The organism is Niallia sp. M35 (assembly GCF_050971705.1).
In the GTDB taxonomy this organism is placed as follows: Bacteria; Bacillota; Bacilli; order Bacillales; family Cytobacillaceae; genus Niallia; species Niallia circulans_A.
The window spans coordinates 1-115,343 of sequence record NZ_JBPCEP010000002.1; the positions used below are offsets into that span (position 1 = coordinate 1).

The window sequence follows — 115,343 nt, forward strand, 5'->3', positions numbered from 1 at the left end:
GACTCAATAGAGTATATAGCAGCTTTTTTTTATGAAACTCAATATACATCAGGTTCTATTCCACTCAAGTTTTAATTATTTCTTATTTCCTACAGATAATAGTAATATCCATTGAAACCTTTTACCGTTCTATTCGTATTAAAGAGTGAGGAGGGGATTTTGTGTCATTAGAGCTAAGAAACGTGACAAAAAAATTTGGTTCGTTCACAGCAGTAGATGATTTATCTATTTCGATTCCTGAAAATGAAATGTTCGGCTTTCTTGGAGGCAATGGAGCAGGAAAGACGACAACTTTTCGCATGATTTTAGGAATATTAGAAAGTACAGCAGGACAAATAACCTGGGATGGTAAGCCGATTAATTACTCAACAAGTCCATATATTGGATATCTGCCGGAAGAGCGAGGTCTATATCCTAAACTAAAAGTACGGGATCAGCTTATCTATCTAGCGAGACTTAGAGGCATGGAAAAAAAAGCAGCATTAAATGAGCTAGAATATTGGCTAAACCGCTTTAAGGTTCCTGAATACATGGATAAAAAAGTAGAGGAGCTCTCCAAAGGAAACCAACAAAAAATTCAATTTATTAGTGCTGTTTTACATAAGCCTAAATTATTAATTTTAGATGAGCCATTCAGTGGGTTAGATCCAGTAAATGTGGAGCAGTTAAAAAGTGCAGTAGTAGATTTGAAAAATAATGGAACAAGTATTGTATTCTCTAGTCACCGGATGGAGCATGTCGAGGAATTATGCCAGCATCTCTGTATTATGCATAAAGGAAAGCCTGTTGTTCATGGCTCTCTTAAGGATATTAAGAGAAGCTTTGGGAAGAAGAATGTAACCATACACGCTGATTTTGATTTGACACATTTAATTCGCTATCCAGGCGTATTAAAATTAAAAGAAACAGCAGAAGGTGTTTCTTTGCAAATTGAAGGAGAAGAAGTTGCGGAGCGAATTCTAAATGATATAGTTGGAAAGGGCTTTATTCGCAAATTTGCATTAGAAGAGCCTTCTTTAAATGATATTTTTATCGAAAAGGTAGGTGCTTCTCTTGAATAGTTTTTGGGTTATCTTATTTCATACCTTTTTAAGTAAGTTCAAAACGAAATCATTTCTAATTACAACGGCTATTACCTTAATATTTGTGGTTGCACTAACAAATATTACTACGATTATCGATACTTTTTCTAGTGATGAAGGAAAGACGGAAGTAGCCGTAATTGATCAAAGCAACTCTTTATTACCAGCAATTCAAGAGGCAACAGAGACGTTAAATGAAGATTTAAAATTAGTTGCTTATAAGGACAGTGAAGAAGCAGCAAAACAAGAAGTGGAAGAAGGAAATTATAGTGGTTTACTAATAGTGAATATGGATGAAAGTAAATTACCTATAGCGACTTATTATACCATGGATATTGCAGAAACAACTGTTTCCGATAATATTACCAATAGTATTCAAATGGTTAAAAGTCAATTAGCAGCGAATCAACTCAATTTAACGAATGAGCAGCTTACGAAATTGAATGAACCCGTTGCATTTGAAAAAATTGCTCTTGAGAAAGATGCAAAGACAGAAGAAGAATTAAACCAGGCTAGAGGGTTAGTTTATGTTCTCTTATTCTTAATATACTTTGCCGTTATCCTATATGCCAATATGATAGCGACAGAAGTGGCGACTGAAAAATCCTCACGAGTAATGGAAATTTTAATTTCAAGTGTATCTCCAATTAAGCATATGTTTGCCAAAATTCTGGGAATCGGCTTATTAAGCTTAACTCAGCTGGCGATTTTGATGCTTGTAGGTTATTTTTCATTAACTAACAATGATAGCCTAGGTTCGATGGAAGGATTCTTCGGATTTAGCGAAGTGCCTGTAAGTACCATTATCTATGCGGCGATCTTCTTTATTTTAGGTTATTTCCTATATGCTACTCTGGCTGCATTGCTAGGTTCGCTTGTAAGTAGAATTGAAGATGTGCAGCAAATGATTACGCCAATGACATTATTAATTGTGGCCGGATTTATGATTGCGATGTTCGGATTAAGCGCACCTGATACCACTTTTGTAACAATTACATCTTATATCCCATTCTTTACACCTATGCTTATGTTTATGAGAGTAGGAATGCTGAATTTGCCAGTTTGGGAACCTATTTTAGGAATTGTTGTTTTAGTGGCAACCATTATGATTCTCGCTATTTTTGGTGCAAGAGTATATAAAGGCGGCGTCCTTATGTACGGAAAATCTAACTCTTATAAAGATATTAAAAAAGCCCTGCAGCTAACGAAAAAAGAATAATTCGGAAAATGCCTCATAATAAGTGAGGCATTTTTTATGTTCCAAAACAAGCTGCAAAAGGATAAGAACGTGCATTCGTATTTTTTGCATGGTAGAATAGAAGCAAATAGTTTTAGGACGTGAGAGTATGGAAATATCCTTTATACATTGTGCAGATTTACATTTAGACAGTCCGATGGTTGGGTTGAAGAATTTGCCCGTAACAATACATAACAAACTAAAAGAAAGCACGTTTACTGCATTTAAAAAGGTTATTGATGCAGCCATCAGCAAAAAGGTAGACTTTATAATTATTGCTGGAGATATATACGATGGGGAAGATAGAAGTATAAAAGCGCAAATTCGCTTCCGAAATGAAATGCTGCGCTTAGAGGAAAATCAAATTGAAGTGTATCTGATACATGGAAATCATGATCATTTAAATGGAAGCTGGGTACAAATAGAACTTCCTCCTAATGTTCATGTTTTTCCATCGATGGTAACAGTAAAAAAATATGTGAAAAATAATTTATCGGTGAATCTTTATGGATTTAGTTATGAAACAAGACATATTAAAGAGCGAAGAATTGTTGAATACGAACGAAGCGGTGAGGCAAATTTTCATGTTGGAATTCTGCATGGCAATTTAGAGGGCTCGACTGAACATAGCGCCTATGCTCCTTTTCAAGTAAAGGATTTACTTGCTAAGAAAATGGATTATTGGGCCCTAGGACATATCCATAAACGGGAAATTTTAGAGTCTGTGCCTCCGATTGTCTATCCAGGAAACATTCAAGGACGACATAAAAAGGAAACAGAAGTAAAGGGATGCTATTATGTGGAACTAAGGGATGAGGATGCCAGTTTAGAATTTATTCCAACCTCTGAAGTAATTTGGGAAACAGTGAAAATAGATGCCAGTTTTGTCCATACATTTGATGATTTATACAAGCTCTGTCGAAAAGAAATGGATGCAGTTGGAGATAGGAAATATTCTTACCTTATATCACTAGAGATAGAGAAATTGCGTTTACAAGACTCTTTTCTAGCTTCTGATTTATTGGAGATCCTTCAGCAAGATGAGGTAGATGAGGACTCCTTTGTCTGGGTTAATTCGATAAAAGTACAGGAAAATACAGAATGGTTAAAAGAGAATTTGTTAAGGGAATCGGCATTTTATGAAGAACTATTTGCTGTAACAAAGGATTTCGAACTAGTGAATGAAGCAGTTGCACCTTTATTTCAGCATCCAAAGGCCCATCGCTTTTTAGAAGAGCTTACAGCTGAAGAAAAACAAGAATTAGCGGAAGAGGCAGAAGATTTACTGCTGACAATGCTGGTGAAGAGGGGAGGCAACTAATATGGAATTAAAGAAAATAACGATTTACGGATATGGAAAGCTAGAAAATATAACGTTTTCCATTCACTCCCCTGTTCATGTGTTTTATGGCGAAAATGAGGCAGGAAAATCGACAATTATGAGTTTTATTCATAGCATCTTATTCGGATTCCCCACAAAACAGCAGACGGAATTACGCTATGAGCCAAAGCTGCAGCATAAATATGGCGGGAAATTAGACATCTATTTTCCAAAATTCGGATTAACAACAATCGAACGCGTAAAAGGAAAAGCTACAGGGGATGTGACAGTTACTTTAGCGGATGGAAGAAGAGGACAAGAGGAGCTTCTAGATGAACTATTAGCAGGAATCGATAAAGCTCTCTATCAATCAATCTTTTCTTTTAATTTACATGGATTGCAAAATGTCCAGCAATTAAGAGGAGAAGAGCTGGGGCGCTTTTTATTTTCCACTGGCGCTGTCGGATCTGACCGCTTATTGAAAGTAGAAAATGAGCTGCAGAAGGAACTAGATGTACGCTACAAGCCTAGCGGGAAGAAGCCTGTCCTTAATGAAAAACTGCAAGTTTTACGAGATAAGCATAGCCAATTAAAAAGTGCAGAGAAGGATAATAATCAATATGAACAATTACTTGCAAAGAAAAGAAAGATTGAACAAGAGAGACAGCTGACAGAAGCAGAGTTAAAAAAAGAAGAGCATGAAAAATGGTTATTGGAAGAATGGATTAAAATTAGAGGGATGGTACGTGAGCAGGAATTGTTAGAGCAAAAATTAGCTACCTGCAAAGACTTCAATTTTCCTCAAAATGGATTAATGAGATGGGAAGCCTTGAAGGAGAAATTGCTTTCTGTAGAAGCTGAAATTCGGCATATAGAAGCACGGATGGAAGAAATGGAACAAGAAATAGCAAGCATTCCTATACAGGAAGAACTTCTTATCGCTGAAAATAATATCTTACTTGCTGTTGAAAAGTTCCCCGTATATGAACAATTACAAAATCGGCAGACGCAAGTTGAAAATCAAGTTAAAAAGATAGAAGAAGATATTGATAGTTTAAAGAGTAAATTGCATTTACCGATTGAAGAGAAAATGTTATTGAAGGAAAGTAATACAAGCATCTTTTTAAAAGAGCAATGTGCACAAGCTGCTTCTAAGCAACGGAGATTAAAAGAGCAGAAAGAAGAGCTTGACGAGCGGCTAAAGGCTGAGCAAACAGCTTTAGAATCCTTAGAAGAGGCAGTGAAGGAGAATAAGCAGAGGCTCTTGCCAAAAGAAGAAAGAGCTAGATTAGAAGAACGTATAAATGCAGATCATCAATATAGCTGGAACAAGGAAAAAGCAGATTTACTTTCTAGAGAAATAAATCAACTGGAAGATCAGAGGAAGTTAGAAGAGAAACGCATGAAGCATAATACAATGATAACTAGTGTTTTAACGGTGTTTCTTCTACTGGCTGGAGCGGGAGCTTTGTTTTTTGAGCAATGGTTCATAACCCTTATTTGCTTTGTTGTATGTGTTGTTTATGTGTTGTTTTTCCTGTCTGGAAGAAAACTAGCTAAAAATGAAATCAGCAAAAAAGAGAAGAGATTAGTACTTATTAAGGAAGAACGTACTCAGTTAGTCGAAAGCTTTGAAAAGGGACAAGGCATTTCTCGTTATGAAGCTCAGAAGTTTGAAGAGGATACGACGAGAAGAGAGAAATTCACACAACTCCAATTTAAATTGGAGCAGCAAAATGAAAGCTATGAGAGGGTATTAGAGGCATTTGAAAAGTGGGAAGGGGATTTTCTTTCCCATCAGAAGTTGTTAAGACAATTGGCTAATGAACTGAACATTCCATATGAACTAGCGACACAACAAATATATGATGCCTTTTTATTAATTGAAGAATGGAAAGGAAAAGATAGAGAAAGAAATTCCTATCATCAAGAATTGGAGGAGATTCATCGAGAGAGTGAGGAAATTATTAGCAAAATCAGCTATTTCTTCAGAACTTTTATAGGAGATGAGAAAGATACAATTGCTAATATGTGCTACCGTTTAAAAACGACACTAAAGGAAGAAAAAAAGAAAACGGATCGAAAAGAAGCATTACGGACAAAGCAAACAGAACTATCAGAGGATCTGGATAAATACCAAACAGAATATAATCGCTATGCAGAAGAAAAGGCTGCGCTATTTTCCTTTGCAGATGTTACGGATGAAGAGGCATTTCGTGAAAAGGCCACCTTGGAAATGGAGAGAGCTAAATATAAAGAAAGACTTGCTGCGATTAACGTTCAATTAGAAATGACTAATATAGCAAAAGAGCATATTTCATTGTATCAACAAATTCTAAATCCTGAGCTGCAATTAGAGGAAAAGAAAAAGCGGATGGATAAATTAGCTTCTCGCTTACAGGAACTCGTAGAAGAGGCAGCGGCAACTAACTTTACCATTTCTAGAATTGAAGGCGGAGGGACATATACAGATTTATTACATTCCTTTAAACAAGCTCAGTCGGAATTTAAGGAAGATGTGAAAGAATGGGCAAAGTTTGCTATAGCAAAACAGCTGTTAGCGAAAACCGTTGAACAATATAAACAAAAACAGCTGCCCGCTATGCTGCAAAAGGCAGAGGAAAATCTCGCTTTTCTAACGGAAGGGAAATATATTCGGATTGTTCCCAAGGAGGAAGGAGCTGGGTTTTTAGTAGAGAGTCAGCATCATCTTTTTTATGAAGCGAAGGAATTAAGCCAGGGAACGACTGAACAGCTTTACTTATCCATTCGCATTGCTTTGGCACAAACATTTTATAAAAGCTTTTGTTTTCCGTTTATTATTGATGACAGCTTCGTTAATTTTGATGAAAAACGTACAGAAAAAGTGATCCAATTACTAAAGAATTGTAAGCAAAATCAGCTGATTTTCTTTACTTGTCACCGTCATCTACTAAAATATTTTCCCGATGAAAGCTTGCATGTATTACCAGCAGAGGAAAGAGAAACAAGCTTATAAAGTTGGAATGACTTCGTGCTATACTAAATAAAGAGAAAGATAAAGGAGAGAGTGAGTTGGAGAAAAAAGGAGTACTTCAATATGAAGTTGGGGAGCAATTTGAATCTTATTTATTAATAAAGAATGCAACAAAGGCTATTGCAAGTAACGGAAAACCGTTTATGACGCTTATTTTTCAAGATAAAAGTGGAGAAATTGAAGCAAAGCTTTGGGATGCTACAGAAATGGATGAGCAGAGCTATCGTCCGGAAACGATTGTAAAAGTGAATGGAGATATTCAAAGTTATCGTGGAAAACTGCAATTAAGAATTCGCCAAATAAAGGTGGCAACAGGAGAAGAGGGCATTCGATTGGCTGATTTCCTTGAAACAGCGCCCCTAACTACAGATGAAATGTTAAGTAAAATCACACATTACATTTTTGAAATGCAGAATCCTAATATACAAAGAATTACAAGACATTTAGTAAAGAAACATCAAGAGGCATTTTTACAATATCCAGCAGCAACGAAAAATCATCATGAATTTGTTTCTGGATTAGCGTATCATGTTGTTAGTATGCTTGATTTGGCAAAGGCGATTGCCTCTCTTTATCCGAGCTTGGATAAAGATTTGCTATATGGAGGAATCATTCTTCACGATCTTGGCAAAGTAATTGAATTATCTGGACCGATTTCTACTTCTTATACTTTGGAAGGGAATTTGCTTGGACATATTTCTATTATGATTAATGAAATAGGAAAAGCTGCAGATGAGTTAGGGATAAGAGGAGAAGAAGTAGTAATACTTCAACACTTAGTATTATCCCATCATGGGAAACCTGAATGGGGAAGCCCGAAAGCGCCGTTAATTAAAGAAGCGGAAATTTTACACTATATTGATAATTTAGATGCCAAAATGAATATGCTAGATCGTGTGTTAGATAGAGTGAAACCAGGTGAATTTACGGAAAGAGTATTTCCGTTGGAAAATCGTTCTTTCTATAAGCCGACATTCCATAAATAAAACTAAGGAGGAGTTCCCATGGGGTTCTCTTCCTTTTTGTGTTTTGAGGGGCTAATATACTTAACTTCCAGCTAGATAATTACGTTCAAGGGAATAATCTAGTTTTTCTAGCATAGGATGAAATAAAAGATAGAAATTACTAGAAAGGGGAAGTTTTCAATGTTAGGAATTCCACTTTGGGTTATTTTTGTATTAGGAGGAATTGCGATTAGTGCCTTTATGGCTGTTAAAACCGGGAAAGAGGATAGAGCGGCAGAAAATGAAATAATTGAACGAGAAGGAGAGGTTTATATGAAAAGGCTGGAAGAAGAGAAAAAACGTAGAGATGGGGAAGAAAGAGTGTATGAGAATTAAATAGGTGCTTAGATATTTCAGAAGTGTAGAAATAGAGAAGATTAGTGCAGGCTTTTAGAGAAAGCGGCTTGAATGCTCCAAAAAACTTCAAATAGCGTTTAGAAAACTCGGCCACTATTATGTGACTTGTTTTATCTAATTTTCAATGTCAGGAAACAGGACATCAGCCTTATGGAAATTGAAAGAAGATAGGCGAGCATATAACAGTCTGAAAAGGCCAGAAGAGGTATTTTTTAATATCACAAAGGATGAAATGTATAAGATTCCTTCCTAACTAGTGTTTCGTGTAGGGGAGTGAATTTTATAGATAAGATCCTTTGTTTTTTTTGCTAATCTAGCCCCTATCTTTTTGCTCTTACTATCCCTATAAAAAAATGGGTATATGTCCTGTTCCGAAATTAGGGCAAATACATATGATAAATTGAGCTTGAAAAAGAGCTCTAAAGAATTCGCTCTTAGCAAATTCAGAGGGTTGTTACGGTTTATAGAGAAAAAAAGACAATAAGAATGATGGACTATTCATAATAATGCTCCTAACAGCAATGTCTTTTATTTAGATCTAGCTTCTTAATATGTGACCAATAGGGCTTAGTGTGATTTTATATGTGCAAACATTATTGGGCATGAAAGGATATTAGCTATCAAATAAAAGAAAGAAAAAGAACCGAAACACCATGAAATGAATGAACAAATGGTAGCAACCTTAAAGGAGGTGTTACTATGGGTAACGTTTACGGCGGAGGTTTTGCTTTAATCGTTGTATTGTTTATCTTATTAGTTATCGTTGGCGCTGCATGGCTGTAAGCTATAAGCGTATTAACGGCAATCTTACTAGGGAGGTTGCCTAATATGCGCCAAAACACAACTGGAACGATAAAGAGAGGAGGAATCTTCATGTCTGGTGGAGGAGTTTACGGTGGAGGCTTTGCTTTATTAGTAGTACTATTCATCTTATTAGTAATCATCGGAGCAGCTTGGCTATAAGTTGATCTGAAGAAATATAAAAAAGAAGCAGTGCGATAGTGGTTGCTTACCAACTATCACACTGCTTCTTTTCTACATAGCTTGTTAAAAAAGAATATCTACATAGGAAGAAATCAACAAAATTGTAATAAGAACATTTATTGTTCGAAAAACTTTTGGCTGCTTTTCTTCAGGAATTTCTTTTTGTAAGCATAAAGCATTTGTAAGTCTATTAATATTATATAAAATAAAAATAGCTAAAATAATAAAAATGGAGATCATCATTGATTCCCTCCTTATAAGCGGAATTTATTGTATGTTATTTACATTATCAAATAAAAGGATAAAAAGATAGTATTATAAACTTTTTTAGATGTAAACTTGGAGATTTTGTTCTGGAAAGAACTTAGATGACTCCTTATAATCTATCAATAAGAAAGAATGATTAACATTCAATCTAGTTTTATATCATTATATGTGTGACGAAACAATAATAGAATCCTTTTACGATAATTCACTTACATTATTTATTAATATCTCAAATCCATCCTCATTTTCTTCTACATAACAAGAGCGCGGAGAATGCCATAGATTTTTTATGCGAATAAAATCAGGAACACAAATCCCTGTATGATAAGCGAAAAGCATTAAAAAATAATGAACATAACTTGTAAAAAGGAAACAAGATAGAAATAATACTCCACTAATGATCACAAATGGAATAATTAAAGCAAAGAGAAACTGCATTTTACCAATCGGCTCTTTAACTTGAATATGAAGAATCGGTAAAAATTGTAAATGCTTAGTCCATGTTTTTTTAATTTTATCGCCTAAATGAAGCATTGGTAATAAATGTAGTAGCTTGTGTAATGGATACATAAGTAAAAACATTGCCATAAATAGTAAAAAGTAATCGTCAGAAAGTTTGTTATGTGCAAAATAGCTTATAATTGGTACATATAGAAACAGAAAACAACCAATCATTGTCATAGTGGACAAAATAAATAGGCGCTGAGCTCCATATTTTTTATGGAAGTTGACAGTCTTCCAACAGTTCATGGTAATACCCTCCATAGGGAGAAATTTTTAGTTACTTGTGATGATACGTTCTTGCTTGAATAACTAATAATTGGAAGAATATCTTTTCCTTGTCTTATCTTGCGTTTTAGTCAAGCGAACTCACCTTGCTACTTTACGATGAATAGAGTAAAAAATCAATAGTCTCTTTATACAAATTTATGACATTTTTTATATTTAGTAATTATAAGAAGAAGAAAACCTATTCTCTATGTATTTTTTGTTTGAATTTTCCGAAAAAAAGATAAGAAAGCAATCTGCCTTCTTATCTTTTTTACCACCGGTCTAGATTGTCCCAAACCTGGAGTCCTATTCCCCAATTTAATATTATCTCTATTTAGTAAATACTGGTTCTTTTTGCTTTAAATGCCCTTCATCTTCTTCCAAAATATCGTCAAGATTAGTAAAGGATTTCTCAAAAATTTCAATGAAATTGTCCCCATAAATATGTTTAACAATAGTCATTATGTCTAAAAGCTCCGGAAACTTTCCATATAAATTCTTGATTGGTAAGGAGGCGGATAGAGCTGAACTGTTGCTTGGATTGTATTCTTCCATAATTTGAACAAACACTTTTTTACCTTTGTCAGTAAGGCAAATATACGTGTTTCTCTTATCATTTTCTTTTTTCGAGAATTCTAGTAGTCCTCTTTCTTCTAATTTCTTCGAAAAATTAAATGCAGTTGAGACATGCATTACACCGAAATTTGCTACATCTGAAATAGAAGCGCCATTTAGCTGATAAGCAATCCAGAGTATATGGTGTTCATTAATATTTAAATCATATGGTTTAATCCAATTTTGCCAGTCCTTCTCAATCGCCTTCCATAATGCTTTACTAAGTTGTCCAATTCTTTGTGTGAAGAGTAAAGCGTCCTTCATTGAAATCTGACTTTCATCCATCCAAAATTCACCTACTTTTCTGTTATCTATAAACATTATGCCAATAAAACAAAAATTAATAAAGATAAAAATTAACAAAATTTTTAGAAATAAGAATTTTTCTTTTAAGTAAGCGCTTTATTGTATAAAAATGTAATGTAAGAAATAAAAATTCAGTAGTTGTCTATACATTTACTCAGAAGAATGAAGGATAAAATAAGAATTAGTGATAAATAGTAAAAAAATGGAGAAGCAAAAGGGCCAAAAAGAATGAATAAAAAATTAAATTAGAATGAAAGAGATGTAAAGGTGGGAAAAGAAAAAACAAAATAAATAGGAGATAAAAAATTATACGGGAATAAGATTTAACATGTTATGTTAAAAAAAATAACATAGAAAGATAGTCTTTAAGAGGGTAGAAAAAAGGAGGAAGTCCATGTTAGAACTCCTCCTTTTTTCTTAGCTTTTATGTATAAGTAAAAGCGATTAAATTATTTTAAATCATTTTCTAACTCATTAATCGTGGATTGTAACCCATCTAGCTCTTTTTGAAGTATTTCTTGATGTGGTTTTACTTCTTCCCGCCATGCTTCCAATGAAAGCTTAAGATCTTCTATAAAAGTACTAAATACCGTTTTACCTTCTACTGTAGCTGTTTTAATAGAGTCTTTTATCTCATTTAAATCTAACTTTAATTCTTGGATATGTTGAAGAAAAGCTTTTCCATTATCACTGCAGGCTTTTCTTACTTCTTTCCCTGAGTAAGGAGTAGTTAATAAGGTAGTGATTCCGGCTGCAATTCCTCCAATTAAAAATCCTGATAAGAATGATTTTGCGCTCATTTTTCTTACACCTCGCTCTTTTTCACCATTATAACGTATTCAAGCCATCATTACTATTGTTAAGGGTATTCTATAGATAAAGTCTTCTTATTGATGATACTTGAGCTGAAAATCCCTCATAAATGTACTTAATGCTACTACATGTTCGAGGGGAACGGCATTATAAATTGAAGCTCGGCAGCCGCCTACAGAGCGATGGCCGTTTAGACCAACAAATCCTGCTTCCTTAGCTTCTCTTAAGAAATCTTTTGTAAGATCTTCTGTCTGCAAAGTAAAAGTAACATTCATTTTAGAACGACTTGTTTTTTCTGCATGACCGCGATAAAAACCATTGCTTTGATCGATTACTTCATATAAATGCTTAGCTTTTTCATTATTGATGTTAGCAATACCTTCCACTCCACCTTGTTTTTCTACCCATTTTAGAACAAGGGATAAAAGGTAAATCCCTAAAGTTGGCGGAGTATTGAATAAAGAATTATTTTTAGCGTGTGTATGATAACTTAACATTGTTGGCAAAGTAGAATCTTCTTTGATTAAATCTTTTCGAATGATGACTACAGTTACTCCAGAGGGGCCAAGGTTTTTCTGGGCGCCGGCATAAATAATTCCAAATTGTGAAACATCAATTGGTGTGCTTAAAATATCACTAGACATGTCCGCAATTAAAGGGACAGATAAATTGCTTGGATAGCTGCTCCATTGGGTGCCAAAAATTGTATTGTTGCTAGTGATATGGAGATATGCCGCGTCATCTGGTATGTTCATCTGTTCATGGGCAGGGATATAGGTATAGTTATCGTTTTTACTTGAAGTTGAAATGGCTGTATTACCAAGCTTGGAGGCTTCCTTCATGGCCTTTTCTGACCATACTCCAGTGAGAGCGTAATAAGCTGTTTGACTTTTAGGAAGCAAGTTCATTGGGATCATTGTAAATTGAAGACTTGCTCCACCTTGTAAAAAAAGAATTTCGTAATTATCTGGTATAGAAAGCAGAGATTTAAGGAGTTCCTTTGCTTCATTATGTACAGCTTCATAATCTTTGCTACGGTGACTTAATTCCATTAAAGACATGCCTGTATCATTAAAATTTAACCAATGCTCCTTTGCCTCGTGTAAAACCCATTCTGGTAAAGCTGCAGGACCTGCATTAAAGTTATATGCTCTTTTCAACGTTCTTTCCTCCTAAATTAACTTTTCAAAATAATAAAGCGTTAAAGACAAAAAGATTACCCTTATACTAACAAATTCAGCTGATTTGTACAGATGAAAAAAACACCTTTTTGAAAAAGTGAGAATTTTTCAAAAAGATGCTTTGTTTTTTCATACTATTAGAAAAATATTTCCTTCCAGATACTAGAATCTCCTTAGTCGTTGTTTAAGGAAGAGAGCGGTAATCTAATAAAAATGAAACTATTATTAAATAGCTTTTGAAAATATGAATTTTTTTAGAAAATTTTTTGAAGAGAATAAGCTAATGGACTTATCTTACTTTAGAATTAATTTTTTCTGCAATCTCTGTCAGCTCTTCATTTGAATATCCATCAAAATTTGTTTTCCAAACAGCTCCAAAACCATCTCCTTTTCCATAACGTGGAATAAGGTGCATATGATAATGGAAAACAGATTGTCCGGCTTTTTCACCATTGTTGTTAAGGAGATTTAAACCAATTGGTTCATAAACTTCTTTAATGGCAGAAGCAATACTTGGCACAACTTCAAATAGATTGCTTGCAATTTCAGGAGTTAATTCATAGACATCCTTTACATGTCTTTTTGGTATCACCAATGTATGTCCTTTAGTAACTTGGCTAATATCTAAGAACGCCATTACATGTTCATTTTCAAAAACCTTTTTTGACGGAATTTCTCCAGCAATTATTTTGCAAAAAATACAATCACTCATAAAAATACCTTCCTTCATTATGTATTATCAATATTTTAACACAGGAACTATTTTATTGAACAACAAAAGGAAGAGGGTGCCTTGTAAAGGATCCTCTTATATGGATTGTCCAAGCGAGAAGTTTGAATAAACCTCTTTACTATGGATATACATAATAAGAAAACCTTTTAAGGACACCCTCTATTGAAGGAGAGAACTTCTATTTAACGTTATTTAGGGTTCTTCTCTTTGATAAACACCTCATTTAAAAAATGAATTGTGTTAAGCTTTAGAGAAATCGATCATTGTTCAAACGAACCATCCCCTTAAAATGTCTTTATATGTCAAAAACGTATAAAGAATGGATGACTGTCTGCGACAAACACCTCATTTCAAAGTGGAAATGAATTAGGCTGTTTTCTTAATGAAGCAGCTTGGTGTTACTGATCTTCTGTTCCTATCTTGCTTATGCAAGGCAAACATCCCCTTTTATAAACGAATGGAAGCTTTTTTTTAAAGAATCTGTATAGAATCTTTTGCAAACACCTCATTTAATATTGGAGTTATACTGCAATATTTCTTTGGTGCTCCCCTTCAATAAATAGAATGTCCCGAACAAAATTTTATATACGAAAGAAATAAAAATTTTTCTGTGCAATCATTTTTATTTAAGCAAGAATGTTGTTAAACTATAGATAATACATATTGGAGGTACAATAGATGGCGTTGTTAGAAATAAAGAATGTTACCGGAGGATATACGCGCAATCCTGTCTTAAAGGATATTTCCTTTTCCATTCATGCGAATGAAATGGTTGGCTTAATCGGATTAAACGGTGCTGGAAAAAGTACAACTATTCGTCATATCATTGGATTGATGGAGCCGCATAAAGGAGAAATCCTTATAAATGGCAAGACGTTTGAAGGCGATAAAGAGGCATATCGAAAGGAATTTACCTTTGTACCTGAAACGCCTATTTTATATGATGAATTGACATTAGAAGAACATTTAAGAATAACTGCTATGGCTTATGGATTGTCAGAGTCTGACTATCAAAAGAGAATGGAAATATTATTAAAAGAATTTCGGATGGAAAAAAGACTAAAATGGTTTCCTGCTCATTTTTCGAAAGGAATGAAGCAGAAGGTAATGATTATGTGTGCTTTTCTAGTGGAACCTTCTCTCTATATAGTGGATGAACCGTTTGTCGGATTAGATCCTCTTGGAATTCAATCGTTATTAGATCAACTAAAAATAATGAAGGATAGGGGAGCAGGGATTCTAATGTCTACACACATTCTTGCTACAGCCGAAAGATATTGTGATCGGATTATTATTATTCATGAAGGCCAAATAAAGAGTCAAGGAACCATGGAGGAATTAAGGACAGCCTTTAACATGCCAAATGCAACATTGGATGATATTTATATCTATCTTACAAAGGAAGAAGAACATGTTTGAATTTAATGAGAAGCAGTTATGGAGAGAGAGAGCTGGGCAGACAGCAAAAGAATATAGTCAATATTTAAAGTACATTTTTAATGGCCATGTTGTCATCGTTTTAGTTTTTTTACTAGGGACTGGAGCCTTCTATTATCAAGCATGGTTAAAAACGATTTCGAATGACTTCCCTGTTGCGCTTATTATGAGCATTATCCTTACTCTTTTTATGACAAATAGTCCAACCTATACTTTTTTAAAGGATGCTGACCGGATATTTTTAATTGCGGTTGAAACCAAAATGAAAAGATATTTTCTCCAATCTCTGTTGGTTAGCTTTGTCCTTCAAGGTTACTTGCTTGTCATCATTCTTGCTGCCTTGATGCCACTATATGCGCAAGTACACGGTGGTGATTTTAGTCGTTTTTGGTATTTACTTATTGTGTTATTGATAAGTAAAGGAGCTAATTTACTGATTCGCTGGCATATACAATACTATGTAAATGTGCGTTATCATCATATAGATAGTGTTGTGAGATTCTTGATTAATTTAGCTATTTTGTATTTATTGTTTGCTGACTCTTCTCCGTTATTTATTCTTGCCCTTCTTCTAATTATGGCTTTCTTGCTTATTTATTTTCAGAAGGCGACAAGCAATAAAGGCGTAAAATGGGAATATTTAATTGAGCAAGATGAAAAAAGACTAGCCTCTTTCTATCGCTTTGCCAATATGTTTACAGAGGTACCGAAGTTAAGAAATCGTATAAAACGAAGACGTTTTCTAGATGTATTATTTAGTCGTGTTTCATTTGCAAGAGAAAACGTATTTACGCATTTATACTGGAGAACCTATGTCCGTGCAGGGGATTATTTGGGCTTAACGGTTCGGTTAACATTGATAAGTGGAATTTTTATTTTTTTCTTATCTTTTGGACCTGGACAAGTGTTCATAAGTGTATTATTTGTTTTCTTAACAGGCCTGCAGCTGTTACCGCTTTGGAATGCCTATGATAATAAATTGTGGATTACTATTTATCCGGTGGCATCCTCTCTTAGAGAAAAATCATTTAAACAAATCTTAGCAGCAATTTTAAGTTGTCAAGGTATCATTTTGTCTCTAATTATTGCCTTAAAAGGAGATTGGATGTATGCATTGATTTCTTTAGTAGTTAATATTGTTTTTATTATCTTTTTTACTCTGTTTTATATTAATAAAAAATTGAAAAAGGGATAATAGAAGAGGAGGAGCTTAAACCTTAGTGTGTATAGAAGGGAAGCTCCTTTTTTAATAATTAACTTCAAAAATAAGGAACCATTTTTTAGATGGAACGTAAGCATAAGCAAGGAGGAAGATAAATGAATGAATATGAACAAAGAGCATTAAAAGAAGTAGAAGAGTGGAAATGGAAAATCCAAAAACGGTCTTCTATTTTAAATAGAGTATCCAAAAAGGCGCAAAATAAAATAAATTCTTATATACCGGCTAAAGTTCATCAAACCCTTACGGAAGCAATTAAACAGATGATTCAAGCAACACTTGCTGGCAGCAATATTATCAAGAAAAAAAATCCATCTATCTTCCGTTCTTTGCAAGGAAAAGATGAAGAGTTAACGAAAAAAATAAGTCAATTTCAAAAGATTGCTGTTGTAGAAGGTGCCGGAACGGGGGCTGGTGGGATATTGCTTGGATTGGCTGATTTTCCATTATTGCTTTCGATCAAAATGAACTTTTTAATGGAAGCCGCAGCCACATATGGTTACGATACGGATCAAGTGGAAGAAAGAATCTATTTGCTCTATATCTTTCAGTTAGCTTTTTCAAGTGAAGAAAAACGAAGAGAAGTTTTAGAGATAATAGAGAATTGGGAAGAAGAAAAGCACAGAGTTGCTACCCTTAATTGGCAGGATTTACAGCAGGAATATCGAGATTTTATTGATTTTGTAAAAATGCTGCAATTGGTGCCAGGAATTGGGGCAGCTGTGGGTGCCTACGCTAATTATAATTTAATGGATCAATTGGGAGAAGCAGCTAAAAATGTTTATCGCTGGCGTTACTTTCAGGAACAAAACAAATGAAAAAGGAAGGATTCGGTGTTTAGAATCTCTTCCTTTTTTTATAAATTTTATGAATTTAAGTTAGTCCTAGCCTTTGCTGGGCTTAAGGAAATATTATAAGTAATAGCAGTAGAACCTAATGTTTTTGCGGCAATAAGCATAGCTTCTTCATTAATATCAAATTTAGGATGGTGGTGCGGATAAGTCGGACCATTTGTATCGGGCATTGCTCCTGTAAAGAAAAAGGTACCTTTTACATGCTGCAGATAATAAGAGAAGTCCTCGCCAGTTAATTCCGGTTCTCCTTCTAGGACGATCACTCCCGGAACTTTTTCCGCACAATGAGCTAAAAGGGAGGTTTCCTCAGGATGATTAACGACTGCTGGATAGCCGTCATCGTAATCATATTCATACGTACTATTTGCTGTATAGCACGTGCCTTTTATTACTCTCTCCAGCTCTTCCTTGATAAGTAATTGCGTTTCTTCATCAAACGTCCGGACTGTTCCCCCTAGGATCGCTGTGTCAGCAATTACATTAAAAGCATTACCAGATTCAAGGTAGCCTACTGTTAAAACGGCATGGTGGATAGGATTTACTTTTCTGCTGACAATTTGTTGAAGGTTAAGGACCAGTTGAGATGCGGTAACAAGAGAATCCTTCGTTTTGTGCGGCTGTGCTCCATGTCCCCCTTGACCTTGGATTTTAATTTTAAATTCATCTGCTGCTGCCATCATGGGTCCTGCTTTATAGGAAATAGTCCCTGTGGGAAGTGTAGCCCATAAATGAGTGCCAAATATAGCCTCCACATTTTCCAGGCAGCCTGCTTCAATCATCGCTTTTGCTCCACCTGGATTTGATTCTTCAGCATGCTGGTGAATAAAAACAAAATTCCCTGCTAATTCTTCTTTAAACTCATTTATTACTTTAGCAAGTATTAATAAGGTTGCAGTATGCCCATCATGACCACAGGCGTGCATGACACCTGAAACCTTTGACTTATAAGCAACATTCTTTTCATCATGGATTGGAAGAGCGTCAAAATCAGCACGGAGCGCAACTGTTTTGCCAGGTTTCCCCCCTGATATTTTTGCGACTACTCCATTACCTCCGACGTTTCCTGTAACTTGAATTCCTAATTTTTCATAGAAAGAGATGATATATTGAGCTGTTTTAACCTCTTTGAATGATAATTCAGGGTATTGATGAAGGTATCTCCGTATTTTAACCATTTCATTATAATAGTTATCTAGTTGTTCCCATATAATTTGTAACATCTCTTCCACCTCGTTTGACTATTTAGAATATTTTTATTATAGCATGTAGTAATAAAGAAGAGAGGTGGAAAGCGAATAAACTATTACGTTTCGTAAAGATTATGCCTATCCTTATAAGAGGGATGTTGTTAAAATAAGGTTAAAATGAAATTCATTTAGGAGGAATTATGGATATTAGAAAATCAAAAATGGCCTGGGTATTAATTATCGTGTCATTCTTATTGTTTATCCTGCTAATCCTAGCTGTAAATGGACAAGCAATATTAGCATTTGATACAGAACTAGCCCATTTTATACATACATTATTTCCAGCTAGTTTTCTTCTTTTTTGGGAAGGCATGTCATCCATTGCAGATAAAATAGGCATTGGAATTATCGCTTTCCTATTTATTCTTTTTCTTTGGTGGAAAAAGAAAGATTTTGTAGGAATTGCAGCATTTGTCTTTTGTGTTGGACTAGGAAATGAACTGAATAAGTGGGTGAAAGATTTAGTGGCAAGACCTAGACCTATAGCTGCTGCAGCATTAGAGACAGACAGCTATAGTTTTCCTAGTGGGCATGCAATGGTAGGTTTACTCCTGTATCTATTTATTGCACATATTCTAGCGAAAGAAATAAAAGGGAATGCAGGAAAGCTGATTTTGGCAGCTATTGCTTTTATGGTCATTTTGCTAATTGGTATAAGCAGAATTGTTTTAGAGGCCCACTATCCAACAGATGTTATTGGCGGTTATTTATTAGGAGGGATCTGGCTGTTTGTATGGGTAGGTCTTTATGAAACATTTTATGATCGATTTCATAAACAAAAAGGAGCAGGAACAAAACTAAGTAGCTAATGGATAAAGAAGTGATAGAAAATTACATGGAACTTCTTTTAAAAAAGTTTAAAAACCCAAATAATTATACGAACTAATCTTAACATCTTCGTATAATCATTTGGGTTTGCCAGTAAAAATAATTTTTAACTGATTATCGTTTTGTTAGATGAGGAACATGGCAAAAATAGTAGTCACTACTAAGCCGATACAGACTGGAAGAAGATTTCTCCTTGCTAATTCGAATGGATCGACATTACAGATTGCAGCAGCAGGGATTAATGCCCAAGGGACTAAAGTTCCGCCTCCAACCCATATGGCAGCAATTTGCCCTAAAGCAGTTAATGTGCTTATTCCACTACCAATTGCATGGGCAAACAGACCGGCAATAGAACCCGCTAATGAAATGCCGGAGAAGCCAGAACCATCTAAGCCGGTAATAACTCCTACAGCTGTAAGCGTAACGGCGCCAATTTCTTTCGTTAATGGAACAGTGGAAGCAAGAGCAACACCGAGATCATTGACGATTCCGTGGGATTCTTTTGGTAGAAAGTCTCCGATAATTGTGCTAAAACCAGAGTCACCTAAATAGAAGAAGGCAGCGATTGGAATAACCGGTCCAAATACTTTAAAACCAAATTGGAATCCTTCGATCAAATAAGTCGTTGTTTTTTCCAAGCCTTTATTTTTATAGCTTACTAATGTTATTAAAAGAAGAATAAAAATGGACGTTCCACCAACCAGCGCGGTAGCATCTCCCCCTTGTAAATCTAATAAAAACATGGCTGCAACGTCAAGAATATAGAGAATGGGAATTAGGATGGCGAACAGTTTCTTTTGTGTATTACTCAGTAGTAATTTATTTACTTGGGGAAGAATATCTGATTTATTAATAGAGGTGACTCCAGTTGCAAAAGTCAGTGTTCCTCTTTTCATATCGCGTTTAATAAAATAGAACGCAGTAATAGTTGTCACAACCCCCATAACAATCACAAGGGGAATACTTGCATGCATGACGTCTTCGACAGGTATGCCGGCAGCATCTGCTGTAAGTTTCGGTGCAGCTTGGATGATAAAATCTCCTGATAAGGCAATTCCATGGCCGAACAAATTCATCGCCATTGCAACGGCAATTCCTGGCAGACCAACCCGTAAAGCTACTGGTAAGAGAACAGCACCAATCAATGCTACTGCGGGGGATGGCCAGAAAAAGAAAGAAATGAGCATCATTACTATTCCGATCGTCCAATAAGCGAGTCCAGGTGAACGAATAAGTTTGGAAAAGGGAGAAATCATTACATCGTTAATACCAGTTTTCGTCAAAATTCTACTCATTGCCACAATAATAGAGATGACAGCAATAGTAGGTAACAATTCTGTAATGGCAAAGATGAAACTATTGAAAATACTGCTAATCGAGGTACTTAAGGATCCGGTCGCTGTTATCGCTAATAGAAAGATTCCAACGATACAAATAAAGGTAGTATCTCTTCTGATTACCATAAAGCCGATGATAAAGACAATAAAAAGTACATATATCCAATGAAGTGCCGTTAATTCGATCCCCAAATAAATCCAGCTCCTTTCCCGATTTGAAATCAATGATGCTATAGGCATCTATCACTATTCGGTTAATACAGATTATGTGGTTATAGGTAAAAGGTGATTGGTTCCTTTTTAAAATATAGTGTGTTTCACTTCATAGCCTTGGAATGGGAGGAAGGAGCTGATCTAAAACTCATGGAAGAAAAATTGGCCAAAGACTCCTTCTTAAGATGGAGAAAAAAACATCGAAAGAAGGAACAAAAAATTACATAATGGTAGTACAATAGATTTGTAGTTGAAAGAGCACTATTTTTTAGAATTACACAAAAATTCTATATTTAGATGTCTAGGAAAGAAGGGGAGTTTTTGAGAAAATCAATCTCCAAAATAATGTTTTCAATTAGTTTACTTATTGTAGGAGTAATTTTATTACTTGTTAATATTGGTGTCATTTCCTTGGAAATAAAAAAATTATTTGTCATAATATATCCGTTTTTGCTGCTTGTTTATGGGCTGCTTTCTCTCTATCAAATAACATTAAAGCAAAAAAGTAATTTATTTTTCACTTTATTTATTCTTACTTTCGCTACTCTTCTCCTTTTGGATCGTTTTCAAGTATTAGAATTTAGATTTATTGACTTTTGGAAGTTATGGCCATTAATTCTTATTTTAATGGCACTTGGACTCATCAAACCTAAGTTCACTTTTGAGGATGACAGTGGTGGAAAAAGTTATACAAAGAAATCCAACCTCATGGGAGATGTTAAATATAATACAGATAATTGGGCTGTCGAACCGATGGAGATTTCTCATGGGTTAGGGGATGTCTATATTGATTTTAGCAAAGCTTTTATTCCTGAAGGAGAAACCGAGCTGTTTATCCATGCGAGGATTGGTGATGTGAAAATTATTGTTCCAGATGATCTAGCCATTTATGTTCATGCCGAAGTGAAAATTGGAGAAGTACGAATTCTTCAGTCGGTTAAGGAAGGAATTGGAAATACTTTAGAGCATAAATCTGCCTATTATGAAGAGGCAATAAAAAAAATAAAGCTAAATATTTTGCTTGATATAGGCGATATTACAGTGCAAAAGGTATAAGGGGGAAACATGAGACAGACAATTAGTCGTTATGGATATTATCGAAATATCGTTTTAACAAGTTTGAGTATTTCTTTGCTGCTATTTATTAGTATCTATTTATTTCCGAATTTTGTAACGTCTAGGATAGGGAATATTATTTTTGCTGTCAACTGTTTTTTTCTGATAACATTGGTGGGTTTTTATTTTGCCTTTAAATGGAGCGGCAAAATAAAGAAACAATTAGATGAAATATTTTGGTTTATATCGTCTTTAAGGAGAGGAAAAATACCGCAAAAAATGCTGCTTGCATCAAGTGAGTATGTTTATGATGTAAAAGAAGAACTTAATCAACTTGCTGATTATCAACAAGAGCAAATTCATTCTTTGCAGAGATTAGCAAATGAAAAAACAACGCTTGGACAAACAGCCCACAATGCTGCAGTAATAGAAGAAAGACAACGACTGGCAAGAGATTTACATGATGTTGTTAGTCAGCAATTATTTGCATTAAATATGATGTCTTCTGCTGCATATAAAATTTTTGACCAGGATCCTGCTTTAGCAAAGCAACAGTTACAGGAGATTGTTTCGATTGCAGGCAAGGCGCAAGGGGAAATGCGTGCATTATTGCTTCATCTAAGACCAATTGAATTAAGCAATGATACGTTGTGTGATGGCATAATCAAACTTATTCAAGAGCTGAAAGGAAAAACAATGCTTCATTTTTCTGCAAGCATCGATGAAATAGATGGTCTATCTACGGCTGGGCAGGAACATCTTTTTCGCATTGTTCAAGAGGCTTTATCCAATGTGCTTCGTCATTCCCATGCAGATAAAGTAAGAATCATTTTGGAAGAGCGAGGTGAATATGCTTCTCTACATATAAGTGATAATGGCAAAGGCTTTGATCCGACGATAGAGAGGATTGCATCATATGGGTTAAAGACAATGAGAGAGCGCTGTGAGGAAATTGGTGGTGTGATGGAACTTCGATCAAAAATTGGGGAAGGTACCTATATTGATATTAGAGTGCCAACAAAGGGGTGGGAAAATGATTAGAGTGGTAGTGGTAGATGATCATGAAATGGTGAGAAAAGGAATTATTTCTTATTTAATGACAGAACCAAATATTCATATTGTAGGAGAGGCAAATAGTGGTCAGACGGCAGTTCAGCTTGTACTCAAGGAGAAGCCGGATATTGTGTTAATGGATTTATTAATGGACAATGGGAATGGTATCGAAGCGACAAAGGATATTTTAAAGGGGTATCCTAGCTGCAAAGTTATCATTATCACAAGCTTCTATGATGAAGCACAAGTTATTCCGGCAATAGAAGCAGGCGCATTTAGTTATTTATTAAAAACAGCAAGTGCTACAGAGGTTGTACGGGCAATTAATAAAGCTTATAGTGGCGAAGCAGTGATTGAGCCAAAGGTTGCTAACGTGATGGTGAAAAAATTGCGAGCAACAGAAAGAAAACCACATGATGATTTAACAGAAAGAGAATTAGAAGTATTAATGTGCATTGGAGAAGGAATGACTAATCAGGCCATTAGTGAAGAACTATATATTGGAATCAAAACAGTAAAAACACATGTAAGCAATATTTTATCGAAATTAGCAGTAGCCGACCGAACCCAAGCTGCTGTATATGCCAATAGAAATGGCATTATTAAAACAAGATAGTCATAAGTTCAGGTGGCTACTGGATTAATTACGCTTTTTCTTCATCTGGAATTGTTAATTGTACGAAATACGGTTTTCCATTAAAGATAGAATGCTGGGAACTATTCCAGCTTTTTTCATTACTTTTACCAATAGGAGCTTCTGCATTTGCTTCTTGCTGTTTCCATTTTATATAATTCGCTTTTTCTTCCCATAGACAAAAGAGGATATATGTGTCTCCTTTGGCAGGGCGAAGGAAGCGAATAGCTGTCATTGCTTTGTTTGCGATAGATGTGAAGTATTTCATCATCTTATGTTCGAAAACAGGTTTATTTTCTTCACTTACTGGAATATGATTCATGGTAATAAATCCTTTATTTTCTAACATTCCATAACTGAATAAAATGTCATAGCTTCTTGGTTCTTGGAAGAAAGAAGGAGCTTGACTTTCGTGTAGTAGTATCGCCCGATCGCTGGCTTCTTCCTGCATTAATAACATGGTTTCAGTCGAAAATTTATTTTCGTATTTCTTCCCTAAATAATCATAGGTTCCGCTAGTAAGATAAATATTCACTAATCTCCCTCCAAGTTATAAGGATATATAAAGCATACAATAGAAAGGGGAAAGTTACGATAGATCCTCTTAAATTACCCATAACTAATGAAAAACTCTTATTTGTTTATATTAACATTAACAAACCATGTTATTCGAGATAGCTGGTTTCATTCAAAGCTTTTCCCTTATGTTCTTATGATTTAACTTTTTGTGTGCGCTACCACATAATTCATAAGAGGTGTAATCTCCTTTATTTTTGGGTAAAAAATGTCTAAATTGTGACAAAGTGATAAGTTATCTATGCAAAGATAGTAAAAAAGATATATTATTGAAATATATGCATGATTGAGAATGAATATTTTTACATATAGTAAGGAAAAAAGAATGGAATGTCTAGGACAGGCATTCCTTTTTATTGGGATGGTAATAACTTGGAAAGAAACATAAAAAATTAGTTTAAAAACTTTTTACTTGCATATTATTTATAAATATTATAACTTAATAATTATTATAAATAACATTGATCACTATATAGAATGAAATACATACCTTTGAAAGGTGGACATCAAAAGGATGAATAAACAGATGAAAGATACATTTATTAAAGCGGCAACAGGACAGCCCACTGAATATGTTCCGGTATGGTATATGCGACAGGCAGGTCGTTCGCAGCCTGAATACCGAGCAATTAAAGAGAAATATTCTTTATTTGAAATAACGCATCAGCCAGAGCTATGTGCTTATGTTACGAAATTACCGGTTGATCAGTATGATGTCGATGCTGCAGTATTATATAAAGATATTATGACACCACTGCCTGCCATTGGGGTAGATGTGGAAATAAAATCAGGAATCGGACCTGTGATAGAGAATCCTATTCGGTCAATGGAGGATATTACAAGACTTGGTATGTTACATCCTGAGCAAGATATTAAATATGTCCTTGACACGATAAGCCTGCTTACAACCGAGCAATTAAATGTTCCGTTGATAGGCTTTTCCGGTGCTCCTTTTACTCTTGCTAGTTACATGATTGAAGGTGGACCATCCAAAAACTATCATAAGACAAAAGCGTTTATGTATGCTAAACCAGACGCTTGGCATGCTTTAATGGAAAAGCTTGGTGATATGGTGGTTACTTATGTGAAGGCGCAAATTAATGCAGGTGCTAGTGCGATTCAAATTTTCGATTCATGGGTAGGCGCATTAAATGTGGAGGACTACCGCTTATTTATAAAGCCTGTTATGCATAGAATTTTTTCTGAGCTGGAGAGTGAAAATGTTCCCTTCATTATGCACGGAGTCGGGGCGAGTCATTTGGCACTTGAATGGAATGAGCTTTCCTTGGATGTAGTTGGCTTAGATTGGCGCTTACCTATATCAGATGCAAGGAAAATGGGAATAACTAAAGCTGTCCAAGGAAATCTAGATCCCGCAGTCCTTCTTGCACCATGGAGTGTTATTGAGGAAAGAGCGAAACAAATCATTGAACAGGGAATAGAACAGCCAGGCTTTATCTTTAATTTAGGACATGGTGTGTTCCCAGATGTAGATCCAGCTGTGTTAAAAAAATTGACTGGTTTTATTCATGAATATTCCGGTGACTTACTAAGTAAGCGTGCGCGCAAATAAAAGATATATTAAGGATAGCTAAAGTTAAAAAAATACAAAATAATACAATGAAATGAGGTAATGAAAAATGAGTCGAAAAAAAATGGGCCTTCTTGTTATGGCATATGGAACACCATATAAGGAAGAAGATATTGAAAGATATTATACAGATATTAGACATGGAAGAAAGCCGACAGATGAAATGCTTCATGATTTAAAGAGTCGCTATGAAGCAATTGGAGGAATCTCTCCATTAGCAAAAATTACGATGGAACAAGCAAAGGGACTAGAAGCGCATCTTAATGAAATACAAGACGATATTGAATTTAAAATGTATATAGGATTAAAGCATATTGAACCATTTGTAGAAGATGCAGTAAAGATGATGCATGAAGATGGAATCAAAGAGGCAGTGAGTATTGTGTTAGCCCCTCATTACTCTACCTTCAGTATTAAGGCATATAATAATCGTGCAAAAGAAGAAGCAAAAAAATTAGGCGGCTTAACCATTCATAGTATTGAAAGCTGGTATAAGGAGCCTAAATTTATTAGCTATTGGGTTAATCAATTAAAAGAGACCTACGCTAAAATGTCGCAAGAAGAACGAGAGAATGCAGCGTTAATTGTCTCTGCACATAGTTTACCAGAAAAAATCCTTCAATATGGAGATCCATATCCAGACCAATTAAAGGATACAGCAGAGTTAATTGCAAAGGGAGCAGGTATTTCTACTTATTATCTAGGCTGGCAAAGTGCGGGGAATACACCAGATCCTTGGCTTGGTCCAGATGTTCAGGATTTAACAAGAGATTTACATGCGAAATATGGATATAAAGCATTTGTATATGTGCCAGTAGGATTTGTAGCGGAACATTTAGAAGTCTTATATGACAATGATTATGAGTGCCTTGTTGTGACAGAAGAAGTTGGAGCAAGCTATTATCGACCAAAAATGCCAAATGCTCAGCCGGAATTTATTGATGCATTAGCGACAGTGGTTTTAAAAGAAATTGCAGTGCCAATTAAAGGATAAAATGCCGCAAAATTATTTTTTGTTGATGCTATTATGTTGTAAACGGAACCAAGTGATTTTTTCGAAAATCACTTGGTTTCTTTTGTTGCAACGAGTTTAACTCTGTGATATATTCTTTTTTGTACTAACTGACTGAAATGTTATTTTAGTCAGTTTTTTGATAAATCAATAATTAAGCTGTAATGGCGAATAAATGGATGGAGATAAAATTTATTCTACATAACTGGAGAGACTATCTTTATTCGCATGGAAAGAAAGAGGTGGAATATTTGGCTGTTGACCGTAGGAAGCTTATTTTAGAAGCGGCGACTAAATCATTTTCTATGTTTGGTTATAAAGCAACAACTATGGATCATGTTGCTAAAATTGCAAATGTAGGTAAAGGAACGATTTATACTTTTTTTAAGAATAAGGAGGAGCTCTTTTTTGAAATAGTTAATGATTTAATTACAGAAATGAAGGAAAGAGCTGATGAGTCATTTGATTCTTCTTCTACGTTTATGGAAAATGCCCATCGTGCAGTGATGAATATGCTTGAATACCGCAAAGAGCATCATCTGACGGTTAAGCTTTTTCAAGAACAGCGTGAAATTGGTACGCTGGAAGTAAAAGAAGTAATTAGCCATTTAGAAAATGCGATCTTAAATTATATGAAAACACGTGTACAAGAAGCAGTAGATAAAGGAGAAATTCACACACAGAATCCAGAGCTGACATCCTTTATTATTATTAAAGTATACTTAGCGCTCATTTTTGAGTGGGAGAAACATCATCCACCGCTTACTACAGAGGAAATCGCATCGAGTTTTGAATTACATCTATTTCATGGAATAGCAAATCCGCTTAATAAATGAGAAAATAGTCCGTTAGTTATTAACGTTAATAACGAGGATTTTTTTCTTTTAACAAGCTACTAGAATTGTTTTTTAAAGGATAAATGATTGATTAAAAATGGAGGGAATTATATGAAACAAAGTTTACTAAAGGCAGAGCTGTCCTCTATTTTTAAAAATAAAATGGTGCTGATCTCTGTTATCGCTATTGTGTTTGTTCCAATACTATATGCAGGTATTTATTTATGGGCCTTCTGGGATCCTTATGGAAACTTAGACAAATTGCCTGTTGCTGTTGTAAATGAAGATACAGGGACAGAGATGAATGGAAAATCATTAGATATCGGAAAAGATTTAGTAGAAAATTTAAAGGATAGCGAAGACTTTAATTTTAAATTTGTCGATAAAGAAACTGGTTATAAAAATTTAGAAAATCAGAAGTATTATATGCTGATAGAAATTCCAAAAGATTTTTCAAATAATGCGACAACATTGCTTGAAGATAATCCACAAAAATTGGACCTGAAATATGTTTCTAATCCAGGATATAATTTTATTTCTTCTCAAATAGGCAATTCCGCAATTGAAAAAATAAAGCAAGGTGTTAGTAAAGAAGTGACAGAAACTTATGCGGAATCTATTTTTGAAAATATTACGAAAATGTCAGACGGCTTAAAAACAGCAAGTAATGGTGCAAAAGATTTAAAAGATGGAACAGATAAAGTAAAGTCGGGTACCGAAGAAGTGTATAAAAATCTAGAAACACTTGCTGAAAAGTCTATACAATTTTCTGATGGTGTTAATAGTGCTAATAATGGAGTGAAAGAGCTCGCCAATGGAGCAGATGATTTAAATCAAGGATTAACGCAATTGCAATCAGCCCAAGGGAAATTAAATGATGCTGCACAGAAATTGCAAGGGGGAGACCAGGCAATTCTTGATGGTGTTTCGCAAGCGAAAGATGGAATCAACACAGTTAAAGCCAATATTCCTTCGTTAATTGAAGGGACAAATAAGCTGCAAACAGGCTCCAATACTTTAACGCAAGGCTTAACAGACTGGAGCGATAAATCAGCACAATTAGCTGCTGGAGCTAATCAGTTGCATGAAGGTGCAACAACCTTACAGGAAACAGTTAATGCGATAATGCCTATGCTGCAAGGGTTACCAGAAGAAAATAAGCAACAGCTTGTAGCAGCACTTAAAGGGTTGGTGGATGGCAGTTCTTCCATTGCCACCAATACAAAAGCGTTAAGTCAAGCAGCAGACCAGCTGGCAGCCGGCGGAACAAGCTTGTCTAATGGCATAACAGACTTAAATAAAGGGCAAAAACAATTGCAAACAGGCATTAATCAGCTGAGTGATGGAAGCAGCCAGCTAGAAAATGGGGTAAAACAGCAGGTAGCTGGTCAGGAACAATTTGTAGCTGGTATGAATAAGTATGCTTCTGAATTCGCAAAAGCTGTTAATGGTTCTACTAAATTATCCACTGGTGCAAACACCTTAGTATCAGGAATGAATACACTTGCAACAGGATCGAATGCTTTATCAGATGGAACCGATTTGCTAAAAGACGGATCAAAAAAATTGGTAAATGGAACATCTTCTTTATTAGATGGAAGCAAGGAGCTTTCGTCTAAATTATCAGACGGAGCTGAGGAAGCAAGTTCCATCCATTCTGATGAAAAAACATATGACATGATAGCAGAACCAATCTTAGTTGACCAAGATAAAGTATCGGATGTGCCAAACTATGGAACAGGCTTAGCGCCATATTTCATTTCGCTAGGACTATTTGTTGGTGCATTAATGCTCTCTATTGTGTTCTCTTTTGCAGAACCAGAAGAACAGCCGAAAAGTGGAATTCGTTGGTTCTTAAGCAAAACGATTATTTTGATTGGGGTAGGAATCTTACAGGCTTTAGTTGCCTGCTTTGTGTTGCTAGTCATCTTAGGAATGGAAGTGGAAAGTGTACCATTATTTATCCTATTTACTATTCTAACTAGTTTAGTATTTTTCTCGATTATTCAATTTTTGGTTACTTTATTTGGAAATCCAGGACGATTTATTATTGTCATCATCATGATTTTCCAATTAACAACTAGTGCGGGTACTTTCCCGTTAGAGTTAATACCAAATGTTTTACAACATATTCACAATCTCTTGCCAATGTCTTATTCAGTAGCTGGATTAAAAGCTGTTATCTCTACTGGGGATATGGACTTTATGTGGCATAATGCAGAGATTCTTGGTATTTATCCACTTATATTCTTTGCGGGTACAGCTGCTTACTTTATTTTTAAATACAAACGGTATTATACAAATAAGGAAGTAGAAGTAACGGTAGAATAATTTGAAAAAGCTGCTAACTTTACTCTTCTTAAGTCACATCTATTGTGCGAAGCCTTGATAGAGTGTGGGGAAGATACATAGTTGCAGCTTTTTTGTGCTTAAAATATCACTCCATTTCTTAAACTTTGCCAATTCTATGAAAAAAGTACAAATGAAGTGATTATTTCCCGTTTTTTCGTTATAGTATAAAAGGGTAATTAAATTCGGGAAAATTGGATATAATTCTACAAAATTATAAGGGGTGTCTTTTTATGCTGTTTATAGATAATAAAGGGATAACAGATCCACGCATTAATCTAGCAATTGAAGAGTATGCTTTGAAAAACTTAGACATAAATGAAACGTATCTTTTATTTTATATAAATGAACCTTCTATCATTATTGGGAAAAACCAGAATACGATAGAAGAAATTAATACTGATTATGTAGAATCAAATGACATACATGTTGTTAGAAGATTATCTGGTGGCGGTGCCGTCTATCATGACTTAGGTAATTTAAGTTATAGCTTTATTACAAAAGATGACGGGAATAGCTTCCATAACTTTAGAAAGTTCACTGAGCCTGTTGTTCAAGCACTTAAAAGCATGGGAGTAAATGCTGAATTAAGTGGTCGTAATGATCTTCTTGCTGAAGGTAGAAAAATTTCTGGCAATGCACAATTTTCTACAAGAGGAAGAATGTTTACGCATGGAACATTATTATTTGATTCTGAAATGGATCATATTGTGTCAGCATTAAAAGTGAAAAAAGACAAAATTGAATCTAAAGGGATCAAATCAGTAAGAAGCAGAGTAGCGAATATTACTGAATTTCTTCCAGAAAAAATATCTATTCAAGAATTTCGCAGCCTATTATTAAGCTATCTCTTCGATGGGGAAGAGAATATTCAAGAATATGTCTTAACAGCAGAGGATTGGGAAAAAATTCATCAATTATCTAAAGAAAGATATCAAAACTGGGATTGGAATTATGGTAAATCTCCTAAATTCAATTTACAGCATTCTCATCGTTTCCCAGTCGGTCAAATCGATGTAAGATTTGATGTAGTAAAAGGAATTGTGAAAAACTGCAAAATTTATGGTGATTTCTTTGGAGTTGGCGATGTAGAAGATATTGAAAAACGACTGATTGGGGTCCGCTATGATCGCTCCGAATTAGAAAAGGCATTAGACGACATTTCCATTAAGCATTATTTTGGAAATGTGACAAAAGAAGATTTTCTGCAATTGATTTATTGATGAGATAGAAGAATAAAAAAAAGCATCTTAAATGATAGGAGGTATCTTATTATTTTAGATGCTTTTTTTGTTCTTTTTAGAAAGTGGAAGTGAAATGGAGTCGCTGGACACGCTTTTGCCAAAGGTAAAATAAATAGCAAAAATATCTCCTTTTAGTTCTAAAACAATCCTTTTTGGACTACTTATTAATAATAGGTTGTACTAGGCAGGCAGGAGGGAGATTATGACTAGAAAAATTGGCTTTTATGCAGTAGTTGCCTATGTGTTATATGGTTTGTTTTTTTATTGGTATTTATTTCAATATACTAGTCCAGCTTTGCCCTTTGAATATCAAGGTTCTCAAGCAGATCCAAGTACTTTTTTAAATAGCAGAGAATTGGTATTAAGTGAAGAATATTCACGGGTAAGGAACTTCTTGTTTTTTATTTCTACACCATTTGAATGGCTTTTTTACTTATTTGTTTTGTTATTTGGCTTTTCCAAAGTATTTAAAAAATGGGGAGAGGCTTCTGCGAAATATAAGTCGATGCAAACGGCTATTTACTTATTCTGGCTGAATATTACTGCCTTTATCATCACCTTTCCACTTAGTTATATTAGTTACTCTGTATCAAAAACCTATCATATTTCTACTCAAAGCTTTCCTTCTTGGATGAAGGATCAATTTATTGATTTTTGGGTGAATTATGTCATTCTGTTTCTTATTGTTTCCGTTTTATACTGGCTAATGAACAAGAGTCAAAAGAGATGGTGGCTTTATGCCTGGGTTCTATCCATTCCTTTTACCTTATTTCTCACGTTTATTCAGCCTGTCGTCATTGATCCGCTATACAATGATTTCACTCCTTTAAAGGATAAAGAATTAGAGGCAGAGATATTGAAGCTTGCGAGTGCTTCTGACATTCCAGCCGATCATGTTTTTGAAGTAAATATGTCAGATAAAACGAGTGCATTAAATGCTTATGTTACTGGAATAGGGAGCAATGCAAGAATTGTGCTGTGGGATACTAGTTTAAAGGAATTAGAGAATGACGAAATTTTATTTGTAATGGCACATGAAATGGCTCATTATGTAGAAAAACATATTTATATAGGAATAGGTATCTCCTTATTTACATCTTTATTTGGTTTATATTTTATTTATAAATTGCTGCACTGGATTGTAAATAGATGGGGGGCAGCACTTAAAATTGCAAAAGTAGAGGATATACAATCCTTTCCTTTAATTCTTTTATTAACATCCATGCTGCTATTTACTGTAAACCCATTAACTAATGTCATTTCAAGATATGAGGAAAAAAGAGCTGATCACTATGCGGTCGAATTAACAGAAAATCCAGAGGCTGGTATTGTGACATTTCAAAAGCTAGCAAAAACGGGACTGAGTGAAGTAAATCCACCTTTATTGGTGAAAATATTCCGCTATAGCCACCCGACGATGCTGGAGAGAATTAGTAAATTGGAAGAAGAAAGCATTCGATTACAAAATCAGAAAAAATAATAATACAAAAATAAAGGATGACTCAAAGAGTTTAATCATCGTAGTGATTAGGCTCTTTGGGACATCCTTTGGCTTTATTTATTGGTATTATCAAGTTCCGAAGCGCTTACATAATAAGTTAAATTCGTTGCTCAGTTCGTTAAATGTTTTTCTGTCATGTTCATCAATGGCTTTATCAATCAAGGACATCAAATTTGCTTTTTCATTTTTTAATTGAATTTCAGAAAGCAACATTTCAATATAGAGGTCTTTTACATAAGTATTTGTGTTTTTTTTCTGGCCACTTAACTTTGTAAACTCAGTATAGGACTTATCATTCATTGTCTTTCCCTCCTGATGCCTTTTTAATATTATATGGGAAAAATTGATAATTATCAATTTGTTTTTTTAAAATTATGAAATTTGATTATAAAGTATGTCTATATTCTGAAAAATTATTTTGTCTTAAGATTCATTAGGTAAAAAGTGCTATTATAGGGGAAGATTACTAAAAAAGGAGGATTTATAGTTGGAAGAAAATTATTTAATAGTCGAAAAGTATTATATTAATTATCATACGCTTGCAGTCTTGCCATACATTGTAGCTAATGGCGATATCTATTCAAAGGTATATGAACATAATAATGTTTTTTTATGCAAACGTAGTCCATTAATGATTGTGAAAGCAACATGTGGTTATCTGGGAAGTTCTTACGAAGGAAGAAGGGAGGGAACTCGCCAACTAATGACCTATTATCATAAGCTGCCAATTGTAATTGATGATTTTAATTCCGTTTATTTTTTTCCCACTCATTCTCCTAGAAATAACAATTGTGCATGGATTTCTCTTCATCATATTCTTGATACAAAAAAAATAGAAGCCTCTAAAGTGAGAATAACATTTCAAAATTTGCAAAGTGTAGAAATAGGGGTTTCGCTCTATACCCTAAGAAATCAAATAATGCGGACGAACTCTCTTAAAACATTACAGCGTTATAATCATGAAGCAAGTATTAATCCTAAGTTAACATATAAAAGTTTACTGGTGGATAAACAAAAAAAATTAGCAGAAGCTCAAGGGATGTATAAAAAAAAGTAGGATAGCAATTTAATCTTTTTTTATTTGTTTTTGTTAGCTAATAGTAAACCTTTTGTATAAATAATGCTCTAATAATTCTTGAACTTTATTGCGAAGGCGGGGGTTAAAGTAGTTATGATATTCTTCATAGCCGTTATAAATAAATAAAAACATGGTAAATGCTTCATCACGATTTACTTCTTGAATCTTCATTGTATGCTTATACATATAACTCTTCGTTTTTTTTAACTCCGATTGTACTACTTTCATTGCATTTTCGAGTAGATCTATATAAGGTTGTTTTAATTTTAAATTACTTATTTTGATGACCTGCAGATCTCGATTAAGTATTGTTAAAAGCATAGGAAGATAAATAGCTTTTTCCATAACATCTCTTTCTATTTCAGGAATTCTTGTCATACTCGTTACCCCTTTCCTTTAACATAAACAGAACGTTTGTTCTCTGTTTATGATAATACCTTTTTTATTTCCTATTTTCAAGTGAATAATGATAATTTTAGAGTGGCTTACAGAATTGCTTCAATAATTGTACAAAGCTCCCTTGCTATCTTTGATAAAATATAAAAGAAAAAAGACAGCTTAAGAAGGGAAAAGTATTTCAGTTGTCGAAATATATAACTACTTTAATTAAGAAAGGAAGATGGAAGTGAAAGAAAGTAAAAGAATAAATGCAGAAGATTTGTATGAATTAAATTCTGTGGTGGATCCTCAAGTAAAAGGGGAAGAGTGTTTGTATGTAGTCACTTCCATTTGCCAAGAGACTGATAAGTATTATTCCAATATTTATTATAAAGATCTAAACACACTTGAAACAATGCAATGGACGTTTGGAAAACATCAAAATCATTCTCCAAGATGGTCACCGACTGGAGAAGAAATTGTCTTTATTTCTAATCGTTCTGGAAAAAATCAATTATTTTTATTAAGTAAAAAAGGTGGCGAAGCAGAGCAGCTTACTTATTTAGTGAATGGAGTGAGTAATCCTGTATGGTCACCTGATGGCACAGAAATAGCTTTTCAATGCCATTTTAAAAAAGGAGAGACAGTAGAAGATAAAGAGATGAAAACAGATGAGAAGGAAGAAAAGCTCTCTGCTCTAGAGGTGACAAATATGAAATATAAATCAGATGGAAAGGGTTTTTGGGATGGCAGCTATGATCATATCGCTGTCTTAAATATTAAGAATAAAACAATCAAACAACTTACTTCTGGAGAAAATAATTATTATTTGCAAAGCTGGTCACCTAATGGTCAATACATAGCAATTAGTGCAGATGAAAGCAAAGAAAAGGACTTCAGCTTTATCTCTGATATTTATCTCTACAATAGAAAAGAAGAAAGTTGGAAGAAGATAACGGAAGGCAACGGAAATTATGGAAAAGCTACATGGACTCCTGATAGTAGAAGATTAGGATTAATAGGGAGTGACAGAGAGTATGAAAATGCCACTCTATCACAGCTATGGGTGTATGAGGTAGAAGCTGACTTTCTCCAATGTTTAACACCAGAATGGGATGTGAATGTTGGGGATTATGCAATCGGTGATTTTCAACAGGGAACTGTAACACCTGGTATGCTGTGGGGAGAGGACAATGAAAGCTTTACCTTTTTAGCAACAGATCATGGAAATACAGTTGTTTATTTTGGAAATACTTCTGGAGCGATCTATCCATCTCTTATTGATAACCAGCATGTATATGGCTTATCTACAGGAGGCAGTCTAAAAAAAGCGGTGGTGGCCATTAGTACACCTACACATCCCGGAGATTTATATACATTAAATTTAGAGACTGGAGAAACTAAGCAAATAACCAATGTAAATAAAGTGTTTGTGGAAACACGAGCATTTTCTGAAGCAGAACCGCTACAATTTACGTCTCGGGATGGTTGGGATCTTCATGGGTGGTTAATGAAGCCACAAGGTTTTAAAGAGGGTGAAAAATATCCGATGGTAGTAGAGATTCATGGAGGACCGCATGCAATGTATGCTAATTCTTATTTTCATGAATTTCAAACATTAACATCCAATGGTTTTGCTGTACTATTTATTAATCCGAGAGGAAGCCATGGATATGGACAGCAATTTGTAGATGCTGTCCGTGGAGACTATGGTGGAAAGGATTATGAAGACATTATGGATGCCATTGATTATGCAATAGAAACATTTGATTTTATTGATGCTTCTCGTCTAGCTGTTACAGGAGGAAGCTATGGCGGCTTTATGACAAACTGGATTGTTGGACATACAGACCGTTTCAAGGCAGCTGTTACACAGCGCTCCATCTCTAATTGGATTAGTTTTTATGGAGTAAGTGATATAGGGTATTACTTCACTGATTGGCAAATAAAAGCAGATTTAAATGATATAGAAACACTGTGGAAGCATTCTCCATTAGCCTATGTAAATAACATACAAACACCTTTACTAATATTACATAGTGAAAAAGATTATCGTTGTCCAATTGAACAGGCAGAACAGTTGTTTATTGCCTTGAAGGTACAAAAGAAAAAAACAAAATTTGTCCGTTTTCCAGAATCAAATCATGAACTTTCCAGAAGTGGCAAACCTGCACTTCGAATAGAGCGATTAAACTATATTAACAATTGGTTTTTAGAGTACGTATAATTAATCAATAAAAGAGGGTGCCGTTGGGTGCCCTCTTTTATTGATATGGGATTTTGGAATAAATACTTTGATATTAAGAGGAGCGTATATGGAGACAGAGAGAAAAAAGGACAATGTTACCTTGTAATGTAATTTTAAGCAGAAAAAAATGTAGAATGGAACATTTTTTGATATGATAGTAAAAAGAAAGATAATGACGAAGAAATTAAGGGGCTAGATAAAGCATAGGAATTTACATGGAAAAGAAGGTCTATAAATTTTTTACAAAGGCTACAATTAATAATGAAATAATTAAAAAATGAGATTGATATAGAAAGGATTAAAAGAAATGGGGAGAGAAGAATATAGAAAAGGAAAGAAAAGAAGGAGATTACGAAAAGGAAGAGTTTTCTTTCTAGTCCTTATTCTATTTATATTAGCTGTAACTATATATAGTATTTTTCAATATAAGCAAGGTGAGAAGCAATCGTTAGGGAAGATAGGAATAGACGAGGTTAAATATGAATTTAATGGGGAAAAAGATAGTAACGGAGGTACAAATATTCTTTTACTGGGAAGTGACCAGCGTAAAGGGGAAAAGCAATCTAGAACCGATACGATTATGATTGCCCAATACCATCCGGATAAAGGTACATATAAAATCATATCGTTAATGAGAGACATGTATGTAGATATACCAGGATATGGACAAGGTAGAATAAATACAGCTTATACGGTAGATGGTCCTGAATTACTAAGACAAACCATTAAACAAAATTTCGATATAGATTTACAATATTATGCAATTGTCAATTTTGAAGGATTTGAAGCAGTAATTGATGAAGCATTCCCAAATGGTGTAGAAATCGATGTAGAGAAGCAAATGTCTAAAAATATTGGTGTGACATTAGAGCCGGGACTACAGCATTTAAATGGAAAGCAGTTACTGGGATATGTACGTTTCCGACATGATGCAGAATCGGACTTTGGAAGAGTAGCAAGACAACAAAAGACATTACAAGCGATCGCTGATCAGGTTTCCGCTGTTCAAACATTTGCTAAATTGCCTAAATTGGCAGGGGTTATTATGCCATATATTAATACGAGCATGGATACTGGCGATATGCTATTTATCGGCAAAGATTTACTGACTTCCAAAAGTCATGAGGTAGAATCGTTAAGAGTTCCAGTAGACGGAACTTTCCAAGATATGAAAGTGAATGGGGCTGCTGTATTATCTGTCGATTTAGAAGCAAATAAAGCAGCGATAAAAGAATTTTTAGCGCAATAAATGGAGTTTTTTTAACATATTCTTTATATTTAATTAGCGATGTACGAATTAAAATGGTATAGGCAGAGGGATTTTGGGGCTGCCAATGTTAAAGCGAAAATGTCTATATAAGGAGCGGAAAGATCCTTGTATTTTATTAGATTAATTAAAAAATCAACACTATTAAAAGAATACACATACGAAAAGATGCGTAAGTTATACAAGGGGTTTTGTGCTCATGGATATGAACTTAATTAAAGAATGGTTTACGCTTGAAAGAATAATGGATTTAATTGATAGTTATCGTTCATTTGGACCGTTGCCAGGGGTCTTACTTCCGCTGATAGAAGCGTTCTTTCCTTTCTTGCCGCTGTTTGTTTTTATTATGGCTAATGTGAACGCATTTGGGTTTTGGCTGGGATTTCTCTATTCATGGGTTGGAACAATTTTAGGAGCATTGCTTGTATTCTCTATCATTAGGAAATATGGAAAGAAAAGAATGCTGAGATTTTTAAGTAATCATAAAAAAGTGCAGAAGCCAATGATCTGGATTGAAAGACATGGATTTGGCCCATTGTTCTTGCTTTTATGTTTTCCATTTACACCATCTGCACTTGTAAATATAGTAGCTGGTTTATCGAGAATTAGTACGAGCCAATATATTCTGGCAGTAATTGCGGGTAAGCTCGTTATGATTAGCACGATTAGCTTTATCGGTTATGATTTACGCTCCATGATTGCCCAGCCATTACGTACGATACCTGTCGCGATTGCTATCTTTATTCTTTGGTTTATTGGAAAAAGGATCGAAATTAAAATGAATAATGTTGGGATTGATGAGAAAGAGAGAAGCCATTAATAAAATGGTTTGTAAATATTGTTTGGAGGAGATAGAGGTTGAAAGAAGCAATAAAGAAAGAAAGCATAGAATGGTTAAAGGCATTTGCTATCGGAATTATCATCTTTATTATAATTCGTGCTTTTTTCTTCTCCAATTATGTAGTGGAAGGTGAATCGATGATGCCTACCCTGCAGGACGGAAATAAATTAGTTGTTAATAAAGTTGGTTATAAAATGACTGACTTTAATCACTTTGATATTATTGTTTTTCATGCAAATAAAAATGATGATTATGTGAAACGAGTAATTGGCATCCCTGGAGATAAAGTAGAGTATAGAGATGACCACCTATTTATAAATGGGAAAAAGTATGAGGAGCCTTTCTTAGATGATTACCGAAAACAAGTATCTTCTGGAAGGCTGACAGGGAATTTTACATTAAAAGAGATTACTGGTGAAGCTACAGTTCCAAAGGGGAAATTATTTGTATTAGGGGATAATCGATTAGGAAGCTGGGATAGCCGACATTTCGGATTTATTTCTATTGACCAAGTAGTTGGGAAAGTAAGCTTGCGCTATTGGCCATTTAATGAAATACAATTTTCTTTTTAGGGAAGGGTGGACGTAAGCATCTTTTTTTAAATAAATAAATTGCCAAAAATTATATGAATCTTTTTTTATAATTGTTTGGGTCTATCTTAAGCTGGGATAATTATGTCCCAGCATCTTTTTTTTGTTAAAACTAGCTCTTCGAAAAAGAGAAAAATTATCCAGCAGCACTTTTCTATAGAAACATGTGTTTCTATGTTATGATGATAATTACATAAAAGGAATAATGGAGATAGAAAAAAAGGGGGTTATTGGATGACTGTTCGCTTATTAACAGGTCGGTCTGGAACCGGGAAAACAACGTTCTGTATAGAAGAAATTCAAGCGAAACTTGCTGAAAATCCAGAAGGGAATCCGATTATTTATATCGTTCCAGATCAGATGACCTTTATGTCAGATCAACGTTTATTGTCTGGCTCGAATGTTCAGGGAATGTTTCGTTCGCAAGTATATAGTTTTACCCGCCTTGCATGGAGAGTACTGCAAGAAACAGGCGGAATCAGCCGCTACCACATTAATAGTATGGGTGTAAGCATGCTGATTCGAAAAATAATAGAAGAGAATAAAAATGAACTAACTCTATTTAAAAAAGTTGCCGATAAGAACGGATTTATTGATCAGGTAGAACAATTAGTCACGGAATTTAGACGATATACTGTTACTCCAGAGGAACTGTTAGCAACGAAAGCGCAATTAGCAGGAACAAAAGAATCAACCAAGGCTTTACAGGATAAAATCAGTGACCTTGAATTAATCTATGAAAAGTTCGAAGAAAGAATTATTGGGAATTACATTGATGGGGAGGATTATTTCCGTTTGCTTGCGGAAAAGATTAGCGAGTCCTCTTATTTGCAAAAAGCTGAAATTTATATTGATGGTTTTTATAGCTTTACACCTCAAGAGTATTTAATCATTCAGCAGTTAATGCATACATGTGAAAAGGTGACGATTACGAATACACTCGATCCTTTTTCTTCCCAAAATGATGACTTAAGTTTATTCCGAATGACTACAGAATCCTTCCAAACTATTCAAGCGATGGCTAAGCAATTAGGAGTAGAAGTCGAGGTTGTCAAACTCGCAAAATTCAAAAAAAGTAGCCATCCATCGTTAGTTCATATAGAAAGTCATTTTGATAGCAGACCAGCTAGAGCTTTTACTGAAGATGCAACTATTAAATTTGCTGAAAGCGTAAATCCGCGTGCAGAAATAGAAGGGATTGCACGGGAAATCGTAAAACTCGTTAGACATAAGAATTACCGCTATCGAGAGATTAGTTTACTGTCTCGAAATTTGTCAGCCTATCAAAATATTATAGAAACTGTATTTAGAGATTATCATATCCCTTTTTTTATTGATCAGAAAAGTAGAATGCATGATCATCCTTTGGTGGAGCTGATCCGTTCCTCTTTAGAAATTTTCGATACAAATTGGCGCTATGAGCCGGTGTTTCGTTCGATAAAAACGGAGTTACTATTTCCACTTCATGAACGTAAAAATAAGATTAGAGAAAAAGTAGACAGGCTTGAAAACTATTGTCTTGCATATGGAATAAAGGGAAATAAGTGGACTTCAAAAGAACGCTGGAAGTATCGAAGAATTAAGGGGCTGGAATTTGAACAAGGTGTACAGACGGATGCAGAAAAGGAATTCGAACAAGAATTAAATGAACTGCGTCTCTCTTTAACTGCTCCTCTAATCCGTCTTCAAAACCGTTTGAAAAGAGGAAAAACTGGTAGAGCGAAATGTGAAGCACTATATTTATTTTTAGAAGAGCTTGAAGTGCCGGTGAAGATGGAGTATTGGAAGAATGAGTTAGAGAGCAAAGGGGAGCTAGTAAAAGCTGGAGAGCATGATCAAGCATGGAACAGTATAGTAGATCTATTAGATCAATTTGTGGAGATACTCGGGGAAGAGGAATTTTCAACAAAGCAATTTGCAACGGTGATTAGTGCAGGGCTAGATACATTAAAGTTTTCTCTTGTTCCTCCAGCACTGGATCAAGTATTGATTGCTGACTTAGAACAGTCTCGTTTAAATGATATAAAGGTTGCGTTTGTTATCGGTCTAAATGAGGGTGTTTTTCCATCGAGATTTCAGGATGAGGGAATACTTGCAGACACAGATAGAGAATCATTACAACAAAAAGGGATGAAGCTTGCTCCTACAAGCAAAACAAGGTTATTAGACGAGGAGTTTCTTGCATACAAAGCATTTACAACGCCAACGGATTATCTTTATTTAACCTATCCACTAGCAAATGATGAAGGAAAGTCTATCTTGCCATCTACTTATATCAAAAGAATGCAGGATCTATTTCCAAAAGCTGAAACTGTCTATTATATGTCTGATCCGAAAGAATTGTCAGAAGAAGGCCAGCTTGATTATGTGGTTCATTTACAAACAACTTTGTCTTACCTTACTGGCCAGCTTTATTTGAAGAAAAGAGAGTATCCTATCTATGATTTCTGGTGGGATGTTTACAATGAGTATATCGAACACCCAAATTGGAGAGAACCAGCCAAAAAGGTTTTTTCTAGTTTAACTTATCAAAATAAAACCGAGAAATTATCGGAACAAACAAGCAGTGAATTGTATGGAGATACTATTTCAGCAAGTGTTTCGAGAATGGAGTTATTTCATGCTTGTCCATTTTCGCATTTTGCTACCCATGGATTAAAGCTCCGCGAACGGCAAGTATATCGTTTAGAAGCACCTGCTATTGGTGATTTATTTCATGCAGCCTTAAAATATATTGCGGAAACAGTTATGCATCAAGAGTTAATGTGGTCTAGTTTAACAAGAGAGCAATGTGAAAGTTTAGCAAGAGATGCGGTAGAAATGCTCGCACCTAAATTGCAGAATGAGATATTGCTTAGTACTAATAGACATCATTATATAAAAAGAAAGCTAGAACAAATCATTAGCAGAGCTTCTCTTATTTTAAGCGAACATGCCAAACATAGCGGTTTCTCGCCAATTGATTTAGAACTTGAATTTGGACCAAAAGGTAAGCTGCCATCGATTTCTTTTCCGCTGAAAAATGGCACAAATATGAATCTGATTGGTAGAATTGACCGTGTTGATAAGGCTGAAGTTGGGGATGAAGTATATTTACGTGTAATTGACTATAAATCAAGTGGTCAAGAATTAAATATGAATGAAGTTTACTATGGCTTGTCCTTACAGATGCTTACTTATTTGGACTTAATTATTACAAACAGCACAATTTTGGTGGATAAGAAAGCGAGCCCGGCTGGAGTATTATATTTTCATGTTCATAATCCGATGATTTCCAGTAAAAAAATCCTTACATTAGATGAAATTGAAGAAGAGCTATTAAAGAAGTTTAAAATGAATGGGTTAATGCTGGGAGAAGAACGAGTCATTCAGTTAATGGATGAAACATTGGAAAAAGGGAATTCGCCAATTGTCCCGGCAGGTTTTAAAACTGATGGCACCCTTACGAAGGCATCGAAGGTAGCTACAAGAGACGACTTTAGCAAAATGCAAAAATTTGTACGTCACAAATATAAAGATTCAGGAAATAAGATTATTAGTGGAGAAGTAGGTATAGAACCTTATCGATTAAATGACAAGAAGCCTTGTACTTTCTGCTCGTTTAAGTCTGTCTGTCAATTTGATGAAGCATTAGAAACAAATCAATATAGACAATTGCCAGCCTACTCAAAAGACGAGGTACTGCAATTAATTAGAGAGGAGGCTAATACAAGTGAAAGAGATTAATATACCGGACAAGCCAGCAGATGTTACCTGGACAGATGATCAGTGGAAAGCGATTATGTCTAGTGGACAGGATATCTTAGTCGCAGCGGCAGCTGGCTCAGGTAAAACAGCCGTATTAGTTGAAAGAATGATTCGAAAAATCGTTTCCGATCAGCCAATCAATGTGGATGAATTGCTCGTTGTTACGTTTACGAACGCATCAGCAGCAGAAATGAAGCACCGGATCGGCGAAGTGCTGGAAAAAGAAATCAATGCAAATCCAGCCTCCCAGCATTTAAAAAGACAGCTGGTACTTTTAAATAAAGCCCATATCTCCACCATACATTCTTTCTGTTTAGAAGTTATTCGAAAATATTATTATCTAATTGATTTAGATCCAGGCTTTAGAATTGCTGATGAAACAGAAGGACAATTATTAAGAGATGAATGCTTAGAAGATCTTTTTGAAGAGGAATACGGGAAGGAAAATAATCTCGCCTTTTTTGATCTAGTAGATGCTTTTACAAATGACCGCAGTGATGATGCTTTGCAGCGAATGATTCAAGAAATATATGATTTTTCCCGCTCTAATCCATTTCCGTCTGCTTATTTACAGTCTTTAATCGAGATGTATGATAGGAAAGAAGATGCAGATATTACTGAATTGCCATTTATGAAGCATTTAATTGATGATGTGGAGCTGCAGCTAGAAGGTGTGAGGAAGCTGCTTGAGTATGGCTACGAATTGACAAAGCTTCCAGGAGGTCCCGCCCCGAGAGCGAGCAACTTCTTGGACGATTTAGAATTAGTCTCTATTTTAGAAAAGGCAAAGGCACATTCCTGGGAAACTTTATATGAGGCCATGCAGTCATTGAAATTTTCACGGGCAAAACCTTGCAAAGGAGACGAATATGATCCAGCGCTAGTGGAAGAGGGACAAAGAATCAGAGATCGCGCAAAAAAAATATTGCAAGAAATGCAAAGCGATCTTTTTACAAGAAAACCACAGAATTTCTTAAAGGATATGGCGGCGATGAAGCCACATGTAGAGACACTTGTTTATTTAGTGGAGGCCTTTGGGCAAAGATTCCAACAAATAAAAATGGATAAAGGGTTAGTGGACTTTGCTGATTTAGAGCACTTTTGTCTAGCTATCTTAAGTCAGCCAGAAGAAAACAACACGGAGCTTATTCCATCAGAAGCAGCATGGTTTTATCGAAATCAGTTTAAAGAAGTGCTTATCGATGAGTATCAGGATGTAAACTTAGTGCAGGAATCTATTTTAAAGCTAGTAACAAAGGATAGTGAGTCGGAAGGAAATCTATTTATGGTTGGCGATGTAAAACAAAGTATTTATCGCTTCCGATTAGCAGAGCCTAATCTATTCTTAGCGAAATATCTTCGGTTTCAAGAACGGGAAGATGCTGGTTATAAAATCGATTTAGCGAAAAATTTTCGCAGTAGAAAAGAAGTATTAGAAGGAACTAACTTTCTCTTCAAACAAATTATGGGTGTAAAAGTAGGCGAAATCGAATACGATGAAAGTGCAGAATTAAAGCTAGGTGCAAGTTATCCAGAAGAAACTCCTTATCCGATTGAAGTTGCATTAGTAAATCAGCGTGATTCAAGCGAAGACATGGAGATGGACGGAGAATCAACGGGACTTGATGCAGCAGAACTGGAACAATCCCAATTAGAAGCAAGAGTAATTGCTGAAAAGGTAAAAGAATTATTTGAAACAAACCAAGAGGTATATGACGCAAAACAAAAAGCATATCGACCAATTCGTTATAAGGATATGGTCATCTTATTGCGATCCATGACATGGGCTCCGCAAATAATGGAAGAATTAAAGCAGTATAATATCCCGACCTATGCGAATTTAACAACTGGCTATTTTGAATCCACAGAAGTGGATATCATGATGTCTTTACTAAAGATTATCGATAATCCATATCAAGATATTCCGCTTGCTTCGGTTCTTCGCTCTCCCATCGTGGGATTAACCGAAGAGGAATTAAGTAAGCTGAGGATTGCCAAGAAACAAGGAGCTTTTTATGAAGCTATCCAAGCTTTTATTCAATCCAATAATCAGAAAGAAGAAGCTTTGTATGCAAAAATAAGACCATTCTTTGATAAATTTGCAGATTGGCGCTCTGAGGCAAGAAGAGGGGCGTTATCTGAACTAATTTGGAGGCTTTATCGAGAAACATATTTTTATGATTTTGTGGGGGGATTACCAGCAGGAAATCAGCGTCAGGCGAATTTGCGTGCACTTTATGACAGGGCTCGGCAATATGAAGAAACATCGTTTCGCGGGTTATTTCGCTTCCTGCGATTTGTAGAGAGAATGAGGGATCGCGGCAATGATTTAGGTGCTGCAAGAGCTTTAACCGAACAAGAAGATGTTATTCGAATTATGACAATTCACAGCAGTAAAGGTTTAGAGTTCCCATTTGTATTTATGGCAGGGTTGGGCCGGAATTTCAATACAATGGATTTAAGAAAGAACTTTTTATTGGATAAGGATTTAGGTTTTGCTACGAAATATATTGATGCCAAAAAGCGAATATCTTATCCGTCTCTCCCGCAAATTGCATTTGCTAAAAAGAAAAAAATGGAGTTGCTGGCAGAGGAGATGCGCGTCTTATATGTTGCATTAACTAGAGCAAAGGAAAAGCTGATTTTAATAGGTGCGGTGAAGGATATCGAAAAGGCAAAGCAGAAATGGTCCCAAATCGCAGGGCATTCAAACTGGCTTTTAAATGAATTTGATCGTGCCCAAGCGAAGTCATACTTAGATTGGATCGGTCCTGCATTAGTAAGACATCGTGACAACAAATGGATTCATTTAGAAAGTTGGAGTGAGAAAGAGGAAATTTCTTTCCATCCATCTAATTGGGAAGTGAAAATTCTTCAAAAAGAGGAGCTTCTAAACCGATCGGTGGAGGAAGAAAATAAAGAAAACGAATGGCTAGAAAAAGTATCGGAAGGAAAGCGAATGGATCGTTCCTCTGTATATAAAGATGACATTAAGGAAACTTTCGGATGGTCCTATTTTTCCAAGGAAAGCACCTCTCATCGCTCTAAGCAGTCTGTATCCGAATTGAAGCGTCAAGGAGAACTGCGGGATGCTCAAAGTGGGACAGATCTTGCTAAGAAATGGAAGCAAACGGTCTGGAATCGACCGAAGTTTATGCAGGAAAAAAAATTAAGCCCCGCAGAAATCGGAACTGCTATGCATATGGTTATGCAGCATGTAGATGTAAAAGCGATAGTTACAGAAGCTAGTCTGACGCAATTATTAGAAGATATGGTCAAAAAAGAACTATTATCGTCTGAGCAGGCAGAAGTTATTGATATTGCTTCTATTTTATCCTTTTTCCAATCACCTTTAGGAAAAAGAATGCAGCAGGCACCAAAGCTTGTAAGAGAAATTCCTTTTAATATTGCTTATCCAGCAAGCCGAGTATATGCAGACTGGCAGGGAGAAGAAGAGCCAGTTCTCGTTCAAGGAATTATTGATGTATTCTTTGAAGATGACTTAGGTACTGTATTGCTTGATTATAAAACAGACACAATATCTGGTCGTTATAAGAGTGGATATGAAGAAGCAAAACCAATATTAGAATCACGCTATAAAGTGCAAATAGAGCTTTATACAGAAGCATTGGAAAAAATCTTAAAGCGAAAAATAGAAGAGAAATACTTATTCTTTTTTGATGGTGCACATGTGTTGAAGTTGTAAAAATTCTCGTGTCCTATTCGTATAAAATGGCCTCCTGCAAAGCTTGTAGGAGGCCGAATTAATGTAGAAAGCGGAGTGGGATATTTATTAATTATTACCGGAAATAGGCTGATCAACCCCGCTGCTATCTGTATAATTGCTGGAATTGACTGCATTATTAGTGATTACAAATGCACCATTATTTCCAGTACCTGAACCTACTGTTGATTTTGCGTTATCCTTAGGAGAAATAAATAGAGAATCTCCAAATTGCACAATTCCCTCTCCCGTGTTAACAATTTGAATCGGACCTATTATAGTAGGCATAATTATTTCCTCCTTGAAAAATATAATGGAACCTTAAGGGGCTTAGCAGCTAGTTATTTGCAACAACTGGTTGATCAAGTAAACTTGTATCTATATAGTTACTAGCGTTTAATCCATTATTTGTTATAATAAATGCTCCCGTATTGGAGGTACCAGAGCCTAAGGTTGCCTTTGAATTTCCTTTTGGAGAAATAAATAATGAATCCCCAAATTGTACAATTCCTTCCCCTACGTTAACAATTTGTACTGGTCCTACAATTGCAGGCATTTTTTTACCTCCTTGTTTCTATAACATGTTATTAGTTTATCTTTAGCCAGTATGGCCTATTAACATGGAAGATTTGGCTTTATAAAAGAAAGTGTAATTCCGAATGCATACACAATGGCATCTTTTTGATTATTCCGGTGCTGATGTTTCCACGTCTGAAATAGGCGAACCAGAGAGAGCCGTGCCAGTAACAGAGACAGAACTTTCACTTGCTGACATATCTAATTGGCCAGGTTCATTTAATGGAATTAAGTTATTTCCAGCTTCTGTCGCCATATCTTGCTCGAATTGACGAATGTGTTTAATTCTTGCTTCGGTATATATATGACGGCAATTCCCTATTTGAAGCAAGGAAGCAGAAGATATTCCTGTAATATTTATATGATGAACTTTAATAATCGGTTTAAGATTTTCAAAATGACATTCTACATTTTCCATAATCGGAATTAACGGGATAGGCTCCTTAAAAACATCATAGTCTTTATAATCACTTTCCGATCCATAAAAGAGTTCCTTTTGTCTTTGAACAGCTATAGCACGTGAAAGGGCTTGATGGTAAGTGGCGTCACCAAGCTCCACAATGGAAGAAAAGGACACAGTACTAATATTAATCGAATCGACAACAGAAGTACGTTGAAACATCATTAAATTTTGGGATGCAGTGGAACAAAGGGACCGATGATGAGAGATTCAGCAGGTGTATCAAAGGTGGAAGCTAATTGAATAGTTTGGGCATCACCCACTAAGCAGATAGAGGAGCTTGCAACCCCAATAATATTTATATTTCCTACTTGAAGCTCTCGATTGTATACTTGAAAATTCATTCTTTTCCACTTCCCTTCATATTATCCGGTATATTGCTTAAAAATAAATGCACGCCATTTTCCATTTCTTCCTTTAACGCTTTGATAATCGCTTCATTTGTTAAAATACTTCCATTTTGTTTACGGTTAGCACCTTGTTGTAAGTAATATTGAATTCTAGTGGGCAATTGTTTAGAAATATCATCTTGAATAAAGGTGACATATGATTCTTCTTCAGACATATTCAACTCTAATTGTTTCTTTCGAATGATATCTGGTAGTTCTAATTGAATAAATTGATTCATTTCCTCTTCTATATCCATAGATCGATTCATCATTTGCTTTGGATCAATAGGCGGATAGAAAGGGGCATGTGGTTGACTAATTGGTGAACTTGGATTAATAGCCAGCTCTTCGATGTTGCTTAAATCCTCCGGGTTTAGCCCAATATTTAATGTTCCTTCTAATGTCTCTACTTTTAGCTGATCGAAGCTGTAATCAATTCGTTCAATATGAACAGTAGGTTTTTCTTTTATCGCTGTAAGATCGCTGGTTAAAGCAGCCACTTGCTTTTCTAAATCGATTATTCTCTTTTCAAGCTGCTGTAAATAATGACGCATTTTTTCGCTGTATTCATAAAAATCATATGACAATTCTATCCCCCCTTTCCTTCGTGAAAATTAGTCCTATTTACGAGGAGACTGCAAGGGAACTGCTGGCGTAAAAACTGTTTCTTCTTCTGCAATGTTTAGTCCCGGCTCACTTGGAGAAAGCTCAGGAGCCGATTCTGTGAATCCACCTGTATTATATAAATAAGAAGCGGGTTTAATAATACCTGCACTTCCTATTTGTAATACGGAAGAGTTAGAGATACCTCCAATTTTAAGTGTATTTATTACGATAGATTGTTGAATAAAGTAATTCATGTTCACACACCTTTTAGTCTACTTACGCTACGCATTTGCTGCAATTGGCTGATCTATGCCATCATTATCATACGTATTAGTAGAACTACGATAGTTAGTAACATTTAATCCATCACCCGTATTAAAAGAGCCAGATCCAGAAAAAGTTTTCGCGCTAGAGATAGGCATCATTTTGTATACATCACCAATATTAAAAATAGAGCTACCTCCAACTGATATAACTTGAGCTACTCCAACAATAGCTGGCATATACAACATCCTTTATCCAATATTCTTATACATACTATGGAACTCAACGGAATAGGTGATACATTTACCTAGATAGATAACTTCACCAGTGAGTTTCCTTATCGATATTGATGGGTTAGTTGAACCATTCGGCCCATTACTAAGGCAATTCTTTCACCCGTCCTAAAGTCTTACTGTTCGTTATGAGTGGAGATTATCTTCTCTTAATTAGCCTATTCTTATGAATGGTTGTACTATGACAAGAAAACTGTCCATATGGATTGGCAAAAAATACTTATGACAGGACTATATTTTTTGTTAGGTTTTTTCTATTTGGAAAAAACATTTAGAAAGTTTATAATTTTCTTAAATGAGATAGCATGAAAAATGGAGGAGAAGCGAATTGAAATTTGCGACAGTTGCTATAGAGGAAAGAGTTTTGGTGGGGATAGTGGAGAAGAAGGGAATATTATCTTTAAATGATGTAGAGGAAAAACGTTCAGGAAGACGTCCTTATGCAGATGATCTTGTGATATGCCTAGAACAAGAAGATTTTTTAGAGAATGTGAAAGGTTTAATCGAATGGGTGGAAAATCAAAATAATAAAGATAATCTTTTTATACCAATCGAGAAGGCGAAGTTTCTAGCACCTATTCCTAGACCGCGAAAAAATATCTTTTGTGTTGGCAAAAATTATGAAGAACACGCAATAGAAATGGGAAGTAAAGCGGACATTCCTGAGCATGTGATGATTTTTACGAAAGCTCCAACAACGGTTATTGGTCATATGGGGGACATTATGGAACACAAACAAGTAACGGAGCAGCTTGATTATGAAGGGGAACTAGCTGTTATTATTGGGAAAAAAGGAAAAGGAATTGAGAAAGAGAAGGCATTGGATTACATATTTGGCTATACGATCTTAAATGATATCACCGCTAGAGATCTACAGAAGAAGCATAAGCAATTTTTCATTGGAAAAAGCTTAGACACGACGGCGCCAATTGGACCATGGATTGTAACAAAGGATAAAATTCCTAATCCGAATGAATTAAATATTATTACTAAAGTAAATGGAGAAATAAGACAACAATCTAATACAAAGCATTTTATTTTTCCGATCGAGGAAATAATAAGTGTATTATCTAAAGGGATGACATTAGAACCTGGAGATATTATTGCCACAGGAACGCCTGCTGGAGTTGGGAAAGGATTTAACCCGCCACGCTTCTTAAAGGCTGGGGATAGCATTGAAATATCAGTGGAAGGCATTGGTACATTGATAAATCAAGTGGTAGCTGAGGAATAATGAGTCGAAAATAGAGCGATTAAAGCGATCTATGTTAAAATAATGGAGAAAAGGAGGGGATATATATGAGTTCAACAGATGCTCATGTACTGACATGGATTATCGGGCTAATTCTATTTGCCTTGTCATTCGGTTTACATAAAGCAGGAAAAGAAAAAGGAAGTAAAATCGTACATATGGTGTTACGGGTAGTGTATATTCTGATTATTGGTTCTGGAATTGGCCTACTTGCCAAAACAGGGATGGATTTCATGCATACAATTAAGATGCTTGTAGGCATTTGGGTTATCGGTATGCTTGAAATGGTACTTATTCGCACTAAAAAATCCGAAAATACAAAAACACTATGGATTTTATTGGTAGTTTCTTTTGCGCTTGTGTTAGTGATTGGATACAGCATTTAATAGAAACGAGCTTGTAGAAGAGATATCTTTTACAAGCTTTTTTATAAAAGAAGATCAAGGAGAAAAGGGAGAAACAATGAAGGACTTTTCGATAAAAATAGTGGTTCTGATTTTTTTATGTTTGGGCGCTTTATATCAGGCATATAACATTGATGCTTGGCATTTTGCTATGCACTTATTTCTATTTTCAATTATTATAGGATTCTATTTTCTCGTTCCTGTATTTAAAAGAAAAAGCATACCGTTTCTTGCTATCGTTGTTATGCTTGAATTAATCCTGTTTACAGTAGGAAGAGAGTTATATAGCTATCTATTACTAATGCTTTTGTATTTTATGATAGTAATGAGTAGGTATATATCAACCAATTTATTTCGGATTGTTATTAGCTTGTTTCTTATAATAAATGCTGCAACAGTTATTATAATTTCTCCCTATTTAGCTTTGATTTGGATAAGTTTTCTCCTGTTAATCTCCTATTTACTTATACATGCAAATGAACTGGAGGAGGATTATCGTCAAATAAGAAATACATATGAATCTTTACTAAATGATTATCGTATACAGAAAAGACAATCTTACTATAATGAGCATGCAGCAAGAGTGGAGGAGAGAAATTTAATTGCCAGACAGATGCATGATTCCGTCGGTCATAAATTGACTGCTTTAATGATGCAAATCGAACAATTTTGGATTAAGGAGAAAAAGGATCAATATTTAACTTTGAAAAATATGACAGCTGACAGCTTAGAAGAAACAAGAAAAGCAGTACGTCTTTTACAAGTAGAAGAGCCAAGAGGAATTGCTTCTATTATTACGCTGATAAAAAAATTGGAAAGTGAAAACAATATTCACGTCCATTTTACAACAAAGCAGGGGGTACTCCAAGCAAACCTGAGTAATAAACAAAGTGCTGTTCTCTATCGATCCGTACAGGAAGGTATCACCAATGCAATGAAGTATGGAAGTTCGAAAGCTGTCCATATTACACTAGGTGTTTCCCCGATTGGGCATTTGACATTTGAAATCAGAAATCCTTATATTCATAAGCATCCCTTTCATTATGGTTTTGGTTTAGAAAATATGAAAAAAAGAATAGAAGAAAGACATGGGAAATTAGAGGTTCTTCAATCAAATGGAGAATTTATCCTGCAAGGAAATATTCCTGTTGGGGAGGAATGAAGATGATTCGCGTGTTAATTGCGGAGGATCAAGCAATTGTTAGAAATGGCTTAAAGATGATTATTGAACAAGAAGAAGACATCAAGGTGGTTGCTGAAGCGGAAAATGGAAAAGAAGTGTTGCTTTTATTAGAAAAAACAATCGTTGATATTGTTTTAATGGATATTCGTATGCCAATTATGGATGGAATGGAAGCAACGAAACAAATTCGTCAGCAATTTCCACATATAAAAATACTTATCCTCACTACTTTTAATGATGAGGACTACGCAATAAAAGCATTCCAAGAAGGAGCAAATGGTTTTCTGCTAAAAACGACAGATAATACTACTTTAGTAAATAGTATCAAAAGTTGTTTGTCGGGTGGCATGTCGATACATGATCAAGTTGCCGCAAAATTAATGCCAAAGCTGTTAAAAAAAGAGAACATGCCTGAGAAAGAACGGGATCAGACGGTTGTGTTAACAACACGGGAAATTGAAATCCTCAAAAAAATAGGCCAAGGGAAAACAAATAAAGAAATTTCCCGTGAGTTATTATTATCTGTTGGAACGATTAAAAATCACATCACTCAAATTCTAGCAAAATTAGAATTAAGAGATCGAACGCAATTGGCTATATATGCGGTGCGGAATGATTATATTTGATCTCCTTGCCTGCTAAGTAATAGGAAAGCGAAGTGGAGTCATTTGCGGCTGCTTTCTTTTAACCTTCTTTTTTGAAATCAAAACCCAAACGATTATACAAGAGGTTTATTAACATTTCTGTATAATGGTTCGGGTTTATATGCTGACTGAAATAGCCTCATTATGCTTTAGAAAGGTGAATAAACCCTTCGCCAAAGACGTCTCTTACATCATGAATGGTAATAAAAGCATCCTCATCTGTTTGTTTTACTATTTTCTTTAGTTTTACAACTTCTTGTTTATTAATAATAATATAGAGTATTTCCTTGTTCTCTTTTGTATAGTAGCCATGACCTGATAGTACAGTAACGCCACGGTTTAATTGTTCGTTTACTTGATCCGCAATTTCAGCAGGATGATTGGAAATAATCGTGACTGCCTTCTTCGGATTAACTCCTTCTATCACAAATTCCATCACCTTTGTTCCCACATAGAGCATAATAATTGTCAGCATCACACCTTCTGCCTTTATTAGGAAGAAGGAGGCGAAAACAACAAGGAGATCAAAAAACAGTAAGCCATAACTAATACTCCAGCCGAGATATTTATTGGTTAGTCTTGCTAGAATAGTCGAGCCAGCTGTTGTCCCGCCTACTCTTATAATTAATCCAATTCCAACTCCGGCAAATACACCGCCGAAAATAACATTAACAAATAATTCGTCAGAATGGATCGACCATGTCTCTGTTAGATGCAAAAATAAAGAGTTGAAAAAAACAGCAATAATGGTATAAATAATCATTTGTTTATTTAAGAATTTATAACCGATTATAAGCAGAATGGTGTTTAAAGCAAAGTTGACGATACCTGGAGACCATTGAAATAAGTAATAAGCTATAATGGCTAACCCGGTTACTCCTCCTTCTCCCAAATCATTAGGAATAACAAATAAATTGACAGCTAATGCAAAAAGGAAGGCTCCAAAAATAATCACTAGGATATCCTTTCCGTATTTTTTCATGAAAAAAACCTCCAATAATAACAGAAACTTAATGCAAACTATTACCAGTATAATAAAGAGAGAGCCTAATTCAAAGGAAAAGTTTTAGAAGTGATTAGATTTAGTTACTCAATTGGATAAATGTTGGTATAAAAGGGATAGCTGCGGAACATATGGAGAAGGGAGTTTAAATGGCGCTGTAATCTTTGTAAAAGACACCATGAAATAGAGAGTAGGCGAAAGACAGGGGTTTTCATGTAGTCTAATAGAAAGAGAAGTATATTCAGCCTGTGGGGATAATCACAGATATTTATATTTATGGCTGGGAAACTTATGTCCCAGCCAAAACATAAATTTAAGTCAGTTCATTGGAAAACTTATGTTTCTAAAGAAGTATTTGATGGGAACTGCTCTTCGATTATTTTTGTAACCTTCACTTGGCTGATTCTGCGGTCCACAATTTCCTTGACTTGAAATTCGAAATTGTTAAAGAGGATGGTTGGTTTTTCATTCTCGTTAGGAATATAGCCAATCTTGCTGATGAGAAAACCACTCAATGTATCATAAATTTCTATCGGCAAGGTAATTTTCAATAATTCTTGCACATCATCTAGACTGATAGTCCCTTGCAATAAATAGGTATGTTCCCCGATAATCTTAATCTCAGGAGGGTTTGGTTCATCATATTCATCAAAAATATTGCCGACGATTTCTTCCACTAAATCCTCCATTGTCACAATACCGTCTGTTCCACCGTATTCATCAACGACAATTGCGAAAAGGACATTATTTTTTTGCATCTGGATAAATAGTTCATCAATTCTTTTTGATTCTAATACAAAATATGGTTCGCGAATAATCTTACTTAGTTGAAAAGAGGTCTCTTCTTTCCCCATATATGCTAAAAGATCTTTAGAATGGAGGATACCGATAATATTATCCATATTTCCCTCATATACGGGATAGCGAGTATACATTTCACGATTCACAAGAGTAGCTATCTCTTTTAACGTATAATGGGAAGGAATAGCTACCATATTAGAGCGATGGGTCATAATATCTGTGACATCTTTATTATCCAATTCAAAAATATTATGTATCATCATTCGCTCATCTTCATCAATACTTCCTCTTTCATTTCCTACATCTATCATCATTTTTATATCTTCTTCTGTTACTTCCTCCTCTTCATCATCTGGACGAACGCCGAAAAGCCGTGCAACTAAATTAGTAGAGAAAGTTAAGAACGCGACAAATGGTGCTGTTATTTTAGAAAGCATTGTTAGAGGACTTGCAGCGAACATCGCAATTCCCTCTGCTTTCTTCAAAGCAACTCGTTTAGGAACTAACTCACCAAAAACAAGCGTGAAATAAGATAATAACAGTGTAATAATAATGACGGAAATAGAATCAAGCAAACCTTTAGAGAGAGGAATCCCCATCCTTAAAAATAACTCTGTTAAGTGACCAGAAAAGCTGTCCGCGGCAAAGGCACTGGCTAGAAATCCTGCTAAAGTAATTCCAATTTGGATTGTCGCCAGAAATTTACTCGGCTCTGACAGCAATTTATGGACTATTATAGCCTTCTTATGACCTGTGTCAGCCATATGTTTAATTTTATTGTCATTTAAGGAAATGAGCGCAATTTCTGCTGCAGCAAAGAAAGCGTTTAAAGCAATTAAGATGACCAGAACTAAAATGCCCAAATCTTTCAGCTCCTTTCCGATGAGTATCTTTTATTTGTTTTACCCTTTTTAAACGAAAGTATGCTTGTTAATAAGCAGCAGCTTATTGCATTAGCATAAAAAGAAATGACTGTAGTAAATGACTATAGTCATTTTATTTTTGGAAAAAAATGACCTTTAGGTATAGGAATGGAAGAGTCTTTTCTTTATTCTGTATATAGAAAGGATGATTGCCTTGTTAGAAATAATGAATTTATCTAAATCATTTAAAGGGAAGCAAGTTGTGAATTCTGTCAATTTATATTTAGAGCGTGGAGAAATTGTAGGCTTACTTGGACCGAATGGTGCAGGTAAATCTACAACAATATCTATGATATCTTCTTTGGTTTCTCCTCAAGAGGGGGACGTACGTTTAAATAATGAAAGTATTTTAAAAACACCGCAGGCTTTACGGAAGGTTCTTGGAGTAGTACCACAAGAACTTGCTGTTTATATGGATTTATCTGCTCGAGAAAACTTACTATTTTTCGGTAAAATGCATCGTATTCCTAAAAAAATTTTACAGAAGAGAGTAGATGAAGTTCTTGAAATAATTGGTTTAAAAGAACGGGAAAAGGATTTGGTCAAAACCTTCTCAGGCGGAATGAAACGAAGATTAAATATTGGTGTTGCTTTAATCCATGAACCAGAAATTATTATTATGGATGAACCAACTGTTGGAATTGATCCACAATCCAGAAATTATATTTTAGAAACAGTAAAAAGACTAAATAAGGAAAAGCAAATGACAGTTCTTTATACAAGTCATTATATGGAAGAAGTAGAGTTTCTTTGTAATCGAATTTATATTATGGACCATGGTGAAATCATTGCTTCGGGAACGAAGGAGGATATTAAAAATATTCTTTCGGCAGAAACAGCCATTAACATTAAGGTGGAAATCGTCAAACATGAATTTACAGAAGCCCTCCGTCATCTTGAAAGCATTAAGAATATCTCGATTCAACAATCAGTGATTACGGTTATTGTACCAAGGGAAGTGAATTTGTTAAAAGATATATTGCGGATTGCCGAAGAACAGAAGACAAATGTACTCTCTGTAAATATTGAGGCGCCTACTTTAGAAGATGTGTTCTTGCATTTAACAGGCCGTCAATTAAGAGATTAGGAGGATTCCAGATGCTTTGGCAAATGATAAAAAAAGAATTATTACTGATTTGGAGAAGACCCCGAGAGCTGGTTGTCTTGTTGTTAATGCCATTTGTGCTTATCACGATTCTTGGCAGCGCATTAGGAGCTTTGGATAATGATAGCGAAGTGGAAGTAAAAGCGAAGCTAGCTGTGGTGGTAGAGGATCAAGAACAGCAAGCCCAACAAGAAATAATAGAAAAAATAAACCAGTCTCCTTTAAGCAATCAAGAGAAAAATGCAAAAATAGCGCATATTCAGGCTCTGCAGCCGATAGCTACATTTATGAAAGCAGTCGGGGGAAGTCCTGATTTGAAGAAATTCCTTTCCGTTACGGAATATAATGACCGGACCAAAGTAAAGGAAAAGGATTTTGACGGTGTATTATTGATTCCCGAAGGATTTACTTCTGACTTTTATACGAATTTTTTAGAGGAAGAAGCCGATCTTCCATCGTGGATAATAAAGACAAAAAACCAAGAGTCCCTTCAGGCAACTATTATTGAGGATATTTTGGCGAATTATCAAAAAGAGTGGACGTATCTAAAGACAGCCCAAGATCTTCAAATTGATTATTCAACATTAGTTAGCGAAAAAGCAAATGGACAAATCAAAAATATCGAAAAGAAAAAGGAAATCAGCGCTTTTGCTTATTATGGAGTGGGCATGTCTGTGATGTTTGTATTCTATATATCTACAACGGTAGCAGGCTTTGCGTATCAGCAAAAAGAAGAGCTTTTGTATGAACGTATCTTACTAGCAAATGTTCCGAAAATCATGTTTTTTGCTGGTATTTTTATCTCAGCCTTTATTCTGTCTTTTTTACAGCAGACCATTCTGTTTAGCTTAATAGCATTAATTTATGGAGTCGTCTTTTCTAGTATGATAAATCAATTAATTGTTATTTTAACGGTAAATCTAATGGCAGCAGCATTTGCTACTATAGCAACTGCAATTTCCTTTGCTGCTAAGTCACGAAATGTGGAAAGTATTTTTTCTTCTTTAATTGTCCCTATTCTTGCGTTTATTGGCGGCAGCTTTTTTAATGTTAGTGCGATTGGTGGATTTATGGAAACATTAGGCGAATATTCTCCAGGAGGAGCAGCACTTACTGCCTATTTAAAAGCATATCAAGGCTACCCATTGGTGGATTTATGGAGCCATCTTAAAGCAATCCTCCTATTTTCTCTTGCTTTGCTGTTGATTAGTGGGATTACCTTGAAAACAAGAGGAGGGGTTCGCCGATGAATGCAATTTTATGGGGGAAATGTAAGAAATTTATCAGACAGCCGGGTGGATTTATTATAACCTCCTTCATTTGTATCGTTTTTGCTTATTTAGTTGGAATCTCCTCTTTCACAAAAGTAGAAGTGCCAGTTTATACAGAACACTCGGAGAAAACAACTGATATTCTAGAATTTTTAAATCAAAGTGAAAGTTATTCGTTTGTTATGTATACAGAAAAAGAAGTAAAGGAACAGTTAGCAAAAGGAAAAACAGATATGGGAGTGGCGATAAATCCAGATACTTATACTATGTTTCGAGTAGCTGATACGTCCAATGTATTAATGGTTCAAAATTATCTTCAAACCTATTATGCGAATATGCTTAAGGAAAAGGCGCTGATCAATGAAGCAGCGGATAAAGAAGAAGCTAAAAGGGTGCTTGCACATAATAAAGAGACACCAATTATACCTGTTGAAACAGAACAAACATTAACGGAAAAGGAAGCAAGCTATAATCAATCGCTCCAGTCGCTCTTTGGGTTTACTTTATTCTTTTGTATTTTTACCGTTTCCTTTACTGTTATTGAAATTCTAAGAGATAAACAAAATGGAATATGGGATCGATTTATCTTATCCTCTACTTCCAAAGCACAAATATATTTGGGGCATTTATTATTTAGTTTTTTAATAGGTTATGTCCAAATAATCATTATTTTTCTTCTTTTTAAGTATGGATTAAATATTGATTTTAATGGAAATTTCCATCTGGTATTTGTTCTAATCATTCCATATTTGTACGCTATTGTAGCATTGACTATTCTCTTAACAGGTCTTGTGAAAACACCAAGCCAGTTTAATGCCTTCATTCCGTTGGTATCTGTGAGCTTTGCGATGCTAGGCGGAGCCTACTGGCCAATCGAAATTGTTACATCCAAAATAATGATTTTGTTATCTAAAGTTGTTCCTATTACTTATGGAATGGAACTATTAAAAAAAGGTGTTATCGACAGTGCTTCTTGGAATGATATCATGGTTCCAGCAGGGATTCTTTGTTTGATGGGAACAATTATGCTAGGTATTGGTATTCAGCTTATAGAAAAAAGACATGTATAAGAAAATATAAAGTGGAATATTTCGAAAAAATAAAAAATAGTGTATAATAAAGGAAAAAGATTTCCAAGTTTAGGAAGAGGGAGCTGGAACAGTTGATCCGAAAAATAGTGAAAGGCTATTTATATGTTGTAGTTCTTCCTTTGACATTTTTAATCTCTGTTATTTTTGAGCCGAGTGGAAATCTTGTTTGGTTAACAAATGACACCATTAGAGATTTGTAGGGCTTAATGGTAGTTGATAAGCTTCTGATAGTCTTTATAGAGATTAACAGAAGGAATAAAGGAGAAAATATGAGATTATGAAATCGCTGGAACATGAAATATAAAACCATTATTGTAGAGGACCTCCTCCCTATTCTTTATTGAAAAATAAAAAATAGGGAGGAATAAAAAGTGAAAGATATTAATTTTCATAGGTATTTAGAGGAAATAAACGAGAAGTTTTCAGGATGGGACTTTTCTAGCATTTATGATACAGGCAGAATCCAAAACAGCATGATTTCTTGGTCTTACGGGAGCAAAGTGATTTCTGCGATGCAGGAGGCCACAGCTGTATTGGATATGGGAACGGGGGGAGGAGAGTTTCTTTCTTTATTGAAAGGCTATTTTCCAAGTACCATTTATGCGACTGAAGGGTATAAGCCGAACGTACCGATTGCCAAAAAGAAGCTAGAGCCTTTAGGAGTGAGAGTGATGGAAGTGGTTGATGATAATGAATTGCCATTTCCCGATAATCATTTTGATTTAATCATTAATAGACATGAGTCTTACTCCGAGAAAGAAGTGAAAAGAATTTTAAAGCCAAAAGGTATTTTTCTTACCCAGCAAGTTGGAGGTTTAGATTGCAAGGAAATAAATGACTGGTTTGAAGTTCCGCTCAATCCTGAATTTAAAGAGTGGAAACTTTCCATTGCTCTCAACCAGTTTCCTAATGCTGAATGGGAGGTTCTGGAGCACCAGGAGGAGTTTCCTGTCCAGCGTTTCTATGACTTGGGCGCACTTATTTATTATTTGAAGGCGATACCTTGGCAAGTTCCTGATTTTAGTGTGGAAAAGTACCAAAATGAACTCTATCGTTTGCATCAGTACATCGAAAAAAACGGCTTTTTTGATGCCAGCCAATCTCGTTTTTATCTAAAGATGAGAAAGAAATAACATAAGAACTATACGAGAAACTCAGTTAATACCTAAAAGGTTTAGCTGAGTTTTTTTAGTTTTTCTAAAAAAAGGAAAATTTATTACAAGGAGAATGGAGAAATGTTACAATAAAAGAAGGATTAATTCTTTTTTTTGTAAATTGGAACAATTATGAAAAGGGAGGGGAGTTAGTGGCTGTGGAAGAAATCATTACGATAAAAGGACTATGGAAAAACTATGGTGCAAAGGAAGTTTTAAAAGGAATAGATCTTCATGTTTCTCGAGGGGAGATTATTGGATATATTGGACCAAATGGGGCTGGGAAAAGTACCACTGTTAAGATTCTTCTTGGGATTGAAACGTATGTCAAAGGGGAAGTAAAACTTTTTGGTAAGGAGATTAACCAAAATTCTATCGAATATAAACGGAGAATTGGTTATGTGCCAGAGATAGCAGAGGTTTATGATAATTTAACTGCATATGAGTATTTAACCTTTATTGGTCAATTGTATGGGATGAAGGTTGAATTTGTTGATCAAAAAGCCCAAAAGTTAATGGAACTCTTTGGAATTGGGGAGGTCTATCATTCAAGAATATCTTCTTATTCAAAAGGAATGCGGCAAAAACTACTAATTATTTCTAGCGTTTTGCATAATCCGGATATTTTATTTCTAGATGAACCCATCAATGGGCTTGATGCCAATAGTGTGATGATATTTAAAGAAATTCTTGCACAGCTGGCATCCTCTGGCAAAACAATCTTTTATTCTTCGCATATTATGGATGTGGTAGAAAAGATAAGCAGTCGGATTATTTTATTAAATGACGGAAAGGTTGTAGTAGATGGAAGCTTTAAAGAGCTGCAGGCACAAAATCAACAAGGTAGTTTAGAAGGTATCTTTAACCAACTTACAGGCTTTTATAATCATAGAGAAATAGGTGAATCCTTTGTGTCTGTTGTGCAAGAGGTGCAGACATGACAGATTATAAGGTATTAAAACTTCTTGATCACTTTAAAGCTTTTTTTCTGAAAATAGGCATCGATTATGAGGTGTTAAGAGCCATTTTGCAAGTAAAGCTTATAATGGATCAACGGAAGCTGCCAACTATCTTTTCACAATCCATTCAAAAGAAAGAAAAAAAAGAGGATAAATACGCCTATATCAAATCTTTGTGGTTATATGCCTTAATGGGATTAATTCTTATTCCCTTTATGGCTTTCGGGGATAATTATCTTTTTCAAATGAGTATCTCTTTTGGAATCATTTTATTTCTTGTTATGACCTCTATGATTTCCGATTTTTCTGCTGTCTTATTAGATGTTCGCGATAAGCATGTTGTCCATTCGAAGCCAGTTAATAGAAAAACCATTAATGCAGCGAAAGTGTTGCATATAATGATTTATTTGTCACAACTAACGATTGCCATAACGCTTGTTCCGCTAATGGTAAGTTTGATCAAACAAGGAATCGTCTTTTTTCTATTAACCATTCTTCTTCTTGTGTTAGCCAATTTATTTATTGTTGTTATGACAGCATTATTATATTTGGCTATTTTGCGTTTTTTTGATGGGGAAAAGTTAAAAGATGTTATTAACTATGTGCAGATCGGTCTATCTATCATGATTATGATAGGGTATCAGATTGTAATTCGAAGCTTTGAATTTGTTGATTTAAATATTATTTATGAAGTGCATTGGTGGCATCTATTCATTGTTCCTATGTGGTTTGCAGGACCGTATGAATGGGTTTTGAACGGAAATACGGAAATGATGATGATCCTTCTTGCGACAATCGCCTTTGTTTTACCGATCCTCGCTATTATTATTTATGGAAGGCTAGTTCCTGTTTTTGAGAAAAGTTTAGAAAAATTAACAAGTCAAAGTAAGGCGAGAAAAAGAAAGATATTGAAGATTAAAGAGTGGGTATTATCGTTATATATAAAAAGCAGGGAAGAAAAAGCCTTTTATCATTTCACAGAGCAAATGATCAGCCAGGAAAGAGATTTTAAGCTAAAGGTTTATCCGTCAATCGGTTTTTCGATCGTTATTCCCTTTTTATTTCTTTATAGTGGAACGAATTTGGAGGATATCGATTTTTCCACGAGTTCGGCTTATTTAACGATTTATTTTACCATGATTAATATCCCAACAATTATTTTTATGTTGAGGTTTTCCGGAAAATATAAAGGGGCTTGGATTTTTACTATTCTCCCCGTCGCTGACTTTTCTGCGTATTATAAAGGTTCATTAAAAGCAGTCATTAGCAAATTATATTTACCTATTTATTTTTTATTAAGCTTTGTGTTTTTATTTCTGTTTGGAATAAGAATTATTCCTGATTTGCTAGTAGTCTTTCTATCTGCTTTCTTTTATGCTATTGTTTGTAATTTGTTATTAGATAAACAAATCCCTTTTTCACTGTCTTTTGAATCAGGTGGAAATCAACAAAGCTGGAGATTATTCCTTCTGCTCATTCCATTGCCGATTTTAGCAGGTATCCATTATATCAGTAGTACTTTTCCTTATGGTGTATATATTTACGCTCTGTTGCTTTTCTTTGTAAATCTTTTATTTTGGAAGAAATGGAAGCCTTAGCAGACAGTGTCGTTTTTAAATCCCCTAGTTTAACTATATTTAGACTAAGGGATTTTCTTATATTTTAAAAAGAAAAGCGATCTATTAATTCCGTACTTTTTCTTTGATGCTCTCTGTTCTGTGTGTAATTTATTTGATACAAGCTGGAAAATAAGACATTAAGTACATAATCAATGGATACTTGTGATGCAAAGGTAGCGATTTTGTCTGTTTCTTTCTTTTCTAAAGCTGGTATGGTTAAAACAACATCTGCCATTTTGGCTAATTTACTTTCAGGAAAGGCGGTTAACAATAAAATCGGCACCTTTCTTTCTTTTAATATACGAGCAGCAATGAAGTCCTCATTTGATTTAGCTTCATAAGTAATAAAAAAGGCGCAGTCATTTCTTTCAATGTTAACAGTGTTGTTGGCAAATTCATTACGGGCCGTTGCGATTATGGCATATTTATTTATCTTCAAAAGTTTATTTTGGAAACTTTCGGCCCGAATTTGCGAATCTCCTACAGCATACATAAAGATGCGGTTTGAATTGTATAGATACTTAGTCATTTTAAAAAGGGATTTTTCCTTTAAGAGCTCATAGCTTTCTTTGATGGCCTGTTGCGTTAAATACATCATATCCTGGCTGATTTTCATAAGAGAAGCATCATCCTCAAATGGGATATTCGGATTAATTTCAGATAAAACATGGTTTTTTTGCTCGATCGATTTAACAAGCATAATTTTAAAATCTTTAAAGCCCTTCATTCCTAACTTTTGTGCAAAGCGAATGATAGAAGTATGAGAAGTAAATGTTTTTTGTGCTAACTCTTGGATTGTCATTCTCTCAATTAAGTTAGCATTCTCCAAAATATATTTTGCAATATTTTTTTCTGCTGCTGTATAATCCGTTCTATTGGCAATTTGTTTTAGCAACAAATCGGCTCACCCCTTTAAAATTGAACATTTTGTTCATTAAATCAGCTTAATTTCAGATGGAAGCTTGAACATTTTATCCTAAATCCATTAATGCAAAAGCTTTACATGGAATTCTCTGTTATTCCATCCTATAATAATCCCATTAAGGAAAAAAGGAGTGCCTTTTATGCTAACAATTGGATACATAGGAAATGGCAAAAGTACAAATCGGTATCATCTTCCTTTTACTTTACAAAGAGACCATATTAAGGTGAAAACAATTTATCGTAGAAACCCAGCTCGCGATACATGGAAGAAATATAAACATATTCATTATACTACGGATTTAAACGAGATACTCAATGATCAAGAGATTCAATTAATCGTAGTAACAACATCTCATGACTCTCATTATGCATTTGCTAAGTTAGCTTTAGATCATAATAAACATGTGCTAGTGGAAAAGCCATTTATGATGTCGGTAGAAGAAGCCGAAGAAATATTCTTATATGCAAAAGAAAAAGGACTTGTTGTTCAATGCTATCAAAACCGCCGTTATGATTCAGATTTTCTGACAACAAAAAAAGTGATAGAGAGTGGTAAATTAGGAGATTTATTAGAAGTAGAATTGAATTATGACTATTATCGACCAGAAGTGCCAGAATCAGTCCAGGTTTATAATAATTATCGTAGCTTTATGTACGGACATGGTACCCATACGATCGACCAGGTCATATCTTATTTTGGAAAACCGCAGCATGTTCATTATGATGTAAGACAATTACTAGGACAAGGACGAATGAATGACTATTTTGACTTAGATTTTTATTATGATCAGTTAAAGGTTTCGATTAAGTCAAGTTACTTCCGTCTAAAAGAAAGACCAAGCTTTGTTGTTTACGGTAAGAAGGGAAGCTTCATTAAACATTCGAAAGATAGACAAGAGGAACATTTAAAACTTTTCTATATGCCTGATGGAGAGAGTTTTGGGATAGACCAACCAGAACATTATGGTACCCTAACTTATATAGATGAGAATGGAGATTACCATGAAGAAAAAGTTGTATCAAAGGCAGGGGATTATGGGCGAGTGTATGATGGAATGTATAATACAATCATCCATGGGGAAGAAAAAATAATAAAAGATGAGGAAACGCTATTACAATTGGCAATTTTAGAAGCGGGAATGAAGGGATGTAAATAAAATGAAACTTGGAATAGTGGGAGCAGGAAAGATTGTTCAAGATTTATTACCTATGTTTAAATCTATTCCACAAATTGACTTGATGGCGATTTTTGGAAGACCTAATAAAAAGGGATTTTTGTTAGACTTACAAAAGGAATATCTTATAAACAAAATATATGTTGATTATAAAGAGATGCTTGCAGATACTGATATAGATGTCGTTTATATAGCATTGCCTAATCAGCTTCATTATTCCTATACAAAACAAGCTTTAGAAGCCAGAAAACATGTGATTTGTGAGAAGCCTTTTACCTCTAATTTAAAGGAATTGCAGGAATTAGAAAAGATTGCCCAAAGGAATGATCTTTATTTAATAGAAGCAATTACTAATCAATATAGAGGAAATTTTTTACAAATAAAAGAGTTACTTCCTAAGTTAGGAGATATCAAGGTGGTAGAAGCAAATTATTCTCAGTACTCCTCACGTTATGATGCTTTTAAAGAGGGAGACATTTTACCAGCTTTTAATCCAGAGATGTCAGGTGGCGCCTTGATGGATATTAACAGTTACAATATTCATTTCGTTGTTGGATTATTTGGAAAACCAATGGCGGTGCAGTATTATCCCAATTTGTCACGAGGGATTGATACCTCTGGAGTCTTAGTTTTAGAGTATGAGCGATTTAAAGCGGTATGTATAGGTTCTAAAGATAGCAGGGGAGCATCATTTGCGACTATTCAAGGCGATAATGGCTTTTTGACAGTTGATGGGCCTGTTAACAGCATAGATTCATTTACTATCAGCAATGCAAGTAATGGAGAAGAGAAGATAAATAAAAATGAGCATAAACATCGAATGTATGAAGAATTTGTTGCATTTGAAAAAATAATACGCGAGAAAAACAAAAGTGAAATGCTAAAAAGACTAGAACATAGTCTTCAAGTGATGGAGATTCTTACAATGGCAAGAAAAAAGGCAGGAATCATTTTTGCTGCCGATAAAGGGATAAACGAATAGGCTTGAAAGAAAGTCTTCTATTAATAGAGGACTTTTTTAATTGGGAAGGAAGCAACGAGGAAGGTAAGGGAAACAAGTGACTGTTTCCCAATGCATTAAAGTAAGTCCTTCTCTTATAAATAATAGACTTTGAAAATAATGTCCTGTGGGTGATTTCCGAATTTCTTCCCAAAAATAGTGGCACCTCCAACATATTCAGCATCTTCTTTCACTTCAATTCGAAATGTCCAGCGATCACAATTGTCATCCAATTCATTGATGGTAACTGCGGATATTGGATCTCCATCAATATATGTACCATGGTTTGTAATTCGCAGTGTTTTAAGAAGCCCGTATTGATTTAGATTATGCGGCCACCATTCAGGTGTAAGTTTACCTCGTGTATCTGCAAAGTCTCCAGGACTTCTCCAGGTTCCAAGTTCTAATCCATTTAGTGAAAAGGTAATATCAGAAGGCCAATTATCATTAGAAAATGGAAATTCTGAACACACTTCTAAACTAATTTCAAATTGCTGGATTTTTTCTTCCTTTTTTAAAAAGTTTGGGATGGTGTATTGGATAAAGCCTTGAGTAAACCACAAAATTTCTGCTTCCACTCTTTTTGGATCCATAAAGAGTTTTGGTTCATCTACTCTGCCAATAAAATCCTTTTCAGAAGCTAATCCACAGGTTGGTTTTAAATCATAATCTGTGTAATGACCAATTGGAACAGAGGTTTCGTAAGAAGCAAAAGAATGATAGATTTTCTTTGGAAAATTGATTTCGATGTGGTCTACTTTTAACATGGAAATTTTTTGTAATCCGGACTTTCCTGGAATCTTTTCAGTCTTTATTAGACCTGCATCTTCTAATTTTTTTACATGCTTTGTTACAATTGCACTGCTGATGCCCAATTCTTTGGCAAGCTCTTTTATATTCATTTTATTTTTAGACAGTAACTGAATAATTGTCATTCGAACTTCACTTGCTAAAGCTTCGTACACGACTAAAGAGGATTTATCGATCCCCAATTGCATATAGACCCCTTCTTTCAGTATGTTTGATTAACTGTAAAGTTTCTTTCTTATACAAAAAATAACACGGAAATTAATCTCTGTAAATGTTTTCTTTTAATCCAAAGAATGATTAATATTAATGTTAATATTTTTATTGATAAAGTTTATTAAGTTTATAGTATCATTATCTTAAATATTATTTAATTTAATATGCCTTAAGGCAGAACGGAAAGCAGTTGGGGTCATGTTTTCTGTTTGCTTAAATACTCTCATAAAATATTTCTCATCTTTAAAACCACAGTCGGCAGCAACTTTCGTAACAGTATCATTCGTGTTCAATAATAATGATTTTGCCTTCTCTAATCTAACTTGAAGAATAAATTGGCTAATTGTTGTTCCGATATTTTTTGAAAAAGTATGTGATAAGTAAGCTTTATTATATCCAAAATGATTGGCGATTTCTTCTATTGTTAAGGGGTGATTGCTGTTCATCCGAATCCATTCTTTTACATAGTGTAAGAAACGATTATGTGGTTCTCTCTCGGCAGAATCTTCATAGACACTACGGGCTTCCTCACTAAGCTCTAATAGGATAGCTGTTACTAAATAATCAAGAAAACCATTATTTGTTTGAGATGATTTCATGCTTGCGATTAATTGATTTAACAAAATGATGGTTTTAGAAAGATTCATTTCAGATGAATACAAAGGTAAATATATTTCTGGAGAGGAGCTTTTTTGTGCGTAGGGATTTGAAACAGCCTTTTTTCCTTGTGGAAGATAAAAGTGGAACCAATAGAATGATAGGCCCTTTTCTGAGTGTTTACTACCTTTAAAGGATGTGTTGGCAGGAATGAAAAGAAATTCATTTTCTTTTAATTCATATGCGGTATTATCTACCTCTAAATAGAGAGTACCAGAAATACATAGGATAATTTCTTCATTTGGATTTTTTCTTGGTGCATGAGACCATGGAACATCTGACACAAATAAACCAGCTGAATGAAAGGGTACCGCTCCTGTTAGACGGGAAAGTATATACGTTTCTTGCATCTTTTTTCCTCCTTTTGAAGATATGGTAGCACGATCATCTAGTTTATGTCCACCACATCTATTTGTTATCCTACTTACATCATACGTGAAACCAGTTAAACTATTGAAAACGGTGTCAAAAAGGAATGGAGGAAGTAAATTGTTAAGTGAATTTGCCTTAAACAAGGTGCATATAAAGGATACATTTTGGAATTATTATGTCAAAAATATTAAGCACAAAACAATTCCCTTTCAATATAAAGTGATGGATAACGATATGGATATTAATATTGAGAGGGAAAGAGAGGATGAGAGTTTACCAGCAGAGAAAAGCAATGCTATCGAAAATTTTCGCATAGCAGCTGGATTAAAAGGTGGAGAACATTACGGCTGGTTTTTTCAAGATAGTGATGTGTACAAATGGCTAGAAGCAGTTTCATACAGTTTGCAAATTTCTCCAGATAAGGAATTAGAGGAGCTTGCTGACAGTGTCATTGATTTAATTGGCAAGGCACAAGAAAAAGATGGCTATTTACAAACTTTTTTTCAAGTGAAATTTCCTAATAGAAAATATCGTGAGCTGTACTATAGTCATGAATTATATTGCGCTGGACACTTAATTGAAGCGGCTATAGGCTATACAGAAGCTACAGGGAAAAGAGCATTATTGCAGATTGCATTAAAGGTAGTAGACAATGTTGCAAAGTATTTTGGTTATGAAGAAGGAAAAATACAGGGAGCTGATGGTCACCAAGAAATTGAACTAGCGTTAGCAAAATTGTATGAGTTTACTGGGGAGAAGAAATATTTAGATTTAGCAGCCTTCTTTATAGATGTGAGAGGAAAAGATCCATTATTCTATGACAAGCAAGTAGAGCAAAACAATAAAGACGGAATAACAAATGATCATCCAAAGATTGATTTAAAGTATTTACAAGCATATATTCAGCCGAAAAAGCAGACAACAGCAGTTGGCCATGCAGTTCGAATGTTGTATATGGCAACTGGGATGGCAAGGATTGCAAAACATTCAAACGATGAACAACTATTTATAGCTTGTAAAGAAATTTGGCGGGACGTTATCAAGAAGAAGATGTATATAACTGCTGGTGTTGGTTCTACTGTTCATGGGGAGGCATTTACAGGTGAATATGATTTGCCGAATGACACCATGTACTGTGAGACATGTGCCTCTATCGCTCTTATTTATTTTGCGTATGAGATGTTTAAAATAGAACAAAAGGCAGAATACATAGAGATTATGGAACGGGCATTATATAATGGTGCTCTTTCTGGAGCATCTATTGATGGAGAACATTTTTTCTATGTGAATCCACTGGAAGTATATCCGTCCATAAGTAAGAATAATCCTGGGCAAGGGCATGTGAAGTCTCAGCGGCCAAATTGGCTTGGTTGTGCTTGCTGTCCGCCAAACTTTGCGCGAACAATCGGTTCCATCCAGCGTTACTTTTATACATGGGATGAAGAAAGACAAATCATTTACAGCAATCTATTTGTTTCTAGTAACCTAGACTTTCCAGGAGGAACCTTAGAGCAAATGACAGAATTTCCGAAGCAAAATAGGGTGAAATATCGCCTCAAAACGGATGGGCAATTAGTTACTTTAAAAATTCGTATTCCCGAGTGGCTAAAAAATCCATTACTATATGTGGAAGGAACTACAGTCGAAATGAATATGATTGATGGCTATATGGAATTAAAAAGGATGTGGAATGGAGAAATAGTGGAACTTGCCTTTGAGACACCAGTGTTGGCTGTCACGGCAAATCCTAACGTAGTTGCCGATGTTAATCGTATAGCTATACAAAGGGGCCCTTTTGTTTACTGTGCAGAATCGATAGATAATGAAGAGAACCTACAAACCTATCATATCAACCCCAAAAACCTTGAATGGGCAAAGGTATGCTATCAGCCAGGTGTATTAAATGGGATTACTCAACTTATGGTGGAAGCAGATCATGAACTAGTCGATAGAAGTTGGCAGGAAACATTATACCAATTTAATTTCAGGGGGAATACAGAAAAGAAAGAACTTACACTCATTCCTTATTATTCCTGGGGAAATAGAGGAGAATGTGAAATGGTTGTATGGCTATATAAGTAGAGTGCTTAAAGCATAAGGATAGATAGACTTCCTTATGCTTTTTTACTTTTTTGGAGAAATAATGGATACATGGGAGAAGGCTTCCTTCTTTCTGGAAGCATGCTCTGACTATAACAATAGTAGTTGGTTTTAGAGAATGGAGTAAGCTTTTGAATTCTGATAAAATCAAGTTAATTATCTTTAGAAAGAGTGCAATCAAATGAATAGGGGGGGATAGGATTGAAAGAAGAGAGAAAGTTTCATCGGCCGTTTGGGGTGTATGGGGTTAACACGGAAAATGATAAATTACTCGTAATACATAAGAAAAGAGGACCTTATGCTAATCGCTTTGATTTGCCAGGAGGAAGCTTGGAACCAGAGGAAAGTTTGGCGACAGCCATGAGGAGAGAGTTTCTCGAAGAGACGGGGATAAAGATTGCCATAGAGAAGCAAATAGGTATGGCTGATTTTTTATTTCCTTGTATATGGAGAGAATATACTCATATTCATCATATCGCTGCTTTTTATACAGTAAGGAAAGTAGGCGGGGAAATTTCAATACCAAAGCAATTTGAAGGACAGGATTCGTTTGGTGCGGAATGGGTCTCCTTAAACGATCTGTCTATACATAATGCTTCTCCACTTGTGCTAAAGGCAATAGAGTGGATACAAACAGGTTCAATTGGACTTGAAGTAACTTGGTTTGAGAAATGGGAAGTGAAGAAATCCCTCCAAATAGAAGGAAAAAAGGAGAGCACAGATGATTATTAGAAAAGCGAAGGATGAGGATGCCAAAAGGATTGCAAAAGTACATGTAGATAGTTGGCGCACTACTTATAAAGGAATAGTTCCGGATTTATTTTTAGAAAGGCTTAATTATGAGGAAAGAGAAGAGATATGGAAGAAAGCAATCCCGACTGGAAGTGTCTTTGTTGCTGAAAATGAAACTGGAGAAATTATTGGTTTCGCTAATGGAGGAAAAGAAAGAAGCGGACAGTATCCAGGTTATGTTGGTGAGTTATACGCCATCTACCTTTTGGAAGCATTTCAAGGACAAGGGATTGGAAGCTTGTTAGTAAAAAAGGTAATGGAATATTTAAAGGAAATCGGTCTCTTCCCGATGATTATTTTGGCTTTAGCAGATAATCCGGCTTGTAAGTTTTATGAAGCCAATGGCGGGAAAAGAATCGGGACTGAAGAAGTTGAAATAGGCGGCAAAAAATTAACGGAAGTTGTTTTTGGATGGAAATAAGGGAGCTTCGATTGCTTATCAGACAATGAAAACTGTCGGCAGGCATTCATTCTGTCGACAGTTTATTCAGATCATTTTTAAGAAGTCAATTTTTCCACAATCATTCGTTTTCCAGTATTTAAGGTGAATTCAAAGCGGTCTGTGCTTTTTTCATTATAAAAGAAATGATGATTAACACTACAAAGTCCTTCTTCATTATCAAAAATCATCATATTAACCCCGTTCTTTCGTTTTTCATCCTTTAAAAAAGTAAGATGATTATAACAGTATATACAATCGTATATGGAGAACTTCATCGAATTTAAAGTAGTGATAAACTGATAAAAGCTATCGTCGCTTAAGTCGTCTAATAATTCTTCTAAAGCAAACACAAGGTGTTTTCTTATGCGGATAGGATCTTCGTGCTCTAGAAAATGAATGGTACCAGAAACATTTACTTTGCCATCCTCTAGGAGAATGCCTTTTCGCCAGCGATTGAAAGAACGTATCTCAATTTCTTGGTGTAAATATTCATCCAGCATGGCTGCTTCTTCTGTTTCTTCATCAAAAAAAATCCATTGATTATTTATATATTCGACTGTACCTTTCGTAAAGGCACGTGTTTGAAATTCAATAAGTTTTGATCTATGCTGATTGTTCATTGTAAACCTCCCAAAGATTACACGCCCATAAATTCTTTTTAGACAGATAAACAAAATTTTATAACTAATCCTTCTTTTTCCTTCCTTAAAACATTGAAAACGATTAATTTCTCTTTTTTGAATGGAACATATATAAACCTGTTATGGACAAATAACCATTTTTGATTTGGTGCATAGAATACCTCATACTACTGATTGATTGGTATCTAATCATAAGTTCCACGAAAGAAAGGATGATAATCATGTGTGGAATAACAGGTTGGGTTGATTACAAAAAAGATTTAAGAAACGAGTCGGAAATTTTATCGGCTATGGCTGAAACATTGGCAAAAAGAGGCCCTGATGATACAAATGTTTGGACTGCATTACATGCAGGATTCGGTCATAAACGCTTAGTGGTAGTAGATCCGCTAAATGGTATTCAACCAATGACAAAAGAAAAACAAGAATTTCACTACACTATTTGCTACAATGGCGAGTTGTATAATACTGAAGACATAAGAAAAGAATTACTAATAAAAGGATATTCATTTCAAGGTCATTCTGATACAGAAGTTTTACTTACTTCCTATATGGAGTGGGGAGAAGATTGTCTGCAATACTTAAACGGAATATTTGCTTTTGCTGTTTGGGATGAGAAACGGAACTCCTTATTTATTGGAAGAGATCGTTTAGGAGTGAAACCATTATTTTACACGGAAATTAGCACTGGTTTTATTTTTGGGTCGGAATTGAAGGCATTACTAGCCCATCCAAATGTGAAAGCAGAGCTGGATAGAGAAGGGTTAGCTGAGGTGTTTGCACTTGGACCTTCTCATACACCAGGAAGTGGTATTTTCAAAGGGATTAAAGAGCTTCGGCCAGGGCATGCATTAAAATTTACTCAGGATGGACTTAAAGTATGGCGTTATTGGAATGTGAAGAGTGAAGAACATACGGATACTTTTGAGGAAACGGTCGAAAAAGTACGCTTTCTTTTTAAAGATGCTGTGACAAGACAATTAGTATCAGATGTACCATTAAGCACGTTTCTTTCAGGTGGAGTGGATTCAAGTGCTATCACAGCAATTGCTTCCATGGAATATAAAAGAACAGGGAAAGGACCGCTTCATACGTATTCCATCGATTATGAAGGCAATGATAAGTTCTTTAAAGCAAATGAATTTCAGCCAAATTCAGATGGTGTGTATATAAAAAAAATGACAGATACATTTGGAACCATTCACCATAATTGTATCATCACCCAAGAGACATTAGCTGACTTTTTACATGAGGCAGTAACAGTCAGAGATGTGCCTGGTATGGCAGATGTAGATTCTTCCCTTTTATGGTTTTGTCGAGAAATAAAAAAAGACTTTGTCGTTAGCTTATCTGGGGAATGCGCAGATGAAATTTTTGGAGGCTATCCATGGTTTAGAAGAGAGGCCGATTTGCAAAGAGGAGGCTTTCCATGGATGAGATCGATCCAAGAACGACAAAACTTATTGAAAGATTCGTGGAGCAATAAATTGCAATTAGAAGATTATATGATGGATAAATATAATCAAACCATTGCAGAAACACCAAAGTTAGCAGGAGAAAGTAAAGAAGATGCTAAGCGTCGAGAATTGTTTTATCTCAATCAATTATGGTTTATGACTACTTTATTAGAGCGGAAAGATAGAATGAGTATGGGAGCAAGCCTAGAGGTGCGTGTACCATTTGCTGACCATCGTTTAGTTGAATATGTGTGGAATGTACCATGGGAAATGAAAAATTACATGGGAAGAGAGAAAGGATTATTACGGAAAGCGTTAGAAGGAATCCTACCAGATGAAGTGCTCTATCGCAAAAAAAGTCCATATCCTAAAACACATAATCCCATTTACACAAAAACAGTAAGTGATATGCTGAAAAGTGCTTTAGCAGATAAAAGTTCTGTTTTATATGAATTCTTTGATAAGGAAAGTCTCACCGAAATTATTGAAACAGAAGGCTCTGCATTTAAAGAACCATGGTTCGGCCAATTGATGACAGGTCCACAATTACTTGCCCATTTAGTACAAATCCATTATTGGTTTAAAGACTATCAGATTAATATTGTCGAATAAAATAGTGAATAATTAAACAATCCCTAGCTAGCAGGAATGACTCTGCTAGCTAGGGATTGTTATGTGATTTAACCTTCTTGATTAATAGAATAAATAATAAATAGCAAGGGAAGGCAAATTGCAAAGGTATATATAGGAGATACGGAACAACCACTGCACCTTCTCGAACATGGTCATTTATTTCCATACTAATGAAAATAGAAAACATCGAAATAAGACAAATAATAGGTACAACATAGAAGCGATAGGGCTGTTTAAAAATATATTCTAATCCCTTTAAGCCGGAATAAATAAAGATAGAGCTCTTGATAACTATTCCTAATATGATAATAAAAACAGCTAGAGCATCTATTCTTTCAATAAACTCTCCAATTGAAATAAGTCTTGTCGTACTTAAAAGGGGAAATGTAGCCCTGGAGGAAGTATTAATCCCTAATGATAAAATAATAATTAATGTAGCAATGGCGAGCAAAAAACCTGATACAGCTACGGAAGCTAGAATAGATTTTTTTCTCCATTTTACATTCGTTATGAGAGGAAATATACACGTCATAACAAGCATTTCTCCATAAGGTCTACTCACTTCGATTGGAAATATAGCCTTCACTACTGGTAGTATCCCTCTTGCTAATACAGGTTGAATCTTTGTAATAGACAGATTGCCACTAGCAAATAAAAAGATAATAAGCAAGAACAGAAATACTGCTGAGTATGGAGTGAATATTTCTGTTGTCCGCCCTAAGATTTCAATTCCCAAATACAAAATATAGCCAATAATAAGCATTAAAGTAATAACGATGATTTCAATAGGAGTTAAAGGAAGGATAAAGGTAGATGTTAATTCCCCAAAATCCCTGATCGTTCTTGCGGCTAGATAAAAAAAATAAAGGGAATAGACGAGGGTAATAGGGATTGCCATAAATCTATTGAATCCAAACTCAATAATTTCAAACAAATTTTTAGAAGGTACTAGCTCATTTATATGAAGAAAAAAGGAGGACACTATTAAGCCGATAATGGTAGATAGAAGAACGGTAATCCAAGCATCCTCTTTTGCTGTAATACCAAGCACCACCACAAGCGTTGTCCCTAAGTTAAAGCCTATAATAATGGCAAATAACTGACTTAAAGATAGATTTTCTTTTAGCATGAAAAAGAATCTCCTAATTAGAAATATGGTATATGCTTAAAGTAGTATTTGCTAATTTACTAGGAATATGCAGAAGAGGAAAAGATTTTTGCGATTTTTAAAGGATTGATTGGTGAGGTTTGGAAAGAAAAAGGGCCGGAATAATATTTCCGGCCTAAGATTTACACTATTATCTATTGCACTTAAATATATTGAATAGCTCGCCTTATAAAAATCATATTTGATTATATTCTAGTCTTGCTGTTTCCTTGTTAATCTAACCAATTGGTTTTTCTTGCGTAATGGTAGATTTAGGTTGCTTTTGTAGGAGGAAAAAGAACACCCCGAACAAAACGAGTAATCCACCTAAAAGTTGTGCGAAGATTAATTGCTCATTCAATAGTAAAACAGCTAAAAGTGTGGCTCCGACTGGCTCACCGAGAATACTCATGGAAATAGTTGTTGCATTAACATAATTAAGTAACCAATTATTAATGACATGTGCAAGTGTTGGAACAATCGCAAGCAAAACAAATATACCCCATTCTCTGCCAGAATAGCCTGTTAATGCCTCACCAGCCAATAGATTATAAACGGTTAACAAACAAGCAGCGAAAAAGAAAACAGTAAACGTATAGATCCAGTGAGTCATTTTTTTGATAATATTTTGACCGATTAATAAGTAGCCGACTACAGCAATTACACTTAAGAAAGAAAGAACATCTCCTATAATAGCATTGCTGTCTAATCCAATGTCTCCCCAGCCAATCATTATCGCCCCAATAATGGCAATCCCCATAGTCATAATAGCAGTAGAGGTAGTTCTCTCCCGAAAGAAAATAAACCCGCCAAGAAGAGAAACAATAGGCTGTAAAGCCAATATAATCGTAGAGCTGGCTACCGTAGTAAACTTTAGAGAACTAAACCATAGGGCAAAATGCAAGGCCAAAAAAGAGCCTGAAAAAAATAAGAATGCCCAATCTCTTTTTGTTAGTTTTTTAAAATCATTTCGATGGATGTAGACCATAGGAATCATAATAAGACAGGCAAGCCACATCCTGTACATACTTAAAATAGTGGCAGGTGCCTCCGACCATTTTACGAAAATCGCAGAAAATGAGATAGCGATAATCGATATAAGGAGTGGAATCCCAATGGATTTAGGTACTGTTTGCTGATTCACTTTGTTTCCCCCTGACAATTGTAACAATTCGATATAATAGTAAATATAGTACGTTCAAAGATAGGAAACAATCATTATTTTGCATCTTTTGGAAAAAAGAATCAGGTGATCATCTTAATCGATGTTCGCCTGATAGATTACCTTGTATGGATATATTCATAATTCATATTGAAACGAAGGATACTGCATTCATATGGTCCTAGTATTACGGCAAGATCATCTGATTCAGCAGCATACTCTTCTTCTGTTAATAAAAGAGAGATTTTTTTTCCGCGTAATGGAAAGGGGAGAAGAAATTGTGCTTCCTTGTCACTCTTATTGATAACCGTTAAAAGAATTTCCTCTTCCTCTTTTGTATAATAGGCTAAACAGGAATCAGACTGGGATAGAAAATAAAAAGTGCCATTATTGATAAGAGGGGAACTTTGTTTGTGTACTTGAATCAATCGCTTAACAAATTCTTTTAGCTCCGTATCATGTTCTTCTGTATTCCAAGGCATACATTTTCGACATCCAGGATCGCTGCCGCCACCTAAGCCGATTTCATCTCCATAATATATACAAGGGGTGCCAGGGTAGGTGAAAAGAAAGGTAAATAAAAGCCTCACTCGTTCTTTCCGGTAGCTGCATTCATGAAGAATTCGTGGTGTATCATGACTGCCGATAATATTAAATAATACATTATTGACTGTATCTGGATAGGCTTGTAAGGTTGTGGTCATTTCTTCCATAAATTGTTGAGGGGAAATCATATCATATGCAAAAAATTGTAATGCTTTTGTTAGTAATGGATAATTCATTACCGAATCAAATTGATCTCCTCTTAACCACGGTAAGGAATCATGCCAAATTTCCCCGAGAATGAAAATGTCAGGCTTTAATGATTTTACAACAGATCGGAAGGAACGCCAAAATTCATGGTCAATCTCATTGGCAACATCTAAGCGCCAGCCATCAATATCACATTCTGTAATCCAATATTTCGCTACATGAAGTAGATATTCTTTTACTTCTGGATTGGCTGTATTAAATTTAGGCATGGCTTCATAGAAACCGAATGTTTCATAATGCAGCATATCATTTTCTTTTAACGGAAATTTATGTATATGGAACCAATCTTTATAGCGTGAACGCTCTTCATTCTTTAGTACATCTTGAAAGGGCGGAAAATGATAGCCGCAATGATTGAAAACGGCATCAAGCATCACTCGAATTCCTCGATTATGACATTCTTTCACAAGGTACTTAAGCATCTCCCTATCGCCAAATTGCGGGTCTACTTCTAAATAGTTAATCGTATCGTATTTATGATTGCTTTTAGCGTGAAAAATTGGAGTAAGATAAATCCCTGTAATCCCAAGGTCTGTAAGATAGTCTAGGGAGTCCATAATACCTTGAAAGTCTCCGCCGAAGAAATTATATAAGCCAGGCTCCTCTTGTCCCCATTGTGCAGTATCAACTGGATTTAAAGAGCTATCCCCATTGCGGAAACGCTCTGGAAAAATTTGATACCAAATCGTTTGTGATACCCAAGATGGTGGAGTAAAAACGTCTTTCAGATGAAGATATGGCAAGCAAAAGTAAAAGCCAGCATCTTCTGGAATAAATGGAAAGAATCCCTTTTCGGTATAAGTTACTTGCTGTTCCGAATCTCGGAGAATAAAGCCATAGCGAACTCTTTTTTTATTTGTTATCGTACAATGCCAATAATCAAATAGAGAATCAGAACCGCTTTTTTCCATCGATAACCGCTGGGATACCCACTGATAGTCGACTATTTCGTATTGATCTCCATAGATTAATTCTATTTCAGTGACATTTGCCTTTTTTGTCCGGATCCGGATATGGAGAGTGTCTTTATTTTGTAAATAACAGTAATTATCTCCACTGCGATGGTAAATAGAGGCTAAATCAATCACTTTTCTCACACTCCCTTTGTAATCTTGCTATCTCTTTTGCCACTAGTGTTGCCAGTTTAGCTAGATTTTAAAAGGAGAGAAGCGAATTGTTTACATTAAAAAAAATCGCTCGCAAAATGCATGCGAGCGATTCTGAGTGAATTTATATAAAAAGATTAGCCGTTAACAATCGTACCGCCGTTGACATGGATAACCTGTCCAGTTACATAGGTAGAATCATTGCTAGCTAAATATACATACGCTGGGGCAAGTTCACAAGGTTGGCCAGCACGTTTAAAAGGAGTATTTCCTCCAAAAGAAGCAACTTGCTCACTATCAAAAGTAGATGGGATAAGTGGCGTCCAAATTGGCCCTGGTGCTACCCCATTGACTCGAATTCCTTGTTCCGCAAGAGAGCCTGATAAGGAACGAGTGAAAGCCGTAATAGCTCCTTTTGTTGCGGAATAATCAATTAATGTCTCATTACCTTTATACGCAGTAATAGACGTTGTATTAATAATCGCATCTCCTTTTTGTAAGTGGGGCAGAGTGGCTTTTGTTAAGTGAAACATTGAGAAAATATTGGTGCGGAAAGTTTTTTCTAATTGTTCTGACGTGATATCTAGAATGCTTGATTGTGGATGTTGCTCTGCAGCATTATTTACAAGAATATTAACCTTGCCAAATTCTGAAACGGTCTTTTTTACAACCTCTTTACAGAAGCTTTCATCACCAATATCCCCAGCAAGCAGTAAGCATTTTACTCCTTCAGCTTCGACTAATTCTTTCGTCTTTTGGGCATCGTCATGCTCATCTAAGTATACGATAGTGATATCAGCACCTTCTTTTGCATAATAGATAGCAACAGAACGGCCAATCCCACTATCGCCTCCAGTGATGATGGCAGTTTTTCCTTTTAATTTTTCAGAGCCTCTATAAGAGGGATCGACATCTTTAGGTATAGGATTCATCTCTGTCTGAATGCCTGGCTGCTGATCTTGATGCTGTGGTGGAAATGTTTGTTGTAATTGTTCCTTATTACTATTAGTCAATTCAATCACTCCTTCTAATTCTGTACATGTTTACTTATTTTTCCCAAATTCTTTTAAATAAACATGGTAAAAATAGGGTTGAGTGATATGGAGTTGTGGAAATGAAGGGGTAAGAATGATGAAATTTGTTTGATTAAAGTGGCGTTCCTTTGTTTAATGAACACCATAACTATCTTGTTTGGAAAGAAAAGTGGTGTTCATCCGCCTGATGAACGCCATAAAAACCTTTTTTTGAAAGAAAAGTGGTGTTCATCCGCCTGATGAACGCTATAAATATCTTGTTTTGAAAGAAAAGTGGTGTTCATCCGCCTGATGAACGCCATAAATACCTTTTTTTGAAAGAAAAGTGGTGTTCATACACATGATGAACACCATAAATATCTTGTTCTGAAAGAAAAATGGCGTTCACCAGCTTGGTTTCCGCTGTTATTTTTCATTAACGATAATTGACAAACTGTACATCAATCGTAATTTTTGATTCATCTTTCACAGCAGCAATAATTTTTTGTAAATCATCACGGCTTTTAGCAGTAACCCGAATTTGATCGTCCTGTTGTTGAGTTTTCACTTTTAAGCCACTGTTTTTAATTAATGAATTAATAATTTTGGCATTATCTCGATCAATTCCCTGCACTAATTTCGCTCTTTGACGAACTGTACCGCCGGAAGCACCTTCGATTTTGCCATAATCCAAGTTTTTAATAGGAATACCACGTTTAAACATTTTGCTAATAAGAACATCTTTAAGCTGTTCTAATTTATATTCATCATCAGAAACAAGAACCAATTCTTCTTTATCCAGCGTCACATTACTCTTGCTACCTTTAAAATCATACCGATTTTGAATTTCTTTCATTGCAAGCTGGACAGCATTCGTAACCTCCGAAAAATCTACCTTGGATACAATGTCAAATGAACTTTCTTTTGCCATATTTACCTCCTGATTAATTGGAATTTAGCACGAATTAAAAGCAACTCTGTAGTAAATCCAATTTCTTTTATGCTTGTATTATAGTAAAATTAAGCAGTTGTAACAACTTTAGGCATGAAGTATTCGTTAATAAGGGAATAATTAGGATAGCAGAATATAGATAAAGTTGAAATAGACAAGAATTTAAGGAGGAAACAAAATGTCGTTAAGAGATTATATGGGACGCGTAGAAATATTAACAGTTGCTAGGATTGCATCTTTTGGGTATTTTTTGACAATTGAAGAGGAAGACGAAGATGTGCTTTTACACTTCAGTGAAACTGATCAAAAATTTGAAGAGGGGGATGAAGTCCGCGTTTTTATATATAGTGATTCACAGGGAAGAGCTTGCTCAAGTACCTTTATTCCGTCCATTGCAGTAGGTAAATACGATTGGGTGAAAGTAACAGACCGCAAAGAAGGAATTGGCTGTTTCTTTGATATAGGGCTAAAAAAGGACATGCTATTAGGGGAAGATGATTTACCAGTACATGAAGAGGTATGGCCAGAAGTGGGCGATATGCTTTATATAACATTAAAGGTAAATAAGAATAACTATTTATATGTAAAACCAGCAACGGATCCTATTATTGAAGAAATGGCAGCAAAAGCAACAAGAGAAGATTTTAATAAAAATATTCATGGGTATATTTATCGAACAGCAAAAGTAGGAAGCTGGATTTATACAGCAGAAGGCTTTAAAGGATTTATTCATGAATCTGAGCGAGGCAAGGAACCAAGATTAGGGGAAAAAGTAAATGGGCGTATCATTGATGTTAAGCTAGATGGAACTGTAAATGTTTCATTATTGCCGAGAAAAGAAGAAGCGCTTGATAAAGATTCCCAACTAATCTTAGACTATTTAATAACTCGTAAAGGCGCAATGCCTTATGGGGATAAGAGTATGCCTGAGGACATTAAGGAACGTTTTAATTTAAGTAAAGGTTCGTTCAAACGAGCGCTTGGGAGACTAATGAAAGAAAATAAAGTGTACCAAGAAGAAGGCTGGACGTATTTAAAGGAAGATAATCAAAATAATTAAAATGTAGGCGGATATAAGGGGATTTCAAAGTGGTTATAGCTTTGGAATGCCTTTTTTATTTAGAAAGATCTAGGAATTCAGGAGGTGCTCGCCTCAGAGCCCGTTTCGGCAGTAGAGAACGATAAAAGGGAAGAGAGAAGCAATCTCAGAGCCCGTTTTGGGAAAGAGAAAGCTAAAAGGGAACAGAGAACTCGCCTCAGAGCCCGTTTTGGGAAAAGAGAAAGCTAAAAGGGAACAGAGAACTCGCCTCAGAGCCCGTTTTGGGAAAAGAGAAAGCTAAAAGGGAACAGAGAACTCGCCTCAGAGCCTGTTTGGTAAAAGAGAAAGCTAAAAGGGAACAGAGAACTCGCCTCAGAGCCTGTTTGGTAAAAGAAAAGCTAAAACGGGAACAGAGAATCCACCTCAGATCCCTTTTCCGCAAAACGGAATAGAGTATGATTTCGATAACTTTCCATCAGCTAGAGGTAGTGCCAAAACTGAACTGAAATCTTTCAATCAAAAAGAACTGCCTATAATCTGGCAGCTCTTTTTCTTATTCATCTAGCAACCATTTTCTTACAAATGATCTGTCTTTTTACTGTATTGATGTTTGCCTTTTTTGCGGTTTTTTTCACGCATCATGTTCTTTTCATGACGCAATGCATTATTGTCTTTTGCTTTTTTATCATTATCAGAAGTATGTGGCATAAAAAAATACTCCTTTCAACGTCAGCTTTTGTTCAGTTAGAACATTGTTAGTATGAGTGAAAGAAGTAAATTTTATACTTTTTACCGTGCTTATTCAGGTAGCTTATTTAAGAAGAAAATAGCGATTGTTCCAGCACCAGTGTGCGAGCCTACGGAGGCACCGATAGAGGAAATGAATACTTCTTTTGGCTGGAATTTTTCCATAATCATTTCTTTTACTTCCACAGCTGTTGCTTCATCATCTGCGTGGCTGATCGCGAACACTTGTTGATCCAGCTTATCTCCTCGTTCTGCTATTAGGTCAATCATTCTGCGCAGGAGTTTCTTTTTGCCGCGAATTTTTTCAAGAGGAACTAATTTCCCGTCTTCAACATGTAATAAAGGTTTTATATTGAGTAATCCGCCAAGGAATGCAGAGGCCTTCGAAACACGTCCGCCTTTTGCTAAATATTCTAGATCTTCGACAGTAAATAAGTGCTCCATATGCTCGCATAAGAATTGGAGTCGTGGTATAATTTCACTTACGTCTTTACCTTGATCGCGGAGTTTCACTGCTTCTTGAACCACTAAACCAGCACCTAATGATGCACATTTGCTATCAATGATGGTTAAAGCAAAGTCGGGATATTCCTCCTTTACTTGCTCTGAAATCATTACTGCTGTTTGGTATGTTCCAGATAATTGCGAAGAAAAAGCAATATAAATACCTTTTTCATTATTTTGAGCTAATGTTGTAAAAACATCTTTAAATAAAGCTGGCGAAACTTGTGATGTTTTTGGAACTTGTCCACTGCGTATAGCATTATAAACAGTAGCTGGTTCAATCGTTTTTAAATCCTCGTATTCTTTACCGTCTAAGTTAACCTTTAGCGGTAATAGTGTAACCTCGTTCTTCTCATAATAGGATAGAGGTAAATCACTCGCACTATCTGCTAGGATTTTAAAAGTCATATTCATTCCACTTCTTTCTTTTTTTTATAAAAACATATGGTTATTGGAGTACGGTTATGATAAATAACGATAATCTCTTTGAAAATGCCTTGTTTTTTGAAAACAAGGCATACTTATTTGTAGTTTATAAAACTTTTAGAGAAAAAACAAATGAATAGTTAAAGTGAAAATAGTAAAAATTACTATATATCGTATTGGAGGACACTTATGTATTGGTTATTAACAAAAAAATTAATCGTTGTTATCTTTGGAGCGCTATTAAATGCGATTGCTATGAATTTTTTCTTGATACCTGCTGATGTATATGCCAGCGGTTTTGCAGGAGTGGCTCAGCTTATATCCAAAATTACGCCTATTTCTACAGGGCTTTTACTATTTATCCTGAATGTTCCAATTGCAATAGTTGGTTGGATTAAAGTCGGAAAATCATTTACCTTCTTTAGTTTTTTAAGTGTTGCTTTTATGTCTTTATTTATGGAAATCATTCCGGAAACAAGCTATTCCCATGATATATTGTTAAATGCTGTATTTGGCGGTGTCATTGCGGCTGTGGGGGTTGGATTAACGTTAAAGTGGGGTGCATCAACAGGAGGCATGGACATTATCGCTATGATTCTGTCCCGTGTACAGGATAAGCCTGTCGGTACTTATTTCTTTATTCTAAATGGAGCTATTATTATCACAGCAGGTGCTATGTTCGGATGGGAAAAAGCGTTATATACGCTCGTTAATCTATATGCAGCAACGAAAGTGATTGATACGATACATACAGCCCATCAAAAATTAACGGTAATGATTATTACGAAGAAAACAGCTGAGCTAAAAGTAGCAATCCATGAAAAATTAGTAAGAGGAATTACGATTTTGCCAGCAAGAGGAGCATTTTCCAATGAGCCAAAGGAAATGCTAATGATTGTCGTGACTCGTTATGAGCTATTTGATATCGAACGAATCATTAAAGAAGTGGATCCCCAAGCATTTACAAATGTTGTGCAAACAACAGCCGTACTAGGTTTCTTTAGAAAAGCTTAAAGGAGGAACGATATTGAAAAAAACGACTGTCGTATTCTTATGCATGTTAATTAGCAGCTTCCTGCCGTTTCTTACCATAACAGCAGCAGCTAACTCAGGAAAAGAGCAAGTCAAGATAGAAGATGTAACTGTTAGTGGTACAAGAGGGAATTATCTTGTGGAAGGAAAAGCAACTACGACAGGCACCATTTTTTATTCTGTCGAAGATGGTCACAATGAATTCATCGCAAACCAGAAATTACAAGTTAGTAATAACCAATTCTCACTGCAAATTCATATAGAGGAAAAAGATTTACCGACGAATGGAACAATCATTATATTTTTTTCTGAAGAGGGAAGAGATCCCTATTCCGTAGTGCTAGAAACATTTTCGTAATTGGTATAAAAAAGCGAATTGCTACTCCGGAGTAAACTTTCGGTAATGAAAAAGCAGCCCCTAAAAGGCCGTTCTCCCAAGCATTTGTTTTTCTATCGCTTATGGAGGGTTCCTTCTTGGACTGCTTTTTTATTAGTGTGTCTGAATTTGCTCTAGCTCTTTTTGTAATGCAGCTAATTGGTGTTGTTCGGCTGATGTGGTATTTGCGTAAGCAGAGCTTATGGCATTTTTTGCTTTATCCACTAAGCCATCATTACCATTTCCATATTTAGCTGCCTCAACTGCTTGTCTGGCTTCTTGAAAAAGTCTATTTCCCATTTATTCTAATCCTCCATGAGACTGTCTTTCATTTGACATTTTATAGCTCTCAGCTTCAGCATATGTCATATGATAAGGGATACGTTCGGAATGCTTGGATACGGAATCTACTCCTTGTTGTACGAAGCGTTTCGATTTATTTCGTTTTCCCATTGATGATCCCTCCGAGTGTTAGAGTATAATTGGAAAGACAGAAAGAAGCATTGATTTTCCCGGAAACAGTAGTGACTGTTTCGCTTATAGTATGGACGATATTTTAGTCTTTAAAGACGGTAATGATAACCAGCTTTAGCGAACACGAAGATTTAAAGCTTCGTTTAAATATACAGCAATTCCGTCTTCTTCATTGGATAAAGTAACATCCTTAGCAAGGGTCTTTAGTTCATCAATCGCATTTCCCATAGCAACACCTTTACCGGCATACTCAATCATTTCAAAATCATTGTCTTCATCGCCGAATGCGATAATATTTCTTTGTGGGATTTGGTAGTAATCAGAAACTTTTTGTAAGCCAATCGCTTTATTTATTCCTAATTTAACAATTTCGATTACATGAAATGGATCTGCCCAGCGGCGATGTTCAATTAGATCGGCGTGAACTTCAGATAAATGCTTGCGAATGGCTGCAACATGTTCTTCCTCCGCATGAATAAGGATAGAAGTAGGTGCTGCTTCTAAAAATTCTAATAAATTTCCGACAGTTACTTTTGGATTTCCTAATGAAAAAATATCAATCAATTTCTCATCGTGATAATGATAATAAACCTCATCCATTACTTCCGCAATAATATTGTGAAATGAGTAATCATTGCAGGCGGCGACAATATCCCTTGCTGTTTGTATATCAAGGGGAGAATGATAAAAGCCCCAATCGGTATCCTTTGGATGATGAATAAAAGCTCCATTAAAGTTAACGATAGGAGTATGTAAATTTAATTCATGATAAATCGCTTCACTTGCGCGGAAGGGTCTCCCTGTTGCAATCATTACTTCATGACCATCCTCCATTGCTTTTTGGATGACTTTTTTGGTAAGAGGAGAAATAGTTTTATCGTCTTTTAATAACGTTCCGTCAAGGTCTAAGGCAATTAGATGTTTTTCTGTCATAATGTCTCCTTTAGTGTCAATATAGTAATTTTTATTCTAGCTTTAAGGGGCGTAATTTTCGAAAAAAAAGCCACTTCATGTTACACTTACTTATACATATAAAATATTATTACACTTTATTCGTTAATTCTACTTTCACTTATGTTAAGTTATGTAAAATCAATGATAGAGATAAATCCCTTTCTATTCTTTGCCGTTTTTTCGCTTATGGCATGATTAGGGGGAAATAACAGTCCTTAAAGTCCGATTGGTTTCCCTAATCATCAAAGAGGAAGTTATCCTTTATTTTACATGAATCATTTATTTTTTTCCAAAAAGGAGGGCTGAACGATGATTTTGGTTGAAAAATTACATATAGAGGAAATACCTGTACTGCATATTGTAAAAAAAGACCACTATGATCAAAAACGACCATATATTCAATTTACCCATGGCTTCACTAGTGCAAAGGAACACAATCTTCATTTCGCTTATCATTTAGCAGAGAAGGGGTTTCGTGTTGTATTGCCTGATTGTTTGTATCATGGAGAGCGAGACCAAGGATTATCAGCGATGGAATTAAACATGCATTTCTGGAATATCGTGATGAAAACGATTGAGGAAATAGAAGTGATAAAAGATTATTTCAGCGAAAAAGAGCTAATCGATGAACAATATATTGGGATTGTAGGAACAAGTATGGGGGGAATCGTTACATTAGGTGCATTAAGAAAGTATCCTTGGATTAATACGGCAGTAAGCTTGATGGGAATGCCATATTATGAGAAATTTGCCCATTATACCATTTCGGAAGTAAAGAAGAGGGGCTACGAGCTTCCATTAAGTGATTATGAAATTGAAGATTTAATTAAACAGTTAGAGGAATTGGACCTAAGTAAGGCACCAGAAATGTTACAAAAACGTCCTCTTATGTTCTGGCATGGTAAAAAAGATGAAGTTGTTCCTTATGCTTATTCCCACCAATTTTATGAGCATATAAAACCTTTATATAAAGATGCGCCAGATCGCCTAAAATACCTTTCTGAAGATAATACTGGCCATAAGGTAAGCAGAAGAGCCATGCTGAAAACGGTGGAATGGTTTGAGAAACATTTAGCAGAAGGATTAGTAAAAGCGTGATTCAAATCCTTTTTTTAAATCATAATTATTTGTTATAGTGTAACTATAAAGATAAAGCTTCCTTTTTAGAAGATAGATAAATACGTTTTACCATAAATAAAAATAAGGGGTGCCTTTGAATGAATGAAGAATTAAAAGACAGTATAATGGGTGCACTAGAGCTTGTTATCGATCCGGAGCTTGGAATTGATATTGTAAACTTAGGATTAGTTTATGACTTAGAACTGAATGATGAGGGATTATTGGTTGTAACCATGACGCTAACTGCAATGGGATGTCCGCTCGCAGGCGTTATTGTGGATCAAGTAAAAGCAGCTTTAACAGATATTCCAGAAGTTAAAGATACAGAAGTAAATATCGTTTGGTCGCCAGCTTGGACAAAAGATAGAATGTCCAGATATGCAAAAATTGCCTTAGGCGTACGATAAACCGTGAGTGAGGAAGAAGGGAAACCTTCTTTTTTTCTTTGTTTTTAATATACTGTATATTATGAAAAATGGTATGATAAAAAGATAAATGTGAAACTTTGGTGAATGTATAGGGAAAGGGAGTAAGCATGATATGAAGGATCTTTTAAATCGCCCATTGAGAGATTTGCGCATTAGTGTGATTGATCGTTGCAATTTAAGGTGTCAATACTGCATGCCGAAAGAAATTTTTGGTCCAGATTATCCCTTTCTTCCTCCAAGTGAATTATTAACTTATGATGAGATAGAAAGAATAGCTAGGATATTTGTAAAATTGGGAGTCGAGAAGATTAGGTTAACTGGTGGAGAACCATTGTTACGCAAGGACTTGCCAGTGCTAATTGCCAGACTTATTCAACTAGAAGGTCTAGAGGATATTGCATTGACTACAAATGGAATTTTTCTTCCTAAATATGCCCGTGATTTAAAGCAGGCTGGTCTTAAGCGAGTAAATATTAGTTTAGATAGTATAAATGATGAATTATTTGGTCAGATGAATGGACGCAATGTAGGGGTAGCTCCCGTAAAAAAAGGAATAGAGGCAGCGCAAAATGCTGGCTTAAGTATAAAAATAAACATGGTAATCAAAAAAGGAATGAACGATTCCGAAATAATTCCAATGGCAACCTATTGTAAAGAAAATGAGCTAGAACTTCGCTTTATTGAATATATGGATGTTGGCAGTACTAACGGATGGAAAATGAAGGATGTTATTACCAAAAAAGAAATATATGCGAAATTACAAGAGTCTTTTGAATTGGAGCCTGTAGAGGCTGATTATTTTGGGGAAGTAGCTAAAAAGTATAAATATAAGGATGCAAGTGTGCTGGTCGGCTTCATTACCTCCGTTTCCGAATCGTTTTGCTCTAGCTGTACAAGAGCGCGGCTCTCTGCAAATGGCCAACTATATACCTGTCTTTTTAATGGGAATGGCCATAATATTCGTGATTTTCTTAGAGAAGGAGCAGATGATCCAGCTTTAGAAGGCTTTATAAAAAACATTTGGGAACAAAGAAGGGATCGTTATTCCGATGAAAGAACGGAAGAAACAGTAAAACAGCGAAAAAAAGTCGAAATGTCTTATATAGGCGGATAAAATGCCACAAATTAAATGACAAAATCAACAGAAGAGATTTGGAGGAATGGTGGAAGGATATACATCATTCTTTTTGGTTCATGGAAATAAGGAGTGAAAGTCGATGACAGTGGAAAATAGAGTTCCTATCCTAATAGAAGAGGCAATAAGCAGAGTGATGGAACACAAGAGAGAAGGAGAAAAGGAATATGTTTCAATCTATCATTGCAATGGCCGTTATTTAAGTGAAGATATAAAAGCAATACATGATGTGCCTAAATTTAATCGTTCCAGCTATGATGGATTTGCAATACGAGCAAAAGATACAAATGGAGCATCATGTGAAATGCCTGTTGAGTTTGAAATAATTGATGAAATTGGTGCTGGGCAAGTTTCGACCAAAAAAATAGGTGAGTACCAAGCAATCAGGATTATGACAGGAGCCATGTTACCACGTGATGCCGATGCAGTAGTTATGCTTGAGAAGACGGTAGAGCGGAAAAAAAATGGCCAAACATATATAAAAATAGATCATATGTTACATAAAGGAGAAAATATCTCTTTTCAAGGAGAGGATGTAAAAAAGGGGGAAGTCTTATTAAAAAAAGGAACTAAAATCAATCCAGGAGTAGTGGCGGTTTTAGCAACATTTGGTATAGAACAAGTTCCAGTTGCCAAAAAACCAACTATAGGTTTATTTGCAACTGGAACGGAATTATTGGAAGTGCATGAGGAACTGGAGGAAGGAAAAATAAGGAACAGCAATGCCTATATGATACTAGCACAAATTGAACGAGCAGGAGCGGTTCCTCGCTATTTCGGCAAGTTGCCAGATGTCATGGAAACAAGTTTTGAAGCTATTCGCCAAAAAATAGATTCGGTTGACATGTTGATAACAACAGGTGGTGTTTCAGTTGGCGATTATGATTTATTGCCAGAAATTTACCGTAAGCTTGGAGCAGAAGTTCTTTTTAATAAAATTGCGATGAGGCCTGGCAGTGTCACTACGGTAGCGAATTTAAATGGAAAATTATTATTTGGACTTTCAGGGAACCCATCTGCTTGCTATGTTGGTTTTGAGTTATTTACAAATCCGATCATAAAAAGCCTTTTATTTATAGAAAACCCGCGCTTACCTATTGTGGACGCGGTATTAAAAGAGAATTTCCCAGATGCCAATTCCTTTACTCGACTTATTAGAAGTAAGGTATCTATTGTAAATGGAAAGATAGAAACTCGGACTAGCGGTATGGACAAATCAAATATTGTTAGTAGTTTGGCATCTGCCAATGGGCTTACAATTTTGCCAGGAGGGGAATCTGGATACAAATGTGGGGATATAGTAAAGGTAATACTGTTGGAAGAGGTTCAGAATCAATTATTATTGTAGATCGGAAAAAGAAGAGCATTTTCATCTAAGAGACTGCTCTTCTTTTTAATTTTTTTAAGGGATCATCCAAGAAAGTACATTGTGTTGCAGGAAAGTAATGAGACATACTATTAATAGTAGGAATACACTATGTTTTAAGGTAAAGCGTAGTAGCTCGGATTCTTTACCAGCAAGACCAACAGCTGCACAAGCTACAGCGATAGATTGTGGAGATATCATTTTTCCAGTAACTCCTCCACTTGAGTTAGCTGCAATAGCAAGGACAGGATCCATACCAACAGACATTGAAGTTACTTTTTGCAGATTTCCAAACATTAAATTGGCAGATGTGTCAGATCCAGTAATAAATACACCAAGCCACCCCAATACGGGAGAAAAAAATGGAAATAAAGCTCCTGTCTTAGCTAAGGTCATTCCAAGTGTTGTCGACATACCAGAGGCATTTGTTACATAGGCAAAACCGACTACAGATGAAATGGTTAAAATTGGAAATTTCAACTCATGAAGGGTCTCCTTTGCTGTTGCATACACATCTTTCCAAGAAAGGCGGGCAATATATTTTGTTACAATACAAGAAAATAAAATGGCAGTTCCGGCAGCTCCTAACACTTCTAATTTGAAAATAGCTGCAACTGCTTCACCAGTGCCATTAATAATTTTATTGTTAAGTAATGGAACTTCTGGCAGAAAAGTCAATCGTTCCCCCAACCCATTAATACCTTTTAAAATAAAATTTGTCCCTTCATAATGGCCAGTTAGTGCATTTTTTATAACAGGTATCCCCCAAAGGGAAATGAAAGCAGTTAATACTAAAAAAGGAGACCATGCATGAAAAATCTGACCAGGAGAGTATGTAGGATCTGGAGCTTTTTTTATCTCAGCTGAAGCGGCTGTTTCTAATTCACCTTTAAATCGGAAAATTGTTTTTGGTTTCCAGAACTTTAGTAAAATAACTAATGCAAATAAGGAAACTAACGCAGATAAAATATCAGGCAATTCAGGTCCGAGGAAGTTAGAAGATAAATATTGTGTAAGTGCAAATGATATACCTGATACTAAAATAGCAGGAAGTACTTCCCATACACGTTTAAAACCCGCCATAATAATGACAAGATAAAACGGAATGAATACGGAAATAAAAGGCAATTGTCGACCAACCATTTTTGATATTTCAAAAGCCGGAATACCAGTTGGTCCCTCAACAGCAGTAATTGGGATACCTATCGCTCCGAATGCAACAGGTGCCGTGTTAGCTAATAAACAGATGCCTGCAGCATATAATGGATTAAAGCCTAATCCAGCTAAAAGAGCAGCAGAAATAGCAACAGGTGCTCCAAAGCCAGCAGCGCCTTCTAAAAATGCCCCAAATGAGAAAGCTACAAGCAATGCTTGAAGTCTACGATCCTCTGTAATAGACAAAATAAAATTTCGTATGATAGAAAATTGTCCGCTTTTCACTGTTAATTTATATAAAAGCACTGACGTGACAATAATCCAGCCAATAGGTAATAAGCCATAAACAATGCCTTGGCTCGCAGACATAATACTCATTCCAACAGGCATATTGAAAGCGGTTACGGAAAGGAGTAAAGCAAGAAGCAGGGTTGTAATTCCAGCCATATGTCCCTTCATGCGTTTGATGGCAAGTGCCCAAAAAAAATATAAGATTGGAATTACGGCAGCTATCGCGGATAATGCTAAATTGTCGCCAACAGCAGTGAAGTCTTGAGTAAACGTCATTATTTCAGCCCCCTTAATTTTTTACTTACGATTTCTTTCTAATGAATGTTTGATCTAAATTATCAGATGAAGTAATCGTTATCATAAATAAATTGTAAAATATTAGGTCATCTGATGACTCGATGAACCTATTATAAAATGAGAGTTTTTAAAAAACAACATAAAATTGACAATATTATGTCTTTTTTTATGCAAAATGTAACTTTTAGCAGTATAATAACAATAAAAAGGATGAACGCGTTGGAGGTAGAACGATGGAATTTAAGCAGATCCGTCCAAAAAAAATTTATGAAGAAATTGCAGAAGCCTTGCATGAAGGAATTCGCTCAGGAGCTTTAAAGCCTGGAGAAAAGTTGGCATCTGTACAGCAGCTTGCCGAAAACTTCCAAGTAAGCCGTTCAGCCGTAAGGGAAGCACTTTCCGCATTAAAAGCTAAAGGGTTAATTGAAATGAAGCAAGGGGAAGGTACTTATGTGAAAAGGTTTGAAGCCGATCAAATTTCTTTTTCTTTTCCTACAGCAATTTTGATGAAGGAAAAAGATCTAAATCACCTCCTTGAAGTAAGAAGGATTATGGAGGTAGGTGCTGCAGCTGCAGCAGCGAATAAACGTACAAACGAAGATTTGCAAAAAATGAAACAGGCGCTAGAAGAAATGAAACAGGCAAATGGAGTAGAAGAATTAGGTGAAAAGTCAGATTTAAACTTCCATTTAGGCGTAGCAGCAGCTTCACAAAATCCTTTGCTGGTAAATTTATTGCTCAACGTTTCTGATATAATGCAGGAAGCAATGAAAGAAACAAGACGTTTATGGCTGTTTTCTAAACAAACAACAACGGAACGACTTTATGAGGAACATCTTACTATTTATGAGTCTATTTTAGAAAAAAACGCGGAAAAAGCGAGTGAGGCGATGCTTTATCATTTACAAAAGGTAGAAGCAGTGCTTCAAAAGTATTTTGCTGAAAAAGAACAGAAGGTATGATCCGCTATTGCAAAATTGATATTTGCATTTTTTATTCTTGCAAATTTTAGCGACAAAGTCTATATTAATGAAAGCGCTTCATGGAAATATTTATTTAAAATTACTGTAATGAGGATGGAACATAAAATATATAGGACTTGGTATAAACCGCTGTTTATTTAGACATACATAATCTCAAATGTCTCACTAATCCCAGCTGAGTATGCTTGTGTTCTGGTTGTTCCAACCTTCCAACTAATTCATTTTTCTAAAATCTACTAATTTTTAGGAAGTAGTCTAAATAAGCAAAATCAAATAGGGGGGAAGTATGTAACTCTTTTTATCTATTTATCGTGAGCCAGTCTTATTGTAAACAAGTCATCTGATGACCTGTTCATAGGAATATAAACATCAAATGGGTAGTACATTTATTCTTAAAAAGGGGGATATTTAGGATGAAAGTGACATTATTTGCTACATGTCTAGTTGATATGTTTCAAAGTGATGTGGGAAAAGCAACGGTGGAATTATTAGAAAGACTAGGATGTGAAATCGATTTTCCTGCGACACAAATATGCTGTGGCCAGCCATCTTATAATAGTGGGTATGTAAAGGAAACAAAGGAAGTGATGAAAACAATGATGAAATCCTTCCAAGATGCAGAATATATTGTCTGCCCTTCTGGTTCTTGTGCCTATATGTTCCATGAGTATCAGCATATTTTTAAAGGGGATCCAGTATGGGAGCCCATTGCAAAAGAACTTGCTGCTAAAACATTTGAACTAACACAGTTTATTGTTGATGTTTTAAAAGTGGAAGATGTGGGAGCAACTTTCAATGGGAAGGTCACCTATCATACATCCTGCCATATGACGAGATTACTAGGGGTAAAAGAGGCTCCTATTAAGCTATTAAAAAATGTAAAAGGAGTAGAGTATACTGAATTACCATTAAAAGAGAATTGCTGTGGTTTTGGAGGAACTTTTTCTGTGAAAATGGGGCAAATATCTGAGCAGATGGTGGACGAAAAGGTAGCTTGTGTAGAATCAACAAATGCCGAGTATGTAGTTAGTGCAGATGCAGGCTGCTTAATGAATATTGGGGGAAGAATTACTCGCAAGGGTAAACCAATTAAAGCTTTACATATAGCAGAAATTTTAAATAGTCGAGCCTAACAGGGGGATGAAAAGCTATGTCGATGAAAACAAGTTCACAAAAATTTAAAGATAGGGTGTCTACAGAACTAGGAAATGACTTTATGCGTGGAGCTGTCTCCAAAGCACAGCAAACGATTCAAACGAGAAAAAACAATGTGACAGAGGCAATGGGAAACTGGGAGGATTGGCGTTCGCACGGGGAAGAAATTCGCCAGCATGTTTTAGAAAATTTAGATTATTATTTATATGAATTAAGCGAACAGGTGGCAAAACGTGGCGGTCATGTCTATTTTGCTAAAACGGCAGAAGAGGCAAGTGCCTATATTGAACAAGTGGCAAGAGATAAAAACGTGAAAAAAGTAGTAAAAGCAAAGTCTATGGTAACGGAGGAAATCTCGTTAAATCAAAAGTTAGAAGAGGCAGGCTGTGAAGTAATTGAAACAGATTTAGGAGAATATATTCTGCAAGTAGATGACCATGATCCTCCATCTCATATTGTGGTTCCGGCCTTGCATAAAAATAAAGAACAAATCCGGGATGTATTCACAAAAAAATTAAACTATACAAATACTGAAAAGCCAGAAGAATTAGCATGGCATGCAAGACAAGTGCTTCGAAATCAATATTTAACGGCAGATATGGGAATTACAGGCTGCAATTTTGCTGTAGCAGAAACAGGCTCGATTACACTCGTAACAAATGAAGGTAACGCTGATTTAGTTGCAGCACTTCCGAAAACACAAGTTGTCGTAATGGGAATGGAGCGCATTGTTCCCACGTTTAATGAAATGGAAGTATTAGTGGGGATGTTGACAAGAAGTGCCGTTGGCCAAAAGCTTACAAGTTATGTAACAACATTAACGGGTCCAAAAGAAGCTGGGGATGTGGACGGACCAGAGGACTTTCATCTAGTGATTGTAGATAATGGTCGTTCAGATATTTTAGGTGGAGAGTTTCAATCTGTTCTCCAATGTATTCGCTGTGCAGCATGTGTAAATGTTTGCCCTGTATATAGACAGGTTGGTGGACATTCCTATGGCTCTATTTACTCTGGACCAATTGGAGCAGTACTTTCTCCACTATTAGGTGGATATGAAGAATATAAAGAGCTTCCCTATGCTTCTACTCTTTGTGCTGCATGTACAGATGCATGCCCAGTTAAAATCCCGCTTCATGAGCTGCTGCATAAGCATCGACAAGTAATAGTCGAAAAGGAAGGGAAAGCCCCAATCTCTGAAAAAATGATATTCAAAGCATTTGGCATCGGTGCTTCTTCGCCAAAGCTGTATAATATAGGCTCGAAAATCGCACCAGCTATGACGAAACCATTAGTAAAAGGAGACAAGATTACAAAAGGGATCGGAATGTTAAAAGAATGGACAGATATTCGTGATCTTCCTGCCCCAAATAAAGAGAGATTTCGTGATTGGTTCAAGAATCGAGAGAAGGAGGAGGAAAAATAATGACAGGAACAATCCATAACAGAGATGCTTTTCTTGAAACCATTGCATCGAGATTGGGCAGACAAAGAAAAATAAAACTTGAAAAGCCAAAATGGAATTATTGCCCACAAGAAGAAGTGCTTAAAGATGCGTCAAAGGATGAGTTAGTTGAAGTATTAAAATCCCAATGTACACTTATTCATACTGATTTAGTCATTACTTCACAAAAGGAATTGAACCATACACTTCATCATTTAATAAAAGAATTTGGTGGCGGGAAGATTGTTACTTGGAAAGATCCACGTTATCAGCAATATGGATTAGAACCACTATTAAAAGAGAAACTGCCTGATGAGAATATCGATGTCTTTGAATGGGATGCCTCCTTAGGAAAAGAAAATATTTCTAAAGCAGAACAAGCGAATATAGGGATTACCATAAGTGAACTTACGTTAGCGGAATCAGGTACTGTTGTTGTGTATAGTGGAAAAGATCGTGGCAGAACAGTTAGTTTTTTACCTATAAATAGTATTGTAATCGTTCCAAAAAGTACAATTGTGCCAAGAATGACGCAAGCAGCAAAAGTTTTACGGGAAAAAGTACAAAACGGAGAAGTACTCCCATCTTGTATTAATTATATCACGGGGCCAAGTAACTCAGCAGATATTGAAATGGATTTAGTAGTTGGTGTTCACGGACCTGTAAAAGCTGCCTATATTGTGGTAGAAGATCTATAGATAAGCATTTTGTGAAAATTTCTGACACCACGAGATAAAACCCTCATATGATGATGTTGTTAAATGAATTTCTATTGACGGAAATTTTAGGAAGAGAATGAGAGATGGATATTTGATTAGATTGTTTTTATAAATTTTGCTGTTTAGTGCCTGCAGTCTGAATACACTTCCCTTTCGACAGTCACTCGAGTATTTGCAAGAAGTAGAATGTCCCTTAAGCTTTTACAGGAGGCTAAGTGTATTTTGGCTGCTTTGTTTTTGATGAATTTTGTATTTTTATAAAAGGCATATATCGTGCAGGCTTAAAAATTTTTATGAAATTTCTGCTGATAATATCCTTTATTCTAATCATTTTCGTTTTGTTAAGTCTCTCTCATCGCTAATTATGGAAATGTTATCCTCAAATACCTTATTAATTATCAGAAAAATGAGAAAACAATTACTTTTATGAAAAAGTGTTGATTTTATATGAAGTAGTTTTTATAATAAGAGAATCTTAGATTAATAAATATAAATAAAAATGATTAAATATACATTTATACTCGGAAGGAGGAAGTTATGAAAGTATCTATAATTGGTACAACAGGATATGGTGGTGCAGAATTAATCAGAATTTTGCATAGTCATCCTTCATTCACAATTAAGTCTGTACATACAACAAGAGATGAAGTCCCAGTATGGAATGAATATCCTCATTTATTTAATATAATGGACAACAAACTAGAACCAATTAATCCAGAAAAAATAGCAAAAGAATGCGATATTGTTTTTTTTGCTACTCCTACAGGTGTATCCGGAAAGCTCGTTCAAGAATTCGCAGATAAAGAGATTCAAATGGTTGATTTATCTGGGGATCTGCGCTTAAGGAGTACAGGTGATTATCAGACATGGTATAAAAAGGAGCCTGTTTCCACTGACCTTATTGATAGCTTTGTTTATGGGCTTTCTGAATGGAATAAAGAAAAAATTGCTACCAGCACGAGAATTTCCAATCCGGGATGTTATCCGACTGCCACCCTCTTAGGATTAGCACCCCTAGTAAAAGAAAACTTGATATTGCCAAATAGTATTATTGTGGATGCTAAATCTGGTATTTCAGGAGCGGGTAGGAGTCCCTCAAGAGCTAATATGTTTGCTGAGATGAGCGAAAATTTTAAAATTTATAAAGTGAATGAACATCAGCATATTCCAGAAATAGAACAACAATTAGCTGATTGGAATTCTGAATCGAAAGCTATTACTTTTTCTACCCATCTTATGCCGACAAGCAGAGGATTAATGGCAACCATATATGCTACCTTAAATAAAAGTGTCACAAATGAACAAATTCATGATTTATATACAGAAATTTATGCAAACAGTCCTTTTGTGCGGGTGAGACCACTTTTTACCTATCCTTCGATAAAAGAAGTTAAAGGCTCTAATTTTTGTGATATTGGAATAAATGTGGATGAACGGACTAGCAGGATAACGATCGTATCGGTTATTGATAATTTAATGAAAGGGGCTGCGGGTCAGGCTGTTCAAAACGCAAATATTATGAATGGCTATGAGGAAACAGCTGGTTTGCAGTTTCTGCCGCTTTACCCATAAGGAGGAGCCAACGTGCAGATTATGAATAATATTCAATCCCATATAGAGGAGATAAAGGATGGGAATATCGTATCACCAATTGGCTATAAAGCTGCCGGTGTCCATGCTGGACTTCGATACAATAAGAAAGATATTGGCGCAATAGTAAGTGCCGTTCCAGCAAATTGTGCCGCTGTATACACAGCAAGTCACTTTCAAGCTGCACCATTAAAAGTAACGCAGGAATCTATTGCCAAAGAAAAACGAATTCAAGCAATTGTCGTAAATAGTGCTTGTGCAAATGCATGTACAGGGGAAAAAGGCTTAAAGGATGCCTATGAAATGAGAAAGATCATGGCCAATTATCTTCAAATAAAGGAAGAATATGTGGCAGTTTCTTCAACAGGTGTGATTGGTGAATATCTGCAAATGGATAAAATGGAAAAAGGAATTAATCAATTAATCTTTCATTCTACTCCCCAAAATGCAGAAGCATTTCAAGAAGCCATTTTAACGACTGATACAGTAATGAAAAAATGTTGCTATTCTGCAACTATTGCGGGGGTAACTGTTACGATGGGAGGAACAGCAAAGGGATCTGGCATGATTCATCCTAACATGGCAACAATGCTTGGATTTATTACGACAGATGCAGCCATCCCATCGGAAGTTCTTCAAGCTGCGTTAAGTAAGGTGATTCCTACTACCTTTAATCAAATTACAGTAGACGGAGATACTTCTACAAATGATACAGTCCTTGTACTGGCAAATGGCATGGCAAAAAACGAACCTCTTACCGAAGAGCATCCGGATTATCCGGTCTTTGTGGAGCTTTTATCTACAACATGTGAGAGTCTGGCTAAACAGATTGCTAAAGATGGTGAAGGTGCAACAAAGCTAATTGAAGTAAAGGTTTCAGGAAGCAATAATGACGAAGAAGCACGCATTATTGCGAAACAAATAGTAGGCTCTAATTTAGTGAAAACTGCAATTTATGGATCAGATGCTAACTGGGGAAGAATTATCACCGCTATCGGTCAAACAAAAACAGCCGTTAATCCATCAAGAGTAGACATAGCGATTGGCGATATCCTTATGCTTAAGGAAAGTGAACCACAGTCGTTTTCAGAACAAACGGCAATCGAGTATTTAAACCAAGATTTTATTCAGATATTTGTAGATTTGCATAATGGCAAGGGCGAAGGAAAAGCCTGGGGCTGCGATTTATCTTATGATTATGTCAAGATAAATGCCAGCTACAGAACTTGAGGTGATACTGTAGTGAAAACCATTGTTATAAAATGTGGCGGAAGTGTAATCGATCAACTAACATCAGAATTTTTTACTAGTTTAAAAAGGTTAAAGAATAAAGGCTATCAACTAGTTTTCGTCCATGGAGGCGGTCCTGATATCAATGAAATGCTTGATTATTTTCAAGTGAAAGCTGCCTTTCACAATGGACTTCGTAAAACGACGAAAGAGGCGTTGGAAATAGTCGAAATGGTCCTGTCTGGCAAAACAAATCGTAAGCTTGTTCAGTTATTAAGAGAACATGATTTGAATGGGATTGGACTCAATGGAACGGATAATAATTGCATAAATGCTTCTCTTATTGATGAAGAAAAGCTTGGACTAGTCGGAGAGGTATCCCAAGTTAATATCAGGTTGCTTTCCTCCCTTTTAGAAGAAAATTTGATTCCCGTCCTAACACCATTAGGGATTACAGAAGACGGAAGAAAATTAAATATTAATGCAGATTATGTAGCATCGGCAGTTGCGAAGTATTTACATGCCGAACAATGCCTTTTTGTAACAGACGTGGCAGGAATTTTAATAGATGGAGAACTTCAAGCAAGAATGGCACAAGAGGAAATCACTCATTACATCAATACTGGACAGATCAATGGAGGCATGATTCCGAAGGTTACCTCTGCTATCGCAGCACTGGAAAGTGGGTTAAATAGTGTCATGATTATATCAGGAAAAAAACAGTTTTTTGATGGTGAAGAATTAATCGGAACAAAAATTGTTGTGAAAGAAGGGATTGTAGAATGAGTCATTTATTCCCAACCTACTCAAAATGGGAAATAGAGCCAGAATCTGCACAGGGGAGTTATTTGTATAGTAAAAATGGTGGCGTTTATTTAGATTTTACTTCAGGAATAGGAGTATGTAATTTAGGGCATTGCCATCCAGAAGTAAAAGATGCTGTTGAACAACAGTTAAATAAATTTTGGCATGTTTCGAATCTTTTTCCATTAGAAGTGCAGGAAAAGGCAGCAGAAATATTGACGAAGGCATCAGGGTTAGATCTTGTTTTCTTTGCGAATAGTGGGGCAGAGGCAAATGAGGCAGCCATTAAACTAGCTAGAAAAGCAACAGGAAAAACAAAAATTCTTACTTTCCAGCAATCCTTTCATGGCAGAACCTTTGCAACAATGTCAGCAACAGGTCAGGATAAAATAAAGCAAGGCTATGGACCGATGCTGGAGACATTTGAGTATATTCCATTTAACGATTTAAATGCATTAAAAGAACAATTAACAGAAGACGTAGCTGCCGTAATGCTTGAAATAGTACAAGGAGAAGGCGGTATATATGTAGCTTCTCAAGAATTTTTACAAGGTGTTGAAGCAATTTGCAAAGAAAAGGGTGTCTTGCTGCTAATTGATGAAATTCAAACAGGAATGGGTAGAACAGGAAAAGCTTTTGCCTTTCAACACTTTGGTATTAAACCTGATATTATTAGTGTGGCAAAAGGAATGGCAAATGGAATTCCAACAGGAGCTATTGTGGCAGATGGAAAGCTAAAGGAGTTCTTTGGTCCAGGAAGCCATGGCACCACATTTGGAGGGAATCCTTTAGCGATGGCAGCAGCTGTTAAAACGATGGAAATAATCTTTGAACCAGCTTTCTTAGAAGAAGTAAAGAAAAAAAGTGAATGGGTATTTAGCCTTTTAAAAGAAAAATTAGCCGGAAATCAACATGTAAAGGACATTCGAGGTTTAGGATTGATGATTGGAATTGAATTGGATATACCCGTTGCTTCGATATTAGGAGAATTAAGAAGAGAAGGCTTAATCGTTTTAAATGCTGGGGAAAAGGTTATACGTTTATTGCCAAGTCTTAATACTTCACAGGAAGATTTTATTAAGGGAATGGAAATAATACAAAAAAGTTTAAATATTCATGCAAAAGTAACAATCTAATATGTATTTTTTTGCATGATGATGTATAATTATAAGAAATAAAGAGTAACTATACATTCATTATAGAGGTGTTAACAAATGGAAGGTTATCTTCACTTAAGCAATGGTGTGAAATATAAAGGTGAGTTCGTTACAACTAGCGATGCCAAAGAAATAAAGGGAGAAATCGTATTTTTCACTGGAATGACAGGATATCAGGAAGTACTAACAGATCCCTCCTATAAAGATCAAATTATTGTTTTTACGTACCCGTTAATTGGAAACTATGGCATAAACAAAGAAGATTTTGAAAGTAAAAAGCCACATGTTGCAGGAGTTATTGTATATGAATCGAATAGTGACGCATTCCATTATCAAGCTGAATATTCCTTACAGCAATATTTAAATAAATGGAATATTCCAATGCTAGCACATGTTGATACCCGTTCTATTGTAAAAAATATAAGACAATCTGGTTCTATGCCTGCCGTTATCACAGGAGAAAAAGAGATTTCCATCCCTGCATTTTCTTTAAAGGAGGATGTCAAAGTAGCAAAGGTTTCGGAAATGAACTTTCAAACGTATGGACAGGGTGAATATCATATTGTCCTTGTTGATTTTGGAAAAAAGGAAAGTATGTTAACAGCATTATTAGAGCGTGAGTGTAAAGTCACGGTTGTTCCCTATAATACACCATTTACTAGCATTAAATCACTGCAGCCTGATGGCATTCTCTTATCAAATGGACCTGGGAATCCAAAGGAGTTAATCAGTATTTTACCAACGATTAAAGCGATGATTAAGCATTACCCAACTCTTGGTATTTGTTTAGGACATCAGCTTGCAGCATTAGCTTTAGGGGCAGAAACTACCAAACTATCATTTGGACATAGAGGAGCCAATCATCCTGTAATGGATCGGAAGAAAAAGAAAGTGATTATGTCCTCTCAAAATCATAGCTATGTAGTAAAAGAAGAAAGTCTATCTGCTACAGGTTGTGAAGCAAGATTTTATAATCTTCACGATGGATCAGTAGAAGGGCTGTCTCACAGCATTTATCCACTGCAAACGGTACAGTTTCATCCAGAGGCAAATCCAGGTCCTTCAGAAGGATGTTATATATTTGATGAATTTATAGAAAATGTTAAAGCAAATAATGGGAGAGTTTTCGCATATGCCTAAAGACACGACGATAAAAACCATACTTGTAATAGGATCAGGACCAATTGTAATTGGTCAGGCAGCTGAATTTGATTATGCTGGCACACAAGCATGCATGGCTTTGAAAGAAGAAGGATATAAAGTCATCCTTGTAAATAATAATCCGGCTACGATAATGACAGATGAAACTTTTGCTGATTCGATTTATTTTGAACCATTGACAGTAGATGTATTAGAAAAGGTTATTCAAAAAGAAAAGCCTGATGGAATTCTTGCTACTTTAGGAGGTCAAACGGGATTAAATCTGGCATTTCAATTAAGTGAACAAGGCATCTTAGAAAAGTATCAAGTGAAATTGCTGGGAAGCTCTATTGAATCAATCAAAAAGGGAGAAGATAGAGAAGCATTTAGAGAATTAATGTATCAATTAAATGAACCAGTACCAGAAAGTAAAATTGTGCATAAAGTCGATGAAGCGATAGAATTTGCAAATGAAATTGGCTTTCCTATCATTGTTCGTCCTGCCTATACCTTAGGTGGAACAGGCGGTGGTATCGCTGGGGATATGGAAGAATTCATTAGTCTAGTATCTGGCGGTTTGAAGGAAAGTGCCATTGGTCAATGCTTAGTGGAAAGAAGTATTGCTGGCTTTAAGGAAGTAGAATATGAGGTAATGCGTGATAGTATGAATACATGTATTACCATTTGCAATATGGAAAACATCGATCCAGTCGGAATTCACACGGGGGATAGTATCGTTATTGCTCCGTCTCAAACATTAACAGATGTAGAATATCAAATGCTTCGTTCTGCTTCTATTAAAATCATTTCCGCCCTAGGAATTATAGGTGGATGCAATATCCAATTTGCATTAGATCCGAACAGTAAGAAATATTATTTAATTGAAGTAAATCCAAGGGTGAGTAGATCATCCGCCCTTGCATCAAAAGCTACTGGGTATCCGATTGCTAGAATGGCTGCAAAACTGGCAGTTGGTTATTGTCTCAATGAGCTAATTAATCCAGTAACAGGAGATACATTTGCAAGCTTTGAACCGGCATTAGATTATGTCGTAGTAAAAATACCAAAGTGGCCATTTGATAAATTTCCTACTGTATCAAGAAAACTCGGCACGCAAATGAAGGCGACAGGAGAAGTAATGGGAATAGACCGCAATCTGGAGCGGGCCTTGCTAAAAGCAATCCATTCTCTTGAGATAAAAGGAAATGATTTAATTCTTCGAGAATTAAAAGATATGTCAGTGGAAGTATTATACGAGAAAATGCTGGAACAAACGGATGAAAGATTTTTTATCATTTTAGAACTAATTAGGAAAGAGGAACCAATTGCTAAAATACATGATTTAACAAAAATCGATTTATTCTTCCTTCATCGATTTAAAAGATTGATTGAGATGGAGAAAGAAATATTCCATACTTCCCTCCAAACAGTAACAAAAGAGAGTTTGCTGCAATGGAAAGAAAAAGGGTTTAGTGATGCTTTCTTAGCAAATGCGTGGAATTGCTTTGAAAAAGAGGTAAGAGAAAAACGCAAACAGTTACAAGTGATGCCTATTTATAAAATGGTTGATACTTGTGCAGCAGAATTTAAAGCAAAAACTAATTACTACTATTCCAGCTATTATGGTGAAAATGAGCAAAATAAAAGTGCTAAACGAAAAGTACTTGTTATCGGCAGTGGTCCCATCAGAATTGGTCAAGGAATAGAGTTCGACTATTGCTCGGTTCATGGCGTATTTGCCTTAAAAGATGAAGGTCTGGAAACAATCCTTATTAATAATAATCCAGAGACCGTGAGTACAGATTTTGCCACGGCAGATCGTTTGTATTTTGAACCATTAAGCGTGGAAGATATTATGAATGTTATCGAATCAGAAGGGATAGAAGATGTCATTGTCCAATTAGGAGGTCAAACTGCTCTTAATGTAGCAAAAGAACTGGAATCCTATGGTGTCCATATACTTGGAACAAACAGTGACACAATCGATGTTTTAGAAGATAGAGATTTATTTTATAAGCTATTGGAAGAAGAAGATATTCCTCATATCCAAGGAGATAACGCAGAAAATGAGCAGCAGATTATTGCTTCAGTCAAGAAGATAGGCTATCCAGTTCTTATCCGTCCATCTTATGTGATTGGCGGCAAGGGAATGGAACGGATAAATAATGAAGCAGAATTACAATCCTATTTACGAACGGATGTACCTTACCCTGTCCTTGTTGATCAGTTTATGGAAGCTTCAGAAGCAGAGTTGGACTTAGCAACAGATGGAATCGATATTTGTGTCCCGACGATTATGGAACATATCGAGAAAACGGGCGTACATTCGGGAGATAGTTTATCTATATTGCCTGCTAAAAATTTATCAGTAAGCGTAAAAGAAAAAATGATCACTTACGCAAAAAAAATTGTTCAGCATACAGGCTATAAAGGACTAATGAACATCCAGTATATTATCAATAAAGAAGAGGTATATGTATTGGAAGTAAATCCTCGCGCTAGTCGAACAGTACCGATTGTAAGCAAAGTAACTGGTGTACCATTAGTACAAATTGCGACAAAAATATTGCTTGGGAAATATACATTGACTGAAAAAGAAAAAACATATTCGGATGATATAGAATTTACTTGTATTAAGTATCCTGTTTATTCCAATTATGCTTTAAAAGGGCTAGATTCTAAATTGGGACCAGAAATGCGTTCTACAGGAGAAGGCATTGCACTTGCAGAAACGGTAGAAGATGCGTTGAGAAAAGTATTTCACCCTACTTTAAAGAAAATGCCAAAACAGGAGATGAAAATTGTTTTAAAAACAACAGAAGATCTAGCAGATCTTTATGAAAAAGCAGACCAAGTCCAATTATCAGTTGAAATCGCTGATAGCCAGACAGTCGAATCGTTATTAGCAGATAAGAGTACAGTTGCCTTTTATAATCCAACAAACTTACAAGAAGATCGACAATCTCGCGAATTAGCAACGAGAAATCGTATTATTACCTTCACGCAAAAAGAAAGTCTCGAAGCATTTATTTCCTCTTTTAAAGGAAAAGACATAACCGTTCATTCGATTCAGGAATGGCATACAAATATAAGAAAAGGAGTGAGTACAGTATGATGATTACATCTAATCTAGATTTAAAGGGAAAAGATTTATTAACATTGGCTGACTATTCAAAAGAAACAATCCTTGAATTATTAGATAAGGCGAAGGCAATAAAAGAATCACACTTAAAGGGAGAAATAATAGCCCCTCTAAAAGGAAAGACATTAGGAATGATTTTTGAGAAATCATCAACGCGAACAAGAGTCTCCTTTGAAGCGGGGATGACTCAGCTCGGAGGGCATGCACTATATTTAAATAGTCGAGATCTGCAAATTGGCAGAGGGGAAACTATATCAGACACCGCAAAAGTGTTATCCCAATATGTAGATGCCATTATGATACGTACTTTTTCTCATGATATTGTCGAAGAATTAGCAGAGCATGCAACCATACCTATTATCAACGGATTAACGGACTTATATCATCCATGTCAAGCATTAGCAGATTTACTTACTTTATTGGAAGTAAAAGGGAGTTTGGAAGGTCTAAAGCTTGCGTATATCGGGGACGGAAATAATGTGGCTCATTCTTTACTTATCGCTTGCTCGAAAGTAGGAGTCGATATTTCCATTGCGACACCACCAAATTATGAAGTCGATAAAAAAGTGGCGGAACTTGCCTATTCTTTTGCAAAAATAAGTGGCAGTAAAATTGTCCTTACTCATAATCCTATAGAAGCTGTTCGGGAGGCCGATGCTATCTACTCAGATGTATGGACCAGTATGGGGCAAGAAGCGGAAAATGAGCAGCGTTTAAAAGATTTCCAAGGCTTTCAAATTAATGCAGAATTAGTGAACCATGCAAAATCGGATTACATTTTTTTACACTGTTTACCAGCCCATCGTGAAGAAGAAGTAACATCAGAAATTATCGATGGAAGTCATTCCTACGTCTTTCAGCAGGCCGGCAATAGATTACATGCACAAAAGGCATTATTGGTGGAAATTTTAAAATAATTTTTGTGAAGACTGTTAACAGATACATGTTTGTTAACAGTCTTTTTAGTTTTTTTATAGGTATGTACTTATAGCATGCTCGAATGAAAATGTATTTATCAAATAAAAAGCCAGTCATTATTTTCCGTAATGTTCACTTTGAAAAAAGGTAATACTAATAAGCAGTTAAGTAACACGTTTTTTGCTTCGTGTTTACTTAGCATTTGAATTGGTAATGGATAAAGGAGGAGTTTATTTTGGGTCAAAATAGACAGTTTCGTCCAGGGCAAAAGGCACCAAACAATGGATTGTATATAGAAATTGGTGAAACCGGAAGTAACGTAAATAATCCTCAAATGCTAAAACTGAAAGCTGGAGACCGCTTTCCAGAAACATCGAATCATAATCGATTATGGACATATCAAAGAAAACCATAATAAGGTAACCCCAATATTATACGATGATACCAATACTCGTATAATGATTTAAAAAGGGATTTCTCTAAAGAGTCTGCTTCATGATGATTATCTCCTTGAGATCATTGTTTTGAATATACTCTTTGTCCAAGAGAGATCCCTTTACATATGGATAAATTATACTATAATAAAAACAAAGGTCAAAAAAGGTCAAAAAAGGAGTCTTGTAAAATGAACGTAGAGCAGATGACAGAAAGAGTCCAATTAGCCATAACTGAAGCACAATCCCTTGCAAGAAAAGAAAGTCATCAAGAAATAGATGATATTCATTTATTTATGGCAATTCTTCATCAACAGGATAATTTAATGACGGCCATTTTAAACAAGTTACAAAAAGATCCAAATAGAGTGAGCGATAAATTAGCGGAAGAATTAAAGAAAAAGCCACAAGTATCATTTAGTGGTTCTCAACAAGGTACGGTATATATAACTGCTGGTTTGCAGCAGCTTTTAATGAAAGCAGAAGAAGAGATGCGGGAATGGGAAGATGAATACTTATCTGTAGAGCATCTTATACTGTCAGCCTATAAAGTAGAATCCTCTGCAATAGGAAGAATATTGAAAGAGGAAGATATTTCATTAGCGGAAATAAAGAAAGTAATAAAAGAGATAAGGGGGACACAGAGAGTGACAAGCAAAAATCCCGAAGCGACATATGAAGTACTTAGTAAATATGGACGAGACTTAGTAGAAGAAGTAAAGTTGGGCAAGCTTGACCCAGTGATTGGTCGTGATAATGAAATTCGTAATGTAATCCGTATACTATCAAGAAAGACCAAAAATAATCCTGTTTTAATTGGGGAACCGGGAGTGGGAAAAACGGCTATTGTAGAAGGTTTAGCACAAAGGATCGTTCGAAAAGATGTCCCAGAAGGCCTAAAAGATAAAACTATTTTTTCTTTAGATATGGGGGCATTAGTAGCAGGAGCCAAATTTAGAGGCGAATTTGAAGAACGTTTAAAAGCTGTTTTACAAGAAGTGAAAAATAGTGATGGCAGAATCATTTTATTTATTGATGAATTGCATACAATTGTCGGGGCAGGAAAAACAGATGGTGCAATGGATGCAGGAAATATGCTTAAACCGATGCTGGCAAGAGGAGAGCTTCACTGTATTGGTGCCACAACATTAGATGAACATCGTCAATATATTGAAAAAGATCCTGCACTTGAACGCCGCTTTCAGCAGGTTTTAGTCTCAGAGCCGACAGTGGAAGATACGATTGCTATACTAAGAGGACTCAAAGAAAGATTTGAAATTCATCATGGTGTAAATATTCAAGATCGTTCTATTATTGCAGCTGCAACTTTATCGGACAGGTATATAACAGAACGCTTCTTGCCGGATAAAGCTATCGATTTAATAGACGAAGCTTGCGCGATGATTCGTACAGAAATCGATTCGATGCCAATTGAAATAGATGAACTAACAAGAAAAATTATGCAGCTTGAAATTGAGGAAGCGGCATTGCATGGAGAAGAGGATGAGCAAAGTAAAGCGAGACTTGCGGTTATTGCAAAGGAATTAGCTAATCACAGAGAACGTTCTAATGTCTTAAAAGCAAAATGGCAGCAGGAAAAGGATGCTTTACAATCCATCCATGAGAAAAAAGAACAGCTTGAACGAAAAAAGAGAGAGTTAGAGGATGCAGAAAATAATTATGATTTAAATAAAGCAGCTGAGCTAAGACATGGCAGCATTCCAAAATTAGAAAAAGAAATTAAGAAGATGGAAGAAAAGATAAAACAAGGACAAGAGAACCGTCTCCTTCGAGAAGAAGTGACAGAAGAGGAAATTGCCAATATTGTTGCAAGGTGGACTGGGATTCCTGTATCCAAGCTAGTGGAGAAAGAGAGAGAAAAATTATTACGCTTAGAAGCAATTCTGCAAGAAAGAGTGGTTGGCCAAGCAGAGGCAGTGCAGTTAGTCAGTGATGCAGTATTAAGAGCGAGAGCAGGAATAAAAGACCCAAACAGACCAATTGGCTCCTTCTTATTTTTGGGACCTACAGGTGTTGGGAAAACGGAACTTGCAAAAACCTTAGCGGCAACGCTTTTTGATAGTGAAGAGCAAATGATTCGTATCGATATGTCCGAGTATATGGAAAAACATGCTGTGTCTCGTTTAATCGGTGCTCCTCCAGGATATATAGGCTATGAAGAAGGGGGACAATTAACAGAAGCAATCAGAAGAAAACCATATTCTGTTGTCCTATTAGATGAAGTAGAGAAAGCTCATCCAGAAGTATTCAATATTCTGCTTCAAGTTCTTGATGATGGCAGGATTACAGATTCGAGAGGACGAACAGTGGACTTTAAAAATACAGTCATCATCATGACATCCAATATTGGTTCCCATCTTTTATTAGAAACGGGAGAAGCAGAGGAAATACCCGAAGTAATAAGAGAAGGCGTTATGAATCAATTAAATGGACATTTTAGACCAGAATTTTTAAACAGAATTGATGAAGTTATTTTATTCAAACCATTATCACTCGGAAATATTAAAGATATAGTATCCAAGCTAGTTGTTCAATTACAAGCACGCCTTACAGATCAGCATATCACTATTGATATGACGGAAAAGGCGAAAGAATTTGTTGCAAGAAATGGATTTGATCCAAAATTTGGAGCAAGACCACTTCGTAGATATTTACAGAAAACAATTGAAACACTGCTGGCAAAAGATATAATTGCTGGTAAAGTAAAAGAAAATGATCATGTCTTAATTGATGAAGAAGAGGAACAAATAATTTTAAAACATACTTTGTAATTTTCGACTATTAAGTGTTTGTAACAGCCTGAATACAATTGGACAAACGAGTAAATATTTGTATTCAGGCATGTTTTTATGGCTGCAATAAAAAAGGTGATTAAACAAAATACACGAATAGTATTCCCCTATTAGTGCATATATTTAATCACCCAATCTTACAATATACAGATTTTTAATGAGAACCTTTTTCATGAGCAGGTTCATCTGGAATAATTGCTGATAAAATGAAAACTAGTACGGAAAAGACAGCTGTCAGAATTAGCCCCATTGAAAAATTAAAAGGAACCCCATTCATTGAACCCACAACATAAACTAACATTTGAGCAAGTAAAAATGTCCAAAAAATTGTCATTATGTAACGCAACCGAAATCACCTCTTTATAGCTTGCTTATCATAACCATCTTACCACATCGAAGCTAAATAATAAATGTGAATGATAGAGCTTTCTTAAATTCTTCACTTTTTCCATTATAAATAGTATTTCCGATTCTGTTAATATGTCATTCCTTTAACAGAAATAGATAAAAAATCTGATTATTTTCTGAGATGACTCCGCATTTCTTCTTGAAATATAGGCAAACTCCCTTACGTTTTAATAAAAGAGACATACATTATTAGAAGGAAAATGCTAAAAAGGAGTTTTTAAGATGGAGAACCGGAACTTCCTGTTAGATACCGAATGGAACATGATACATTATCCTCATCGACCTAATGGTTTCGGTATCTTAATAATTGGAGACGAAAGAAATTATGTAACCGACAGTAATAGTTTTTGGAACCAAAATGAAGGAAAGCGGAATTTAATTGAATCGTTACGGGATAATGGATATACGATATTTTATTCCAATCTATATGGAAAGAACTGGGGCAGTGAAAAAGCTTTGCAATTGGCGAAAAGATTATATGAACATATTATTCGAACAGAAATATTAAACCAGAGAATTCATATAATTGCTGAAGGAATGGGGGCACTGACAGCGATCCAATTAATGATGGAGATGAAAGACAATATTCGATCTGTTGTTTTGCTAAACCCAATTTTATCTTTAAAAGAACATTTAGATAGAGAGAAAGAGCATAAGTTTTTTATAAAAAAGTTAACGAATGAGATAAGTATCGCTTTTAATACGAATAAGCAGGAGTTATTCGAAATGGTAAAGGAGAAAAAGGAGTATCAGTTAGATGAGGCAGACATCCCAACAAAAATTATTCACATTTTGCATAACGGTAGATCCTATTACCAATCAAATGGATTAAAAAAAGCTTCTGTAATTTGGGAAGAAAAAGACCTGCCTATTTTTGTTTCTTATGTATTACCGGAGAAAAGGAGTGCCATTCCGAAACAAATTGCTACGTTTTTTAAAAAATATGAAAAGTCGCTTTGAGAGAAAAGATGGTGTCCAAGTAGCATAGGCTATATTAGGCACCATCTTTTTTGAATTTTTCATAGAAGAATGGGTACTAAATCAAGCTTTTATTAAGCATATGAAATAATTGTCTTTTTTATTGCATATGATACATTAAGTAATTTTAATGGGAGGCTTTTTCATGAAGAAAGCTGTAATATTTGGCGTTTATCAGTTTGTGGGCTTTCATATATGCTCCGCATTATTAGAAGAAGGAGAGAAAATAATCGGCATCTCCTATCCGGAAGTTTCGATAGAAGATTTAGAAGATAAGAAAATGGAAATTGGGCGCAATGCGAATTTTAGTGAGAAAAGCTTGGATAAGCTCCCTTTTATTCTCCAAGATTCAAATGTACAACATATATATTTTGACCTTTATACATTAAAACAAATATCAATATACGAAAAGGTCCAAAGTCTGTTTTCAAATTTTCGAGATAAAGAAAAGAGCTGCGGTAAAAAGTTGATTTTTTTAGTGAATATTACTTCTATAGAGTCAGAAAGAGAGTTTGCAACCTTTTTAAAAGATAATTTAGTTGACCATGATATACAAGTAATTCATCTACCAACACTTTATGGTCCGTGGCAGCCAAATGATTTTTTATTTCAACAGATTGTAGAGGGAAAAGAGAAGAACGATATTCAGTTAAATGTACGCGAGTATACAATGGATGCAATTTTTATTGAAGATGCGGTAAGGGAAGTAGTAAAAATGACAACGAAAGGAAAAAATAATGATATTCTATTAAAGAGTAAGGAAATAAACCATTGGCAAAGATGCTTAGAACAATTACAATGGGATATACCAAAAACAAATAAGACATTGCAATTATCTCGAAATTTACAAGAAGTAATCATTGAAAACAAAGGGACGATAGAGGATAACATAGAAAAGCAAAAAAGGCATTACTTATTTAATAGAATTTAGCAGTATTATAGGAGTAAATACAATGAAAAGTGCATGGATGAACATTCGTAAATCAATAATTAGGGGAAAGCTTTTTTTTATCCTTCCTCTAATGGCGTGTGTTCTTTTCCTTTTTCTATTCTTTAATAGTTCACTGGAGAAACAAGGGAAAATAGAAAAAGTTGGTCTTCTTGTAGTTGGAACAGTAAATGATCAGGCATGGGGGACGCAAGGATATAAAGGATTATTAAATATACATACGAAACTTGGGGTAGATGTGTTTTATAAAGAGTCTATTGATTCTTACACAGTTGCAGAAAGAGCAGTGAAGGAATTACAGGGAAAAGGGGTCAATTTAATTTTTGGCCACGGCGGAAACTTTGTGCAGTATTTTAACATTCTTTCTCATAAATTTCCCTCCATCCATTTTGTTAGTTTAAATGGAAGAGAACCTGCAACACAACCGAATACAAGTAATATTAGACTAGAGAATTATCCGATGGGCTTTTTTGGCGGGATGGTTGCTGGACATATGACAAGAACAAATAAGGTTGGGGTTATTGGTGCATACGAATGGCAAGAGGAAGCCACTGGTTTTGAAGCAGGCGTCCACTATATCAATAAGGATGTAGATGTCTTGAAAGAATTCGTTAATGATTGGGATAACCGTGAAAGGGCAATGAACCTGTTAGATAAGGAGATCAGTCAACATGTAGACGTGGTTTATCCAGTTGGTGATAGTTTTCATGTGGGGATCCTGGAAAAAATGAAAGAAAATGGTTTATACGCGATTGGATATATTTCAGATCAGTCCACTATTGGGAAGTATGCTGTCTTAACAAGCACCATTCAAGATATCCCCAAGCTTTATGGGCAAATTGCTCAAGCATTTGATGAAGGCAAACTAAAGTCTGGAAATCGCTCCTGTGGGATTAGAGATGATACCATTTTTCTAGGGAAATATAGCCCCAATGTAGATAAAGAGTTTATAGAACGATTGGAAAAAGACTTAGACCGCTATAAGAATACAGGCAAGTTGCCAGATGAAATTAAATTAAAATAGAAAATCAAAAACAATTTCTCGAAAGAAAGCTTGATATCTTTTGAAAAATTGTTTTTTTTTTGAACAAAAAAATTTAAAAAATGACTAGGAATACTCGCTGCTTTGGCTGAAATGGAAGGAAATCATACATTTTTAAATTAATACAGGAGTCTGCACAATTATGTGCAAATAAAGGTATTAATGTAATAAAGAATGAGCTTTATACTAAAAAACATAGAAATGAAAACGCTTAATAATGAGGAGGGAAATTTAAATGAATAATTCATGGTTAGACCTGGAAGGGAAAGTTGCCATTGTAACAGGTGGATCTTCTGGGATTGGTTTTGCTATTGCAAAAGAGTTAGTTAATAATGGTGCGAAGGTGATTATCTCTGATTTAGTAGGAGAAGAGGGACAGCAAGCAGACGGTTCTTTTCTTATTAAATGTGATGTCACCAATAAAGAAAGTATTGATCGAATGATTAATAAAGTTGTTGAACAATATGGAAAGATTGACATTTTAGTTAATAATGCTGGTGTGAACTTACCAAGATTGCTAGTTGATATAAAAGGAGAAAAACCACAATATGAATTAAATGAAAAAGACTTTGACTTTATGGTTGCGGTTAATCAAAAAGGTCCATATCTTTGTGCACAAGCGGCAGCAAAGGAAATGCTGAAGCAAGGTAAAGGGGTAATTATTAATGTTGCTTCTGAAGCTGGTCAAGAAGGATCGGCAGGTCAGAGTTGTTATTCTGCTACCAAAGGAGCGCTAATCTCATTTTCTCGCGCATGGGCAAAAGAGTTAGGGACATATAATATTCGCGTAGTTGCTATTGCTCCAGGAATATTAGAGAAAACAGGTTTACGCACGAGTGCTTACAATGAAGCTTTAGCTTATACTCGAGGTGTTACTGTAGACGATCTATCAACTGATTACAGTAAATCAATTCCGATTGGCAGGGAGGGGAAATTAAAAGAGGTTGGTGATTTAGTATCCTATCTTGCTTCAGATAGAGCTAGTTATATTACAGGGACAACCTTTAATATATCAGGTGGAAAATCACGTGGCTAATAACTAACCATTTAATGAATAAATCAGTTAATATACCAATGCTTTATGATATATTTAGTGAATTGAATATAAGCATAGTTCATATATGAACAACAGGATATAAGGGTGTGGTAATTAAATGGCTGATTTAAATTCCAGTAGTCGCATAGGGAAAATTATAGAATTAACAGCTAAAAAAATGTATTGTCCTTTAGATTATCTTGCGCAACAAATGGGGATAAGTGCAAGAACAGTTCGGCTAGTTATTAAGCAATTTAATAAAGAATTAGAAGGAATAGCTGAATTGATTAATGAAAGAGGGAAAGGTTTTTTTTTGAAAATCCACAATCAGGAAAAGCTTAATAGGGTTATAGAGCAGTTTAATAAACTCTCTCAAATGGTTGATTCACCTCAAAGAAGAATCGCAACTGTTATCGATATGTTATTGAATGATGATGGAATAATAACTATGGATGAAATGGCCTTTGAGCTAAATTTAGGAAGAACAACATTAGTGAATGAATTAAAAAAAGCTTCAGTGGCTCTTGAAACGTATAATCTTGCCATCAAAGGAAAACAGAACAAGGGAATGTACTTAAAAGGTAGAGAAATAGATTTGCGATTTTTTATACTGGATAATTTATTTCCATATCTTTTCACCGAAGATTCATTGGATAAAGATATTAAAGAAGCAATTATAGAAGTGGCCAATCATTATGACTTTGAGATAAGTACGAAAGATAGATTACTTCATTCTATTATTATTATGCTTGATCGTTTTTTAAAAGGTCACTCTATAAAAGAAATGGATGATAACTACCATAAGATAGTAAATTCACCTGATTTCAATATAGCCTTAGAAATAGGCAAAGTTCTTGAAAGGAAATTATCTATAAACCTACCTAGATGTGAGATTCTTTTTATTGCATTGCCAATCGTCGGGAGAAGGACACCAATTAATAGTCATTCCATTGAAGGTATTATAGTAACAAAGGAAATCACGAATCTTTTGGATAATAGCATCACTTATTTAGGGTTTAATTTAAATAAGGTAAAAGAAAGTGGAGATTTTTATAAGGATTTACAATATCATCTTACTTTTATGATAAATCGATTAATGTTTAATATCCAGTTGAAAAATCCTTTATTAGAAGATATCAAAGGAAAGTACCCCTTGGCATATCAAATGTCAGAAATAGTTGGAGAAAGTATTTTCAAAGAATATGGAATGAAAGTTTCAGAAGAAGAACTAGGATATATCGCATTATACTTTGGTATTTTCATTGAGAATAACAAGGACAATCTAAAGAAATTAGAACAGGTAGTAGTGGTATGTGGAACTGGTAGAGGGACAGCAAAAATTGTCGCAATGCAGCTGAAAAAAATACTCGACCCCCATACTAAAATAGATATCTTTTCTGAAAATGAATTAAGTAAGAATACATTAGATAAGTATGATATTGTCTTTTCGACAGTTAATATACCCTATGCCATTCAAACGCCGTTAGTTATCCTTAATGAAATCTTTGATGAGAAAAAGGTTCTGCAACAAATCGAACATATTAGTTACTTAGATAAATTTAAAATAAAAGAAAATAGTAGTACAAGTTTCCATTCTGTTATTAAACTACTGCTAAATAAACAAAAATTCTTTATTTTAGATAAATCGTTAAGTTACTCAGAAAATCTAAATTGGATGGTTGATCAGCTAACTTTAAATGGTTATGTGGATGATGGCTTCAAACAGCGCTTGCAAATAAGAGAAGAAAAAGGGTCGATGATATTTGATAAATATATTGCACTTCCACATACCCTCAATTATCAGTCAGACAAAATAGAGCTGGCGGTAGGGATTTTTCCAGAAACAGTCTGGCAGGATAATCATGCGTTAAAGTTAGTGTTTTTGTTAGCTTTACCAGAACATACAGAATATGATGCTAGTTTATTAGTGAAAATTTATGATGAAATTATTAATATATCTTCTAATACAAAATTAGTGAATAAATTAATTCAAGTTAAAAAATATGAAGATTTATGTCTTTATCTCGAGGATGGAATAGAGAAGGATATTTAGGATGTGAATGAATGGAACTAATTATAATTATGCTTTTAATAGCAGGAGCATTTGT

Annotated in this window: 107 protein-coding genes (1 of these 107 running past the window's edge); 71 read left to right on the forward strand and 36 right to left on the reverse strand. The window is 35.3% G+C overall.

What is annotated here, in order from left to right:
* Positions 1 to 161 precede the first annotated feature (161 nt).
* The 8 genes from NiCM35_RS02105 (at position 162) to NiCM35_RS02140 (ending at position 8,980) form a co-directional block, all read left to right on the forward strand.
* Complete coding sequence (locus tag NiCM35_RS02105; protein ID WP_095330115.1) at positions 162 to 1,061, forward strand: ABC transporter ATP-binding protein; 900 nt, start codon at positions 162 to 164, stop codon at positions 1,059 to 1,061.
* Positions 1,054 to 2,301, forward strand: coding sequence for an ABC transporter permease (locus tag NiCM35_RS02110; RefSeq protein ID WP_095330114.1), 1,248 nt, complete (start codon positions 1,054 to 1,056; stop codon positions 2,299 to 2,301). Before NiCM35_RS02105 ends, NiCM35_RS02110 begins: the two co-directional genes overlap by 8 nt.
* 127 nt (positions 2,302 to 2,428) lie before the next feature.
* Positions 2,429 to 3,640 carry a metallophosphoesterase family protein gene (locus NiCM35_RS02115; RefSeq protein WP_095330113.1) on the forward strand — a complete coding sequence of 404 codons (1,212 nt, stop codon included), beginning with the start codon at positions 2,429 to 2,431 and terminating at the stop codon, positions 3,638 to 3,640.
* A 1-nt stretch (position 3,641) separates the two neighbouring features.
* A complete protein-coding gene (locus NiCM35_RS02120; RefSeq protein ID WP_123257214.1) occupies positions 3,642 to 6,638 on the forward strand; it encodes an ATP-binding protein in 2,997 nt (998 codons plus the stop codon).
* A gap of 56 nt (positions 6,639 to 6,694) precedes the next feature.
* A complete protein-coding gene (gene yhaM, locus NiCM35_RS02125) occupies positions 6,695 to 7,642 on the forward strand; it encodes a 3'-5' exoribonuclease YhaM (RefSeq protein WP_123257215.1) in 948 nt (315 codons plus the stop codon).
* A 159-nt stretch (positions 7,643 to 7,801) separates the two neighbouring features.
* Positions 7,802 to 7,996 (forward strand): sporulation YhaL family protein, encoded by a 195-nt coding sequence (locus NiCM35_RS02130; RefSeq protein ID WP_095330110.1) that lies wholly within the window; start codon positions 7,802 to 7,804, stop codon positions 7,994 to 7,996.
* 720 nt (positions 7,997 to 8,716) lie between these two features.
* Positions 8,717 to 8,800 carry a YjcZ family sporulation protein gene (locus tag NiCM35_RS02135; protein ID WP_035416275.1) on the forward strand — a complete coding sequence of 28 codons (84 nt, stop codon included), beginning with the start codon at positions 8,717 to 8,719 and terminating at the stop codon, positions 8,798 to 8,800.
* A 90-nt stretch (positions 8,801 to 8,890) separates the two neighbouring features.
* A complete protein-coding gene (locus NiCM35_RS02140; RefSeq protein ID WP_035416274.1) occupies positions 8,891 to 8,980 on the forward strand; it encodes a YjcZ family sporulation protein in 90 nt (29 codons plus the stop codon).
* An 84-nt stretch (positions 8,981 to 9,064) separates the two neighbouring features.
* Here NiCM35_RS02140 and NiCM35_RS02145 read toward each other — a convergent pair whose 3' ends face one another.
* From NiCM35_RS02145 to NiCM35_RS02170, 6 genes are all read right to left on the reverse strand, one after another.
* Positions 9,065 to 9,244: a hypothetical protein gene (locus NiCM35_RS02145; RefSeq protein WP_035416273.1), complete on the reverse strand. Its 180-nt coding sequence runs from the start codon at positions 9,242 to 9,244 to the stop codon at positions 9,065 to 9,067.
* A gap of 219 nt (positions 9,245 to 9,463) precedes the next feature.
* Positions 9,464 to 10,018, reverse strand: a complete 555-nt coding sequence (locus tag NiCM35_RS02150; protein ID WP_095330109.1) for a DUF3267 domain-containing protein — start codon at positions 10,016 to 10,018, stop codon at positions 9,464 to 9,466.
* Positions 10,019 to 10,369: 351 nt separating this feature from the next.
* Positions 10,370 to 10,939 (reverse strand): HTH-type transcriptional regulator Hpr, encoded by a 570-nt coding sequence (locus NiCM35_RS02155; protein WP_047943056.1) that lies wholly within the window; start codon positions 10,937 to 10,939, stop codon positions 10,370 to 10,372.
* A gap of 470 nt (positions 10,940 to 11,409) precedes the next feature.
* Entirely contained in the window at positions 11,410 to 11,760 is a 351-nt protein-coding gene (locus NiCM35_RS02160; protein ID WP_095330108.1) for a YtxH domain-containing protein, read from the reverse strand.
* 87 nt (positions 11,761 to 11,847) lie between these two features.
* Positions 11,848 to 12,933, reverse strand: a complete 1,086-nt coding sequence (gene serC, locus NiCM35_RS02165) for a 3-phosphoserine/phosphohydroxythreonine transaminase (protein ID WP_095330107.1) — start codon at positions 12,931 to 12,933, stop codon at positions 11,848 to 11,850.
* A 310-nt stretch (positions 12,934 to 13,243) separates the two neighbouring features.
* A complete protein-coding gene (locus tag NiCM35_RS02170) occupies positions 13,244 to 13,666 on the reverse strand; it encodes an HIT family protein (protein ID WP_095330106.1) in 423 nt (140 codons plus the stop codon).
* Positions 13,667 to 14,365: 699 nt separating this feature from the next.
* Here NiCM35_RS02170 and NiCM35_RS02175 point away from each other — a divergent pair.
* The 3 genes from NiCM35_RS02175 (at position 14,366) to NiCM35_RS02185 (ending at position 17,161) form a co-directional block, all read left to right on the forward strand.
* Complete coding sequence (locus NiCM35_RS02175) at positions 14,366 to 15,106, forward strand: ABC transporter ATP-binding protein (protein ID WP_095330105.1); 741 nt, start codon at positions 14,366 to 14,368, stop codon at positions 15,104 to 15,106.
* Positions 15,099 to 16,319: an ABC transporter permease gene (locus tag NiCM35_RS02180; RefSeq protein ID WP_433778489.1), complete on the forward strand. Its 1,221-nt coding sequence runs from the start codon at positions 15,099 to 15,101 to the stop codon at positions 16,317 to 16,319. Before NiCM35_RS02175 ends, NiCM35_RS02180 begins: the two co-directional genes overlap by 8 nt.
* A gap of 122 nt (positions 16,320 to 16,441) precedes the next feature.
* Complete coding sequence (locus NiCM35_RS02185) at positions 16,442 to 17,161, forward strand: EcsC family protein (RefSeq protein ID WP_095330103.1); 720 nt, start codon at positions 16,442 to 16,444, stop codon at positions 17,159 to 17,161.
* 47 nt (positions 17,162 to 17,208) lie between these two features.
* Here NiCM35_RS02185 and NiCM35_RS02190 read toward each other — a convergent pair whose 3' ends face one another.
* Positions 17,209 to 18,417, reverse strand: a complete 1,209-nt coding sequence (locus NiCM35_RS02190; RefSeq protein WP_095330102.1) for a M20 family metallopeptidase — start codon at positions 18,415 to 18,417, stop codon at positions 17,209 to 17,211.
* 167 nt (positions 18,418 to 18,584) lie between these two features.
* On the opposite strand from NiCM35_RS02190, the gene NiCM35_RS02195 reads away from it, so the two are divergent.
* On the forward strand, positions 18,585 to 19,253 hold the full coding sequence (locus NiCM35_RS02195; RefSeq protein WP_123257217.1) for a phosphatase PAP2 family protein: 669 nt from the start codon (positions 18,585 to 18,587) through the stop codon (positions 19,251 to 19,253).
* 144 nt (positions 19,254 to 19,397) lie between these two features.
* Here the strand turns inward: NiCM35_RS02195 and NiCM35_RS02200 are convergent, their stop codons facing one another.
* Positions 19,398 to 20,801 (reverse strand): hypothetical protein, encoded by a 1,404-nt coding sequence (locus NiCM35_RS02200; RefSeq protein ID WP_163187630.1) that lies wholly within the window; start codon positions 20,799 to 20,801, stop codon positions 19,398 to 19,400.
* A gap of 342 nt (positions 20,802 to 21,143) precedes the next feature.
* Between NiCM35_RS02200 and liaF the strand changes: the two genes are divergently transcribed.
* The 3 genes from liaF to NiCM35_RS02215 are packed head-to-tail and all read left to right on the forward strand — an operon-like array spanning position 21,144 to position 23,547.
* The gene (liaF, locus tag NiCM35_RS02205) at positions 21,144 to 21,878 is read left to right on the forward strand and encodes a cell wall-active antibiotics response protein LiaF (RefSeq protein WP_164463590.1); all 735 of its coding nucleotides are present in this window, start codon (positions 21,144 to 21,146) and stop codon (positions 21,876 to 21,878) included.
* Between the two features lie 9 nt (positions 21,879 to 21,887).
* A complete protein-coding gene (locus tag NiCM35_RS02210; RefSeq protein WP_095330098.1) occupies positions 21,888 to 22,919 on the forward strand; it encodes a sensor histidine kinase in 1,032 nt (343 codons plus the stop codon).
* On the forward strand, positions 22,912 to 23,547 hold the full coding sequence (locus tag NiCM35_RS02215) for a response regulator (protein WP_095330097.1): 636 nt from the start codon (positions 22,912 to 22,914) through the stop codon (positions 23,545 to 23,547). The genes NiCM35_RS02210 and NiCM35_RS02215 overlap by 8 nt, the downstream gene beginning before the upstream one ends.
* Before the next feature lie 28 nt (positions 23,548 to 23,575).
* Here the strand turns inward: NiCM35_RS02215 and NiCM35_RS02220 are convergent, their stop codons facing one another.
* A complete protein-coding gene (locus NiCM35_RS02220) occupies positions 23,576 to 24,100 on the reverse strand; it encodes an antibiotic biosynthesis monooxygenase family protein (RefSeq protein WP_433778494.1) in 525 nt (174 codons plus the stop codon).
* 555 nt (positions 24,101 to 24,655) lie between these two features.
* Between NiCM35_RS02220 and hemE the strand changes: the two genes are divergently transcribed.
* The 6 genes from hemE (at position 24,656) to NiCM35_RS02250 (ending at position 32,653) form a co-directional block, all read left to right on the forward strand.
* Positions 24,656 to 25,714, forward strand: a complete 1,059-nt coding sequence (gene hemE / locus NiCM35_RS02225; protein ID WP_341182125.1) for a uroporphyrinogen decarboxylase — start codon at positions 24,656 to 24,658, stop codon at positions 25,712 to 25,714.
* Between the two features lie 67 nt (positions 25,715 to 25,781).
* Entirely contained in the window at positions 25,782 to 26,726 is a 945-nt protein-coding gene (gene hemH / locus NiCM35_RS02230) for a ferrochelatase (RefSeq protein ID WP_095330094.1), read from the forward strand.
* Positions 26,727 to 26,995: 269 nt separating this feature from the next.
* Positions 26,996 to 27,580 carry a TetR/AcrR family transcriptional regulator gene (locus NiCM35_RS02235; RefSeq protein ID WP_123259082.1) on the forward strand — a complete coding sequence of 195 codons (585 nt, stop codon included), beginning with the start codon at positions 26,996 to 26,998 and terminating at the stop codon, positions 27,578 to 27,580.
* Between the two features lie 111 nt (positions 27,581 to 27,691).
* Entirely contained in the window at positions 27,692 to 29,911 is a 2,220-nt protein-coding gene (locus tag NiCM35_RS02240; protein WP_095330092.1) for a YhgE/Pip domain-containing protein, read from the forward strand.
* A gap of 251 nt (positions 29,912 to 30,162) precedes the next feature.
* Entirely contained in the window at positions 30,163 to 31,152 is a 990-nt protein-coding gene (lplA, locus tag NiCM35_RS02245) for a lipoate--protein ligase (RefSeq protein WP_095330091.1), read from the forward strand.
* Positions 31,153 to 31,375: 223 nt separating this feature from the next.
* On the forward strand, positions 31,376 to 32,653 hold the full coding sequence (locus NiCM35_RS02250; protein ID WP_095330090.1) for a M48 family metallopeptidase: 1,278 nt from the start codon (positions 31,376 to 31,378) through the stop codon (positions 32,651 to 32,653).
* Positions 32,654 to 32,743: 90 nt separating this feature from the next.
* Here the strand turns inward: NiCM35_RS02250 and NiCM35_RS02255 are convergent, their stop codons facing one another.
* On the reverse strand, positions 32,744 to 32,974 hold the full coding sequence (locus NiCM35_RS02255; RefSeq protein WP_095330089.1) for an IDEAL domain-containing protein: 231 nt from the start codon (positions 32,972 to 32,974) through the stop codon (positions 32,744 to 32,746).
* Positions 32,975 to 33,161: 187 nt separating this feature from the next.
* On the opposite strand from NiCM35_RS02255, the gene NiCM35_RS02260 reads away from it, so the two are divergent.
* Positions 33,162 to 33,731, forward strand: a complete 570-nt coding sequence (locus NiCM35_RS02260; protein ID WP_095330088.1) for a competence protein ComK — start codon at positions 33,162 to 33,164, stop codon at positions 33,729 to 33,731.
* Positions 33,732 to 33,764: 33 nt separating this feature from the next.
* Here the strand turns inward: NiCM35_RS02260 and NiCM35_RS02265 are convergent, their stop codons facing one another.
* Positions 33,765 to 34,130: a YhjD family protein gene (locus NiCM35_RS02265; protein WP_095330087.1), complete on the reverse strand. Its 366-nt coding sequence runs from the start codon at positions 34,128 to 34,130 to the stop codon at positions 33,765 to 33,767.
* Between the two features lie 241 nt (positions 34,131 to 34,371).
* Here NiCM35_RS02265 and NiCM35_RS02270 point away from each other — a divergent pair, with 241 nt between their 5' ends.
* The 6 genes from NiCM35_RS02270 (at position 34,372) to addA (ending at position 46,529) form a co-directional block, all read left to right on the forward strand.
* Positions 34,372 to 36,357, forward strand: coding sequence for a S9 family peptidase (locus NiCM35_RS02270; RefSeq protein ID WP_123259796.1), 1,986 nt, complete (start codon positions 34,372 to 34,374; stop codon positions 36,355 to 36,357).
* 328 nt (positions 36,358 to 36,685) lie between these two features.
* Positions 36,686 to 37,627 (forward strand): LCP family protein, encoded by a 942-nt coding sequence (locus NiCM35_RS02275; protein ID WP_095330085.1) that lies wholly within the window; start codon positions 36,686 to 36,688, stop codon positions 37,625 to 37,627.
* Positions 37,628 to 37,844: 217 nt separating this feature from the next.
* On the forward strand, positions 37,845 to 38,465 hold the full coding sequence (locus tag NiCM35_RS02280) for a TVP38/TMEM64 family protein (protein ID WP_095330084.1): 621 nt from the start codon (positions 37,845 to 37,847) through the stop codon (positions 38,463 to 38,465).
* A 38-nt stretch (positions 38,466 to 38,503) separates the two neighbouring features.
* Positions 38,504 to 39,058, forward strand: a complete 555-nt coding sequence (lepB, locus tag NiCM35_RS02285) for a signal peptidase I (protein ID WP_095330083.1) — start codon at positions 38,504 to 38,506, stop codon at positions 39,056 to 39,058.
* A gap of 252 nt (positions 39,059 to 39,310) precedes the next feature.
* On the forward strand, positions 39,311 to 42,802 hold the full coding sequence (addB, locus tag NiCM35_RS02290; protein ID WP_095330082.1) for a helicase-exonuclease AddAB subunit AddB: 3,492 nt from the start codon (positions 39,311 to 39,313) through the stop codon (positions 42,800 to 42,802).
* Complete coding sequence (addA, locus tag NiCM35_RS02295) at positions 42,789 to 46,529, forward strand: helicase-exonuclease AddAB subunit AddA (RefSeq protein WP_095330081.1); 3,741 nt, start codon at positions 42,789 to 42,791, stop codon at positions 46,527 to 46,529. The genes addB and addA overlap by 14 nt, the downstream gene beginning before the upstream one ends.
* 87 nt (positions 46,530 to 46,616) lie before the next feature.
* On the opposite strand, the gene NiCM35_RS02300 is transcribed toward addA, so the two are convergent.
* The 7 genes from NiCM35_RS02300 to NiCM35_RS02330 all read right to left on the reverse strand — a co-directional run bounded on the left by NiCM35_RS02300 (position 46,617) and on the right by NiCM35_RS02330 (position 49,081).
* The gene (locus NiCM35_RS02300) at positions 46,617 to 46,835 is read right to left on the reverse strand and encodes a spore germination protein (protein ID WP_095330080.1); all 219 of its coding nucleotides are present in this window, start codon (positions 46,833 to 46,835) and stop codon (positions 46,617 to 46,619) included.
* Positions 46,836 to 46,884: 49 nt separating this feature from the next.
* Positions 46,885 to 47,103 (reverse strand): spore germination protein, encoded by a 219-nt coding sequence (locus tag NiCM35_RS02305; protein WP_047943094.1) that lies wholly within the window; start codon positions 47,101 to 47,103, stop codon positions 46,885 to 46,887.
* Positions 47,104 to 47,232: 129 nt separating this feature from the next.
* Positions 47,233 to 47,748, reverse strand: coding sequence for a spore germination protein GerPE (locus NiCM35_RS02310; protein ID WP_235850262.1), 516 nt, complete (start codon positions 47,746 to 47,748; stop codon positions 47,233 to 47,235).
* Positions 47,748 to 47,927, reverse strand: coding sequence for a hypothetical protein (locus NiCM35_RS02315; protein ID WP_016202027.1), 180 nt, complete (start codon positions 47,925 to 47,927; stop codon positions 47,748 to 47,750). The genes NiCM35_RS02310 and NiCM35_RS02315 overlap by 1 nt, the downstream gene beginning before the upstream one ends.
* A complete protein-coding gene (gene gerPC, locus NiCM35_RS02320; protein ID WP_433778502.1) occupies positions 47,924 to 48,559 on the reverse strand; it encodes a spore germination protein GerPC in 636 nt (211 codons plus the stop codon). The genes NiCM35_RS02315 and gerPC overlap by 4 nt, the downstream gene beginning before the upstream one ends.
* 33 nt (positions 48,560 to 48,592) lie before the next feature.
* On the reverse strand, positions 48,593 to 48,832 hold the full coding sequence (locus NiCM35_RS02325) for a spore germination protein GerPB (protein ID WP_095330077.1): 240 nt from the start codon (positions 48,830 to 48,832) through the stop codon (positions 48,593 to 48,595).
* 27 nt (positions 48,833 to 48,859) lie between these two features.
* Positions 48,860 to 49,081 carry a spore germination protein gene (locus NiCM35_RS02330; RefSeq protein ID WP_095330076.1) on the reverse strand — a complete coding sequence of 74 codons (222 nt, stop codon included), beginning with the start codon at positions 49,079 to 49,081 and terminating at the stop codon, positions 48,860 to 48,862.
* A 382-nt stretch (positions 49,082 to 49,463) separates the two neighbouring features.
* Here NiCM35_RS02330 and NiCM35_RS02335 point away from each other — a divergent pair, with 382 nt between their 5' ends.
* From NiCM35_RS02335 to NiCM35_RS02350, 4 genes are all read left to right on the forward strand, one after another.
* Positions 49,464 to 50,369, forward strand: coding sequence for a fumarylacetoacetate hydrolase family protein (locus NiCM35_RS02335; RefSeq protein WP_123257225.1), 906 nt, complete (start codon positions 49,464 to 49,466; stop codon positions 50,367 to 50,369).
* Between the two features lie 65 nt (positions 50,370 to 50,434).
* The gene (locus NiCM35_RS02340) at positions 50,435 to 50,773 is read left to right on the forward strand and encodes a YisL family protein (protein WP_095330074.1); all 339 of its coding nucleotides are present in this window, start codon (positions 50,435 to 50,437) and stop codon (positions 50,771 to 50,773) included.
* On the forward strand, positions 50,757 to 51,953 hold the full coding sequence (locus tag NiCM35_RS02345) for a sensor histidine kinase (protein WP_123257226.1): 1,197 nt from the start codon (positions 50,757 to 50,759) through the stop codon (positions 51,951 to 51,953). Before NiCM35_RS02340 ends, NiCM35_RS02345 begins: the two co-directional genes overlap by 17 nt.
* A gap of 2 nt (positions 51,954 to 51,955) precedes the next feature.
* Positions 51,956 to 52,600: a response regulator transcription factor gene (locus NiCM35_RS02350; RefSeq protein WP_095330072.1), complete on the forward strand. Its 645-nt coding sequence runs from the start codon at positions 51,956 to 51,958 to the stop codon at positions 52,598 to 52,600.
* A 160-nt stretch (positions 52,601 to 52,760) separates the two neighbouring features.
* Here the strand turns inward: NiCM35_RS02350 and NiCM35_RS02355 are convergent, their stop codons facing one another.
* Together NiCM35_RS02355 and NiCM35_RS02360 are read right to left on the reverse strand one after the other, a co-directional pair.
* Positions 52,761 to 53,600: a YitT family protein gene (locus NiCM35_RS02355; protein ID WP_095330071.1), complete on the reverse strand. Its 840-nt coding sequence runs from the start codon at positions 53,598 to 53,600 to the stop codon at positions 52,761 to 52,763.
* Positions 53,601 to 53,956: 356 nt separating this feature from the next.
* The gene (locus tag NiCM35_RS02360) at positions 53,957 to 55,285 is read right to left on the reverse strand and encodes a hemolysin family protein (protein ID WP_433778506.1); all 1,329 of its coding nucleotides are present in this window, start codon (positions 55,283 to 55,285) and stop codon (positions 53,957 to 53,959) included.
* Between the two features lie 214 nt (positions 55,286 to 55,499).
* Here NiCM35_RS02360 and NiCM35_RS02365 point away from each other — a divergent pair, with 214 nt between their 5' ends.
* The 7 genes from NiCM35_RS02365 to NiCM35_RS02395 all read left to right on the forward strand — a co-directional run bounded on the left by NiCM35_RS02365 (position 55,500) and on the right by NiCM35_RS02395 (position 62,523).
* Entirely contained in the window at positions 55,500 to 56,432 is a 933-nt protein-coding gene (locus NiCM35_RS02365) for an ABC transporter ATP-binding protein (protein ID WP_095330069.1), read from the forward strand.
* 11 nt (positions 56,433 to 56,443) lie between these two features.
* Positions 56,444 to 57,700, forward strand: a complete 1,257-nt coding sequence (locus NiCM35_RS02370) for an ABC transporter permease (protein WP_433778508.1) — start codon at positions 56,444 to 56,446, stop codon at positions 57,698 to 57,700.
* Positions 57,697 to 58,791 (forward strand): ABC transporter permease, encoded by a 1,095-nt coding sequence (locus NiCM35_RS02375; protein ID WP_433778510.1) that lies wholly within the window; start codon positions 57,697 to 57,699, stop codon positions 58,789 to 58,791. Before NiCM35_RS02370 ends, NiCM35_RS02375 begins: the two co-directional genes overlap by 4 nt.
* Before the next feature lie 92 nt (positions 58,792 to 58,883).
* Positions 58,884 to 59,012, forward strand: a complete 129-nt coding sequence (locus NiCM35_RS02380) for a hypothetical protein (RefSeq protein WP_268877119.1) — start codon at positions 58,884 to 58,886, stop codon at positions 59,010 to 59,012.
* Between the two features lie 171 nt (positions 59,013 to 59,183).
* The gene (locus tag NiCM35_RS02385) at positions 59,184 to 59,945 is read left to right on the forward strand and encodes a class I SAM-dependent methyltransferase (RefSeq protein ID WP_235850261.1); all 762 of its coding nucleotides are present in this window, start codon (positions 59,184 to 59,186) and stop codon (positions 59,943 to 59,945) included.
* A gap of 179 nt (positions 59,946 to 60,124) precedes the next feature.
* A complete protein-coding gene (locus tag NiCM35_RS02390; protein ID WP_095330123.1) occupies positions 60,125 to 60,907 on the forward strand; it encodes an ABC transporter ATP-binding protein in 783 nt (260 codons plus the stop codon).
* Positions 60,904 to 62,523 carry a hypothetical protein gene (locus NiCM35_RS02395; RefSeq protein ID WP_433778512.1) on the forward strand — a complete coding sequence of 540 codons (1,620 nt, stop codon included), beginning with the start codon at positions 60,904 to 60,906 and terminating at the stop codon, positions 62,521 to 62,523. Before NiCM35_RS02390 ends, NiCM35_RS02395 begins: the two co-directional genes overlap by 4 nt.
* 64 nt (positions 62,524 to 62,587) lie before the next feature.
* On the opposite strand, the gene NiCM35_RS02400 is transcribed toward NiCM35_RS02395, so the two are convergent.
* Positions 62,588 to 63,442: a MurR/RpiR family transcriptional regulator gene (locus tag NiCM35_RS02400; RefSeq protein ID WP_095330065.1), complete on the reverse strand. Its 855-nt coding sequence runs from the start codon at positions 63,440 to 63,442 to the stop codon at positions 62,588 to 62,590.
* Positions 63,443 to 63,608: 166 nt separating this feature from the next.
* On the opposite strand from NiCM35_RS02400, the gene NiCM35_RS02405 reads away from it, so the two are divergent.
* Both NiCM35_RS02405 and NiCM35_RS02410 read left to right on the forward strand, forming a co-directional pair.
* Positions 63,609 to 64,625: a Gfo/Idh/MocA family oxidoreductase gene (locus NiCM35_RS02405; protein WP_123257230.1), complete on the forward strand. Its 1,017-nt coding sequence runs from the start codon at positions 63,609 to 63,611 to the stop codon at positions 64,623 to 64,625.
* A gap of 1 nt (position 64,626) precedes the next feature.
* On the forward strand, positions 64,627 to 65,625 hold the full coding sequence (locus NiCM35_RS02410; protein ID WP_123257231.1) for a Gfo/Idh/MocA family protein: 999 nt from the start codon (positions 64,627 to 64,629) through the stop codon (positions 65,623 to 65,625).
* A gap of 113 nt (positions 65,626 to 65,738) precedes the next feature.
* On the opposite strand, the gene NiCM35_RS02415 is transcribed toward NiCM35_RS02410, so the two are convergent.
* Together NiCM35_RS02415 and NiCM35_RS02420 are read right to left on the reverse strand one after the other, a co-directional pair.
* Positions 65,739 to 66,641 carry an ArsR/SmtB family transcription factor gene (locus tag NiCM35_RS02415; RefSeq protein WP_095330063.1) on the reverse strand — a complete coding sequence of 301 codons (903 nt, stop codon included), beginning with the start codon at positions 66,639 to 66,641 and terminating at the stop codon, positions 65,739 to 65,741.
* A 168-nt stretch (positions 66,642 to 66,809) separates the two neighbouring features.
* Positions 66,810 to 67,673 (reverse strand): AraC family transcriptional regulator, encoded by an 864-nt coding sequence (locus NiCM35_RS02420; RefSeq protein ID WP_123257232.1) that lies wholly within the window; start codon positions 67,671 to 67,673, stop codon positions 66,810 to 66,812.
* 139 nt (positions 67,674 to 67,812) lie between these two features.
* Here NiCM35_RS02420 and NiCM35_RS02425 point away from each other — a divergent pair, with 139 nt between their 5' ends.
* From NiCM35_RS02425 to NiCM35_RS02435, 3 genes are all read left to right on the forward strand, one after another.
* On the forward strand, positions 67,813 to 69,777 hold the full coding sequence (locus NiCM35_RS02425; protein ID WP_433778516.1) for a glycoside hydrolase family 127 protein: 1,965 nt from the start codon (positions 67,813 to 67,815) through the stop codon (positions 69,775 to 69,777).
* Positions 69,778 to 69,996: 219 nt separating this feature from the next.
* Complete coding sequence (locus NiCM35_RS02430; protein ID WP_095330060.1) at positions 69,997 to 70,527, forward strand: NUDIX hydrolase; 531 nt, start codon at positions 69,997 to 69,999, stop codon at positions 70,525 to 70,527.
* Positions 70,517 to 71,008: a GNAT family N-acetyltransferase gene (locus NiCM35_RS02435; RefSeq protein WP_095330059.1), complete on the forward strand. Its 492-nt coding sequence runs from the start codon at positions 70,517 to 70,519 to the stop codon at positions 71,006 to 71,008. Before NiCM35_RS02430 ends, NiCM35_RS02435 begins: the two co-directional genes overlap by 11 nt.
* Positions 71,009 to 71,085: 77 nt before the next feature.
* Here the strand turns inward: NiCM35_RS02435 and NiCM35_RS02440 are convergent, their stop codons facing one another.
* Complete coding sequence (locus NiCM35_RS02440) at positions 71,086 to 71,649, reverse strand: DUF2777 domain-containing protein (protein ID WP_095330058.1); 564 nt, start codon at positions 71,647 to 71,649, stop codon at positions 71,086 to 71,088.
* Positions 71,650 to 71,891: 242 nt separating this feature from the next.
* Here NiCM35_RS02440 and asnB point away from each other — a divergent pair, with 242 nt between their 5' ends.
* Positions 71,892 to 73,739 (forward strand): asparagine synthase (glutamine-hydrolyzing), encoded by a 1,848-nt coding sequence (gene asnB, locus NiCM35_RS02445; RefSeq protein ID WP_095330057.1) that lies wholly within the window; start codon positions 71,892 to 71,894, stop codon positions 73,737 to 73,739.
* 49 nt (positions 73,740 to 73,788) lie between these two features.
* Here asnB and NiCM35_RS02450 read toward each other — a convergent pair whose 3' ends face one another.
* The 5 genes from NiCM35_RS02450 to NiCM35_RS02470 all read right to left on the reverse strand — a co-directional run bounded on the left by NiCM35_RS02450 (position 73,789) and on the right by NiCM35_RS02470 (position 79,932).
* Positions 73,789 to 74,889 carry a GerAB/ArcD/ProY family transporter gene (locus tag NiCM35_RS02450; protein WP_123259790.1) on the reverse strand — a complete coding sequence of 367 codons (1,101 nt, stop codon included), beginning with the start codon at positions 74,887 to 74,889 and terminating at the stop codon, positions 73,789 to 73,791.
* Positions 74,890 to 75,145: 256 nt separating this feature from the next.
* Positions 75,146 to 76,051, reverse strand: coding sequence for a DMT family transporter (locus NiCM35_RS02455; RefSeq protein ID WP_123259789.1), 906 nt, complete (start codon positions 76,049 to 76,051; stop codon positions 75,146 to 75,148).
* Positions 76,052 to 76,188: 137 nt separating this feature from the next.
* The gene (locus NiCM35_RS02460) at positions 76,189 to 77,967 is read right to left on the reverse strand and encodes an alpha-glycosidase (RefSeq protein WP_341123726.1); all 1,779 of its coding nucleotides are present in this window, start codon (positions 77,965 to 77,967) and stop codon (positions 76,189 to 76,191) included.
* A gap of 158 nt (positions 77,968 to 78,125) precedes the next feature.
* Entirely contained in the window at positions 78,126 to 79,001 is an 876-nt protein-coding gene (locus NiCM35_RS02465; protein WP_095330053.1) for an SDR family oxidoreductase, read from the reverse strand.
* A gap of 436 nt (positions 79,002 to 79,437) precedes the next feature.
* Positions 79,438 to 79,932, reverse strand: coding sequence for a YajQ family cyclic di-GMP-binding protein (locus NiCM35_RS02470; RefSeq protein WP_095258820.1), 495 nt, complete (start codon positions 79,930 to 79,932; stop codon positions 79,438 to 79,440).
* 199 nt (positions 79,933 to 80,131) lie between these two features.
* On the opposite strand from NiCM35_RS02470, the gene NiCM35_RS02475 reads away from it, so the two are divergent.
* A complete protein-coding gene (locus tag NiCM35_RS02475; RefSeq protein WP_095330052.1) occupies positions 80,132 to 81,013 on the forward strand; it encodes a CvfB family protein in 882 nt (293 codons plus the stop codon).
* Positions 81,014 to 81,568: 555 nt separating this feature from the next.
* Here the strand turns inward: NiCM35_RS02475 and NiCM35_RS02480 are convergent.
* Positions 81,569 to 81,700: a DUF3941 domain-containing protein gene (locus NiCM35_RS02480; RefSeq protein ID WP_082138337.1), complete on the reverse strand. Its 132-nt coding sequence runs from the start codon at positions 81,698 to 81,700 to the stop codon at positions 81,569 to 81,571.
* Between the two features lie 90 nt (positions 81,701 to 81,790).
* Positions 81,791 to 82,651, reverse strand: coding sequence for a DegV family protein (locus NiCM35_RS02485; protein WP_095330044.1), 861 nt, complete (start codon positions 82,649 to 82,651; stop codon positions 81,791 to 81,793).
* 207 nt (positions 82,652 to 82,858) lie between these two features.
* Here NiCM35_RS02485 and NiCM35_RS02490 point away from each other — a divergent pair, with 207 nt between their 5' ends.
* Entirely contained in the window at positions 82,859 to 83,683 is an 825-nt protein-coding gene (locus NiCM35_RS02490) for a YitT family protein (RefSeq protein ID WP_095330043.1), read from the forward strand.
* A 13-nt stretch (positions 83,684 to 83,696) separates the two neighbouring features.
* A complete protein-coding gene (locus NiCM35_RS02495) occupies positions 83,697 to 84,059 on the forward strand; it encodes a hypothetical protein (protein ID WP_095330042.1) in 363 nt (120 codons plus the stop codon).
* A gap of 132 nt (positions 84,060 to 84,191) precedes the next feature.
* Here the strand turns inward: NiCM35_RS02495 and NiCM35_RS02500 are convergent, their stop codons facing one another.
* The 3 genes from NiCM35_RS02500 to NiCM35_RS02510 form a co-directional block, all read right to left on the reverse strand.
* On the reverse strand, positions 84,192 to 84,377 hold the full coding sequence (locus tag NiCM35_RS02500) for a DUF3813 domain-containing protein (RefSeq protein ID WP_095258823.1): 186 nt from the start codon (positions 84,375 to 84,377) through the stop codon (positions 84,192 to 84,194).
* Positions 84,378 to 84,530, reverse strand: coding sequence for a hypothetical protein (locus tag NiCM35_RS02505; RefSeq protein ID WP_162837581.1), 153 nt, complete (start codon positions 84,528 to 84,530; stop codon positions 84,378 to 84,380).
* 135 nt (positions 84,531 to 84,665) lie between these two features.
* Entirely contained in the window at positions 84,666 to 85,484 is an 819-nt protein-coding gene (locus NiCM35_RS02510; RefSeq protein ID WP_095330041.1) for a Cof-type HAD-IIB family hydrolase, read from the reverse strand.
* A 330-nt stretch (positions 85,485 to 85,814) separates the two neighbouring features.
* Between NiCM35_RS02510 and NiCM35_RS02515 the strand changes: the two genes are divergently transcribed.
* The 4 genes from NiCM35_RS02515 (at position 85,815) to NiCM35_RS02530 (ending at position 89,535) form a co-directional block, all read left to right on the forward strand.
* Positions 85,815 to 86,603 (forward strand): alpha/beta fold hydrolase, encoded by a 789-nt coding sequence (locus NiCM35_RS02515; RefSeq protein WP_095330040.1) that lies wholly within the window; start codon positions 85,815 to 85,817, stop codon positions 86,601 to 86,603.
* A gap of 119 nt (positions 86,604 to 86,722) precedes the next feature.
* Complete coding sequence (locus tag NiCM35_RS02520) at positions 86,723 to 87,031, forward strand: metal-sulfur cluster assembly factor (RefSeq protein ID WP_095330039.1); 309 nt, start codon at positions 86,723 to 86,725, stop codon at positions 87,029 to 87,031.
* Between the two features lie 133 nt (positions 87,032 to 87,164).
* Positions 87,165 to 88,166, forward strand: coding sequence for a GTP 3',8-cyclase MoaA (gene moaA, locus NiCM35_RS02525; protein WP_095330038.1), 1,002 nt, complete (start codon positions 87,165 to 87,167; stop codon positions 88,164 to 88,166).
* A gap of 103 nt (positions 88,167 to 88,269) precedes the next feature.
* On the forward strand, positions 88,270 to 89,535 hold the full coding sequence (locus NiCM35_RS02530; protein WP_123257237.1) for a molybdopterin molybdotransferase MoeA: 1,266 nt from the start codon (positions 88,270 to 88,272) through the stop codon (positions 89,533 to 89,535).
* Positions 89,536 to 89,589: 54 nt separating this feature from the next.
* Here the strand turns inward: NiCM35_RS02530 and NiCM35_RS02535 are convergent, their stop codons facing one another.
* Complete coding sequence (locus tag NiCM35_RS02535; protein WP_123257238.1) at positions 89,590 to 91,275, reverse strand: L-lactate permease; 1,686 nt, start codon at positions 91,273 to 91,275, stop codon at positions 89,590 to 89,592.
* Positions 91,276 to 91,529: 254 nt separating this feature from the next.
* Between NiCM35_RS02535 and NiCM35_RS02540 the strand changes: the two genes are divergently transcribed.
* The 13 genes from NiCM35_RS02540 (at position 91,530) to clpB (ending at position 108,801) form a co-directional block, all read left to right on the forward strand.
* Entirely contained in the window at positions 91,530 to 92,258 is a 729-nt protein-coding gene (locus tag NiCM35_RS02540; RefSeq protein WP_095330035.1) for a FadR/GntR family transcriptional regulator, read from the forward strand.
* 434 nt (positions 92,259 to 92,692) lie between these two features.
* On the forward strand, positions 92,693 to 93,412 hold the full coding sequence (locus NiCM35_RS02545; protein WP_123257239.1) for a (Fe-S)-binding protein: 720 nt from the start codon (positions 92,693 to 92,695) through the stop codon (positions 93,410 to 93,412).
* Between the two features lie 17 nt (positions 93,413 to 93,429).
* The gene (locus NiCM35_RS02550) at positions 93,430 to 94,857 is read left to right on the forward strand and encodes a LutB/LldF family L-lactate oxidation iron-sulfur protein (protein ID WP_163187651.1); all 1,428 of its coding nucleotides are present in this window, start codon (positions 93,430 to 93,432) and stop codon (positions 94,855 to 94,857) included.
* Positions 94,857 to 95,573, forward strand: coding sequence for a LutC/YkgG family protein (locus tag NiCM35_RS02555; RefSeq protein ID WP_095330032.1), 717 nt, complete (start codon positions 94,857 to 94,859; stop codon positions 95,571 to 95,573). The genes NiCM35_RS02550 and NiCM35_RS02555 overlap by 1 nt, the downstream gene beginning before the upstream one ends.
* A gap of 558 nt (positions 95,574 to 96,131) precedes the next feature.
* Positions 96,132 to 97,166, forward strand: coding sequence for an N-acetyl-gamma-glutamyl-phosphate reductase (gene argC / locus NiCM35_RS02560; protein ID WP_095330031.1), 1,035 nt, complete (start codon positions 96,132 to 96,134; stop codon positions 97,164 to 97,166).
* 12 nt (positions 97,167 to 97,178) lie between these two features.
* The gene (gene argJ / locus NiCM35_RS02565; protein WP_095330030.1) at positions 97,179 to 98,414 is read left to right on the forward strand and encodes a bifunctional ornithine acetyltransferase/N-acetylglutamate synthase; all 1,236 of its coding nucleotides are present in this window, start codon (positions 97,179 to 97,181) and stop codon (positions 98,412 to 98,414) included.
* Positions 98,415 to 98,426: 12 nt separating this feature from the next.
* On the forward strand, positions 98,427 to 99,200 hold the full coding sequence (gene argB / locus NiCM35_RS02570; protein WP_095330029.1) for an acetylglutamate kinase: 774 nt from the start codon (positions 98,427 to 98,429) through the stop codon (positions 99,198 to 99,200).
* The gene (gene argD, locus NiCM35_RS02575) at positions 99,197 to 100,354 is read left to right on the forward strand and encodes an acetylornithine transaminase (protein ID WP_095330028.1); all 1,158 of its coding nucleotides are present in this window, start codon (positions 99,197 to 99,199) and stop codon (positions 100,352 to 100,354) included. The genes argB and argD overlap by 4 nt, the downstream gene beginning before the upstream one ends.
* A gap of 78 nt (positions 100,355 to 100,432) precedes the next feature.
* The gene (locus NiCM35_RS02580; RefSeq protein ID WP_095330027.1) at positions 100,433 to 101,515 is read left to right on the forward strand and encodes a carbamoyl phosphate synthase small subunit; all 1,083 of its coding nucleotides are present in this window, start codon (positions 100,433 to 100,435) and stop codon (positions 101,513 to 101,515) included.
* A complete protein-coding gene (carB, locus tag NiCM35_RS02585) occupies positions 101,508 to 104,630 on the forward strand; it encodes a carbamoyl-phosphate synthase (glutamine-hydrolyzing) large subunit (protein ID WP_095330026.1) in 3,123 nt (1,040 codons plus the stop codon). Before NiCM35_RS02580 ends, carB begins: the two co-directional genes overlap by 8 nt.
* Positions 104,627 to 105,574: an ornithine carbamoyltransferase gene (gene argF / locus NiCM35_RS02590; protein ID WP_095330025.1), complete on the forward strand. Its 948-nt coding sequence runs from the start codon at positions 104,627 to 104,629 to the stop codon at positions 105,572 to 105,574. Before carB ends, argF begins: the two co-directional genes overlap by 4 nt.
* 236 nt (positions 105,575 to 105,810) lie before the next feature.
* Positions 105,811 to 105,990 (forward strand): YjzC family protein, encoded by a 180-nt coding sequence (locus NiCM35_RS02595; RefSeq protein WP_047942478.1) that lies wholly within the window; start codon positions 105,811 to 105,813, stop codon positions 105,988 to 105,990.
* 210 nt (positions 105,991 to 106,200) lie between these two features.
* On the forward strand, positions 106,201 to 108,801 hold the full coding sequence (gene clpB, locus NiCM35_RS02600; protein WP_123257242.1) for an ATP-dependent chaperone ClpB: 2,601 nt from the start codon (positions 106,201 to 106,203) through the stop codon (positions 108,799 to 108,801).
* A 175-nt stretch (positions 108,802 to 108,976) separates the two neighbouring features.
* Here clpB and NiCM35_RS02605 read toward each other — a convergent pair whose 3' ends face one another.
* On the reverse strand, positions 108,977 to 109,168 hold the full coding sequence (locus tag NiCM35_RS02605; RefSeq protein WP_047942476.1) for a YjzD family protein: 192 nt from the start codon (positions 109,166 to 109,168) through the stop codon (positions 108,977 to 108,979).
* Positions 109,169 to 109,452: 284 nt separating this feature from the next.
* Between NiCM35_RS02605 and NiCM35_RS02610 the strand changes: the two genes are divergently transcribed.
* The 6 genes from NiCM35_RS02610 to NiCM35_RS02635 all read left to right on the forward strand — a co-directional run.
* Positions 109,453 to 110,190 carry an alpha/beta hydrolase family protein gene (locus NiCM35_RS02610; RefSeq protein WP_095330023.1) on the forward strand — a complete coding sequence of 246 codons (738 nt, stop codon included), beginning with the start codon at positions 109,453 to 109,455 and terminating at the stop codon, positions 110,188 to 110,190.
* 163 nt (positions 110,191 to 110,353) lie between these two features.
* Positions 110,354 to 111,139, forward strand: coding sequence for a Rossmann-fold NAD(P)-binding domain-containing protein (locus NiCM35_RS02615; protein WP_123257243.1), 786 nt, complete (start codon positions 110,354 to 110,356; stop codon positions 111,137 to 111,139).
* A gap of 22 nt (positions 111,140 to 111,161) precedes the next feature.
* The gene (locus NiCM35_RS02620; protein ID WP_249928263.1) at positions 111,162 to 112,181 is read left to right on the forward strand and encodes a BMP family ABC transporter substrate-binding protein; all 1,020 of its coding nucleotides are present in this window, start codon (positions 111,162 to 111,164) and stop codon (positions 112,179 to 112,181) included.
* 253 nt (positions 112,182 to 112,434) lie between these two features.
* On the forward strand, positions 112,435 to 113,235 hold the full coding sequence (locus NiCM35_RS02625; RefSeq protein WP_123257244.1) for an SDR family oxidoreductase: 801 nt from the start codon (positions 112,435 to 112,437) through the stop codon (positions 113,233 to 113,235).
* Between the two features lie 118 nt (positions 113,236 to 113,353).
* Positions 113,354 to 115,288, forward strand: a complete 1,935-nt coding sequence (locus NiCM35_RS02630; protein WP_123257245.1) for a BglG family transcription antiterminator — start codon at positions 113,354 to 113,356, stop codon at positions 115,286 to 115,288.
* 11 nt (positions 115,289 to 115,299) lie between these two features.
* Positions 115,300 to 115,343, forward strand: the start of a protein-coding gene (locus NiCM35_RS02635; protein WP_095330021.1) for a transcriptional regulator GutM. Its footprint extends 406 nt past the window's final position; only the first 44 of its 450 coding nucleotides appear in the window; it begins with the start codon at positions 115,300 to 115,302; the stop codon falls past the right edge of the window.

Bases quoted from the DNA above. Each gene is read 5' to 3' on its own strand.
- NiCM35_RS02115 (WP_095330113.1), top strand. From the start codon at position 2,429: ATGGAAATATCCTTTATACATTGTGCAGATTTACATTTAGACAGTCCG.
- NiCM35_RS02120 (WP_123257214.1), top strand. From the start codon at position 3,642: ATGGAATTAAAGAAAATAACGATTTACGGATATGGAAAGCTAGAAAAT.
- NiCM35_RS02130 (WP_095330110.1), top strand. From the start codon at position 7,802: ATGTTAGGAATTCCACTTTGGGTTATTTTTGTATTAGGAGGAATTGCG.
- NiCM35_RS02135 (WP_035416275.1), top strand. From the start codon at position 8,717: ATGGGTAACGTTTACGGCGGAGGTTTTGCTTTAATCGTTGTATTGTTT.
- NiCM35_RS02140 (WP_035416274.1), top strand. From the start codon at position 8,891: ATGTCTGGTGGAGGAGTTTACGGTGGAGGCTTTGCTTTATTAGTAGTA.
- NiCM35_RS02145 (WP_035416273.1), bottom strand. From the start codon at position 9,244: ATGATGATCTCCATTTTTATTATTTTAGCTATTTTTATTTTATATAAT.
- NiCM35_RS02150 (WP_095330109.1), bottom strand. From the start codon at position 10,018: ATGAACTGTTGGAAGACTGTCAACTTCCATAAAAAATATGGAGCTCAG.
- NiCM35_RS02155 (WP_047943056.1), bottom strand. From the start codon at position 10,939: ATGGATGAAAGTCAGATTTCAATGAAGGACGCTTTACTCTTCACACAA.
- NiCM35_RS02160 (WP_095330108.1), bottom strand. From the start codon at position 11,760: ATGAGCGCAAAATCATTCTTATCAGGATTTTTAATTGGAGGAATTGCA.
- NiCM35_RS02170 (WP_095330106.1), bottom strand. From the start codon at position 13,666: ATGAGTGATTGTATTTTTTGCAAAATAATTGCTGGAGAAATTCCGTCA.
- NiCM35_RS02175 (WP_095330105.1), top strand. From the start codon at position 14,366: ATGGCGTTGTTAGAAATAAAGAATGTTACCGGAGGATATACGCGCAAT.
- NiCM35_RS02180 (WP_433778489.1), top strand. From the start codon at position 15,099: ATGTTTGAATTTAATGAGAAGCAGTTATGGAGAGAGAGAGCTGGGCAG.
- NiCM35_RS02185 (WP_095330103.1), top strand. From the start codon at position 16,442: ATGAATGAATATGAACAAAGAGCATTAAAAGAAGTAGAAGAGTGGAAA.
- NiCM35_RS02190 (WP_095330102.1), bottom strand. From the start codon at position 18,417: ATGTTACAAATTATATGGGAACAACTAGATAACTATTATAATGAAATG.
- NiCM35_RS02195 (WP_123257217.1), top strand. From the start codon at position 18,585: ATGGATATTAGAAAATCAAAAATGGCCTGGGTATTAATTATCGTGTCA.
- NiCM35_RS02210 (WP_095330098.1), top strand. From the start codon at position 21,888: ATGAGACAGACAATTAGTCGTTATGGATATTATCGAAATATCGTTTTA.
- NiCM35_RS02215 (WP_095330097.1), top strand. From the start codon at position 22,912: ATGATTAGAGTGGTAGTGGTAGATGATCATGAAATGGTGAGAAAAGGA.
- hemE (WP_341182125.1), top strand. From the start codon at position 24,656: ATGAATAAACAGATGAAAGATACATTTATTAAAGCGGCAACAGGACAG.
- hemH (WP_095330094.1), top strand. From the start codon at position 25,782: ATGAGTCGAAAAAAAATGGGCCTTCTTGTTATGGCATATGGAACACCA.
- NiCM35_RS02240 (WP_095330092.1), top strand. From the start codon at position 27,692: ATGAAACAAAGTTTACTAAAGGCAGAGCTGTCCTCTATTTTTAAAAAT.
- lplA (WP_095330091.1), top strand. From the start codon at position 30,163: ATGCTGTTTATAGATAATAAAGGGATAACAGATCCACGCATTAATCTA.
- NiCM35_RS02250 (WP_095330090.1), top strand. From the start codon at position 31,376: ATGACTAGAAAAATTGGCTTTTATGCAGTAGTTGCCTATGTGTTATAT.
- NiCM35_RS02255 (WP_095330089.1), bottom strand. From the start codon at position 32,974: ATGAATGATAAGTCCTATACTGAGTTTACAAAGTTAAGTGGCCAGAAA.
- NiCM35_RS02265 (WP_095330087.1), bottom strand. From the start codon at position 34,130: ATGACAAGAATTCCTGAAATAGAAAGAGATGTTATGGAAAAAGCTATT.
- NiCM35_RS02270 (WP_123259796.1), top strand. From the start codon at position 34,372: ATGGAAGTGAAAGAAAGTAAAAGAATAAATGCAGAAGATTTGTATGAA.
- NiCM35_RS02275 (WP_095330085.1), top strand. From the start codon at position 36,686: ATGGGGAGAGAAGAATATAGAAAAGGAAAGAAAAGAAGGAGATTACGA.
- NiCM35_RS02280 (WP_095330084.1), top strand. From the start codon at position 37,845: ATGGATATGAACTTAATTAAAGAATGGTTTACGCTTGAAAGAATAATG.
- addB (WP_095330082.1), top strand. From the start codon at position 39,311: ATGACTGTTCGCTTATTAACAGGTCGGTCTGGAACCGGGAAAACAACG.
- NiCM35_RS02300 (WP_095330080.1), bottom strand. From the start codon at position 46,835: ATGCCTACTATAATAGGTCCGATTCAAATTGTTAACACGGGAGAGGGA.
- NiCM35_RS02305 (WP_047943094.1), bottom strand. From the start codon at position 47,103: ATGCCTGCAATTGTAGGACCAGTACAAATTGTTAACGTAGGGGAAGGA.
- NiCM35_RS02310 (WP_235850262.1), bottom strand. From the start codon at position 47,748: ATGATGTTTCAACGTACTTCTGTTGTCGATTCGATTAATATTAGTACT.
- NiCM35_RS02315 (WP_016202027.1), bottom strand. From the start codon at position 47,927: ATGAATTTTCAAGTATACAATCGAGAGCTTCAAGTAGGAAATATAAAT.
- NiCM35_RS02325 (WP_095330077.1), bottom strand. From the start codon at position 48,832: ATGAATTACTTTATTCAACAATCTATCGTAATAAATACACTTAAAATT.
- NiCM35_RS02330 (WP_095330076.1), bottom strand. From the start codon at position 49,081: ATGCCAGCTATTGTTGGAGTAGCTCAAGTTATATCAGTTGGAGGTAGC.
- NiCM35_RS02340 (WP_095330074.1), top strand. From the start codon at position 50,435: ATGAGTTCAACAGATGCTCATGTACTGACATGGATTATCGGGCTAATT.
- NiCM35_RS02350 (WP_095330072.1), top strand. From the start codon at position 51,956: ATGATTCGCGTGTTAATTGCGGAGGATCAAGCAATTGTTAGAAATGGC.
- NiCM35_RS02355 (WP_095330071.1), bottom strand. From the start codon at position 53,600: ATGAAAAAATACGGAAAGGATATCCTAGTGATTATTTTTGGAGCCTTC.
- NiCM35_RS02370 (WP_433778508.1), top strand. From the start codon at position 56,444: ATGCTTTGGCAAATGATAAAAAAAGAATTATTACTGATTTGGAGAAGA.
- NiCM35_RS02375 (WP_433778510.1), top strand. From the start codon at position 57,697: ATGAATGCAATTTTATGGGGGAAATGTAAGAAATTTATCAGACAGCCG.
- NiCM35_RS02395 (WP_433778512.1), top strand. From the start codon at position 60,904: ATGACAGATTATAAGGTATTAAAACTTCTTGATCACTTTAAAGCTTTT.
- NiCM35_RS02405 (WP_123257230.1), top strand. From the start codon at position 63,609: ATGCTAACAATTGGATACATAGGAAATGGCAAAAGTACAAATCGGTAT.
- NiCM35_RS02410 (WP_123257231.1), top strand. From the start codon at position 64,627: ATGAAACTTGGAATAGTGGGAGCAGGAAAGATTGTTCAAGATTTATTA.
- NiCM35_RS02415 (WP_095330063.1), bottom strand. From the start codon at position 66,641: ATGCAATTGGGGATCGATAAATCCTCTTTAGTCGTGTACGAAGCTTTA.
- NiCM35_RS02420 (WP_123257232.1), bottom strand. From the start codon at position 67,673: ATGCAAGAAACGTATATACTTTCCCGTCTAACAGGAGCGGTACCCTTT.
- NiCM35_RS02435 (WP_095330059.1), top strand. From the start codon at position 70,517: ATGATTATTAGAAAAGCGAAGGATGAGGATGCCAAAAGGATTGCAAAA.
- NiCM35_RS02440 (WP_095330058.1), bottom strand. From the start codon at position 71,649: ATGAACAATCAGCATAGATCAAAACTTATTGAATTTCAAACACGTGCC.
- asnB (WP_095330057.1), top strand. From the start codon at position 71,892: ATGTGTGGAATAACAGGTTGGGTTGATTACAAAAAAGATTTAAGAAAC.
- NiCM35_RS02450 (WP_123259790.1), bottom strand. From the start codon at position 74,889: ATGCTAAAAGAAAATCTATCTTTAAGTCAGTTATTTGCCATTATTATA.
- NiCM35_RS02470 (WP_095258820.1), bottom strand. From the start codon at position 79,932: ATGGCAAAAGAAAGTTCATTTGACATTGTATCCAAGGTAGATTTTTCG.
- NiCM35_RS02475 (WP_095330052.1), top strand. From the start codon at position 80,132: ATGTCGTTAAGAGATTATATGGGACGCGTAGAAATATTAACAGTTGCT.
- NiCM35_RS02480 (WP_082138337.1), bottom strand. From the start codon at position 81,700: ATGCCACATACTTCTGATAATGATAAAAAAGCAAAAGACAATAATGCA.
- NiCM35_RS02485 (WP_095330044.1), bottom strand. From the start codon at position 82,651: ATGACTTTTAAAATCCTAGCAGATAGTGCGAGTGATTTACCTCTATCC.
- NiCM35_RS02490 (WP_095330043.1), top strand. From the start codon at position 82,859: ATGTATTGGTTATTAACAAAAAAATTAATCGTTGTTATCTTTGGAGCG.
- NiCM35_RS02500 (WP_095258823.1), bottom strand. From the start codon at position 84,377: ATGGGAAATAGACTTTTTCAAGAAGCCAGACAAGCAGTTGAGGCAGCT.
- NiCM35_RS02505 (WP_162837581.1), bottom strand. From the start codon at position 84,530: ATGGGAAAACGAAATAAATCGAAACGCTTCGTACAACAAGGAGTAGAT.
- NiCM35_RS02510 (WP_095330041.1), bottom strand. From the start codon at position 85,484: ATGACAGAAAAACATCTAATTGCCTTAGACCTTGACGGAACGTTATTA.
- NiCM35_RS02515 (WP_095330040.1), top strand. From the start codon at position 85,815: ATGATTTTGGTTGAAAAATTACATATAGAGGAAATACCTGTACTGCAT.
- NiCM35_RS02520 (WP_095330039.1), top strand. From the start codon at position 86,723: ATGAATGAAGAATTAAAAGACAGTATAATGGGTGCACTAGAGCTTGTT.
- moaA (WP_095330038.1), top strand. From the start codon at position 87,165: ATGAAGGATCTTTTAAATCGCCCATTGAGAGATTTGCGCATTAGTGTG.
- NiCM35_RS02530 (WP_123257237.1), top strand. From the start codon at position 88,270: ATGACAGTGGAAAATAGAGTTCCTATCCTAATAGAAGAGGCAATAAGC.
- NiCM35_RS02535 (WP_123257238.1), bottom strand. From the start codon at position 91,275: ATGACGTTTACTCAAGACTTCACTGCTGTTGGCGACAATTTAGCATTA.
- NiCM35_RS02540 (WP_095330035.1), top strand. From the start codon at position 91,530: ATGGAATTTAAGCAGATCCGTCCAAAAAAAATTTATGAAGAAATTGCA.
- NiCM35_RS02545 (WP_123257239.1), top strand. From the start codon at position 92,693: ATGAAAGTGACATTATTTGCTACATGTCTAGTTGATATGTTTCAAAGT.
- NiCM35_RS02550 (WP_163187651.1), top strand. From the start codon at position 93,430: ATGTCGATGAAAACAAGTTCACAAAAATTTAAAGATAGGGTGTCTACA.
- NiCM35_RS02555 (WP_095330032.1), top strand. From the start codon at position 94,857: ATGACAGGAACAATCCATAACAGAGATGCTTTTCTTGAAACCATTGCA.
- argC (WP_095330031.1), top strand. From the start codon at position 96,132: ATGAAAGTATCTATAATTGGTACAACAGGATATGGTGGTGCAGAATTA.
- argD (WP_095330028.1), top strand. From the start codon at position 99,197: ATGAGTCATTTATTCCCAACCTACTCAAAATGGGAAATAGAGCCAGAA.
- NiCM35_RS02580 (WP_095330027.1), top strand. From the start codon at position 100,433: ATGGAAGGTTATCTTCACTTAAGCAATGGTGTGAAATATAAAGGTGAG.
- carB (WP_095330026.1), top strand. From the start codon at position 101,508: ATGCCTAAAGACACGACGATAAAAACCATACTTGTAATAGGATCAGGA.
- argF (WP_095330025.1), top strand. From the start codon at position 104,627: ATGATGATTACATCTAATCTAGATTTAAAGGGAAAAGATTTATTAACA.
- clpB (WP_123257242.1), top strand. From the start codon at position 106,201: ATGAACGTAGAGCAGATGACAGAAAGAGTCCAATTAGCCATAACTGAA.
- NiCM35_RS02610 (WP_095330023.1), top strand. From the start codon at position 109,453: ATGGAGAACCGGAACTTCCTGTTAGATACCGAATGGAACATGATACAT.
- NiCM35_RS02615 (WP_123257243.1), top strand. From the start codon at position 110,354: ATGAAGAAAGCTGTAATATTTGGCGTTTATCAGTTTGTGGGCTTTCAT.
- NiCM35_RS02620 (WP_249928263.1), top strand. From the start codon at position 111,162: ATGAAAAGTGCATGGATGAACATTCGTAAATCAATAATTAGGGGAAAG.
- NiCM35_RS02625 (WP_123257244.1), top strand. From the start codon at position 112,435: ATGAATAATTCATGGTTAGACCTGGAAGGGAAAGTTGCCATTGTAACA.
- NiCM35_RS02630 (WP_123257245.1), top strand. From the start codon at position 113,354: ATGGCTGATTTAAATTCCAGTAGTCGCATAGGGAAAATTATAGAATTA.